The organism is Gemmatimonadales bacterium (assembly GCA_036279355.1).
Taxonomy (GTDB): domain Bacteria; phylum Gemmatimonadota; class Gemmatimonadetes; order Gemmatimonadales; family GWC2-71-9; genus DASQPE01.
On record DASUJH010000028.1, the window covers coordinates 115,344 to 221,282 of the forward strand.

Here is a 105,939-nt window from a genome sequence, read left to right on the forward strand (position 1 = left end):
AACGACAAGCCATGATCCGGCAATTGAAAGAACGGTGCCGCCTGGAGCTGCCAGGCATCTATTTCGCGTTCGGCACCGCAGCCATCGATCCGATTTCCGACCGCGCGCTGTCCGAGCTCGCCCGCATCCTCGCGCAACATCCCGAGTGGACGTTCACCGTCGAAGGCCACACCGACAGCGTGGGGACCGCCGCCGCCAACCAGGCGCTCTCCCGGCGGCGCGCCGAGGCGGTGCGCGCGCGCCTGGCCGAGCGGCACGGCGTGGACACGCATGCGTGGGGTGCGGTCGGCTACGGCGCCACCCGGCCGAAGGAGTCGAACGCCACGATCGAGGGCCGCGCGCGCAACCGCCGGGTTGAGCTGGTCCGTGGCTGCCATTGACGCCGGCACGAACGGGCCAGAGCGAACTCAATGCTCACCGGAGGCCGCTATGTGGAAGAAAGCAGCTCTGAGCTCCGCCCTAGCCGCGACCTGCGCGTTCACTCCGGGAGCGATGCTGTCCGCGCAGTCCGCCCGCGTGGATGCGTGTTCCGTCCTCACCCGGGAGGAGATCAAGACTCTTTCGGGGAACCGCGACCCGGGTGCGCCCTCGCCAGGCAGCTACAAGGCGGGCGATCCCGTCACGACGTGCTACTGGCAGCGGACCAGCCCGCACAGCTCCGTCGTCCTCTGGTCCAACGTCAGTCCGAAGGAGCCCAAGGGTGCCGCGCTCAAGCAGGTGATCGACCACGGGAAGACGGCCCGGGCAGTCGCCGGACTCGGTGACGATGCGTTCTTCGTAGAGAGTGCCAAGGAGGCACCGGGCGGCGAGCTCTTTGTGCGGGTCGGCCACTGGCGGCTCTCGATTTATCGAGAAGCGGCCTCGCCGCTCGCGAAGTCTGAGTCGGTGCTGGCGACGCTGACGGCGCTCGCCCAGGCCGCCGTCCCCAAGCTGCGCCGGGCGGGGTGACCATGCCGGTCCTCATCTCGCGCATCCTGCCGCTCGCTGCACTCGCGCTGCTGCCGGCGTGCGACCGCGGTGCGAGCCCGGCCTCGGTCGCGACTGCCGGCTCCGTCAGCTCTGCCGCGGCCACCGAGGACACGCGCGACCGCGACCGGGCTCCCGCCGCCTCGGCGTCACCCGTCCGCACCGCCGCGCGCCCCCCTGACGCCTGCGGCTGGATCTCCGCCGCCGAGGTCGCGAAGATCGTCGGCCAGCTGACCGGAGCTCCGTATACGACCGACGACGGCTGCGTCTATCCGCTGCCGCTCGACACGGCCATTGCGCACCGGAACGATCAGTTGGCCGAGGTGCGTCGTCAGCTCGCGGCCCGGCTCGGCGAGTCGCCCTTCCCGCCGCCTGAGCCGGACACCAGCGGCGTAATCGTAGACGTCGAGGTATACAACGATCCGGCGGCGGCGCGCGGAGCGGGCGCGGCGTTGGCGAAGATCGGACACGACATGTGCGACGACTCCGCCAGCAAGAACATGCCGTGGTGCAGGGAGGCCGAGCGCCGCGCGGCGTCGCCCGTGCCTCCGCCTCCCGGATGGGATAGGTCCAACGACCCGCCCTCACAATCGTTCTTTGGCCAGCTTGGACATATCACCGTCCGCGTGAGGGTGCACGGGGCCGAGGTGACGCGCGAGCAGAGCATCGTGATCGCCAACCACATCCGCGACGCCATTCCCGACCTCCCGTTCCCGGCGACGAAGCCCCCCGCCGCCGCCGGTCCCGATCCCTGCGTCCTGCTCAAGGTGGAGGAGGTCGAACCGGTGCTCGGCAAGCTGGTCGTGCCGCCGTATCGCTCCGATGAGGAAACGCCGCTGGCAATGACCCAAGGCAAGAGCTGCACGTACTTCACGGCCGGACACCACGCACTCGTCCTGACACCGACTTGGGAGTACGGCGGCATGGCCTTCGACGGGATGCGCGCGATCGGTGGACTGATCGAGCGGGTCGCACCGGTCCTGCACGACGGCGCGGCAGACACCCTCGATAGCGGGCCTTGGGAAGACGCCGCCGGTGATCCCGCGACCGGCCAGCTCTACTTCCTCAAGGGCGACCGCGCCCTCGAGCTGGGCTTTCTCGTCTCCTCGACCGACTTCGACGGCGCGGTGCGGCTCGCGCGCATCGCCGTCGGACGGCTGTGATCACCACCACCCGATCAAACGAGGTTCAGGAGGTAGCATATGCCTTCCGCATCCAGGTCGTTGAAACTCGTCCTGGTCACCGTGGTCCTCGGCGCCTGCGGGAACGGCGCATCGGGCCAGGCGACGTCCGCCGCAACCAAGCGGGGTGGCCCACAGTCCTACTGCCCCTCGTTCAAAGACGTGAGTACGGCGGCGGGATTTCCCGTCACCTTGCAGGTCGCGGGCGGGAGCCCGGACAGTTATCTCTGCGACTATGAGATGACCGGTCGCTACCGGGGTACCACTATCGAGCTGAGGAGCAATCCGGCCTCGTTGGCCGAGGATGTCTTCAGCAAGGTCAAGAAATCGGCGAAGGTCACGAACGGCGCCGATGCCGAACGGATCGACGTCGGCTCCGGGGGATGGGCGTACGGCGGCGGCGGGAGCGAGGCCGCCGCGGTCGGCGGCGGCCACGTCTTCCACGTCGCGCTCCAGAGCAGCCCCCTGTCCAGCATCGGGGACCAGAAGGATGCGCTGGTGCGCATCCTCAAGCTGGCGCTCCAGACGACGCCGGGAGTTCAACCCGGGTCGGGGCCGAACGTCTGCTCGCTAGCCACCAGCGCCGAATTCGACGAGGCGTACGAGGTTGACCCGCAGATGCGCGGCTTTGCCTCGGATCCAATGGCGACCGACATGTCGTGGGGCCCGCATTGCGACTACGACGGCGGGTCGATCGACCTGATTCAGACCAAGCCGCTGGATAAGGAGCTCGACCGGGTGCTCGAGTTGCTGAAGGCCGGTAAGCAACCACGGCTGCCGGTCGCGGGGCTTGGGCAGCGCGCGTTCTTTACGATCATTTCCCCGGACGACGAGAACAACCGCCGAGGCTTTCTCGCGGTCTATGCCGGCCCGCGGATCGTGGCGTTCAGCATGATGTCGCACGGCCACGAGGGGCTCGAAGCGACGCGGCCGCGGCTCGAGCGGTTTGCCAAGCTGGTGCTGCCGCGGGTCAAGTGACCCGTGACACCGATCGCACACTCAGCCAGGGGAACCGCGATGTCTTGTGTCATACGCCTCGGCGCACTGGTCGCGCTCGCATCGGTCAGCGCCGCTTTGCCCGCTGCGGCGCAAGGTGCCAAAGCGCGCTTCACGCTCACCGGCGGGCCGCAGGCGGGCAGCTACGAGATGACCGTCGGCCCCGTATGCGAGAGCTTCGAGGCCGGTTCGGAGGACCATGGGTTCGGCGCGGACTTCGTCGCCGACGCTCCCCCCGGATGGCACCGGCGCACGAGTCCGCCGTACCTCTCCCATATGTGGTTCAGCACACCGCGAATCCGGAGTCCCAGGCCCGACGAGTTCTGGCTCGCCGTCGTCTTCACCAAGGGGACTACGCCCGAGACGGAGATCAAGTACGAAGTGTTCACCATTCCGGCGGAGCGGGATCCGCACCCGGAGCATGCCAAGCAGATCACCGGGCATGGAGAAGCGAAGGTGCAGCGGAGCGCCGGCGGCTTCAGCGCGACGTTCCGCGGCGAGACCGCGGACGGCGTCCGGATCGAGGGGAGTCTGCAGTGCGAGTAGCGCGCTCGCGCCGTCGCGGGGAGGAGCAATGAAGAAGGTCGCCATCGGATGCGTCGTGCTGCTGGTCCTCCTCGGCGCGGGCGGGGTCGCGGGCTCCTACTTCGTCTATCACAAGGTGAGCTCGACGGTGAGCGGCTTCGCGGAGCTCCGTCGGATCCCCGAGCTTGAGCGGTCGGTCCGCAACCAGGCGACCTATGTGCCGCCGGCCTCCGGCGAGCCGAGCGAGGCGCAGTTGCAGCAGTTGCTCCAGGTGCAGGCGGCGGTCGCGCAGCGCCTCGGCGACGAGGGGCAGCGCCTCGAGCGCACCTACCACGAGTACCTGCGGGACGAGCACCGCGCGACCGCGGCCGACCTGCCCGCACTCGTCAGCGCGTATCGCGACCTCGCTGTGGGCTACGTGAGGGGCAAGCGCGCGCAGATCGACGCGCTCAACGACGTCGGCTTTTCGCTCAAGGAGTACCGCTGGGTGCGCGGCCAGGTTTACGCGGCGCTCGACATGCGGATCGTAGAGCTCGACCTGCCGCGGCTCTTCGCTGAGGCGGAAAAGGGCCGCGTCCCGCGCCTCGCCGAGGGGGGGACGATGCCGGCCGGCCGCGCTCCGGCGCCGTCGGCGGCAACGCGCAAGCTCGTCGCGCCATACCGGAAGCGGCTGGAGCAGGCAGCGCCGCTGGCGTTCGTCGGGCTGTGAGCGCCACGACCGCCTGCGCCGCGGGTCACCGATCGCGTGCGCTGACCCGCGTGGATCTCCTCATCGCCTTTCTGTCAGCGCCACATGACGGGAAATGCCCGCGTTCGGCGCGTTCCTCAGTACCGGGCACCCATACCGACCCGCCGAACCACAGGAGGAGCTTCCATGGACACCCCCATGTCAGCGGCCGCAGCGCCATCGCTCGTGACCAAGGACCGCATCGCCGCAATCGTCAGCTACGTCACCCTCATCGGATTCATCGTCGCGATTTTCATGCACCAGAAGCACAAGACGGACGTCGGCGCCTTCCACCTGCGCCAGATGCTGGGACTGCTGCTGACGTCCGCTGCGGCGTCGGTCTGCGCAATCGTGCCGATCCTTGGCTGGCTCGTCTGGCTTCTCGTGCTCCTGGGCCTCTTTCCCCTCTGGATCATCGGCCTTGTCGCCGCGGTCCGCGGCGCCGTACGGCCGGTGCCGATCCTCGGCGCGCATTACCAGCGGTGGTTCGCCGGCGCGTTCGGCTGAGCGCGGGCGCCGGCCGCGGCACTACCAGCGCGGCGAACCGCTCTAGCCGCGACGGGGTCAATCGAGCCATTCCTTAAGATGGGCATTCAGCGTCGCCCACGCGGCGGAGCGGGCCGAGGAGCGGGTCTGGATCGCGTGTGCAATCTTCCTCGCGCTCGGGGCGATCGTGGCGGCGATGCTCAATCGGTAGCGGCGGCGCACCGCGGCTAACGCGCCGCCAGCGGCTCCATCACCCGGAACGTCGCCTGCATCCCGGCGTCGTTGTGCGGCGCCACGTGGCAGTGGAAGAGCCAGACGCCCGGATTGTCCGGCACCATGTCCGCCACTTCCATCCCCATGGCGCCCAAATTCAGCACGTCCGTCCGCATGTGGTGCGACACCACCGTCTGGCCGTGCCAGTGCGGCGCGTGGATCTCGAAGTTGGTGGAGCTGAATACGTACCAGCGCACCCGCTCGCCCACCTGCATGGTGAGGCCCGGCGTGTGGCCGAACGAGTACCCGTTGATGCTCTCCTTGAGATTGCTGAGATAGAACGGGTCCGCGAAGGTGGCGCGGCGCGGGATCTTCGTCGTGTCCATCGCATACCGGCGCACGTTGTCGTCGAAGTACAGGCTCGTGTTCTCGTCCACCTCCGCGAACAGCGTCACGAACTCGCGATCCACGTCCTTCGGCGTGCCGTCCGGCCGCGCCGCCCCTCGCGCCGTCACGATGATCGGTCCGATCAGCCCCGCGTTGACGTCGCCCGTCTCGGCGGTGTGCGAATGGTACATCCAGAACACCGAGCTCCCTTCGCCCGGCGCCGGCCCCGCCCGCTCGGGCACCGGCCACACGTACACGTGCGTGGCCCCGGGCGGCACGCCGTCGTCGGCCTGATCGGCCCCCGACGTCCCGTCCGCGTACGGCGCCCCCTCCGAGTCCTTGAGGTAGAACACGCCGTGCGGATGCATGCTGAAGGGATGGTCCGCCTGGTTGCGGAAGACCACGCGGATGGTGTCGCCGACGCTGGCACGGAGGAGGGGCCCCAGCATCCCGAGGTGCTCCCAGGCCGGCGGCCGCGGCTTGAGCGTCGTGAACGTGCTGTCGGTGTACTCGCGGTAGACGGCCTTCTTGAACACGTGGCCCAGCCGGTCCGGCCGCCGCTCGGTGAACTCGAGCGCGAACCCCTCGAACGGCTTGCCCGTGATGCCGTTCACGCCGCCCGGCGTGTAGTCCCACGTGACCGTGTCGGCAGCGACGTAGTAGGTGTGGGTGCGTCCGGCCGGCGGCTGACCGAGATAGAGCCACGCCGCGCCGGCGAGGCCGGCGAAAGAGAACATGGCCACCGCACCGTTTGCTCTCGACGCCATAGGCCCTCCGGGGTGGAGGTACGCCGTTCAGTTCTTCGGGGAACAGCCTGCAAGCCCAAAATCGGTTCCGTCGCGGCCGATCCATCAGCGGTATCCAGCCATTTTCGACCGAGCGGTCAGGTGCACCTTCCGGCTGAGCCTTGCAAGCAGATTACCGTGTCGGCGGCGACGGTATCGATGATCGCGGTTCCGTCCGATCGCAGAAATCGATATCGAACCCGAATGCGTGTGCTATCAGCCTCTGGCCGTAGCGGTCCTACTCGTCCGTCCACCAGGTATCGTCCCATTGCGATCAAGCATACGAAGCCAGCCGGCGGCGGTCTCCGCGTTAGCTCGATCTCCACCGCATCGACTTGGGAGTCGACGACGTTCGCATTGATTTTTCCGCAGAGCTCCGGGGCGTACAGCGCCGCATGCAGTTCGAGGGTCGTTCGATCCGCTGCCGGCGCGAGCCAAGCATGAACCTCGCGAGTCTCGCCTTGCTCTGAGCGCACGTCCAGGCCAGTGACACGAGTGGGGAGAGATGCGCTGCGTGAGCGCGCGATTGGCGGCGCGCAGCTTGACACAGCCACAACCATTAGGATTGTAAGAAGCGTCGAACGCATCGAGAGACCGAACTTTGAGCCAATTCCATCATCAGTCGGTGAGCATGACATCAACATGGGTTCGTATTCGTGGAGACTTGGTTCTGGAAGCAGCCGCAACCCGTGCACCCTGGGGGTGGAGGCAGCGGAGTGGGCTCAGGAGGCGGAGGCGGCTTCACTTGAACCAGCAGTGGGACTTCATTCGCCGTATCGGCAAACGATGTCGCTGTTGCGCGCAGGTACATGTTATACGATGCATTTGCAGGAAAGGTCCTTGTGTACGTTGGGCCCGTTCCCACAAGTTGGTATGGTCCCCCATTCACTGACACCGACCACCGGTAGTTGGTCCAACTGCCATCGCCCCCGAAACGGTTGAGGGCCCAAATAGCCGAAGTAGATGTACTAGCATCAGTCGTTATCACGTTCGGCCCTTGGTAATCGACGTAGCGAAACAGAGAGTTCGCAAACCGGTTGGGTGATCCATTGAGAGAAGCTACCGCGAGGCTTGGAGTAGCGGCAAGATCAACGATGGCCTCCGCACGCCATGCGAATTGAGCCGCGGGTTCGGCACTCGCGATTTGTTGCATCATGCCCGCCACAATGCCCGTTACCAGCGGCGCCGCTGAAGAGGTGCCGCCGAATGTGAGCGCTGCACCTGGACCAGCACTGCTCGCGGCGCGCACTTGGATGCCTGGTGCAAATAGGTCGATGCACGTCCCGTAAGGTGAATCGTCGGTGCGGCTAAGATTTTGGTTGGCCCCGCCAACCACAATCACATGATATTCTGTGTTCGTCGGATCGCTACACGCGTCAGGCGTGGACAGAGAGCCGGCAGCCTTCACGACTGGTATGCGCGCCGCGAGTACGTTGGCAGTCGCCGTCTTGATCATGTAAGTGCCGCCAATGCTCATGTTGACGACGGCGGGCCGAATTGCATTTGCAGCAACCCAGTTGAGTGCGTTGACCACATCGGATTCAGCCGCTGTTGCCCCGCTTCGAATGACGCGGAGGGAATGAAGGGTCGCGTTCTTCGCAACGCCATACGTGCGGCCCCCCGCCAGGGACGCAACGGCAGTACCATGGTTTGAAAGGTCCTGGTACGGATCATCAGGGGCTGAGGGGCCTATGAATGTCTTGCCGGGCCCCAACCGACCGGTAAACTCCGTGTGATCTCCTCGAATGCCGGTGTCGATTATGTAGACGTGGACGCCAGTGCCTGGGTAGAAATAGTTGAAGCGAAAGTCCTGGCTGCCCACCCGCTGATCTAACAAGTCAAGGGCCCAGAGACTTCCATCGGTGGGGAGCAACTGCGTCGACAAGAGGGGGACGACATGGTCGGTATCAACGGCTGAAACGAGTGGGTTGGAGCGCAGTGCCGCAAGTAGTGCTGGCTTCGCGTTGATCACCACGAAGGACTTCGTCCCCATCACGTCCATATATTTTCTAACACCAATCACCGCGGCCAGCGAGTCGGATATGCGCGAAGCATTGGTCACGCCGCTCGCCAACGTGATTATCCACCTGTTTGCGATCGATTCCGGTGCAGCGCCTGCAGATACAAGTGCTGGGGTGGTGGGTTCGCTGTTCGACGGTGCGACGGTATCCGATCCGCATGCAAATATGCCGCTCACCAGAAGGATGAAGGGCCAGCCCACCGACCGAAGTCGCAGCATGGTTCACCTCCCCGAGTTCCGCTGCAATTGCTTCCCAGCATGCTCTGAAAGTCATCGCTCGCCCCCAGCAACCCCAAGCACGTGGGGAAATCGCCAAGGCGGTAGTCGACGATGATCGAACTCGTGCGCTCTTCAGGACCGACTAAACACCCACCACTTGCGTGAGCAACGACCAACGCCTGCCGCCACGATGATGTTGGCAGCTGGTCCTTGAGTTGTCAGTTCCGCGCTCGGTCGTAGGTGCGCCTCGTGGCCTCCTTTCTGAGCATGGCTTTGCCCGTATGGCGCAGTCCGGCCGTCGTCGGACGAGCTCTAACCCAATGCGCTCCGATAACGCCCGCTCGATCCGTGCGGGTGCATCAAATTGGTGCGGTCCCGATTAGCGACGCTCCCGCCGATGCGGGCTCCGAAGACGCGCATACACGGGAGTCGCGCGGCCGAGCGCTACAGCCACGCTCGTCGGCCACGCAATCCCGATGTGGTCGGCGAGCTCTCAACGCCATCGCGCCTCCAGGTGAGGCCGTGCGGCTGCTTTGTGCTTGGAATGGCTACGCTAATATAGGACTGACGCCGCTCGCCGCCTAGCACCGGTGGGACCGCGGCAGTGCCGGTGGGGGATGCTTCTACAGCAGCCGCACGATCCAGTCGCCCACCATGAATCCCACCGCCGCCACGCCGAGCCCCACGATGAACATGTCGAGCCCGCTGCGAAAGATGCCGCGCCCCGTGAAGAAGCTCCGCGCCGCCCCCACGCCGAAGTGCGAGAGCATCGCGATCACGAACGCGGTCCAGATCGCCCATCGGCCCGTGCCGGCCAGGAACGGCGCCACCGGGATGAACGCGCCGATCGCCGTGGCGACTCCGGTGATCCACGCTTCCCGAAATGGCGTGCTCGTCGCCTCGCCGATCTTGAGCTCCTCGCGTACCTGCTCCTCGAGCGCGCGCGCGGGGTCGGTCATCACCTGATCCGCCAGTGCGCGCGCGTCCGCTTCGGGAATGCCCTTCGCCTGGTAGATGAGGCTCAGCTCGTCGCGCTCGAGCTCCGGCATGAGGCGGATCTCCTCCCGCTCCATCGCGATCTCGTGCTCGAACACCTCGCGCTCGCTCTTGGCCGCGAGATAGCCCGACGATGCCATCGAGAGCGCATCCGCCGCCACGCCGGCGAGACCGGCCACCAGCACCGCATGGCCCGCCTCCGAGAGCCCCGCCTGTGCCCCGATCATCCCCGCCACGAGGCCGAAATTCGCCGTGAGCCCGTCGTTGAACCCGTACACCAGGTTGCGCAGGATGCCCCCCGCCCCCGTCCGGTGCCAGGGTTCTCCTTTGCTCCCGCTGATCGACGCCAGCTCTTCGGCGTGCTCCTTCGACTCCCGCGCCAGCGTGAGCGCCGTGGGGGCCGCCGCCCCGCTCGGCGCCTCCCGGTACATGTTGAGGTAGCCCTTCACCTCTCGCCCTTCCTCGGCCAGGAGGAGCGGCAACAGGAGCTGGCTCCCAAATCGGCGCGCCGCCCATGCCCGCACCCGCGCGCCACGCGAGGGCGGCGGCGTCGGCGCGTCGTGGCCGTGCTCCGTCAGGAGCCGCTGCCACATCGCCACGTGCCGGTCCTCAACTTCTGCTAGCTTACGATATATCGTCGCGCGGCCCTGGTCGCCCTCGAGCTGGGCCAGTTCCCGGTAGAGGTACGCGGCATCCGCCTCGTCCTCGAGGTGGTGCAGCCAGATGTGCGGGGCAGGAGTGGGTGTGGGAGCGGCCGTGGTCATGCGCGGATAATAGCCGGGCCCAAGGGTTTTGCGACTCTCGGCAGCGCCGGTGCATCCTTCGAAACGTCATGACGCGAGCGCTCGTGATGGACTCGTACCTGCTGGCCGACGCGAAGACGGTTCTGGCCGAAGCACGAGCCGGCAATCCCGCCGGCTTCGAGGCCCTCTATCGGGCATTCGAGGTGCCGGTCTACAACCTCTGTCGGCGGATATGCCGCACGTCGGAGGACGCCGAGGACGTCCTGCAGGAGACCTTCTTCGAGGTGTGCCGCAGCATCGGGCAGTATCGGGAAGAGGGGAGCCTCTGGGGCTGGATCCGGACCATCGCCGCGAGCAAGGCGCTCATGCGGCTCCGGCGGAACAAGTACCGCGAAACCGAAGAGCTGTACGAGGACGCGGCGCCCCACCGCCGCGAGGATACCCACCTCCGCATGGACCTCGAGGCTGCACTCGAGCGCCTTCCCGAAACCTCCCGCGCCGTCGTCTGGCTGCACGACGTCGAGGGCTACACCCATGAAGAAATCGCCGCCATGATGGGCCGGACGGCGAGCTTCTCCAAGTCGCAGCTTGCCCGGGCGCACGTGCGGTTGCGCCGCTGGCTCGGAGAGGAGGCCGTCGCATGAGCGAGCTCGGAACCCATCTCTCGATGGAGCAGCTCCTCGCCTTGCGCGAGGCCGGCGTGGAGCCCGGCGACCACGCCGCCCGCGCCCACCTCGAATCCTGTCCCGCGTGCGACGATGAGCTGGAGCGGCTTCACCAGCGGGCCGCGCGGCTCAAGGCGCTGCCAGCGCTTCGCCCCACCCGCGACCGTTGGCCGCTAGTGCGCGCCCGCCTGGAGCGGGAGCGGCGCGAGCGCCGGATGCGGCGGGCCGGCATCGGCGGGCTCGTTGGCCTCGCGGCAGCGGCCTCGATCGCCGTCGGCGTCACCCTCCGGCCGGACCTCACCACGCGTGCCGGCCTTGCGGCCTCCGCGGCGGGTGCCGCTGTCACTGAGCCTGAGCCGGCGCGCGGCGCCACTGCGGCGCTGTCTGAGGCCATGGCGCGTTCACGGGCGCTGGAGCAGGCCATCGGCAGCTTCGATCCCGACAGCCGCGTGCTCGATGGCCGGACGGCCCGTGTGGCCGAGGACCTCGAGGACCGGATCGCCGCGGTGGACCGCCAGCTCGAGGCGGCCGACCTCCTCGGCCAGGCTGCCGGCGGGCGCGCCCCCGAGCTTGATCGCCTGCGGCTCTGGCAGGAGCGGGTGGGACTGCTCGACGCGTTGGTGGACGTCCACCTGACCAACGCAAGTAACGTGGGGCTCTGACCCCGAGGAGACTCTATGCACCAGCGTTGGATGGCCGCCCTCGCCATTGGCGTGCTCGCACTCGTCCCGACCATTGGCCGAGCGCAGGCGCACCCGCCAGAGCCCGAAGACGGTCCACACCCGGTGCGCGACCAGATTTTCAATCTCGTCTTTACCCGCCACGCGCGGCTCGGCATCAAGGTCAACCTCCAGGCGCGCACCAGCGACTCGATCGGCGCATACGTCGATGCCGTCACCCCCAGCGGTCCGGCCGCCAAGGCCGGCCTCAAGTCGGGCGACATCATCACCAAGCTCGACGGCAAGTCGCTCCTCGAGAGTCCCGACGGGCCGGCCACTCACGACCAGTCGCTCCCCGGCGTGCGCCTCATCGAGATCGCGGCTCGCCTGCAGCCCGACGACACCGTGCCAGTCGAGTACCGCCGCGGCACCGACCGTCGCACCGCCGCGATCGTCACCGACGGCGACCGAAACATGGTCATGCGCGGCCTCGACGGGCGGCGCGGCTTCGCCTTCCGCATGGGTGACGGCCCTGACTTCATGGGCCCCGGTGTCGATGTCCGGGGAATGCACCCGCCGGGGTTCGCCATGTTCTTCGGCGGCGAGCTCGCCGACCTCGAGTTGGCTCCGATGAACGCCGGCCTCGGCCAGTACTTCGGAACGTCGGAGGGTGTCCTGGTGATCAGCGCGCCGAGCGACTCGGCGCTCGGACTCAAGGCGGGAGACGTCGTGTTTGCCGTGGACGGCCGCAAGCCGTCGGGTCCCTCGCATCTGCTCCGCATCCTCCGGAGCTATGACCGGGGCGAGAACTTCAAGCTCGACATCATGCGCAACCACAAGCGGCAGACGCTCACTTCGCATCTGGGAGAGGCCCGGGAGGACGCCGACCACTAACCAATGTGCGCCGGCTCACAGATGGCCGGGTCACGGCGCCGTATATCTCCGGTCCACCTCGGAGGACATCATGGGCTTTCTGTGGACCTTGATCATAGGCCTGGTCGTCGGTGCGATCGCCAAGCTCCTCATGCCCGGGCGCGATCCAGGCGGCATCATCATCACCATGCTCCTCGGCGTTGCCGGCGCGCTGCTGGCCGGTTTTCTCGGCCGTGCCTTCGGCTGGTACAACTCCCCGGGCGAAAGCCCCGGCATCATTGCATCGATCCTCGGGGCGATGCTGCTGCTCTTTCTTTATCGGCTCTTCATCGGCCGGCGCGACACCGTCGCGTGACCTCTCAGCTCACGGCCATCCTGGCCTGTGCCGCTCGCGCGGGATGCACCTGCCGCGCGAGCGCTGCGAACTGCTCGGGGTCGAGACTCTGATAGCCGTCGCTCAACGCCTTGGCGGGGTCGGGGTGGACCTCCACGATGAGGCCGCACGCGCCTGCCGCCAGGGCGCCGAGCCCGAGCGCCGGCACCAGCGAGCTCACGCCCGCGGCGTGGCTCGGGTCGACGATCACCGGCAGATGGGTGCGCTCGCGCACCAGCGCCACCGCGTTGAGGTCGAGCGTGTGCCGCGTGGCGCGCTCGAAGGTGCGGATGCCGCGCTCGCAGAGCACCACGTTCGGGTTGCCCTCCGCCAGTACGTACTCGGCCGCCATCAGCCACTCCTCCACGGTGGCGCCGGCACCGCGCTTGAGCAGGATCGGCCGCCCGCTCCGGCTCGCCGCGCGTAGCAACGAGAAGTTCTGCATGTTGCGCGCGCCGATCTGGAGCATGTCGGCAAAGTGCGCCACGACCGCCACCTCCTCCCAGCTCAGCACTTCCGTCACGACCGGCAGCCCGCTCTGCGCGCGTGCGTTCGCGAGGTAGCGCAGTCCCTTCACGCCGAGGCCCTGGAAGTCGTACGGCGAGGTGCGCGGTTTGTACGCGCCGCCGCGCAGCATGTCACCGCCTGCCTGCGCCACGACTGCCGCCGTCTCGAGGATCATCGCCTCCCCCTCCACCGAGCAGGGGCCGGCGATGAGCACCGGCTCCGCGCCACCGAATCTCACACCGCCGACCTCGACCACCGTTCCCTCCGGATTCCGCCGCCGGTCCACCAGCGGTACCTCCGGCCTCTTCAGGTGGTGCGCCGGCGTCGGCACCGGGGCCGAGAACCTGAGCGCCCCGTCGGGCGAGGCCTCGTAGCTGCCCAGGATGATGAGCTCCGCCGCCAACGCTTCGATCTCCTCCAGCGCCTCCGCCACCCGCGGGTCGCCGGCCGAGCCGGCGATGTCGACGTAGAACCGGTAGGTCCAGGGACGCGAACGCTCGGGCCGCGACTGCAGCGCCATGACGTTCACGCCCCGCGCGCCGAACGCCTGGAGGGTGAGCGCGAGCATGCCGGGCTTGTGGTCCACGCAGACGATGAGCGACGTCTTGGAGGGTCCGGCGCCGGGCTCGGCCGCGGCCGTCTCCTCCGCGCGGCCGAACACGAGAAACCGCGTCTGGTTGGTGGGGTCGTCCTCGATCCGCTCGGCCAGCGGCACGAGCCCGTGTGCGTCGGCCGCGTTGCGTCCGGCGATCGCGGCAAGCATCGGATTGCCCTCGCGCGCGACGATCTCTGCGCTGCCGGCCGTGTCCCAGGCACTCACCAGCTCGGCTTCGGGCAGGTGCTTGCCGAGCCAGATGCGGCACTGGCCGAGGGCGACGGGGTGCGAGAGGACGCGCTTGATCCCCGAAAGTGGTGCGCCCGGAAGTCCCATCAGCGTGTGGTGCACCGGGAGCAGGATCTCGTGCGTGAGCCGGAGCCGCCGATCGCCGAACGCCTCCTGCAAGAGGTCATACGTCGTGGTCACCGATCCCACGAGCGAGTTCTCGATGGGAAGGATGCCGGCGTCGGCCGTGCCGTCCCGCACCGCAGCCACGACGTCCTGCACCTCCCGGCACGGGACAGGAATCAGCGTGGGCCAGCGCCGGCGGGCGGCCGCTTCGCTGAATGAGCCGAGGGTGCCTTGAATCGCAACGCGCATACGGGGTCGCTCCCGATCTCTTACGTCCAGGGTGAAAAAGACGACGCCCCGCCAGAGAGTTCCGGCGGGGCGTCGTGGGGTCCGTTCTGGTTTGCGCTAACGCACGTTACCGGAACCGGACGGCCGTCGAGCCGCGCCGGGGTGGCTAAAGTAGAAGAACCAGAAATCGTGCGTGCGCATGATCGGGAGAGTGTACAGGCCGGCGGCCCGGCCGTCAAGTGATGCCTGCTTATCTTTCGGCCGATCCCCCGCTCGCCACCATTCCCGGAGTTGAGCTTGGTCGCGCTTTCCCTGGCCCGACTGCGCCGCCTCGCGTGCTGCCTGCTTCCGCTCCTGCCCGGCGTCCTCGCGGCGCAGGGTCTGCCGAGCTACATGCCGGTGAATCCGATGACCGCGTCGCGGAGCGGCGTCTATTTCCAGCCGTACATCGATCCCGATCCCGGTGGGACTCACGTGTCCCTGCTGCTCGACTACGGCAGCGCCATCGAGTACGACATTCCGGCGCCGCGGCCGAGCTATCTGCTCGATGCCGAGCTGCTGCGGGTGAGCGCCGTGGCGGTCCGCGATCTCGACGCCCGCAGCTTTCTGCTTGCGGACTTGAGCGTCGACGGTGCGTACGCCGGCTTTCTCGACGGCTTTCTGAACTGGTACCACCGCGTGTTCGGCTTCGAGCTGCCGGAGCGCGATGCCCGGCCGGAGAACCAGTTCGCCTACCGGTTGAGTCTCCCGAACGGCACCACGCTCGTGCGCAAGCCGTCCGATTTGTTTCTCGGCGATGTGAGGCTCGGCTATGGACGCCGCTGGAGCCCGGCAGTCCAGACCCTTTTTGCCGCCACACTCCCCACGAGCACGGGCCCCGATGGCTACGGCCGCGGTACGATCTCGGTGAGCGCGCTCAGCTCGGCCCGCGTGCGGCTCTCGCCGCGCCTTACCTCCGAGACCGGGCTCGGGCTCGGGGTGACGCCGCGGCATGGGGAGCTCGGGCCCTATCAGCGGAGCTGGTTCCTCGGCGCCTCGACCGGACTGAGATTCCGGTTCTGGGGGCGCCAGTCACTCTTCGCGAACCTGCTGTACCACTCGCCGTACTATCACGACACCACGCTGCCCGCGCTCGACGCGAGCGAGCTGAGCCTCGACTTCGGCTGGCTGCTCCGCACCAAATCCGGGCGCGAATGGAAGATCGGTCTCACGGAGGATCTCAAGCCGAAGGGACCGGCCATCGACGTGGTGTTCCGGCTGGGAATGCTGCGGTAGGCCTACCGGGTCGAAAAGAGAAACTGCTCCATATTGCGGAAGAGGAACTCCTTGGCCTCAGCGTCGCGGAGGTTGAGCCCGTAGTGGTTGATGAGCTGCTGCTGCATCTTGAGCCATTCGCCCCAGCACGCGCCGCAGATCTGCTCGTATGCGCGCTGGCCGAGCTCATTCTGGAATGGCTTGAACGCCATCTGGTCCTGGTCCCGGTGGCAGCGCGCGCAATGGATCGTCGCCATGTGACGAAAATACCATTGCGCGGTGACCTGTGACAGCGCACACGGACGCCGCGTCCCCGATCTTGTAGCCCTCAATGCAGCAGGTGCTGCGACGCCGACTCGGCGCGCCGAATGGCGCGCACGCCGCTTGCGGTGCCGAGCGCGGTGCCGATCCCGAAGAGCACGACGGCCGAGGCGCCGACCAAGGGCAGGAACGTGAGCGGCGACGCAACGAGCAGGGCCGCCATGCCGGCCGCGAGTGGGGCCCATGGCGAACGCACGGCATCCACGAAACGGAGTCGGTGGCGCACGAAGTTACGAGACCAGGAATAGCCGGCCAGGCCGGCAGTGAACGCAAGCAGGGTGGCGAGCGTAGGGTACATGTTGGCATCCGGGCTCAGAGTGTATGGGTGTTACATTACGCAACGTCGTCCCGAAAGATTCAGGAGCCTACCGCGGAGGTGGAGTATGCCAAAACATCCGACGGTGCAGGTGCCGAACATCGGTCCGATGGACCATGCCTGGGATCTGCTGGGCGAGTGGCAAGCGGAGCTGGAGTTGCCCGAAGGCGACGAGCCGGTGCACGGGAAGGTGACGTTTCGTTCCTGGGCCGACGCGGAGCTGCGGTTCGACCCGACCGAGGCGGCCATGGCTGGCATCCCGCCTACCGTGCCGCTCGAGCGGGCCAGCGACATTCACCTGACCGACGCCGGGGGGGGCGCCCTGCAGTGGGTGCTGCTCGCGCCGTCGTGCAATTGGTCGCTCCAGGCGACGCTCTGGCCCGGCGCGCTGCACCTTTTCGTGAACGACGCGGATGACGAGGAGGAGCAGCTTTACCGCGCGCGTGCCACCCGGAGTCCCGAGTATTACGCGCGGAAGTATCCGATCACCGAATCCTGACGGCACCCGCGCGAATCCGCCGTCCGCCGCAATCCGGCGGACGGCGGGCTGGCGTTTGCGCCCATACATGGGTTCCCATATTGTTCAGCCATGCAGACCCGTTCCCTCGAGCTTCCGCTCACCGCCCGCGGCGATCCCCCATCAACTGCCAACGTAGAAGTCGGTGTCCTCGAACGCGGTGAGCGGCTCCGGCGCGCCGGTGTCGCCCTCGGCGCCGGATTCGCGGCCGCGCTCATCGCCATTCCAATTCCGCTGGTCCACTTCTTCGTGGTGCCGGGTGCGCTGATCGTGGGTGTGACGCTTGCCGCGAAGCGCTTGAAGGAGGGAGAGACCTTTCAGGGCGCGCGCGGCCGCTGCCCCCATTGCAACGCCGAGCAGCGGTTTCCGCTCTTCGGGGGCTTCAGGCTTCCCAAGCGGCTCGACTGCCCGGGCTGCCACCACGACCTCTACCTGAACGAGCGCGCGAAGTAAGCGGGGCGCCGGCTCCATGCCCCCGCCGCTCGCGCGCTAGATGCCCGCAAACCAGGGATAACCCTGGTCTTCCCAGTACCCGCCCGGACGCTCCCGGGTGAACGTCATCCGGGTGAGATACTTGGTGAGCTTGTAGCCGAGCTTGACCGTGGCGTAGAGCCGGACCGGCGCGCCGTGGTCGGGCATGAGCGGCTGGTCGTTGAATGCGTAGGCCAGCATCGTCTGGGGATGCATGGCGCTCGCGAGATCCCAGCCGTTGAAGTAGTTGTTGTCAAACGACTCGAAGCGGAGATACCGCGCTTCCGGCAGCGGCTCGACCAGAGCTGCGATGGTCGTGACCGGCACCCCGCTCCAAGAGGCGATCGTGGTCCAGCCCTCCACACAGAAGTGCTTCACGGTGTAGCTCAAGGGCGGCAGCAGCTCGAGCATCGAACGGGTGAACCGCATCGGGTGCCGCACGAGCCCGCCCACTTCGAGCGCCCAGTTGGCCGGATCGCGCGGTACCGGCGTCCGGCGGCTGATGAAATACGACGGCATGTGGCCGGCGCGTGCCGACGTCGGATAGGTCGGCGCCAGGCGATCGGACGCGACGAGCAGCTTCTCGCCCACCCAGTCGTTGAGTCGGGAGATGGCGCGAAGCTTGGGGCGGATGAGGCCGCCGCCGTCCCACCCGCACGCGGCCACGAGCGCGGTGGGCCCGGCCAGGAGCCCGAGCCGGACGAAGTCGCGGCGATCGAGCCGATGTCGCGCGGTACGGTCAATCATGACTCGGAAATCTCCCGCGGTACCAGCCGGTGAGCATGCCGCGGAGCGAGGCCGGGTCCACCGTGAAGACCAGCACTACGTGTACGATGGTGAATACGATGAACGTCCACACGGCGAGGAAGTGCCAGTAGCGGGCCAGCTCGTAGCCGCCGAAGAGGCGCGTGAGCCACGCCAGCTCCACCGGTTTGTAGACCGCAAACCCGGTGAGCGCCGAAATCGCTCCGAGCAACACGATGAAGGTGTACGCGGCCTTCTGCAGCGCGTTGTGCTTGCCCTGTGGCGGGTGCTCCTTCCGGAGCCGCAAATAGTAGAGCTGCATCTGGATCGCCGCCTTGGTGTCGCGCGGCCGGAAGACGAGCGAGCGCCATTCGCCCGTGAGCACGAGAAAGGCGACGTACACGATGCCGGTGATGACGAACGGCCAGGCGAGCGCAAAGTGCCAGTTGATGCCCCCCGCCAGCCAGCCGCCGAGCCGCGACCATTCGGGAAAGCCCCGCTGGAGGTGACGTGCGTCGAACGGGTTGGGCACCGGATAGACGTTGCCCTTCATCCCGAAATGCTGGAAGGCCATGTAAATCTGGAGCCCGCTCGCGATCAGGCCGGCGAGCACCACGGCGTTGATCCAGTGGGCCGCCCGCACGAGAGCGCCATTGCGTTTGACTTGAAGCCGCATGCACCTCTCTGGTTCGGGCTGCCGAAGGTAACGCCGGGAGCTGGAGAACGGTTCTGCCGGGAGCCGCCGGGGCACGCCCGGGCAGGATCAACGAAGTGCAGCCAAAGCTTCTGCCGCGGCCCGATGACCGGTCGCGATGGCGCCGTGAACGGTGGCGTGCTCGCCGCCGGTGTGCGTCGCCTCTCCCGCAAAGAAGAGCGTGCCGGCCACCGGCCGTGCCAGCTCCGCCTGCGCCGGAAGCCCGCCGCTCGCAACATAGCTGTACGCGCCGCATGCGCACGGGTCGGCGGACCAATCGTGCGAGTACGCGCCGAGGAGCAGCGCATCGAGCCCGTCCCGCGGGCGCCCGAACGCGGCGGCGAGCGCGTCGAGCGCCGCCGCCGCGAGCCGCTGTACCGGGAGTCCGGCCAGCCGCTCCGCCGAGGGTCCGCCGGCCCAGCCGGTGAGCATCGGCGCGCGGAGCGGTGCCGGCGCCCACCAGATCGGCAGCGATGCGTCCGGAACGTGAATGAACGAAACCGGTCCGGGGCCGCCTTCGTGTGGCCGCGGGTCCTCCCACCAGATTTCGCGGAACCGGAGCACCACCCGTCGCGCAACGCCCATCTCGAGCTGAGCGAGCGCAAGTCGCTTGTCGTCGAGCTCGGGATCGAAGCTCGGGCACTCGGGGCCCCTCGCCTTGAGCACGCCGACGGGCAGTGTGACGACGGCGGCGCGAGCCTCGAGTCGCGCGGCCCCGCCGCCAGCCGTCGTTGCGATTACCTGCACCCGGCCCGGCGACCAGTGTATCGCGCGCACGTGCGTGTTGAGCCGCAGGTCGAGCCCGGCGCCCGCGTAAGTCCGGAGCGCGTCGGCGACCGCGTCGTACCCATCGAGAATTCGCCAGGCGCCGTTGTGGCTCCCGCCGGCCCCGCGCTCCGCCTTCGCGATCGACTTGGCGCTCACCCGGTCGAGCCGGGCGGCATGAAATCCTTCGAGATAACGGCCGAGGGCCGGCACGTTGGCGTCGCCGGGCGGAAACTCGGCGAGGAGTTGGGCGGCCGTGTGGTCGGCGGTTGCGCGCTCGGCGCGCTCAACCAGCGCCCGGAGCCCGGCCCAGAAGTCCGGCGGCCGCGTGAGGCTTCCGCCCTTGGCGCGGAGATCCGGCTCGCCGGCCTCGATCGTAGTAAGCCCCGCGGCGCGCACGACATCCCAGATGGCCGGCGACGTTCCGTGCACGAACTCGGCCCCCAGCTCGATCGGAAGCGGATAGCCGGCCGCCCGGAGCGTGAGCAGCCGGCCGCCGATCCGTGCGCGCGCCTCGAGCAATGACACGCGCGCCCCGGCCTCTGAGAGCCGAGCTGCCGCCGCGAGTCCTGCCGCGCCGGCCCCGATCACGATCAGGTCCGCGTCGCCCGCCATCCCCCAAGCTACTCATAGCGAAGCGCCACGATCGGGTCCAGGCTCGCCGCGCGGCGAGCCGGCCAGAGCCCGAAGAAGAGTCCCACTGCGGCGCTGAATCCGAAGGCGATCACGATGGCGCCCGGCGCGATCAGCGTGTTCCAATGCATCAGCCGCGACAGAACGACGGCGGCGGTGATGCCGAGCGCGCTGCCGATCACGCCGCCGCTCAAGCAGAGCACCAGCGCCTCCACCAGGAACTGGAGGAGGATGTTGAGGCGGGTGGCGCCGAGCGCTTTGCGCACGCCGATCTCGCGGGTGCGCTCGGTGACGGACACCAGCATGATGTTCATGATCCCGATGCCGCCGACCACGAGGCTCACCGCCGCGATGCTCGCGAGCAGATAGGTAAAGACCTGCGTCGCCTGCTGCTGGGTCTCAAGGATGTCCTGCGGATTGCGCACCGAAAAATCGTCGTCGGCGCCGGGGCGGATCTTGTGGGTTTTCCGGAGCACCCGCTCCATGTCGACCATCCCCTGCTCGATCGGCACGCCGGAGTCGACCTCGATGGCGATCGAGCGCAGCCGGTCGGTGCCGAACGCACGGTAGCGGGCGGTATTGATCGGGATGAAGATCTGCTCGTCGGGATTGGAGAAGGAACCCTGCGCCCCCTTGCTGCTCAGCACACCGATGATCTCGAAGGGAATGCCGCCGACGAAGAGCTGCTGTCCGATCACGGACCCCGGGTTCGCGTTCAGGTTGTCCGGCACCTCGGAGCCGACCACCGCGTAGCGCTGCCGCTCCTCGTCGTCGGCATCGGTGAAGCTCCGGCCGTAGGGCACCGTATAATTGCGGACGGTGACGAAGTTGGCCGTGGTGCCCACGATCGGCACGTTGAGGTTGAGCCCGCCGTAGCGGACCTGCAGCGCGCGCTGCATTTCGGGCACCACAGCCGAAAGGAGCATTCCATCGCGCTTGAGCGCGAGATAGTCGTCCATCGTGAGGCTCACCCGGTCCTGCGAGGCGACGCCGCGCTGGAAGGACTGGCCGGGTACCACCGTGAAGATGTTGGCGCCGAGCGCCGCAATGCGGTCCTCCACCGCCTTCTGCGCGCCCGCGCCAAGCGCCACCATCGTGATCACCGCGCCCACGCCGATGATGATGCCGAGCATCGTGAGCAGCGACCGCAGCTTGTTGGCCCGCACCGACTCGAAGGCCACCGCGACCGTTTCTCCGGCGAGGAGACCGGCCATGTTAGTGGCTCTGCCCCGGCGGGGTTGCCTGCGAGCGCGCCTGCGGTGACTGCGGCGGCCGCCCGGGTTGCTGCTGCATGCCCGGCACCGCGCCACCGCCGGTGACCCGGTTCACCCGATCCTTGAAGTCCTGCTGCGACCGCACCAGGCTTGCGCTCGGAAGGAGCAGCACCGAGTCACCCGGGCTGAGCCCCGACAATACCTGGCTGTAGTCGAGGTCGGTGAGCCCGGTGCGAATGGTGCGCGGCACCGGCGCCCCGCCGTGCTTCACGAAGACGATGTACTGGCCGCTATAGACGTAGCCCGCACCGCCTCGAGCCGAGTCGCCGCTCGCCACGCCTCCTGAGGCGCCTCGGGCGCGGGCACCCCGACCGCGTGCGCCGGGCGCTGTGGCTCCGCGGCCGGCCGCCCCGGTCGAATCACCTCGCGCCCCGCCCGCGGCGCCGGCGGCGGGCCGGCTGCTCGCGAGCTCCGCGTGCACCTGGTCCGGCGGAAGTCCGAGCACCTGCGCGGCCGAGGCTACGTCCTTCTGCGTGCGCAGCGCGGCGTTCGGCACCGCGAGCACGCTGTCTGCCCGCCCGACATGAATCCGCACGTCGCAGTTCATCCCGGGCAGCAGCTCGTTATTGATGTTCTGCACCCGGACCCGCACGGGAAACATCGTGACGTTCTGCGAGGTGGTGTCGTTGGGTTCGACCTTGAGCACCTCGCCCTCGAACGGCTGGTTGGGATACGCGTTCACCGTCACCGTGGCGCGCATGCCCGAGCGGATCTTGCCGATGTCGGTCTCATCCACCAGCGTCACCGCCTGGACGAGCCGGAGGTCGGCCATGCGCATGAGCACGGTGCCGCCGCCCACGTTGCTCGTGGCCGAGGCGATCTGCTGCCCGCGCTCGATGCTCTTTTCGATGATCGTGCCGGTGATGGGCGCACGGACGTCGGTGTCTTCCAGCAGGATCTTTGCGTTGTCCACCTCGATCTGGGCCTTGACCAGGTTGGCCTGCGCGTTGGCAAAGGCGAGCTGCGCCTGCTCGCTCTCCTGCACCGTGGCGGACTGCTCCTTGAGCAACTGATTGGTCCGGTCACGCTCGACCCGGGCGTTGTCGAGCTGGGCCTTGGCGACGTCGAGATCCGCCTTGGCCTGGTCGTAGCTGTTCCGCGGGAGCCGCGGGTCGATCTGCACGAGCGGCGCGCCGCGCTGGACCGTCTGTCCCGTTTCGGCCGAGAGCTTGATCACCTCGCCCGATGCGCGGGAGCGCACTTCCACGACGGTGTCGGGCTCGATCACCCCGGAGGCGAGCGCCGACACCACGATGTCCCGCCGTTCGACCGGAACGGCCTGATACACCGGAGCCGGCACAGCCTTGTGACACGCGAGTGCGGCCGGCACCGTGGCGAGGAGTGTAACGAGCAGTCTCGGGCGCATCAGCTTCTCCCCGGGGTGGCGAAGTCCCGCTCGACCCGGCCGTCCTTCAGGTGAATCTGGCGGCGGGCATAGTTGGCGATGTCGGCTTCGTGGGTCACGAGCACGATCGTCTGTCCGCCGCGATGCAGCTCCTCGAAGAGCGCGAGGATCTCGTAGCTGGTGCTGCTGTCGAGATTTCCGGTCGGCTCGTCGGCGAGCAGAATCGAGGGCTGATTCACCAGCGCGCGGGCGATGGCCACACGCTGGCGCTGGCCGCCCGACAGCTCGTTGGGCCGATGCTGCATCCGGTCGGCGAGCCCCACGCGCTCGAGGGCCGCGGTGGCCTGCTCGCGGCGTGCCCTCGCCCCGATGCCGGCGTAGACCAGCGGCAGCTCGACGTTGTGCAGCGCGGTGGCGCGCGGCAGCAGGTTGAAGGTCTGAAACACGAACCCGATCTCGCGGTTGCGGATGCGGGCGAGGGCGTCGTCGTCGAGCTCCGACACCCGGTGCCCGTTGAGCCAGTACTCGCCCGTGGTCGGCGTGTCGAGGCAGCCGATCACGTTCATCAGGGTCGATTTGCCCGAGCCGGAGGGGCCCATGATGGCGACGAACTCGTTGCGCCGGATCGTGAGGTCTGCCCCGCGGAGCGCGTGCACCACCTCGCTTCCCATGTCGTAGTCGCGCCGGAGGTTCCGGGTGACGATCACGGCGTCGGCGGGAACGTCGGCCGGCAGGCGCGCCATGCGCTCCGCGGTATTCTCGAGGGTCGCGGTCATAGGTGTCTCCCCAGGACGCCTTCGATCTGGGCCTTGGCACGGAGATAGTCGAACCGGGCGCTCACCACGTCCACCTCGGCCTGGGTGAGCGTTTCCTGCGCGGTGAGCACGTCCACGATCGTGGCGACGCCAGCCCGGTACCGGTCCTGCTGCACCCGGAGCGCTTCGGTGCCCGCGGCAACGCTCGTTTGGGCGATGTCGATCCGCTGGCGCGCGGCATCGAGCGCCGCCGCCTCGGCGATCACGACCGACTGCACGGCGCGGCGCGCGTCCTGGGCCTGCGCTTCCGCCAGGTCCACCTGGCTTTCCTGCTGCACGATCGTCTGCTCGCGCTCGAACCGGTTGAAGATCGGCCAGCTCAACTGAAGCGCAAGCTGGCGCTGGTTGATGAGGTCGTAGTCGCTCCGGCTCGATGCGTTGAAGTTGGCGCCGGCGCTGAGCGAGACCGTGGGCCAGTAATTGCCCTTGGCGCTCCGGAGCGCGGCCCGGCTGGCAGCAGCGAGCGCGGTGCTACTCTGCACCTGCGGCGCGGAATCGGCGGCAGCGCGCGCGAGCGCTCCGGCGTCGAGCGAATCCGCCATGCGATACAGGCTCGAGTCGTCCACCGCGGCCACCCGCCCGTCGGCGCCTACCTGTCGGGCCAGCGCCGCTTCGGCCGCGGCGAGCCCGCTCTGCGCGGTGAGCAGATCGGCGCGCGCGGTGCCAAGTGCCACCAGCGACTGCAGCGAATCGGCGCGGGTGGCGCTGCCCACGCGGAGCTTGGCGGCGCTCACCTTGAGTTGCTCCTCGGCCCGGCGGACGCTGGCCTCGCGCACCCGGACCAGTTGCCCGGCCGCGAGCGCGTCGAGGAACGCGCTCGTGGTGGTGAGGCGCTGCTGGTACCTCGCGTTCACGAGCCCGCTCTCCGCGGCCGCGGTCTCAGCTCGGGCCGCGGCGGAGTTGGCGCCACGCCGGAATCCGGTGAAGACATCCACGCTCGCGTTGAGTCCGAACGAAAGCGTCTGCGTCGTACTGCCACCCGGCAGGACAAGGCCAGTTGTGCGGTCGAGCACCGGCTGGCCCGAGTACAGCGTGGCACCGGAGCCGGAGGCGGTAACGCTCGGGAGGTACGCGCCGAACGCGGCCCGCCGCGCCGCGCCCGCATCCTCCAGTGCGCCCTGCGCCTGCACGACGGCCGGCTGGACTCGCTGCGCCCGGCGAAGGGCCTCATCCAGGGTGACCGACTGTGTCGCGGCGGGCGCGGCCGGCTGCTGGGCTGCGCCGATCGCGGGCTGGATCCAGAGGACGATGGCGAGCACCTGCGCCGTCTTGCGACGCCTCGCCGTCCTCACCGGTCCGCGCCGTTCGGCGGAGGCGGTCCGGGGCGCCGGTGTCCGCGATGTGAGGTGAGCTCGGCAAACTTCCGCTGCTGCGCGGTGTCGAGCTGCGCCGAAATCTCGCCATTCAGCGACCGCTCCAACTCGCGAAGCCGGGGCTGGAAATCACGCCAGAGCGAGTCCATCTCCGGCCGGTGGCGCTCGAGGATGAGCCGGACGCTGTCCCGCTGCGCGGCATTCAGATCGAGCCTCCGCGCGAGGCGGTCGGCCATGGCGGCGGGAGTGCGTGCACGGGCGCGCGCCATGACGTGGCGCCTGGCCAGGGCACGCCCCTCGAAGCCGACAAGCAGTCCGATGATGAATACCGCGACGAGCAGCGCCGCCGCACGCCAACGCGTGCCGTTCATGGTGCCTCCAGGAGTGAGTCGAGCACGATACCGGGTCCGCCCGGCTGCGCCGTGAGCAAGGTGGCGGGCGCGCCCACCGGCACGATTGCCTCGGCGACGTCGAGCTGCTCGATACCTTGCTCATCGGCGCGAGCTTCGAGCGCGAGCCCCGCGCCGATGAGCAGGGCGGCCGCGATGCCGGGACCGGCCCAGCGCGCGAGCGAGTCCCAGAGCGCCGCGGCGCGGCCGCCGGCGGCGCTCGCGAGCACCCGCGCGACGAACGCGTCGTGGCCGCCCGGATCGAGATGCTCGCGCAGCAGGTGCCCGAGCGCGGGGTCGGCGCCGGAGTGGAAGACTTCGTCGCCCGTCATGTGACCTCCTCGAGGAAGGGCGTCAACTGCCGGCGCAGCGCCCGCCGGGCATGAAAGACATCGGATCGCACCGTGCCTTCAGGTATGTCGAGCAGATCGGCGATCTCGGCGTGCGAATACCCCTCGGCGTCGAACAACGTGACCGCGATCCGCGAACGCTCGGGAAGCCGCTCGAGCGCCTCGGCCAGCGCGTCGCGCATGAGCGCGCGGGCGGCGTCGCGGTCGGGGCCGGGCCGGCGCTCGGCGTGCTCGGCGAGCGGCTCGGTGGCGCGCACCCGGCGCTTGCGGCGAAGGTCGCGCGCGGCGTTCATCACGATCTGCATCAGCCAGGCGCGGAACGGGCGGCGGGGGTCGTATCGCTCGACCATCTGCCATGCCCGGAGAAAAGCCTCCTGTACGGCGTCGTCCGCATCGGCGTCGTCGCGCAGCACCAGCCGGGCGAGCCGCCGGGCGGTGGGCGTGAACTCGGTCACCATGCGTGCGAACGCATCGGGATCGCCCGCGGCAAGGCGGGCGGAGAGTTCGGGATCGTGCACTCCGAAGGATACGCGCGAGGGGCGGCCGCCGTTGAAGCGCCGGGCGTCAGGTCGCCATGTCGGGGGTGGGTGGGTCTAGCGGTCCACCCTCCGCCGGAAGGCCTCCGCGGCGGCGGCGAGCGCAAACCAGACGCAGACGAGGCCGAATCCATAGGCCATAGGGCGGGGCAGCACGAGGAACAGCAGACCGAGGATGATGAGGACGATGCTGACCGGGACGTAGATCGAACGGCGAGCGGCGCTGATGAGGGTGCGCGCGGCGATGGCGGCCCGGCCCCGGAATTCGCGCCGGGCGCGGCGCTGCGAAAGCTCGAGAGCGGCCCCCGACGGGCGCCGGTGCAGCCCCGACGGCATCACGCGCTGCAGCGAGCGGGGCCCGCGAAGCAGGCGGCGTTCCACCTCGAAGCTCCGCGAGAGATCGCGCGCGAACTGGGCCTCCAGATCCCGCGCGAACCCCGGGTCGTCGATGAGCACGTCGATTTCGTAATTCCCCAGCAGGCTGGAGGCATTGAGGTTGCTCGTCCCGATCCGTGCCCAGCGCCCATCCGCCACCATCGTCTTGGCGTGCAGCATCGGGCCGGCCCACTCGAAGATCCGGATGCCGGCGCGGAGCAGGTTGCGGTAGCCGACCCGAGTAATATTGCGCACCAGCGGCAGATCGCTGGCGCCCGGCACGAGCAGCCGGATGTCGGCGCCGTCGCGCGCGGCTTCGACCAGCGCCTGAAAGAGCCGCGGTGGTGGGACCAGATAGGCGTCGGTGATCCAGAGCCGCGCGATGCTGCCGGCGGTGAGATACTCGAGCGTGCGATACGCGCGCTCGCGCCCCGGCTCGCCCACCACGACCCGTACCTCGGCGTCGCCGCAGGCGGGAGGGTCCGCGGCACCGGCTTCATCGGGTGGGAGCGGCGGGCCGGCAAGGCGCCAGGTGCCGGCGAACGCCGCGTCGAGCGCGGCCGCGGCGGGTCCCTCGATCTCGACGCCGGTGTCGCGCCAGGGCGGTACGCCGTGCGCCGGGTCGCCCGCCCACTCATCGCCGATGCATTGGCCGCCGATCACGCCGCGGCACCCATCCGCAATGACCACCTTGCGGTGGTTGCGGCTCAGGTTGGCGAAGATCCGGAGCGGATGAGGCGCATTGAAGCGGCGGACGTCGACGCCCGCCTCGCGCAGAAAGCGCCAGTAGCCGCGCCCGGTGCCGATGGAGCCCAGCCAGTCGTAGAGCACGCGCACCCGCACGCCATCGCGCGCGCGTGCGGCCAGCGCCTGCGCAAAGCGCCACCCGGTGCGGTCGTCGCGGATGATATAGTTTTCGAGGTGAACGGTGCTGCCGGCGCGCGCGATGAGGTCGAGCATCACCTCATACGTGCCGGGGCCATCGAGCAGGAGGCGCACGCGATTACCCGGGATCGGCCGTGCCGAGGCCGCGCGATTCACCGCCACCTCGATCGGACGCAGCGCGTCCGGCGCGGGCCCGGTCATGCCGCGCCTAGGCCGAGCCGTTCTTCGTGGGGGCGGAGGGCCGCGAGCACGAACGCGATGTGCTCGTCGAGCGGCACCCCGATCTCCTCGGCGCTGCGGCGAACGTCCTCGCGGTTCACGCCGCGCGCAAACGCCTTGTCCTTGAGTTTCTTGATCACGCTAGCCGGCGCGAGGTCCGCGAGGCTCCGCGACGGGCGCACGAGCGCGCAGGCCACGAGGAACCCGCACAGCTCATCCACGGCAAAGAGCGCCTGCGCCAGCGGGGTGTCGCGCGGCACGCCGGTGTAGTCCGCGTGGCCGAGAATGGCGCGGCACATCGGCTCGGGAAAGCCCTGGACGGCGAGCAGCCGCACGCCTTCGCTCGGGTGCTCCCGATCCGCCGCGTGCGCCTCGTTAGGGAAGCGCTCGTAGTCGAAGTCGTGCAGCAGGCCGACGAGCCCCCATGCGTCGGGATCTTCGCCGGCCCGCTCCGCCATGGCGCGCATGGCGAGCTCGACCGCGTACATGTGCCGGCGCAACGACTCGGAGGTGGTGTATTCGTGCACCAGCGCGAGCGCGCGCTCGCGCGCCCACGCGGAATCGGCGGTCATGACTGGTTCTCGATCCCGTCGGCATGGGCGGCGGTGAGGGCCACGCGGGTCGTAGCCTCGCCGTCGAGCACGATCTCGAAAGCGTACTGGCCGGGGGCCGGAAGGGGCACGTCGAACACGAGCACCGCCCCCGCCTCGACATCGACCACGCCCGCGGGGGGCTCGCCGAACTGTACGGTGCCTTCGCCGCCCAGCAGCTCGGTGCCCGCCGCGTCGAGGAGCCTGATCCGCATCGTATGCACGCCGATCTCGGTACGGCGCCCACGCACCCGGATCACCAGGTGGGTGCGCGGATGCATGGCCGGGAATGCGGTCACCCAGACGTGCTGAAAGATGCCGAGAACGGAGAGCTTGCCCTGCTGGTCGATCAGGGCGTAGTCGGCGAGAACCGCGAAATCGACGTGCAGCTCACCCTACCCGGATCGAGTTGATCGTGTCGTTCGGCTGGATCCGGTTCACCACGTCCATGCCCTTCGTCACCTGGCCAAAAACGGTGTGGACCCGGTCGAGATGCGCCTGCGGCGAATGGCAGATGAAGAACTGGCTGCCTCCGGTGTCCTTGCCCGCGTGCGCCATGGACAATGTGCCCGCGACGTGTTTGTGGGTGTTGAGGTGAGTCTCGCACTTGATCTTGTAGCCGGGGCCGCCGGTGCCGACGCGCGGGTTGCCGGGATCCCGGGAAAGCGGATCGCCGCCCTGGATCATGAAGTTCTGGATCACGCGATGGAAGCGGGTGCCGTCGTAGAACTCGCCGTTGGCGAGCTTCTCGAAGTTGGCCACGGTATTCGGGACCTCGTCATCGAACAGATCGGCGACGATGGTGCCCTTGCTGGTCTCGATCGTTGCGGTCTTGGACACGGGCTCCTCGGCGAATGAGGCGTCAGGAAGACTCCAATGTAGCGGCCGGCGCGCGGGCGCGCAGTTCGGCTTGCCAGGCCGCTTCGTCAACCGCCGGCGGGCTGCACGCGGTGCCGCGACACGCATAGGCCGCCGCCGCGGGGCCGCGGGCGAGCATTCCGGCGAGCGCGGGCGGGAGCGTCGATCGCCCCACGTCGTCCGGCGTGAGGCGCCGCACCACGCGCCTCGGTGCGTACGCGGCGAGCGCCGTGCGGTACATCCGGGCGGCGAGGGGGTCGCGAGCGGCGCCGGTCACGACGAATTCATTTGGCGCGCCGAGGTAGCGGTCGAGGGCGAGCAGATAGGTGGCGCCGTGCAGCCCCAACTCCGCGGCGCGGCCGGCAAACGCGCGGAGCACCTCACCTGCCCGTTCGCGCCAGCGCGCGTCGCCGGTGAGCTCGTGCAGCCGTACCGAGACGGCGGCGGCCACGCCATTGGCTGATGGGGTCGGCGTGTCCTCGACCGGTTTGATGGCGGCCGGGAGCAGTCCCTCGCCCACTTCGGGTGCGCGCGCCCGATCGAAAAAGCCGCCGCCCTTCGGGTCGCGGTAGTCGCGCCAGACCCGGTCCATGAGCCGCTCGGCCCACTCGAGCCACGCGAGGTCTCCGGTGGCTTCGTACGCGTCGAGCGCCGCGGCGGCCGCTTGCACCTGGTCGTCCAGCAACCCCCCGAGTCCACCCGGCGTGTGCGCCACCGCGTCCGGCTCGGGCGCCTCGCGGCGAATCCGCTCCAGCGTCGCGATGGCGTGGGCATGCGCCCATTCCTCATCGAGTACGGCGCCCGCGCGGAGCATCGCGGAGGCCATCATCGCGTTCCAATTGGTGTAGCGCGTGCGATCGACGAAAGGCGCGGTGCGCAGCGCCCGCGCCGCTCTGAGCTTTGCGTCGGCGGAGGCGAGGAGCTGAGCCGCGGCATCGGGGGCGACGCCCAAGCGCACCGCGACCGCGGAGAGCGTTGCCGGCACATGAAGCACGTTCTTCGCCGGGTCGTGGTGCATCTCGCCGGCGGTGCCGATGTCATAGTAGGCGGCGGCCATCTCAAATTCGGCGGGCGCCAGCACCGCGGCCGCCTCGTCGCGGGTCCAGGTGAAGTAGTCGCCGTCATCGTCGAGGCCCACGTCCGCGTCCTGACTCGCGGCGTAGCCGCCGTCGGGGTCTGCCATTACCTCGCGCACCCAATGCACGATGCCGCGGGCCACGTCAGCGTACGCCTCCACGCCGAGTGCGGCACAGGCATCGGAGTACGCGATGAGCAGCTCCGAGTTGTCATACGACATCTTCTCGAAATGGGGCACGATCCACTCGGCATCCACGCTGTAGCGATGGAAGCCGCCGCCCAGATGATCGCGGATGCCGCCGGCCGCCATCCCGTCAAGCGTGCCGACTACCGCCTCGCGGAGGCGGCGGGCCGCGGGGCCGCCGTCCGCTGCATCCCACCAGCGCCCGAGGAGGAACTCGATCGCACGCGGATGCGGAAACTTGGGCTGGGTCCCGAATCCGCCGTGCGCAGCGTCGTACGCGCCGAGCATGAGATCGGCGGCTCCCTCGAGCAGCCGCGGCGACAGCTCGCCGGCAAGCCCGTCGTCGAGGTGACGGCCGAGCACGTCGCCGACGGCACGCGCCTGGGATTCGACCTGGCCGCGGCGCGCGCGCCATGCCTCGAGCACGCTCGCGAGCACGGTGCGGAAGCCGGGCCGCCCGTAGGCATCCTCAGGCGGGAAGTACGTGCCGCCGTAGAACACCTGGCCATCCGGCGTGAGGAAGGCGGTGAGCGGCCAGCCGCCCTGGTGGGTGAGCATCTGCACCGCGCGCTGGTAGCGGGCATCCACGTCGGGGCGCTCGTCGCGATCCACCTTCACGCAGACGAAGTTTTCATTGAGGATTTGGGCGGTGGCGGAGTTCTCGTACGACTCGCCATCCATGACGTGGCACCAGTGGCACCAGACGGCGCCGATGTCGAGCAGGATGGGACGCTCGGCCGCCCGCGCCGCGGCAAAGGCCTCGGGGCCCCACGCGTACCAGTGGATCGGCTGGTGGGCAGCGGAGCGGAGGTAGGCGGAGCGCTCGTCGGCGAGGCGGTTGGCGGCCATGCCCGGAAATATGCACGATCGAGCGGTCGGCGCGGGCTCAGGCCGGACGAAGCGCCGCCGTTCACGCGCGCCGCTTGACCGGCGGCGCGCTATACCGTACCGTACAGCCACATCGCCCGGCGATGGAGTTCGCCCGGAACCGCCGTCCCCGACGGCTGATGACTCCTGAACGGCCTGGATCGGCCGCCGGGAGATTTTTTTGTGCCGCCCTCCCTCCGCTGGTCCGCAGCATGGAGGGAGTCACCCGTGCACTCCAACGTCTGGCTGGTTGCCACCGTCTGGATGGCGCTCGCGCTTCTCGCGAGCCTGATCTCGATCCGGGTCGGCGTCTCGGTGGCGCTCGTCGAGATCCTGCTGGGCGTCGTTGCGGGCAATTTCCTCGACGTACACACGACCCCGTGGATCGATTTCCTCGCCACATTCGGATCCGGCTTGCTCACCTTTCTGGCCGGTGCCGAGATCGATCCCGATTCGCTCCGGCGCCATCTCAAGCCGGCACTGGTGATCGGGGCGGTCGGGTTCACCGCTCCATTCCTCGCCGCCGGTGCCTTCGCGTACTGGGTGGCGCACTGGGAGCGGCACGCCGCCTACATCGCCGGCATCGCGCTCTCGACCACATCGGTTGCGGTGGTGTATGCGGTGATGGTGGAGACCGGTCTCAACCGCACGGAGATCGGCAAGCTGATCCTCGCCGCCTGCTTCGTGAACGATTTCGGCACCGTGCTCGCCCTTGGCATCGTCTTCGCGAACTTCAACGGCTGGCTGGCGCTCTTCGTCGCCGTGACCGCGACCGTGCTCTGGTATCTGCCGAGGCTCACGCGCTACGTGATCCGCAGCGTAGGCCAACGGGTGAGCGAACCCGAGGTCAAGTTCGTCTTCCTGATCCTGTTCGGGCTTGGCGGATTGGCGCAGGTGGCCAGGAGCGAAGCGGTGCTGCCGGCGTATCTGGTCGGGCTGGTGATCGCCGGCGTGTTCGTGCGCGACCGCGCGCTCATGGATCGCATGCGGGCCATCGCGTTCAGCCTGCTCACGCCGTTCTACTTTCTCAAGGCCGGGCTGTACGTGTCGCTCCCCTCGGTCGCGGCCGGCGCGCTGCTCATCGCGGCGCTCCTCCTCACCAAGATGGGTTCCAAGGTGGTGGGCATCTGGCCGCTCACGCGCGCGTTCGCGTTCGAGCGCCGCGAAGGTGTGTACACGACGCTGCTCATGTCGACCGGACTCACCTTCGGGACGATCTCCGCCCTGTTCGGGCTCACCAATCACATCATCACCCAGGCGCAGTACACGGTGCTCGTTACCGTGGTGATCGGCAGCGCCATCGTCCCGACGCTCATCGCGCAACGCTGGTTCGCACCGGCGGCCGCCGGGCCGCCGGCGGTGGCGCCGCCGGCACCGGTTCCGCAGCCCGCATCGGCGATCTGAGACCAGTACGGGCCGGGAGGCCAGCTTGCTTCGAACGAATCTCCTGGTGCGATGACCGCGCGCGCGCCGCTCGATGCGCTTGCCGCGATCGGCGATGAAGCGGGGGTGCCCGGCACCGCGGCGGAAGCGCGCGAGTTGGCCGGACGTCTGGGGGCGGGCCGATTCTACGTGGCCTGCGTCGGAGAGTTCAAGCGCGGCAAATCCACGCTCATCAACTCCCTCACCGGCACCTCCGTCCTCCCAACCGGCATAGTGCCGGTCACCGCGGTGCCCACCATCCTGCGCCACGGGGACCTCGGTGCGCGCGTTCGGCTGCAGGATGGCTGGCATGCGGTGGACCCGGGAACGCTCGCCGAGTACGTCTCGGAGGCGTGCAACCCCGGGAATCGCCGTCATGTGCTCGCAGTCGAGGTCTTCGTCCCGAGCCCGCTGCTCGCACGCGGGCTCTGCCTCGTGGACACGCCTGGGCTGGGCTCGGCGGTCCAAGCCAACACCCGCGCCACGCGCGAATTTCTCCCGCACATCGACGCCGTCATCGCAGTCCTCGGCGCCGATCCACCGATCTCGGGCGAGGAGCTGAGTTTCATTGCGGAAGCGGCGGCGGGGGTCGAGATGCTGCTCGTCGTGCTCAACAAGGCCGACCGCATTCCGGCGGCGGACCGCGCGGAGGCTGCTGCGTTTACAGCGCGCCTGCTCTGCGAACGGCTCGGCCGCGCGCCGTCGCGGATCTTTGAGGTGAGTGCCCTCGCCGGCCAGCGTGATGGCGTGACGCATGGCGAATGGCTCGAGCTCTTGGCGGCGCTCGAGCAACTGCACGGCCGGGCGGCGGAGGCCGTTCTGGCCACCGCCGAGCGACGCGGGCTCGCCCGGCTGGCCGCCCGACTTACGTGGGCACTCGACGAGCGGCGCCGGGCGCTGGTGGATCCGCTCGAAACAACCGAGGCCCGCGCGCGCGCCCTCGAGGCGCTCGGTGCGGAGACGGACCGCGCGTTGAGTGATCTCGCCCCGCTGCTCGCTGCCGAACTACAACGCCTGACGCGGCAGCTTGCACGCGAGCGGGAGCGCTTTATCAGCGACGTGACTCCGCGCGGCCGGATGCTGCTGGCGGAGCGCACGAGGGCGTCCGGCGCCGCGTTCACCCGACTCGACGCGCTCGCGGCGGCCGAAGCCGTCGCGCGAGCCGTCCTCGAGCCCTGGCTCGAAGTGATGGAGCATGAGGCGTCGGGCCAGTACACCGTCGCCACGCTTCGGTTCCGCGAGCTGGCGAACCAGCTGATGGCGCGATTGCTCGGGTCGGTGCCGGGCAGGAACGGCACCTTCTCACTGCCCGAGACGGCCACCGATGGGTTCGCAACGCCGCGCCGATTCTACTTCACCGCGCTCATGCAGTACCACTACCGCGCGGCACCCGGCCGGCAGCTTGCGGAGCGGCTCATGCCGGCGGCGGTGCGCCGCCGCCGCGCCACCGCCGCCGCCAACTCCTATCTCAATCACCTGCTCGAGGTCAATGCCTCGCGCGTCGAGGGCGATCTCGCCGAGCGGATCGCGGAGAGTCGCCGGTGCCTGGAACGCGCCACGCGCGCCGAAATGCGGGAGGTGCGTCGCGCGAGCCTCGATGCGCTCGCGCGTGCACGGGCCACGCAGGAAGCCGGGGAGCGGGCCGTGGCGCACGAGCTCGGGCAAATCGAGCGCTGGCTGGAGGAAATCCGGGCGCTCATGGACTCGGGCAATCAGGCGCCGTGGCCGGCGGGATCGGGCCACGCAGCCGCCGGCTCACTCGGGTGAACGCAGGCGCGCCGCGATCGCCTCGAGGCGGCTGACCATTTCGGCAAGTGCGGGGTCAATCTCGCGCGCCACGCCCGGATCGACCTCGCCGTAGCCGGCCAGGCCGCGGGATCCGGCGTCTTCCAGATCGACGATCGCACGGCTCACGAGGGCCGCCACCCGCCGCTGCCGCGATTGGACGCGGGGCTCCAGGCCGAGCCGGTCCGCCAGCTCGCCGATGCGCTCACGGAGATCGAGCACGCGGTCGCGGACGGCGGTGCCGAATTGGGGGTTCAGGTCGCGCACGTCCTCGAGCAGCCGCGCCGGGCGAGCCGGCAGGTCGGCAAGGCGCTCGATCTCGCCGAGGGCTTCCTCCAGTTGCTCGAGGAAGACGGCGAGGTGTCGCCGCTGCGACTCGTTGAGCCGGACCGTATTCGCCGGGCGGCGCGATCGGCTCACGCTACGCCGCGCACCGACACCTTACGCGTCCGTGGCCGGCGGCGGCTCGGGCCGCCAGTGCCCTGTGCGCTCGATGTTCCAGGTGTCTCCGCGCTCCTCGGCCGGCATGCCGGGCCGATACATGATGACCCGGGCTCGCTCGAGCGTGATGAGCCCGCCGCCGATCATCTCGTCGAGCTCGGGCAGGATGGCTTCGATTCGCTCCTCCGTGTCCACGCACTCGACCACGATCGGAAGATCGAGCGAGAGCAGCTCGAGCCTGTCGGTATGCAGCTTGGAGCTGGCGCCGAACCCCATGATCGCGCGGAACACGGTGGCGCCGGCGTAATGCCGCTCGCGCAGCAGCTCGACGATGGCCTGGTACAGCGGCCGCCCGTGCCACTTGTCCCGCTCGCCGATGTGGATCCGCATCAGCGTCCGCTCGCCCTTGAATCCGTGCATGGTGACCCTCTCCTAGAGCCCCCGCCGCGCGTTCAGAATTTCGCGCGCGAGGCCGAAGCCCGCGAAAACGCCCGCGAGCGACACCGCCACGCTCAGCACGATGTACAGCGCGGCGCGGCTCGCTTCGCCGTCCTCGAGCAGCGCCGCGGTTTCATAACTGAAGGTGGAGAACGTCGTGTAGCCGCCGCAGAAGCCGGTGGTGAGAAGCGCGCGCACCTCGGGCGAGATGGCCGGCGTCTCCAGCGCGTAGCGCAGCAGGAAGCCGAGCAGGAACGAGCCGGTGATGTTGACGATGAGGGTTCCGACCGGAAATGCCACACCCGACCGCTGCTGCAGGAACGCGCCGAGAAGGAATCTGCTGGCGCTGCCGAGCGCGCCGCCGAGCGCCACGTACCAGATCATCCCGGCTCGCGAGCTTGGGGGGAACGAGCGCTCGGCCGGTGCGTGGCGCGAATTGCCAGGCGGCTACTTCTTGTGACTGATGGAGTAGACGTAGGCAGCCACCATGTTCACCTGGTCGTCCGTGATGGTGGAGCCGCCTCGCGGCGGCATCGGAATGCCGCTCTTCGACTCTTCCTTGGTGACGCCCTTCTTGATGTATGCGACGATTGCCGGATAGCTGCCGTCGCTGTGGAGCCACGTGTGATCCACCAACTTGGTGTTCGGCCCGAGCAGGCCCTCGCCGCTCTGGCCGTGGCAGGCGTAGCAGTTGCCGTCGCCCGTGAAGATCGCCTTGCCCTTGTCCACCATCGCCTGCGTGACCCCGGCGGGCAGACCCTGGGCGCTCGCCGGCACGGCGGCGACGAGTCCAGCGGCGACGAGCAGGCCAAGACGAGTGCGCATGTCCATCGTATGTGCTCCTGTTGCGTTGGGCTCGCGGCCGCCGGTTTTGCCCGGTGCGGGATCAAGGGGCCGAATTTTTGGCTGAATACGAGTTTGAGAATACGCCGGCAGCAGGCCGGGTCAAGGGCGGGAGCAACTCCCGGGCCGACCAGCCTCACTGATTGATCGGACCCGCAAGTTGCTGGGGACGTGGGACTTGGGGCACAGCCACGCGGGCCACCGCCCGCTCCGCTGTCATCCGCCGATGTCGGAGCGGGGCTCAGTTCCTGGCGCCCGCGATGGGCGCGGCGGCGGGGCCGGCCGCGCTCAGCGCCTGCTCGCGCCCATGGAAGATCCCGGGATCGTACGCGCTCCGCGGGTTCCAGAGCACCCACGACTCGATGCCGACGTCCCGGGCGGCGCGGATCTGGGCCCGCACTTCCGCCGGCGTATAGCGCGGCGGCCCCAGCGTGAAGGCCTGGAGGTAGGGACGGATCTCGGCGGCGCGTGCGAGCGGCGTCGTGCGCCGGAGGCCGTCCTCGAGCGCGCGGTGCACGATCTCGTACGGCTTGCTGTTCGGCCGGCTGATGTCGTACATCCCGCGATAGTAGTGGCTCGGGTATACCATCGGCAGCACCACGTCGGCGGTGGAGACGAGATCCTCCCAGTGCTGGCCGATTCCCATGTCGCCCTGCGCCGTGGTCGTGAGGCCGAAGACGTCGATCGTGAACCGTACGCCGAGCGGACGGGTGCGCTGGCCCAGGATCCGGAGGCCGTGCACCACGCCGTCGCGGAGCGTTTCGCCCGAGTCGCGGGAGGCGAACACGGCGGTGGCCATTCGCTGCTTCGGCTCGTCCGGAAAGCGCACGTAGTCATACTGCACTTCCGCAAAGCCTTTGCGCACCGCCTCCGCCGCGAGCTGCGACGCATACACCCATACCGAGTCGTTGAAGGCATCCACCCACGAGAAGCCGAGCCGGTCGTGCCAGAGCCCGCCGCCGGTGCTCTGGATGGCCCAGGCGGCCTTGTGCGAGGCGAGGAGCGGATCCTTCGCGACGACGATGCGGGCGATCGGATAGATCCCGTGCTCCGCCAGCATTCGGAGCCGGGCCTCGACATCCCTCGTGCGAGGCTTGTCGTCGGCGCCGATGGCGACGGCGGTGGGCACGGCGGAGCGGTAGGTGAGATAGCCCGTGTCGTCCTTCACGTCGATGACGAAGGCGTTGATCTCGGTCGAATCGGCGAGCGCCACCAATTGTGCCAGCCGCCCGCCGCCGAACGCCCAGGCATTGACGTAGATCGCGCGGAGCGGACGGGGCGGGTCGACCAGCGGAGGCGCCGGCCAGTGCAGCGTGTCGGCTGCGGCGCCGGGCAGCGAGTGAGCCGGTGCGAGCGGCGTGCTTCCGAGCTCGTCACCCCAATGCGACGCGGTGCGCGCAGGGGGCTCGGCCGGGGGCGAGTGAGGCGAGGCGTTCTGGGCGGCGGCGATTGACATCGGTGCACACAGCGCGACGATGCCGCAGAACACGATGCGCAGCATTCGACACCCCAGGTCGAGGTCCAGGCCGACCAAGGGCGCCAACCCGCAATGTCTCGAAGAGTTGGCGCCCTGCCGTCGCCTGCGTGTAACCGGGAATGTCGATCAGGAGCGCAAATCAGGGGCCGGCGGAAAGTGGCGTGATTTCGATGCGGCGATTGAGCGCACGACCCACGGCCGAGGTATCGGATGTCACCGGCGCGGTGGCGCCGTAGAACTTCGACACAAGGCGCTGGGCGCGAACGCCCTTGCCGATGAAATAGGAGCGCACTGCCTCGACCCGGAGGTTGGCGAGGCGGCGGCTGTCGACGTCCGAGCGGGTGTTCGCGGTGTAGGCGCCGATCTCCACGCGGAGCGCCGGATCGGCATCGAGCATCGCCGCCGCGGAGTCGAGCGCCGGCTGCGCGGTGGTTCTGAGGCGCGCGCTGCCGAGGGCGAACGCATCGCCATGCAGGACGACCGGATGCGCCTGGACGGGTCGGGGCGCCGCCGGCGGCGGGGCCGCGGCCGCTGGCGGCGCGGCCGAGGCCGTGGGCGGGCGCGCCGGCGCCTCTCGCGCCGCTCCCTCCGATGGCGACGCTTCGCCCTTGGCACAGCCCGTGGCGTTCACCGATTCGCCCGACGGAGTGCTGGGGCACTGGTCGATACCGTCGAGCACTCCGTCGCCATCCGAGTCGCTCGGGCAGCCGAGGGCATCCACCGTGGCGCCCTTTGGCGTGTCGGGGCAGCGGTCGAGGCCATCCGCCACCCCGTCCTTGTCGCTGTCCACGGGACAGCCGCTCGCGTCCACGACCGCGTGGGCCGGCGTGTTGGGGCACTTGTCGACGCCGTCCACCACGCCGTCATGATCGCTGTCGAGCGGACATCCGGTGGCATTGACCCTGACCCCGGCCGGCGTGTCGGGGCACCGGTCCACTCCATCGGCGACGCCGTCCTTGTCGGTATCGATGGGGCAGCCGGTCGGATCGACCTGGATGCCGGCCGGCGTCGCGGGGCAACGGTCATCGGTGTCGAGGACACCGTCGCCGTCGGAATCAACCAGGGCCTTGCTGCCGAGCATCAGGCTCGCGCCCAGGTTCACGCCAAAGTTGGTGAGCTTGCGATCGCCGCTGCTGTTCCGGTTGAGCACCCCTTCGCCCCGGACGAGCACGGTCGGGACGATCGCGACGCGGAAGCCGAGGCCGCCGAGGAGCGACGTCGCGGTACCGCAGGGCCCCGCGCCCGGAATGGCCACGTCCGGGCAGTTGCCGCCGTATGTGGTGCCGCCGACCCCGAACTTGAGATAGGCCGAGTTGTTGATGCCGATCGGCACGTTGTAGAGCAACGCCCCGTTGAAGGTCTTCACCGTGACGCGCTGTGAGCCGCTCTCGGTTTTCGGTTTGGCGAACGCCCCCTCCGCCTCGACTTCGAACCGGGCGGGTAGCCAGATCCCGATTCGGCCGAGGGCACCGAAGCCGGTCTTGAGATCGGTGGCGTTGTCGAACGTCATGAGGTCGCCCGCGGCGCCGACCTCGACGATATACTTGCGCGGGGCCTGCTGGCTGAGAGCCCCGGGAGCGAACGTCGCGAGCAAAAGAAGCGGCGCCAGGGCCGTGCACGTCGCACGGCCCCGGCGCCGGCCCGGGGTCCTGCCCCTGAGGTACGTCATCGTACGCGAATAGATATGCCGTCCCTAGGCGGCTGACAAGCGCGGCGGCGGGGTTGGCATCCCCCAGGGGCGCCGCTACGATTCTGTCCCAAGCACCGCCCAGAGCAAGGAGCGCCGACCGATGCAGGTCGTCATCGAATATTGCGTCGTCTGAAACTATCAATCGCGAGCCGCCGGTCTGGCGGCTGAAATCGAGCGGGAGTTTCCCGACAGCGAGATCCGGATGGTGCCCTCGTCCGGCGGCCGGTTCGAGATCGCCCTCGACGGGCATTCGGTGTTCTCGAAGAAGGCCGCCGGCCGCCACGCGGCACCGGGCGAGGTCGTGGGGCTGATCCGCAAGCACAAATCGGCTTAACGGGACGGGATCAGGCGGGGATGCGGATCGCCATCTCGACCGGCGGCGGCGACGCGCCGGGGCTCAATGCAGTCATTCGTGCCGTCGCGCTCTCGGCCCACCGTCGCGGCTGGCACTGCTACGGGATCCTCCGCGGCTACGACGGACTCCTCGCCTTCGACGGCGTGGTCCCGCTCGGCCCCGAGCAGGTCCGTGGCATCACCCACCTGGGCGGCACCATTCTCGGCACCAGCAATCGAGGCAATCCCTTTCACTTCACAGTCCGGGACTCCGAGGGCCGCGAGACCGAGGTCGACCGGTCGGACGACCTCGTGGCCGCGTTCCAGGCGAGCGGCTTCGACGCGCTGGTCTCGATCGGGGGCGACGGCAGCCTCGCCATCGCGTACGAGCTCTGGAAGAAAGGCGTGCCGGTGGTCTGCGTGCCCAAGACCATCGACAACGACGTGAGCGGCACCCAGCGCACCTTCGGCTACGACACCGCGGTGAGCACCGCCACCGAGGCCATCGATCGGCTGCACTCGACCGCGGAGAGCCACGAGCGGGTGATGGTGGTGGAAGTAATGGGCCGCTACGCCGGCTGGATCGCGCTCACGAGCGGCCTCTCGGGGAGCGCGGACGTGATCCTCCTGCCCGAGATTCCGTTCGATATCGAAAAGGTCTGCGCCAAGATCCGGAGCCGTGAGGCCGCCGGCCGCCGATTCAGCATCGTGGTGGTGGCCGAAGGCGCGCGGCCGGCGGGCGGCGAGATCGTGATGGTCGAGCGGCGCGGGCCCGGCACCGTGGATCGGCTGGGTGGGATCGCGGGACAGGTGGCGCGCGCCATCCATGAGCGCACCCGCAAGGAGGTTCGCACGCTGGTGCTCGGCCACTTGCAGCGCGGTGGCTCGCCCACGACCTACGACCGCCTGCTCGCGCTCCGATTCGGGTGCGCCGCCGTGCGCACCATCGCCGACCGCTGCTTCGGCGTCATGGTCGGCACGAGCGGAACCACGATCAGCCGGGTGCCGCTCGCCGACGTCGTGGGCCGGCCGAAGAATGTGCCGCTCGATTCCGATATCGTGGCTACCGCGCGCGATCTCGGCATCAGCCTCGGCGACTGAGCGTGCCGATGCCCACCGCCCGCGGCGCCGGCCGGCCGCTCGTGTATCCGCCCACCCGCCGCGACGACGTCGTCGACGTGCTCCACGGCGAGCGGATCGCAGATCCCTACCGCTGGCTCGAGAACGGCGACAGCGCCGAAACCCGGGCGTGGACCGCCGCGCAGAATGCGCTGACCGAAGCCTACCTTGCCGGTGTGCCCGCGCGTGCGCGGATCCGCGCCCGACTCGAGACGCTGCTCACGATCGGCGTTCTCGGCGCGCCGACGCCGGCGCGCGGGCGGTATTTCCATCAGAGCCGCGAAGGGTGGCAGAACCAGGCCATCCTCTGGGTGCGCGAAGGCGTCGGGGGCGCCGACCGCGTGCTGGTGGACCCCAACGCGCTCGACCCCGGTGGTACGACCGCGCTCGACTGGTATTTCCCGAGCGAGGACGGCCGGCTGCTCGCGTACGGGCTCTCGGAGAACGGAAGCGAAGCGAGCGTGCTGCACGTGCTCGACGTGTCGACCGGCGCGCCGCTTTCCGACCGCATCCCGCACGCCCGCGCGGCCGAGGTAGCGTGGCTGCCCGACGGGAGCGCGTTCTACTACACGCGCCTTCCCGAGCCGGGCTCGGTTGCCGAAGGCGAGGAGCACTACCATCGCGCGGTGTACCTGCACCGGCTGGGAGACGATCCCTCGCGCGACGCGCTCGTCTTCCAGCCTGCGGCCAAGGAGTTCTGGCCCGGCGTGCGGCTCTCACCCGACGGGCGTTGGCTGCTCATCTCGGTCGCGCGCACCTTCGACCAGACCGACCTCTACCTGCAGGATCTCCGCGCGGGCAGGGCACCCCTCGCGGTGGCCGAGGGACTTGCAGCGCTTTTCGATGCCGAGGTGGTCGAGGGCCGGCTGTACATTCGGACCAATCTCCACGCGCCCACCTACGGTCTTTACATCCTGGACGCCGGGCACCCGGCGCTGGCCTCCGCGGGTGAGCTCGTTGCGCCACGGCCCGACGCGGTGCTCGACGGCGCCGTCGTGGTCGGTCGCAGGCTGGCGCTCAGCTACCTGGAGCGCGCCACTTCCCGGCTCGAGCTCGCCGCGCTGGACGGGGCCGGGCGCCGCGAGGTGTCGCTGCCGGGCGTGGGCAGCGTGTTCGGCCTGGGGGCCGAGTGGGACGGCGACGAGCTGTTCTACGGCTACACCTCGTTCACCGTGCCGCCAAGCGTCTACCGCATCGACCTGCGCACCGGCGAGGAGACGCTCTGGCGCCGAGTCGAGGCCGACGTACGGCCCGAGCGCTTCGAGGTGCGCCAGGTGTCCTATCCCTCGCGTGACGGCACGCCGATCAGCATGTTTCTGGTATACCCGCGCGGTCTCGTGCGCGACGGCAATACGCCCACCTACCTGAGCGGCTACGGCGGTTTCAACATCAGCATGACGCCGGCGTTCTCGCGTTCGCTCCTGCTCTGGCTCGAGCGCGGGAATCTCGTGGCGATCCCGAATCTGCGCGGTGGCGGTGAGTACGGCGAAGCGTGGCACCAGGCCGGCATGCTGGCGAACAAGCAGAACACCTTCGACGACTTCATCGCCGCGGCCGAATGGCTCTTCGCCGAGCAATACACCCGGCCCGAGCGGCTCGCGGCGGAGGGCGGGTCGAACGGGGGCCTTCTCATGGGCGCCGTGCTCACCCAACGTCCCGAGCTCTTCCGCGCGATCGTGATCCGGGTGCCGCTGCTCGACATGCTGCGCTACCATCGCTTCCTGATCGCGCGGCTCTGGCTGCCGGAATACGGCTCGCCAGACATCCCGGTGGAGTTCGGCTGGCTCCGCGCCTACTCACCGTACCATCACGTGCATCCGGGCACGCCATACCCCGCCGTCCTGCTCGCCACCGCGGAGAGTGACACCCGGGTGGACCCGATGCACGCGCGGAAGATGACGGCCGCCTTGCAGGCCGCCAGCAGCTCGTCGCATCCGATCCTGCTCCGGCTAGAGGCGAGGGCTGGCCACGGCGCCGGCAAGCCGCTGTCCAAGGTGCTGGACGAGCAGACAGACGTGTGGAGTTTTGTGTTTCAGGAGCTGGGCGTCGAGTATTAGGGGAGCGTTCGCGCCGGGCAGCCGTCTCTCAGCGGGGGTCTTACACCGATGAACCAGCGTTCCGTGTCAATGCTTCATCCGGCCGAGTGGCTCGCCGTGCTACGCATCGTAGTCGGGCTTTACTTCGTGAAGTCGCTCGTGACGAAGATGTCGATCGTGCTCGCGGGCGGCGTGGTGCCGGTGCCGGCGGTGTCGGATCGATGGCTCACCGTCATGCCCAAGATCGTGGCCAAGCAGGCGGCCGGCAATCCGATCCTGCCGTACAAGCACTTCCTCGAGCAGACGGTGATTCCGAACAGCCCCGTATTCGCGCGACTCACCGCGTGGGGCGAAACGATCGCGGGCCTGGGCCTCACGCTCGGCCTCTTTACGCCGCTCGCGGCACTCGTCGGCATCGTGCTCGTGATCAACTACGGGCTCGCAACCCAGTGGATGTCGGCGGGGCAGCAGGGATTCCACATCGTGCTGTTCGCGCTCATGATCGCTTTCATCTTTGCGCGAGCGGGGCGGCGCTGGGGGCTCGACGAAGTGCTCCTCGCGCGGCGGGAGCGGCGCCTCAATAATTGATCTCGGTTTCCTTGCCCCCGATGAGCCGGGTGGCCACGCCTTCGATCTCGCAGTGGGCGTTGTGAGGAGAGTAGAGCAGACAGAAGATGCCGTCCGCCTTCCAGTGGTCCTGCCAGAGCTGCATCACGCCGCGATCGGCGCCCGAGAACACCGGATAGGGTCGTGTATCAGGGCGGTGTGCAATGTGGGTGTGCACGGTCCCGAACCATTCCGGCGGTCCACAAGCCTCGATCGATTCCCCCGCCGAAATGTTGAGCGAATCGGCATGCGCGCCGTCGAGCAGCATGATGTGCGTGATGCGGGTGACGCTGTCGATCCGCTCGCCGGCCAGGCACGCGACGCGCTCCGCCTTGGCGGCGACACTCGCGTCCCAGAGATGGCGGAACGCCGCATCGGCGCTCGGCGTGAGCTCAAACACGAATGATGCCGCCGGGCGCGGCGTGGTTCGCCCGGGCGCGACCGGCAGGGACGGCTCGGCGGCGGCGGCGAGGGCAAAGGCGCCGGCTGCCGTCAGGATTGCGCGGAGCATCTGCGTCAGGACGCCGGGGGTCCGCCCGGCGCGGGTGCGATCGCCACGCCCCAGGGCGACTGGCCTACCGGGATGCGCTCGGTAACCTTGAGCGATTCCGTATTGACCACGCTCACGTCGTTCGACGGGCCGTTGGCCGTGTAGAGCTCGGAGCCGTCCGGTGTGAGCGCAATGCCCCACGGCCGCTTGCCCACGGCCACCTTGCCCAGGACCTTGCGGGTATTTGCGTCGAGCACCACCACGTCACCGCCGCGGCCGGTCGAGACATAGACTTTCTTCCCGTCGTGGCTCACCACGACTCCCATCGGCTTGGCGCCGGCCGCGAACTTCACCGTATCGATCGATTGCCGCTTGGCGACGTCGATGACCCACACCGTGCCGTCGACTTCGCACGTCACGAACGCGAGCTTGCCGTCCGGCGTGAACGCGATGCCGCGGGGCCGCTTGCCGACCTCGATCGCGCCGAGCACCTTGCCGGTCGAGGCGTCGAGGATAGTCACGTTGTGCGCCGTCTCGCCGGTCACCCAGACGACCTTGCCGTCGGGCCGCACGCGGACTCCCTCCGGCTCCTTTCCGACCGGCACCGTCGAGAGCACCTTGCCGCTCGAAATGTCGACGATAGACGCGGTGCCAGCATCCTCGTTGGAGACGAAGAGACGGGACCCGTCCTCTGAGACGTCGAAATTCTCTGGGTCCGAGCCGGCCGGAAGAATGCGCGTGACCTTGCGTGCCGCCGCGTCGACCACCGCCACGCCGTCCTTGCTCTTGTCCGCCTTGAGCTTCTCGCACTCGGCATCAGGCATCGTCGGCGGGCAACGGGGTGAGCCGCTGAGCGCGACGTAGATCGTGCGCCCGTCGTCGCTGGCTTTCACGCCGCGCGGGCGGGTGCCCACCGGAATCGTCGCCATAACCCTTGCCGTCCCCACGTCGATGACCGAGAGCGCCTCGGAGCCCTCGTTCGTCACGTACGCCACGGGGCCGGTCGTGACGAGTGGGGTCGTGTCGGCCGGGGTAGCCGCCGGGTCGCCGGCGGCCGCGCCCGAGGGTGGGGCATTGGAATTCTGCGCCAGATTGCGCGCGCTGTCGCCTGGCGCCGAACAGGCGGCGGCGAGGAAGAGCATCGCCAGCAAGCTATTTCGCATCGAAGATCGCCTTGTCACGGTTGCGGGCCTCATCAAGGCCCTTGATCTCAGCCAGACCGGTGGCGTTCCGGAAGATCGCGCCGTTGATGTCCGCCTTCGCGAAGTTCGCGCCGGCGAGATTGGCTCGCGTGAAGTCGGTCTGGATGAGATCGCTGTTACGGAGATCGGCGCCCACGAGCCGGGCGCCGGTGAGATCGGCGTATGAGAGATCGGCCTTGAAGAGATTGGCGCCCGACAGATCGGCGCTGCTCAGGTCCGCGCCGACGAACGTGGCCCGCATGACGCCCATCGATTGATTACCCGGATCGGCGCCGATGTTCGCATTGCGCAGATTCGCGCCGGCGAGATTCGCGTCCTTGAGATAGCCGATGATCCGCGCCTTCGACAGATTTGCTCCCCGGAAGTCGGCCTTCTCCACGATGGTGGCAAAGAGGCTCGCGCCCTCGAGGTTGGCGTCCCGGAAGTTGGCGCGGCGGAGCGTCGAGCCGTCGAGATTGGCGCCCTGGAGGTCGGCCCGCGTCAAGACGGCGCCGGTGAGATCGCACCCGAAGAGATTCGCCTTGACCAGTTTGGCGCGCACGAGTCGGGCGCCCGAGAGATTTGCTCTGTGAAAATCCAGCCCGCTCAGGTCGAGCGCGGTGAGGTCGGTGCCGGCCAGGTTGGCCGGCGCGCTCTCCGTCGCCGCGGCCAGCTTCGCCTTGACCTCTGGAACGGTGAGCGGCTTCGCCGGCTGCCGATCCGATGCACCCGCCGCGGGCGCGTCCTGGGCCGCTCCCGTCCGGGCCGCGCTCGCGAGGAGGATCGCGCTCAGAGCCCATGCGGTGAGCTGAACGGAGCGGGAGAGCGATGCCACGGGCGCCTCACGTCGAGGAAAAAAGAGCGACGGGACCACCAGCGCTGGTGGCCCCGTCTCTCAAGTTACCCATGTCTTTCGACGTTGGCTACGATCGTACCGACTACTGCTTGACCGCCGGTGACTTGAGCGCGAACACGGTCAGCACGCCGCCCTGGTTGGAGAACTGACCGGCATCGCCGAACGCGCCCAGCGCGCCCAGGCCCGCCGTCGGGTCCTCGGCCCCAATGCCGGCCGCCACACCGATGCCCGCCCAGCCGCCGATGCCCGAAAGCACCGCGACGTACTGCTGGCCATCGGGACCCTGGTACGTCATCGGGTTGCCGATGATGCCGGACGGCGTCTTGTACTCCCAGAGGAGCTTGCCGCTCTTCTGATCGACCGCCTTGAGCCAGCCGTCCATGGTGCCGTAGAAGGCGAGACCGCCGGCGGTGGTCAGCACGCCACCGTACGCCGCCAGGTTTTCCTTGTCTTCCCAGACCACCTTGCCTTGCATCGGATCCCACGCGATGAACCGACCGCGGTTACCGCCCGGGCCCGGGTACATCCGCACGATCGCGCCGACGTACGGCTGGCCGGCCGAGTACTTCACCTCGACGCCTTCATAATCCATGCAGATGTTGTTCGTCGGGACGTAGAAGTACCCCGTCAGCGGGGAGTAGGACGACGGCTGCTGGTCCTTGAAGCCGATCGCCGCGGGGCAGATGCCCTCGGTGTTGTGCTTCGAGGTCGTGCCGTACTTCGGGTCCTTGTGCGGAATGCCGGTCGAAAGGTCCACACCGGTTGCCCAGTTCACCGGGCCGTAGGGCTTGGCCACGATCAGCTTGCCGTTGGTGCGATCGATCGTGTAACCGAATCCGTTCCGGTCGAAGTGCGCGAGCAGCTTCTTCCCGTTCCGGTCGAACAGTACGTTCTCGTTGACGCCGTCATAGTCCCACTCGTCGTGCGGCGTCATCTGGTAGGCCCATTCCACCGTTCCGTCATCGGGGTGGCGCGCGAAGATGGTCATCGACCATTTGTTGTCGCCCGGCCGCTGATCGGGATTCCAGGTGCCCGGGTTGCCGGTGCTGATGTACACCAGGTCGAGCTGGGGGTCGTAGGAGTACCAGCCCCACGTGGTGCCGCCGCCGCGCTTCCACTCATCGCTGCCGTTCCAGGTGCTCACACCCAGGTCCTTGCCCTTGTGCGAGGCATAGTTCGCGTTGCCGACGCCATTCTGAATACCGACCTCGGCATCGGGGCCGGTGCTGTACATGGTCCAGAGATGCTTGCCGCTGTTGGCGTCGAACGCCGAGACGCGGCCGCGGACGCCGAACTCACCGCCCGAGATGCCGGCGATCACGATTTCCTTGCCCGACTTGGTCTTGATGTAAATCGGGGCATTGGTCATCGTGGCGCCCTCCTTGTACCCCGTGGCTTCCGGCCCCGAGGGCGACGAAGCCGGGTGCTTCACCTTCCACAGCTCCTTGCCGGTCTTGGCGTCGAGCGCCAGGAGCTCACCCTCGAGCAGCTCGATGTAAAGCTTGCCGCTCGGGTTGTACGCCAGACCGCGGTTCACCAGGTCGCAGCAGGCGATTGGAATCGCGTCGGGCGACTGGTTGGGCACGTACTTCCAGATCTGCGGCGCGCCGGGCTTCGACAGGTCGAGCGCGTACACGATGTTGGGGAAGCTCGTCTGCACGTACATCACGTTCCCGACGACGAGCGGGTTGCCCTCGTGACCGCGGAGCGTGCCGGTCGAGAACGACCAGACGGGCCGAAGCTGGGCGATGTTTGACGTGGTGATCTGATTGAGGGGGCTGAAGCGGGTAAGGGCGTAGTCGCGCCCGGTCATCCACCACTCCCCCTTGGGAGCGTTCATTGTCCAGGCCCCGCCCGACCAGGACCCCTGCGGGACGTTCTGCGCGGCCACCGGGCTCGTTCCGAATGCCAGGAGGCACGCCATCAACCCGCCGACCGGCAGATAAGCCATCGATCGTTTCATTGCTGTTGACCTCACATGTGACGGTATCGTGGACGGTATGCGGCTGCCAAACCGGCTGATTGCGGGCTGGCGGCCGGAAGGGTGCATCCCGTCGATAGGCGGTCCGCCTGGCGGGGTGCAAATACGTGGGGCGGGCGGGCTGCGGGGCAGCAAAGAGTGCCGGAGGGGGTGGGGGGTACACCCCATCCAGCCAACTATATGGGCACGCGCAAACATAGGCCTGCGTCGCTTTCTGACCTGAACTATGGGCCCTAATGTCCGACGCGCCGCACCACGGGACCGTGATCTGCATCACATCGCTCGGTCAATCGCGCGCTACCGACCCCCGAACGCGACGAGGGGCCGCTCCAAGAGCGGCCCCTCGTTCGGTTCATCGCAAGCCGGCGGAGTTCCGGCACCGGCAGCGACAGGCGCCCCGGCGAAGCGCGTCAGGCGCCTGACTTCACGGCCGGCCTTCCGATGTGGATCTTGCCGTCCGCGCGACCCTTGAGATACGCGTAGATGTTGTTGATCTTCTCCGGCTCGAGTCCGAGCGCGCACCAGGAGGGCATCCCCTTGGCTGGCCGGCCGGCACACACGGTGGCTACGAAGATGGCCTTGGTGGGGATCGGCCCGTCGTCCTTGAGCGAATTCACCAGCGCCGGCGCGAACGAGCTGCCCACACCGTATTCCCCATGGCAGCGCGCGCAATTGAGCTCGAACTGCTTCCAGCCCTGATACGCCTCCACCGAAATCGTATCGAGCGGCTGGGGATGGTACTTGTCGTGTACTTCCTGGGCATGCGCCGCCCGGGCGCCGCCGACCACAAAGAGGACGGCGACGGCCATGGCGCCCAGCAATCGGGCGAGCGGCGAGGTCCGGGGAGTGCTCATCTCACGGTCAGTCCTTTCAGAGGAAAAGAGCCAGGGTTATGGGCTCGACCACCCATGCGTCAGAACGCGCCGGCGTGTCCCGACTTGCCCGGGGCGGCCGTCGTATCGCCGATCGCGCCGGTTCGGGTGGTGGTAGAATCCGCCGGGATCGGAAGCATCGGCACCTTGTACTGTTGCAGGATGGCTTCGATCTCGGGGCGGTCGTGGTCTATGAGCGTCTGCACGCTGTCGCGAAACTCGCGATCCTTGCGGCGCGTGGCCATGGTGATACTGAAGGCGAACGGGATCCCGGTGGTGCTGTCGTCCGGGATTGGGTGAAGGACCAGTGGCACCGGCGCCTTGGCCGCGAAGTAGCCGGCGACGGGTCCCCAGACGATCGCGAGGTCGATCTTCTTGTCAGCCACGGCGTTGATGATGTCTTCCGGCCGGTGGATCTCACTAAAAAAGGTGGGGAACCCGACGAGGCCGACCACGCCGTGCGACTTGAGCGCAGCGGCAGGGGGGGCGGCATCGCCATCGCTCCCAATCATGTTTACGCCGATCCTCAGCCGCTTGAGCGCCGGATCGTCGAGCGAGGTGATGTTGAGACCGCTGTCCTTTCGGTACACGAAGAAGTAGGTCGAGCGGAAGTATGGCTTGGTCGTGGCCGCGATGTCGAGCCCGGCAGGTGCGGTCACAATCAGGTCGCAGTAGCCCCCATTAAGGCCGCGCCCGAAGTAGCCAAAGCGAACGGGCCACCACACGTACTCAAGGCGCGAATTCCACTTCTCCGCGATGTATTCGGCGATCTTGTTCTCGAAGCCCTCGCCCTTCTGGTTGGACTCCGGCATGTTATCGGGATCGGCACACACGCGAAGGACGCCCGGTGTCAGCGGTCCGGGGCGGAGGTCGGTCTCCTCCTGGGCGCCGGCAGTGCCGGCGCCTACGATCAATGCGGCCGCCGCGACGCCGCCCAGGGCCCCGATCCGACGCAGCATCGGTGACATTCTGTATCCCATCCGTCCACCCAATCTGTGGGGTCGGCCTGCCTTAGTTCGGTCCGGCGCGCCAGACCCCGTGGTGCGCGAACGGCGCCGGAGCGGTCAGCACTCCGGCGCCGTCGCGTGTGTTTCCAATCTAGCCCCGTCGGGAGGCCGGTGGGGATGCCACCGGCCGGCCGAGGGTCCTGCGGGTTAGAGCGAGAATACCGTAAGCACGCCGCCCTGGTTGGTGAACTGACCGGCGTCGCCGAACGCGCCCAGCGCGCCCAGGCCCGCCGTCGGGTCCTCGGCCCCAATGCCGGCCGCCACACCGATGCCCGCCCAGCCGCCGATGCCCGAAAGCACGGCCACGTACTGCTTCTTGTCTGGGCCAAGATAGGTCATCGGGTTGCCGATGATGCCGGACGGCGTCTTGAACTGCCACAGCAGCTTGCCGGTCTTCTGGTCGACCGCCTTGAGCCAGCCTTCCATGGTGCCGTAGAAGGCGAGACCGCCGGCGGTGGTCAGCACGCCGCCGTACGCGGCCAGGTTCTCCTTGTCTTCCCAGACCACCTTGCCCGCCATCGGATCCCACGCAATGAACCGGCCGCGATTGCCACCCGGGCCGGGGAACATGCGCACGATCGCGCCGACGTACGGCTGGCCGGCCGAGTACTTCACCTCGACGCCTTCATAGTCCATGCAGATGTTGTTCGCCGGGACGTAGAAGTAGCCGGTGAGCGGCGAGTACGCGGAGGGCTGCTGGTCCTTGAAGCCGATCGCCGCGGGGCAGATGCCCTCGGTGTTGTGCTTCGAGGTCGTGCCGTACTTCGGGTCCTTCTTCGGGATGCCGGTGGAGAGATCCACGCCCGTGGTCCAGTTGACCGGACCGAAGGGCTTGGCCACGATCAGCTTGCCGTTGGTGCGATCGATCGTGTAGCCGATGCCGTTACGATCGAAGTGCGCCAGGAGCTTCTGACCGCCGTGCTCGAAGAGCACGTTCTCGTTGACGCCGTCATAGTCCCACTCATCGTGCGGCGTCATCTGGTAGGCCCAGACGACCTTGCCCGTCTCCGGCTTGCGCGCGAAGATGGTCATCGACCACTTGTTGTCGCCCGGCCGCTGATCGGGATTCCAGGTGCCCGGGTTGCCGGTGCTGACATACAGGTTGTCGAGCTCGGGGTCGTAGGAGTACCAGCCCCACGTGGTGCCGCCGCCGTGCTTCCACTCGTCGCCCTGCCAAGTCGAGACGCCGAGGTCCTTGCCTTTGTGCGAGGCGTAGTTCGCATTGGCGACGCCGTTCTCGATGCCGACTTCGTCGTCCGGACCCGTGCTGTACATGGTCCAGAGATGTTTGCCGCTGTTGGCGTCGAACGCCGAGACGCGGCCGCGGACGCCGAACTCACCGCCCGAGATGCCGGTGATCACGATGTCCTTGATCACGATCGGGGCGACCGTCATGGTGGCGCCCTGCTTGTAGCCGGTCGCCTCGGGACCCGCGTTCGAGTGATCGGGGTGCTTCACCTTCCACAGCTCCTTGCCGGTCTTGGCGTCGAGCGCCAGGAGCTCACCCTCGAGCAGGTTGATGTAGAGCTTGCCGCTCGGATGGTAGGCCAGACCGCGGTTCACCAGGTCGCAGCAGGCGATTGGGATCGCGTCGGGCGACTGGTTGGGCACGTACTTCCAGATCTGCGGCGCGCCGGGCTTCGACAGATCGAGCGCGTACACGATGTTGGGGAAGCTCGTGTGCACGTACATCACGTTCCCGACGACGAGCGGGTTGCCCTCGTGACCGCGCAACGTGCCGGTCGACATGGTCCACGCCGCCTTCAGGTCCTTCACGTTCGCCGTCGTGATCTGCTTGAGCGGGCTGTACCGCTGCAAGCTGTAATCACGCCCGGTGATCTGCCAGTCGCCCTCGGGCGCGTTGCGGGTCCACTCCCCGCCGCGTGCCTGGGCGTTGGCGACGGCCGCGAACGCGAGGCTCGCAGCGACGCCGGACAACACCTGCCGGGTAATGCGGTTCATAACTGACCTCAGGATGAAGGGTGATTCTCCTGCTGTACAGCACCTACGTGGTGTTGCGTTGCCCTGCGTGGTGGTGCGCTGTGGGTGGTGCACTGCGTGAAGCGTGCTGCGTGAAGCGTGCTGCGGTGGAGCGCTCTGCCGCCTCGACTCGGTGCGGCGCGGGTACCCCGGAAACCCGCGCCCACCTGCCGGGGCCCTTACGACCGAGCAGCCGGAGTTCTCCGCTCGATCACCGGCCCCGCCGCGCGGCCTCGGGGGCCGGGCCACAAACTCGGGTACGCGGGCATGGAACCGGTTGGATGCATGCCTCGCTGGAGGCATGACATTGATGTACGCCTAAAAGGGCCGTTGCGCCAGACCGGCCGCACGGGAAACCCGCGATCACACCTTTGGTCAAACCGCCGCCCACGTCTGACGATGAGGGGAAAGACGACCTCGGGTACTCCGGCTTCTACATGTTTATGCGGACTTGGGGCTCCACTATATCGCCCGGTTCCCGAACTGTCAATCAGCCAACGGCTTCGATCCGGCCGGCCAGGCTCGGGCCCCGTGGTTCTGAAAGGTGCCGCTCACGACAAGACCTCCCGCGCCCACCTGGCTGCGGGCGCCGGCGGCCAGCGAGTCCGCGCGCGCCGCGCCATCCGTCAGTGCATAAACAGTTGGACCCCAGGAGCTTTGCCCCACGCCGGCGGCCCCGCCGTCGGCCAGATATCGGACCAAGCGCGCGGTCTGCCCGGGCGCAAAGACCCCACCCTGCGCCGGCGCGAACCAGCCGCCCGTGATCCGCTGAATGATGGAGAGCGACTCGCCGAATGCCGTCAGATCCGCCTCGGCGACCGCCGGCAGCAGCCGCATGAGAACTTCATGCGCGACGCGCTCCACCTCCGATGCCGGCGGCGCGGGGAGACCCCGGAACGCGTTGGCCTCCGCCGCTCCGCTCAGACCGGACGCCGCATCCGGCACCGCCACCACATAGTGCCACGACGCGGGCATTGGGTGCCGAGCCAAAAGCGGCGCCACCTCGTTCGAGCCGGCCCGCCGGCCCCCTTCGAGAATGAAGCCCCCGGCCTCGAACGCCCACGTGCCGATCGCCGAGCGGCGCCCGCGCTCGACCGCCCGCGCAAGGTCGGGGGCCGACGTGGGCAGGCCATACAACTCGGCCAACCCGCGCGCCACGGCGAGGGCGAGTTGGGTTCCCGAGCCGAGCCCGGCATGCGCGGGGATAGCGCGGTGCACGCGAATGCGGGCACCGCCCCGGACGCCAGTGCGCGCGAGATAGCGGCGGGCGAACTCCGCCGCGCGTCCGCCGTCCGGACCTTCGGCCTCGATCGCGTCGGCGGTCTCGGCTTGGAGCAGGAGCGACGGGGTCGGGATCGCGGCGCCGATCCCGCCGAACCAGCGCCCCAGGTCGCCCCGCAGGTCGAGCACGCCAAAGTGCAGACGGGCGGGCGCCTCCACGAAGACGCGTCCGCCCGTTGCAGGCCGGCCGCTCACCCGGCCGACCCGGCGAGTGCGCGTTCCACGTACGCGCGAAGCAGCACCCACGCCTCCCGCTCGCGCGGCCCGGCGGTCTTCTCGACCAGCACCTCGAGCCGCGCATAGTCGCCGCGGATCTGCGCCGCCGGCAACAGATGCACTCGGGTCGCGAGGATCGCTCCCTCGAGCACGGCATGGCGCGCGCGATTGAAGCCGATGAAGTCCCGCCGGACCCCGCGGTGCACCACCCGCGCTTCGATCCGCGAGCGCGGCGGCGTGTCGTCGAGCGCGGCGACCTCGAGCTCCCGCCAGGAGCAGGCCGCGGCGAGCACCACGCCGCGCACCCGCGCCGCCGGTTCGGCGGCAAACCGGGGGCTCCCGATGGCGCTCTGCGCAAAGAGCAGCACGTCGTCGGTGGTGTTCACCACCGCCGCACCCGTCGCGCGCAGGTTGCGGAACGTCGTCGTCTCGAGAAACGGCTTCAGCACGATCACGTCCTCGCCCCACTCGACACCCATCGGCGCGAAATTGACCGTGCCGGCCGGGTCCATCGAGGTGACGATGCTCTCGATGATGAGCGTCATTCGCCAGGCGTCCGGGGCGGGGGCGCCGCGTACCAGGGCGCTTCGTGCGCCCGCGGCGCGCTCCGCCGATCGAGTCCCTCGCGCGAGGGCTGGTAGCCCAGGCCCGAGAGGCCGAGGCCGCCGTCGGCCGTTGGGGGCAGCGCGTCGGGCGAGGCGTGGCCGTGAAGGAATCGGGCCAGCATCGGATACCCATACTCGGTGAGCACCGACTCGGGATGGAACTGCACGCCGGTCACGGGATGCTCCGCGTGCTGGACCGCCATGATCTCGCCGTCCTCCGCGCGCGCCGTCACGCGGAGTGAAGCCGGCAACGATCCGGGGGCGATGACGAGCGAGTGGTAACGGGTGGCGGTGAGCGGACTCGGCAGGCCGGCAAAGATGCCGGTGCCGTCGTGGTGGACGCGCGACGTCTTCCCGTGCTGCGGACGCCCGGCCCGCACGATCTCGGCGCCGTAGGCGGCGCCGATGCACTGGTGGCCCAGGCAGACGCCGAGGATGGGCGTCGTGGGGCCGAAGCGGCGCACGAGCTCAGTCGAGATTCCCGCCTCGGCCGGCGAGCAGGGCCCCGGCGAGATGATGACATGCGACGGCGCGAGCCTCTTGATTTCGTCGAGGCTCAGCGCGTCGTGGCGGCGCACTACCGGCTCGGCACCCAGCTCCCGCACGTAACGGGCGAGGTTGAAGACGAACGAGTCGTAGTTGTCGATGAGGAGGATCATCGCTCCGCCAACGCCCGGATGATGCCGCACGCCTTGTCCAGCGTCTCGCGGTACTCGGACTCCGGGTCCGAGTCGGCCACGATGCCGCCGCCGGCCTGAAAATACATCCGGCCCCCGGCCGCCACGGCGGTGCGGATGGCGATACTCGTGTCCATGGTGCCGGAGACGCTCAGGTATCCGAGCGAGCCGCAATAGATCTTGCGCGTCGAGGGCTCGAGCTCCGCGATGATCTCCATAGCGCGCACCTTGGGCGCGCCGGTGATCGACCCTCCGGGAAAGGTGGCGCGCAGGAGATCCACAGCGTCGGTGCCGGGCTCGAGCTCGCCCACGACGGTCGACACGAGATGGTGCACCGTCGGGTGTTGCTCCAGCGCGAACAGCTCCGGCACCCGCACCGTGCCGGGGAGGCAGACGCGTGACAGATCGTTTCGCAGCAGGTCCACGATCATCACGTTCTCGGCCCGGTCCTTGTCGCTCTCTTCGAGCACGAGGCCAAGCAGCGCGTCGTGCATCGGCCCGAGTCCGCGCGGGCGGGTGCCCTTGATGGGGCGAGTCTCGACCCGCCGGCCTTGGAGCCGGAGAAACCGCTCGGGTGAGACGCTCAAGACCTGGGCGCCGCCGATGTCGAAGTACGCGCCGAAGGCCGCCGGATTGGTCCGGCGTAGGCGCCGGTAGAACGCGAACGGTGCTTCGTCGAGCGGCGCCGTGAAGCGCTGGGAGAGATTGGCCTGGAAGATGTCGCCGGCGAGGATGTACTCCCGCACCCGTGCCACCGCGGTGAGATAGCCCCGATGGGTGAACGTCGACCGGAGTCCGACCTGTTCCGCGTGCTCGACTCCGACCACCGGATACGATGGCGCCCCCGGGCCGGCGAGCGACTGCGGCCGGGCGGGGGCCGGACGGCGCCCACTGTGCGTCGTCGCAGTGGGGCTACTCTCCTCGAGCCTCGCACGGACCATCGCGAGCCGCTCGGCGCCACGCCGCGCGCGTTCCCCGCCCGATTCCGGCAGGCCGGTCGAGATGATCCACGCCGCATCCTGCTCGTGGTCCCAGGCGAGCACCCAGTCGTAGAGGCCGAGCACGACGTCCGGTATGGCGAGGTCATCGAAGCGCGGGGTGGGGAGCCGCTCGAGCACGCGGCCATAGTCGTAACCGATGTATCCGGCGGCGCCGCCCTGAAACGGGGGTACCCCTGGCATCGGTTCGGACGCGAAGGGCGCGAGCATCGCGTGCACGGCGGCAAGCGGCTCATCGGCGACCGCGGTCCACGCTCCAGCCGTGGCGTCGAATCGCTCACTCCGGGCGCCGCGCCCGCGAATGACGGCGGCCGGATCCGCCGACAGGAACGAGTAGCGCCCGAGCCGCGCGTGCTCCGCCGTGCTGTCGAGGAGGATTGGCCAGGGGAGGTCGAGAAACCGCTCCGCCGCATCGGCGGGGTCGGGCGTCCCCTCGAGGCGGACCGCGAGCGGGAGCGCCGCGCCGCTCATTCCGCGTCAGCCGCGGCCGAGCGGCGGCGATGCGACCGCTGGGTGAGCTTCACGTGCTCGGAGCGCCGGTCGTCGGGCGGTGTCAAATACCCCCACGAGAGCGCGCCTTCCTGGCGATACGTCTTCCCCAGCGTGATCGCGAGCCGCGCCTTCATGAGCTCGCGGCCCAGATAGAATGCGTGCGTCGCTTCGTCCACGCCGAGCTGCGTGAAGATCTCCTGGATGTCGGTGCCGCGCACGAACAGCTCGTCGTTGAACACGGTGATCGTGTCGCGGTCGGTGAAGATCCGGAAATTCGGGTCGGTCACGGCCGCCTGCAGCTCGCGCAGCTCGGCCTCCGTGTAGGCCAGGACGGCCGGGTCCTTCACGGTGACGAGCCGGTCGTCCACGCCCTTCGGGATCCGCTGCTCGGCGATGGCATAGTGCATGAGCCGCCGGGCGATGTCCACCTCGCGCACGGCGCCGTGCGCCCACGGAATCACTTCGGTCGTGAGCACCGCGCGCGCGCCCACCTCCTGGGCGATCGCCATGAGGATGGCGTTCACCCCGGTGGTATCGGCCGCGGTGAGCTCGGTGATGTTGCCGATGCCCATCATCTGCCCGCGCCCCGGATAGCGCCGGTGCACCTCGGCGTAGCGCTCGAGCGAAGCGAGAAAGCCGAACCCGATCGGCTCGATGACCGGATCGATGAGGCAGGGAACGCCCCAGGCGTCGAGCCGCTCGATGTTGCGGTCCAGCGTGTCGAGTCCGGCACCGAAGTCAGGAATTACCACGACGCGGGCGCCGTGCTCCGCCGCCTCGCGCGCCACATCGAGGTTCGAGCCGTTCACGCTGAGCACGAGCTCGGCGCCGTGGCGGACAGCACTACGAATCTCCTCGGGGTCGAACGAATCGATGCTTACGCGGAGCCCGGACGCGCGGAGCTCCCGCACCACGTCACCGAGCGAGGGGAAGGCGACACCGGGCGTGCAGCCCACGTCGATGATGTCGGCGCCGCTCGCCGCGAAGTAGGCGGCGGCGTGCCGGATCTCCTCGCGCGAGAGCTTGGGTGCGTTGTTGATCTCGGCGAGGATCTCGATGTCGTAGGCGCCGTACTCGGCGGCCAGGCCCGCCTGGCCGAAGTGGCGCGGCAGCTCGCGCAGATCCTTGGGCCCCTTCTCCACCCGCACGCCGACCCGCTCCTCCAGCACCGCCGTGTCACCCTCGACGAGACCGGGCAGGAGGACGAGGTCGGTATTCGGTGGGACCTCGAGAAAGCGCGCGATCCACGGCGTCGTCATGAGCGCCGCGACCGTGATCTTCATGACCGCCACGTCGGCCGCGAAGGGGAACTGCGCCGCGGCGAGCGTGCGGCGCAGGGCGGCCTCGGCGAGCTTGCCGGTGACGAACAGGACGCGGCGGGGCGCGTCCGCGCCGAGCGGTGCCACGCCGGCCGCGCCGCCAGCGGAGTCGCCTATCGTGGCTCCCCCGGCCTCACCCACTTATTCGGCGTGCCCTCGAGCGCGCCGCCGGTCGGCCGCCAGAGCACCACGTCCTCGATCTTGCGGGCCAGCTCGAAATCCTTGTCGGTAATCCCGCCCGCCGCGTGGTTCTGCAGCTTCACGATCAACCGTCCCCACGTGACGCTGAGATCGGGGTGGTGGTACGCGGCCTCGGCCAGGTAGCCGACGGCGTTCACCAGCATCAGCGTGGTAGGCCAGCCGTCGGTCTTGTACACCCGGCGGATCCAGCCGTCCTCGTAGTACCAGCCCGGCAGCGCCTGCAGGCGCTCCGCGATTTCGGATTCATTGTAGGTGCGCTCTTTCGTCGTCGGCATGGCAGTCTCCTTGGTGCAGTCACGGCGCCGTCACATCACGACGCCACCGTTGATCATGATCGTCTGGCCGGTGAGGAACGCGGCCTCGTCGGAGGCGAGATAGACCGCGGCGCCGGCCACGTCGGCCGGCGTGCCCCAGCGCGCGAGCGGTGTGACGCCCACCACGTGGCCGCGCCAGCGTTCGTCGGCCACCTCACCGAACGCCGTCTCGATGAAGCCCGGCGCCAGGACATTGACGCGGATATGCGGCGCCACGTCCCGCGCGAGCGACTTGCTGAAGGCGAGCACGCCGCCCTTGGCGACGGCGTAGAGGCCCGGGTTCTCGCCCGCCATGCCGAAGGATACGTGGTCCCACGACATGTTGAGGATGACACCGCCGTCACCCTGCGAGCGCATCAGGTCCACCGCGGCCCACGAGGCGAGCACGGTGCCGCGGAGATCGACGCGGAGCACCTCGTCGAGCTTGTCGACTCGGGCGCGGCGCCCGGCTGCGCCGGTCAGGATGTCGGCGCCGGCGTTGTTGATCCAGACGTCGATCCGGCCGAAGGTCCGGCGAATGGCATCGGGCAGCGCGGCGATGCTCTTCTCGTCCTCGAGCGCGAGCGGCAACAACTCGGCACGACGCCCGAGGGCCCGGATCTGATCGGCCGCGGCATCCCCTCCGGCGCGGTTTGATCGATACGTGACTGCGACGTCGGCACCGGCGCGGGCACAAGCCACGGCGATCGCCTGCCCGATGCCGCTCGATGCGCCGGTCACGAGCACCGCCTTGCCCGCGAGCTGCCCGGCCACCGCCCCCCCTTCGCCAACCCTCGCCATTGCCGCACCTCCCCGACCGCTCGTCACCTTGGCTTCTAAGGGCCAACATACCATTGTGTTAGCATCTCACAAGGGAGCGCAGCGCATGCAACTCCTCGTGAGCGTCCGGTCGGCTGAGGAGGCGACGGCGGCGCTCGCCGGCGGCGCGGACGTGATCGATGCGAAAGATCCGGCGCAAGGCGCGCTCGGCGCGGTGAGCCGGGCCGCGCTTCGCGCCATCGACCGGGTGGTGCCCGCGGACGTTCCGCTGAGCGTCGCATTGGGCGAAGCTGCGAGTGCACGGGAGGCGGAGGCTCGCGTCGCGGCGCTCACGCTTCGCGCCAGACCGGCGCCGCTCTACGTGAAGCTCGCGTGCGCGGGGTGTGCGGACGGGGATCAGCGATATCTCACGCACATCCTCGCGGCCGCCGTCCGCGTCGCGCGCGAGCTTCCCGCATCACCGCGCCTCATTGCCGCAGCCTACGTGGACGCGAGCGATGGGAGTCGCGCGACGGATGCGCTGGTCGACGCGGCCGCGGCGGCCGGCACCGCGGGCGTGCTGCTCGACACCGCGCGCAAGGATGGGCGGAGCCTCCTCGATTGGCGCAACCTGCGTGAGCTCCGGCGCTGGGTGGCGCGGGCGCACGCTGCGGGCCTCCTCGCCGCGCTTGCCGGCAGCCTGCGCGCCGAGCATGTCCCCGTTCTCGCCGCGGTCCACGCGGACGTGTTCGGCGTGCGCGGCGCCGCGTGCGACGGCGGCCGCAGGGGGACGCTCTCCGGGCCCCGGGTGCGCGCCCTCAGGTCGCTGCTCGATGCGGTCGAGCCACCGCCCGGGCCGAGAGCCCATATCGGATAGCCCACCACCGCACGCGCTGCAAAGTCCCACACCGGCCCGCTCCCACCGCACCGACTCGGCAGGGTAAGTGGATTCCAGCCTGAGGTTTACGGCGGGCGCCCCGGGGGGCATGTCCCTTGCCTTCGGCGGGTCGTTCCTTCCTTGAATACCCTTTGACGCGGGCGGTCCCTCCCAGCATGGTGCTCCGATCGGGTCCACTCCGCAGCCGCTTCGGCCGGCGCCTTCTGGCGCTATTCGTCGGCTGCGCGCTCGTGCCGATCGGGATCCTCGCTGCGCTCTCCTTCCGGCACATGACGCGGCAGCTCGAGGCCCAGAGCGAGCGCCGGCTGCTGGAGAGCGACGAGGCGCTCGCGCGCGCGATTTTCGAGCGCCTGCTGTTGCTCGAGTCGACGCTCCGCAACGTGCCGCCGCGTGCCGTGGCCGAGCTGGTGGATCCGCCCAGGACCCCCAGAGCGCCGCGGTACGAGCCCGCGCGCCGGCCGGTCCACATCGCGGGCAACCGCACGCAAGGCGCGCGCGCCGACGGGCGAATCGCGCTCGGTGGAATCGCGATGCGGCGAGCGGAGGCTGCGCCTCGCCGCGTGAAGCCCGCACCTCCCGCGCAGGATCCCGAGACGGCGCATCTGCTCGCCGCCGGCATCGATCTGCTTGCGCGCCGCCGCTTCACGGCACTCGAGTGGTGGGGGCCCAAGGGCCGCCACACTGCGATCTTCGGCCGGTTGACGGCGATCCCGGCGCTCGACGACGCCGACAGCGCCGACGTGCTCGCCGGCGGCACACTCCTGCGCACCGGACGGGGCGAGCACGGGGCGCACGTCTACATGCTGCGCGCGCTCGACCGCGCCGGCGGTCCGCCCGGTTTCTTCGTGGGCGAAATCAGCCCGGAATACCTCTGGGGAACCCACGAGGAGAGCATGCCGTCGCCCGGCACCGCGATGGCGGTGGTGAACGACGCGGGCACGGTACTCACCGGATTCGCACCGAGGCCGACCAGCACCGCGTCGCGCGACGGCATCGTGGTCGACACCCTGACCCGCGGCGCGTTCGCATCGACCATCGGTGGGCGGCCGTATCTGTCGGTGCACTGGCCCATCGTGCTCCAGAAGACCTTTGCCGCGCAGAACTGGACCCTCGTGCTGAGCGAGTCGCAGGCCGCGGTGATGGAGCCGATGACGGACTTCCAGCCGACGTTTCTCCTCATCGTCGCCTTCTGTACGCTCGCGGTGCTGCTGCTCAGCGTAAGCCAGATCCGCCGCAGCCTGGTGCCGCTCGAGCGGCTGCAGGAGGGGACCCGTCGGATCGCGCTCAGGGACTTCGAGAGCCGCGTGGAAGTGTCGAGCCGTGACGAGTTCGCCGAGCTGGCCGACTCGTTCAACGGCATGGCGATGCGCTTGGGCCGGCAGTTCCAGGCGCTGGCGACGGCGGCCGAGATCGACCGGACCGTGCTCGCCGCGACGGACAGCACGGCCGTCGTCGACGCCCTGCTCGCGCGCATTGGCGACGTCTATCCTTGCCGCGCGGCCAGTGTCACGCTGATCTCGCCGGACCGCGCAGAGCCGCCGGTGAGCAGGGTCCAAGTGTGCGGCAGCGATGCGCGACAATATCCGGTGCCGGTGGCACTCGGCGGAGCCGAGTTGCGCCAGCTCGCGACGGGGCCCGAAATCCTCGAGCTGAATGCGGGGGAGGACCGGCCGGCGCTGCTTGCGCCCATTGCCGACGCGGGCGCTGAATCGTTCGTGATTCTTCCGCTCCGCTACCAGCGCCAGCTCGCCGGCGTACTCGCGCTCGGCGGGGCGCCGGGGCTCGAGTGCACCCCCGACGATCTGCTACAGGCGCGCCGGCTGGCCGATCAGGTGGCCGTGGCGCTCGCCAATGCGGGGATGATCGAGCAGGTACGCACGCTGGCCTACTTCGACTGTCTCACCGGGCTGCTCAACCGCTCGTCGTACACCGCGCGGGTGGATGCCGCCATCGCCGACGCGAAGCGCACCCGGCGGCAGCTGGCCGTCTACTTCGTCGACCTCGACGGCTTCGGCCGCATCAACGATACGCTGGGGCATGAGGCGGGGGATGAGTTGCTGCGCCAGGTCGCGGCCCGGCTGCGCGCGTCCAGGGCCGACGAAGAAACGGCGGCGGTGCTGTCGGCGGGCGCACCGAGCATCGACGTGGCCCGGCTCGGCGGCGACGAATTCGCCGTCGTGCTCGCCGGGCTCGACGAGGCCGACCAAGCGATAGCCTTCGCCCGCCGCACGCTTGCCGCTCTGGCCCCGCCGTTCCGCCTCGGGGCGCACGAGATTTTCATGACTGCGAGCGTCGGCGTTGCGTTTCACCCGGGCGATGGCGAGGACGCCGCGATGCTCCTCGCGCACGCCGACACGGCGATGTACCAGGCCAAGGGCCAGGGCGGCAACGGCTATCAGCTCTACGCCCGGTCGATGAACGCCGCCGCGTTGCACCGGCTCACGCTGGAGGGCGATCTCCGCCGTGCGCTCGAGGGCGACGAGCTGGAGCTGCACTACCAGCCGATCGTGGACGCCACCTCGGGCGGACTGGCCGGCGCGGAAGCCCTCGTGCGGTGGCGCCACCCGTCGCTCGGGCTGCTGCTTCCCGGCGAGTTCGTGCCGCTCGCCGAGGAGACCGGCCTGATCTGCCCGCTCGGTGAGTGGGTGCTGCGCGCCGCGTGCGCGCAGCACCGGGCCTGGCAGCAGGCGGGGCTTCCCCCGATCCGGGTCGTAGTGAACCTCGCGAGCCGCCAGCTCCGGCAGGGCACGCTCGTGGCCACGGTCCGGGAGGTGCTCGCGGAAACCGGTATCGCCTCGCGCCATCTGGGCCTCGAGCTCACCGAGAGTGCGCTGATGGATCGCGAGCACGAGACCCTTTCTGCGCTGCACGCGCTCCGGGCGATGGGCGTACAGCTCTCGATCGACGACTTCGGCACCGGATACTCCTCGCTCAGCTACCTCAAGCATTTCCCGGTGGACGCGCTCAAGATCGATCGCGCGTTCGTGCGCGATCTCGTCACCCGCCCGAAGGACGCCGCGATCACGGCGGCGATCATCGCGATGGCGCACGCGCTCGAGCTCAAGGTCGTGGCCGAGGGCGTCGAGACCGATGCGCATCTCGCCTTCCTGCGCCGCCTCGGGTGCGACGAGATCCAGGGTCACCTGGTGGGCCGCGCCATGCCGGCGGACAAGCTCGCTGAACGGCTCGCGAGCGGGCCGGTGGTGGGCCGGTCGGCCCGGCGGGCGCGGAAGGTGGGCACGCTCGGTCGCTGACGCTGTAAAATGCTGCCTCATAGCTACTTAGCATGGCTCTGCCCGCTTCCTCCTGCCCTCAAGTCCGGTTAAATTTCCGTCGTTCCGAAGCGTTGGACCGGTCACCTGGAGCAGGGCAATGATGGACGTAGCCATCGACTTCGCCGCAGCGGGCGGAGTCGATTTCAATCGGTTGGAGCGGGGTCTGGAGCTGCACCTCGAGCGGGTTGGCGTGGGACAGTACCGCGTGAGCGGCGGGGCCCAGGAGCATTGGGTGGATCTCGTGAGCGCGGTGCACCCGCGCTGCGACTGCGGTGATCACCTCTGGCGCGACCGAGTGTGCAAGCACATCCTCGCGGCGTTGCTGCGCGAAGGCGACGAGCGCGTGCTCGCGGCGGTCGGTGCGCTGGTGGTGCAGCTCCGCACGGCGGCCCGGGCGGCGTGAGGCCGGCGGCGCGCTAGCGCGCCAGCACCTCTTCCAGTCTGTCCAGCTCCGCCGGCCCGAGTACCACTGCGCGCACTCCCGCCGGCAGCACCTCACTGAACCCGCGATCCACCAGGTCCGCCGTGCCGCCCGGAATCGGCTTGAGCAGCACCAGGAGGTCGGCGTCGAGCGCGCCGGAAACGAAGGCCGCGATGCTGTCGCCGGTCACGTCCCAGGAGTGCGGCAGCACGTCGGCGGCGCGCATCCAGCGGAACGGCGCGAGCACCGGCACCTTGCCCGCGGCAAGCGCCTCCCGAATCCCTTCGCGCTCCCACGCGATGCAGCCGCCGTCGAGCCGATCCGCGATCACGCAGGCGTATTGATCCATCGCGAGAATCGCCATCCAGTGCGCGGTGGATGGCGAGAGGCCGAGCGCGGCATCGAGCGTCCGCACAGCGTCGGCAAACGGTCCGCCGCCCGGCACGACGATGAGCGGGCGCCGGCGCGCCGCTGACGCGATCGCGCGGGCCGCCAGGTCGAGGGCGCCCGGAATGCGCATCAGCCCGCCACCCAACTTGATCACCGTGAGCGGAAGCTCGCGCAGGTTGGCCATCGTGCCGCCCGTCACGCGGCGACCGTTCGCGAGCGGGCGAGGAGCAAGGCCACGGCGGCGGCGGGCGCCGCGCGTGCGGCGTCCATGCCGAGCCGCGCGCCAAGCGATTCCACCTCGAGCCCGGAGCGCCGCGCCGCTTCGGCGGCGATGAACTCACCCAAGCCGGCCGTCACGGCGAGGCGCAGCTCGGGCACGCGCGCCCGCACCTCACCGATCGCGTCCTGGAGCATTCCCACCTGGGCCTCGGCCACCGCGGCCGCGAGCGCGTCGATGTCGCTGTCGCACACCATATCGCGGTCGGCGCAGATCACCCGCGCGAGGCGCTCGCGGACGAATTCGCGCGTGGCCGGGCGGCCATCGGGCGCCGGCACGGTGTAGTCCTCGGGCGCGAGCCGGCCGAGCCAGAGGTGGACATCGCCGGCGAGGGCGAATCTTTCGGCAGAGACCCTCGCTAGCCCGCTGCGGAAAGGCACCCGCGACACGATCGCTTCGACCGGCGTGCGGAGCGCGCCGGTATAGACGAGCTCGCCGGATGCGAGTCGCGCGGGATCGGTTCGGCCCGTGGCGGAGACGGCTCCGCCGACGACCGGGATGACGTCCGTCGTGGTGGTGCCGGTATCGATGAAAATGCAGTCGGCAATTTCGGTAGCGATGAATGCCGCGCCTGCCACCCAGTTGGAGGCGGCCACGGCGAGCGGACAGTCGCGCGCATCCGCCGGCTGGCGAAACTGCCCGTCGGTACCGTAGACGTGAATCCGCTCCGCTGTCGCTACGGCATCGAGCGCCGTGAGCACGAACCGGACGCCCTCGCGCTTGGTCCGGAAATGCTGCGACAACTCGGCCGTCATGGTCACCGCGTGGTGGGTGCCGGGCCCCGCGCCCAGCCGCGCCGACACCTCGACCAGAAGGGGCGCGAGGCCGGCGGGGTCGCGCTGGATCTCGAACGGCGCCACCAGCGATCGGAGCGGTGTGTCCCGCGCGACACATGCCGCCTTGGTGTTGACGCCGCCGATGTCCCACCCGATGATCCGATCCATCACGCCTTCCGAGGCCCGTACATGGAAATCATACCGGTGCTCGACCTGGCGCATGGTGTCGCGATGCATGCGCGGGGCGGCGTCCGCTCGGCGTACCAGCCGGTGCGGTCGGCGCTACTCGACACGGCCCGCGATGCGCCGGGCGATGCGCGCGCGCTGGCGCGGGCGTACTGGCGCTCGCTTGGCACGGCGGCGTGCTATGCCGCCGATCTCGACGCCATTCAAGGGAAACCGATCCAGCGCTCGTTGCTCCACGACCTGGCCGCCGATCTGGCCGTGGACGGCGCGGGCGGCGAGCTGCTGGTGGATGCCGGTGTGAGCACCGCGGCGGGTGCGCGCCAGGTGCTCGCATGCGGTGTGACGGCTGTCGTGGTGGGTCTCGAAACCCTCCGCTCGTTCGCGGAGCTCGCCGCCATCGTCCAGGCCGTCGGCACATCACGCGTTGTCCTGAGTCTGGACCTCCGGGACGGCGCGCCGATTCTCCATCCGGCACTGCGCCGGGACGCTGCCGACTCCAAGCCGCCCGTCGAGCTCGCGGGCCACGCGGTCGAGCTCGGCGTCGGCACGGTGCTCATTCTCGATCTCGCGCGAGTGGGCGCGGGGTGCGGCGTCGATCTCGCGCTGCTCGACCAGGTGCGCCGGCGTTGTCCGCGCACGCGGCTCCTGGCCGGCGGCGGCGTGCGCACGCGAAATGATCTGGAGCGGATGGCCGGCGCCGGGTGCGATGGTGCGCTCGTGGCCAGCGCGCTGCACACCGGCCGGATCGGCGCAGCCGACGTGGCGGCGCTCCGCGGCCGGCGTGCGGCGGTTCAGTCGGCGGCGAGCACCTCGCGGTAGGTGGCGCCCTGCCCGAAGTTTTCCTCCACCTCGAGCTCGAGCAGCGTGAGGTGCCGGTGCCCCGCCTGATGGAGCTGGTCGCGCACGGCCGTGCCCAGATACTGGGCGAGCATTTCTGCCGTGGTGTTCGCGATCGGAAGCAGCGCGCAGTCGCCGCGCGGAAAGACGTAGGTCGGCTCCCCGAAGTAGTCGACCCTGAGCCGGTTGCCCTCTTCGTGGAACGCGAGCTTCGCGTTCCGGGTGGGGAGCAGTACCTTATGGTCGATTTCGTCCACCAGCGTGCGGACCATCTTCTTGAGCACGCTGAAGTCGAGCACGAAGAGGCACTCGTTGTCGATTGTGCCCTCGACCGCGATGCCCACTCGGTAGTTGTGCCCGTGGAGCGACTCGCACTGGTGGCCGCGAAAGGTGATGAAGTGGGCGGAGGCGAAGACGAGATAGTCCTTGTTCACCTCGACGCGAAAGCTGCTTTGCACGGGGACACTCTCCGAATCAGTGCCAGCCTTGCTCCAAGATAACAACGCCTAGGGCGGCCGCGGTGAGATCGGCCGAGGTGCCGGGATTGCGACTATTGCCCGGGTCGCGTAGCTCGGCGTCGAACCGGGCGAGCGCTGCCCGGCCGGCATCGGTGCGGACGCCGCCGGCCGCCCGCGCGGCGCTGGCCATTCCGGACACGCGCTCCGCCTCGCCCCGACCCAGCTTCCGGGCAATGTGGCTGTCCGGGACGGCCGCGAGAATGCCAAGGTAGGCCTCGACCGCGGCATCCGTCCAAGTGAGGCCGTCGCGGCGCGCCGCGCGCACGGCCGGCGCGCCGAGCTCGAAGGTGATGGCGAAGTCGGTGACGTACTCGCGCGCGATGGAATCGCGATCGGCGGCGAGGGCCATCGCCTCGCGCAGCGTGACGGACGGCGGCTGGGCCACGTCCTGTGCAGCCGCGGTGCCGAGCCCCGCGGGGCGAGCGAGCCGGATGGCGTGGTACACGTCCGCCGCGTCGTGCACGGTGGTAGCCCCGAGCGCGGCTGCAACCTCGGACCGGAGCCCGCGACCGGGCTCCCGCGTGGCGAGCGCGGCCCGGCAGAGCGGCGCCAGCAGCAGGACGATGCCGAGGTTCGTATTGCGATCGGTGGTGCAGCGGGTGGCCTCGACCGCGCGGCGCACCGTCGTGCCCAGGGGTTCGTCGCCTGCGGCCGCCATCGCCGGCCCGATCGCGACAGCGCTCGCCAGAAAGTCCTCGTAGCTCGTGTCGTGGAACGGGCGTCCCGGCGACACGTTGCCGGGCTTGGCCGCGCTCGCCTCGACGAGGCACGCGAGCACGGCGGCGGCCCGCACCTTCTCCGGCGTCACCCGCGCACGCTCGCCCCAAGCAGGTGGTGCACCAGGGCACCCGCCACGTCCACGCCGGTCGCCGTCTGGAGACCGCGCCAGCCGGGGATGCCGTTCACCTCGAGCACGTACACGGTGCCGTCTTCCGCCGGGAGCAGGTCAACGCCCGCGTACTCCGCGCCGACCACCCGGGCCGCCCGCACTGCGAGCTCGGCCCAGGCGGGCGGCAGCTCGATCGGCCGCGCCCGCGCGCCGCGCGACACGTTGGTGCGCCAGCCGTCCGCGGCGCGCTCGATCGCGGCGAGGACCCGATCTCCTATCACGAACGCGCGCACGTCGCGCCCCGTGTGAGGCACGGTGCGCTGGAGATAGAACACACCGCGAATCTGTTCGACGGCCCGGAAGACGCGCCACGCGGTCTCCTCATCACTCACCCGCACCATCCCCAGGCCCATCGAGCCGAAGAGCGGTTTCACGATCGCGTCGCCCAGCGCGCGAAAGCATGCGATCGCTTCGTCGGGATCCTCGCAGACAAACGTCTCCGGCGTCGGCAGCCCGGCCCTCTCGAGGAGCGACGTCGTGTAGAACTTGTCGACCGTGCGCTCGATGGCGCCGGGCGAATTGAGTACGCGCACACCGCGGTCCTCCAGCCGGTGGAGCGCGTCCACCCGGAAAATGATCTGCTCCAGCGACCCCGCCGGAACGATGCGCGCGAGCACCGCGGGCGCGGCATCCAGCTCGACCGCGCCCGCCTCACTGCCACCCGCTCGGAGCCCGGACAGACTCCCGGCGCGCGCCACCATACTCTCGTAGCAAACCACGACCCCCTCGTGCCCCTCATCCGCCAGGGCGCGGCGCAGCTCATCGGTGTGCCAGCCCTGGCGGGAGGCCAGAATCGGGATGCGCGGCACCCGGCCTACTGCTGCTCCCCGATCAGGCCGACGAGGCCGCCGGTGGCGAAGTTCTTGAGATCGCCGCCCACCTGCTTGAACCCGTCGGTGGCCATCCCCTTCTTGAGCGCGTCCATCGAGGGGAAGCACAGCTCGGCCTGGCGGTATTCGGCCGGCGCGCTGCCGTCGAGGTTGCCGGTGAACTTGGTGAGGTCCGCGCGATTGAAGCCGATGTCGCCCTGGACGCGGCTCACCAGCGGCAGATGGTTGGCGGAGTAGTAGCTCTCGAACGCCGAGCTGTCCTTCGGGATGTGATACACGACGGCTACGAGCGCGGGGCACGCGGCGTCGCTCCTGTCGCCCGTCTCGACGGCCACGAGGCCCTCGAGCCCGCCCGTCGCGAAGTTCTTGAGATCCGCTCCCACCTTCTTGAATCCCTCGGTGGCCATGCCCTTCTGGAGCGCGTCCATCGACGGGAAATACAGCTCGGCCTGGCGGTAGAACGTCGGGTGCTTGCCATCGAGCGTCGAGGTGAATTTGGTGAGCTCCGCTCTCGTGAAGCCGATTTCGCTCTGGAGGCTGCTCACGAGCGGCAGGTGCTTCTCGGCGTAGTATTTCTCGAACGCGGCCGGGCTCTTGGGCTGGCGATACAGTACGGCGACGATCGCCTGCGGACCGGCCGCGGCGGGCGCCGCTTCGGGCGCCGCGGCCGGCTGCTCGGCGGGCGCCGCGGTGGTATCCGCGGGCGTAGCGGACTTGTCGGCCGGCTTGGCGCACGCGGCAGCAAGCAACAGGGACGGCAAGAGGAGCGGGAACAGGGGGCGCATCGACGATCTCCGGGCGTGAAGGGTGCACTCCGTCAAGCGTGACATCAGCCGCACGACGCGGCCAGCACTTCGGGGTTGAGCCGTCCCGCATGAAACGTCCGCCCGCTCTCCGTGCTGGTGAGCCAGACCTCGGCCGGGCTGAAGAGCAGCGGATCGATTTTGTAGAAGTCGCCCTCGTATCGCTGGAAGATGTCGTAGAACGGCACGCCGTAGTCGTGCGAAGCCGAAGCCGGAACCTTGGGCACGAGCTCGGCCAGCTCGTCGTCGCCCGCGTGGACGGTGTAGCGCGCCTGGCCGCCATAAAGAATGCAGTCGTTGGTCCGGCCGATGGCCCGGAGATCGTTCTTCGCCACCGGTGCGATCGGCGCGGTGCCGATGCCGCTCACGATCTTTCTCACGTCGAAGCCGAGCGTTTCCATCTTGTGGAGCCCGGTCTCCAGAATGCGGGCCGAAATCTGCACGCCGCCCGCAAGGCTCGCCGTCGGCGCGATGACGAAGGTGAGCTCGGGCGGCTGCATGCGCGCCTTGCCGGCCACCCAGTTTGCTACTTCGTCGGTCGGCAGCGTGCGGCCCTCGAGCACGAGCACACCGCGCTCCGCCGTCTCGGCGTAGCCCAGCTTTGCGAACAGCTCCTTCTCGACGCGTGCCTGCGCTCTGAGCGGCCCCGAGCCCATGGCGAAGTACTTTCCCACCGAGATGGCCCACCCCGCGTACTGCGACGCCATGCACGACACCGCGGGATGGTCGGTCCAGACCGTAACGCCCGCCCACGTCTCGCCGCCGATCTGGAGCGGACTGTAGGTGACGCTGCCGAGCCCGCCCATGCAGATCTCGGAGAGCGCAAGGCCGGCATCGAGGCCGCCCTCGGTCTCGACGCCCGCGTCGATGACACGGGCGCCGCTCGCAAGCGCGTGCACCCGCACCCGGAGCAGCCCCGCGTGGTCCTCCATCCCATCGGCAATTTCCGCAGCGAGCGCGTTGAGGTTCGGCGTCAGCGGTTCGGTGTCCATGCCAGAATCTCTCCAGCGCCCAGCTCGGCGAGGTCGCCGCTGTAGCGTCGATAGAGGCCAGAGGAATGCTCGCGCGGCGGTGCCATCCGGTGCCGCTCGGCGAGATGCTTGAGGAGGAATGCCACGTACTCGGGACGATAGGTGCAGGCGTACGCGTACGTGGCCGGGGGTGTGATGTTGCCGAGTGCGACGATGCTGCCGCGCCTGGACCACCGCCCGGGATTCGGACCCACTGCGCCGAACACGACCACGGTGCCCGCGATGACGGCGCGCCCGGCACTCTCACCGACGTCGCCCGCAACCGCGACCAGGCCGCGGCGCATGGCCGCGCCGGCCTCCGGGCCGGCCGAGCCGCGCACGATGACGACGCCGCCGGTCATGCCGCGCTTGGCACCTAGGGGCGCGCCGCCCGCGCGCGGCCCGACGTTTCCGCGCACGTCGAGCACGCCCCCGGCCAACTCCAGTCCGGCGCCCCAGCCGGCGTCGCCGTGCACCTCGATCCGGCCGCTCCGCATCCGCGCGCCGGTCGCGCGCCCCGCCGCGCCTTCGATCACGACCTCGGCGCCATCGAGGCCGGTGCCGAGTCCTTCGATCTGGGTGAGGTCGCCGGCAAAGCGGATGCGGTGCGAACGTCCGCCGCGGACCTCGAAAAACTCACCCAGCGGAACGAGCCCGACCGCGGCGACGCGTACGCCCTGGCGCGCGATCGCGCTTTCGTCGAGCTCGGCCCAGAGGTCGAGCGCCAGCGCGGACGCGTCCACTCGGCGGTCGAGCGCGCGCTTGAGCGTGAGGACGACTTCGTCGCTCATGATGCCGGCGCGGACGGCGAAGATGCAGCCGGCGACTCCGCCGCAGGCGCCTCGCCGCCCATGATCGCGCGCAGATGGAAGTGGTATGGACCGAGCTTGCCGCCGTAGTTGCCCGCGCTGATCGCGACCACGCCCTCGCGGCAGGCCGCGTCGATGCCGGCGCGCATCGCCCGGCTGATCGCCGGCGCGTCGAGGCCGTTGATGACGATTTCAAGGACCGAATTGACGCCCTCGGGCAGCGCCGTTTGCGTGACGGCGCGGAGCGTAGGGCAATACGCGTCGTTGGTCGAGGCGATCATCGTCTTCGAGCGGCGCGCGCCGACCTTGCTGCCGCTCCGTACGACGCCCCCGGGGAAGGGAAGGATCACGCCCGGCATGCCGTGCATCGCGTCGACCGCGGCCTCGGCGGCCGCGAGCGCGGCGCCGTCCGAGCGAGCGAGCATGAGGAAGTTGCCGCCGCCTACGGCCTTCTGCATCCCGAACTTTTCCTGCACCAGGAACTCGCCTTCCATCACGGGAATGCGCCAGAAGCGCTCGCCGCCGATCACCTTGCTCATCTGGAATCCGTCGCCGAAGTATCTGAGCGACGAACCGACGCCGATTCGGTCGGGTGCATCGGGCAGGCCGTCGTAGCAGGCGGTCGTGGGACAGGTGAGCACCGTCTGGCCGATGCGCTCGATCAGCCGCTTGGGCAGGTCGTCCTTGCCCATCGTCATCATGAGCACGCTTACGCCGGGCCGGCCATCCGGCGTATCGCTTGAGCCGAGCTCGCGCTCGATGGCCGCTTCGACCTTGCAGCCGATGACCGACGTGGCGAAGCCGGTGAGTTTGAGCGCCGCCGCGCTCACCCAGCGCGCGCTCGCGCCGGTGATGATGATCCGCGCCGCGCGCACGGTGAACGCCTCGGCGAAGGTGTCCTCGATCAACACGCCGCGGACATTCACTGGCGGGTCTCCACGGGGGCGCCGGGCACGTCGCGCACCGGGTAGTTGTCGAACGAGACCGTGGAGTACGCATCGAAGTGGCGCCGGATGTCGCGCAGCACCGCCGAGTCGTAAGCCGGACGGACGAAAAGCCGCCGGCCCTCGGGCGCGCGGCGGAGCTGGCCCTCCTCCACCACCACGCGGCCTGCCTTCACGACGTAGCGCGGGGTCGAGAACATGCGCGCGATGTCGGGCTCGCGTTGGTAGACGGTGGCGTCTCCGTCCGCGCCGACGCCCAGGTGTCCCTTGCTCGCGAGCCCGAGCAGGCGGGCCGGCCCGGCGCGGGTCACGATGGCGATCTCGTTCAGCGTGTACTCGCGCGCCAGCCCATCGGCCAGCGCGCTCCCGGCCAGCAGCTTCTGGTTCACCCGCGCGAGCTGCTCGTCGCGGGCCGAGCGGTCCATGAGAAGTTGAATGAGGCGGGGATATGAGAGAAATGAACCGCCATTGGGGTGATCGGTCGAAAGCACCACGCGCCACGGGTCCCGCGAGAGCAGGAAGAGCTCGAGCCCGATGGCCCACTGCAACGCGGAGACGGCGGCCTTCTCCTTGTAGGAGTAGGGGACGATGCCGCAGCCCGTCTCCAGCTCGACATCGATGTTGACCCACTTCCGCCCGCTGCTTGCGTGGAGCAGGTACTCGACCGGGCTGTCGGCGGTGAGTGTGGTGGCGGCGCCGAACATCGCCTGGCCCACGTCGGTGCTCACCTCGGGGTGGTCGTTCACATACTCGACGACGCGGGACGCCGCCGAACCCCACGGCCCCTTGCCGAATTCGCCGCCGTAGCAATGGAACTGGAGGTGAGTGAAGTGCGCCCGCCGCCCGGCCAACGCCTCCATGGTGGCGAGCGTGGTGGCGCTGTTGCCGGGCTGGCCCAGGTTGTTGCAGTGGATGTGCACCGGGTGCGGAAGCCCGAGCACATTCGCCGCATCCACCAACGTCTCGAGGATGGCGCGCGGCGTCACCCGGCTGGTGCCGAGCGCCTGGTCCAGGTCCGTGAGATTGCGCTGGCCCGACTTCCACGCCTCGATGCCGCCCGGGTTCACGACCTTGATCGCGTAGGCGCCGACCGCGCCGAGCAGCCAGGCGGCGTAGTCGCGCGCGCGGTCGCGCTCGCCGGCATCGATCTGGCGCAGCAGGTATTCGTCGTTACCCATGAGCGCGTAGAGGCCCGCGTCCACGATCGGCGTGTCGTCGAGCTCGTGGTGGCTGTGGCGCGCCGTGAGCGGAGCCACCGCCGCGTCGAACGCCGTGGTGTAGCCGAGCCCGGCGTACCGGTAGGCGGTGGTGAAGGTGGTCGGCAGCGTGCCGCCGGTGCCCGAGCGGGCCGGACCATCCCCGGGCGCGATCGGCGGCGCTGGCGCCGGTTCGGCCGCGTGCTCCTCGGGCAGGAGCCGCCTCGCGTGGTTGCACGCCGAGCTGGCAAAGTGCGCGTGGATGTCGACGCCGCCCGGCATCACGACCATGCCGCGCGCGTCGATCGAGGGCGCGTCGGCGGGAAGACTCGCCACGACGCGGCCGTTCTCGACGCAGACGTCGCGGACCTCGCCGTCCACGCCGTTGGTCGGATCGTGCACGGCGCCACCCCGGATGCGAAGGCGCTCGGGCGGGGTCATCGTGCGCCTGCGGGGGCCCCGCGATTCGCGGCGCTTGCCGCGACGGCCGCCGCAATCTCGTCGAGCACCGTCCCAGCGGACACGGGCCCCGGAAGCACCGCCGCCAGCGGCAGGGGGACGTCGTCCATGCGGTAGCCGGTGCCGCCTTCGTGGATCCCGGCGACGCCGGTGTCGATCGCCACTTCGGCGGCGAACGGCGCCTCGCTCGCCCGCGGGCCGACGACGGCCGTCGGCACCCTTGCGAGCATGCGTGCCACGGCGTCCGGCAGGAGACCCGCCGCGCCGACCACAAGTGCGGCCGCAATGGCCCCGGCCAGCGTGCTCGCGGGTTCGTCGGCGCGATAGCGCGGGTAGCCGGCGTCGAAATCCACGGCGAACGGATATCCCGTCTGCCAGATGAGCGTGGCATCGGCGCCCGACCGATTACCCCCCGCCCTGAGGCTGCTGAGGGTGCAGCGGGTCGGCCCGTTCAGCGCCTGCGCCAGGCCGATAAGTCCCTCGGCCCGCTCCGGCGAATGTCCCGCGGCCTGCGGCTCTGCGTCGTGCACGATGGCGACGTAACGCATAGCGGCCAGGCGGCGGACCAGTTCCGCCGCCGCGGCGAGCCCGGCATCGAGGCCGCCGAGCGCGCGCCCGAGCAGGGCGGCGCGCATGACACCGAGCGCGGCGATCTCCTTGTCCGGCGCGAGCGTGAGGCGCGCCTCGGCGTCCGCCGGGCCGCGCGCGCTGCCCACATCTGCCGCGATCACGAGGCGTCCCGCGCGCCCGCCCGGCACCTGCGTGCCAACCGGGTCGAGTGCGTAGCGCGACAGATAGCGCGGATAGCGTTCCGCCGGATCGACGGCCCAGAACAGCAGGCAGTCGGCGCGGTTCCGGATCTCGCCCAGCGTCGACGTCGCGCGCCCACGGCACTGCCCGGCGAGTATGCCCGCCGCCGCGGTGTCGCTGGTGACACTGTCGAGCCGCCCGCCCACGCGATCGGCCAGTGCGATGGCCCGGCGCTGCGCGGCGGTCGAGATGTCCGGCGCGAGATAGACGAGCACCGGACGGTCCGCGTGCAACAGCTCGGCGATGCGCGACACGGCGTCAGGGCGCGAAGCGGCGGCGCCGCGCAGGAGCACGCGACCGGGCACCCGCCCATCACCGAACCAGCGGAGGCCGAGCGGGCAGGCGTTCCGCGCTTCAACGATGTGCTCGCTCCCATCGGCGGCGACCGAGACGTCGATGTCGTCGCAGGCGCAGCCGCATCCGAGGCAGGTGGCATGCGCCACTTCGCGCACAGGCGCCGTCATGCGACGCTCCGCCGCATGCGCCCGCCGCGCCGCGTGTCGCCGCCTGCACGCATCTGGGCGGCGCGCACCGCAGCGGCCCGGCGCACGAGTCGGCCGCGACACGACTCCGCATCGGCGCCCTGCGCGAACACGGTACAGATCGGCTCGCCGGCGCCGATACGCTCGCCGGGATGCGGCACGTCGCGCACCGAGCCGTCGCGCAGCCACCGCCGCATGGGTCGGGCGACCATCCCCTCCTCCGCGAACACGACTGCCTTGCCGAACGTGTGCGCGAGCGGACGCAGGTAGGGATTCGTCGCGGGCAGCGTTCCCGCGCATGCCGCCGCGTGCAGCGCGAAGAGCGAGACGCCATGCGCCCGCTCCACCAGCTCCATCGACGCGGCGTAGCGCGGGTTCACCTCGACCGGCCAGGGAATACCGCCGCGCGCCACGAAATCGATCCCGTTCAATCCCACCACGCCAAACTCCTCGGCCACCGCCTGCGCGAGTGCCAGCGCGGCCCGCGCCAGCCGATCCTGTTCGTCGAACAGCGGCACCGGGCCGCCCGCGAGCAGACTACCGCAATAACGAAATCCAGCCACGCCGAACGCGCGATCCCCGATGAGCTGGATCGAGAGGCCGAGCGGCACCGCGCGCCGCCCGTCGGCGACGAACGAGATGGAGCCGGGCTGGCCGTCGATCCAGGCCTGCAGGTACGCGGCGCGCGTGAGCGGCATTCCCGGCGCCCACGTCGTGATCCCGTGGCCACCGCCGGAGCGGCGCGGTTTCCGGAGCCACATCAAGGACCCGGTTGTCGTGCGCACCGCCCCGGCGCGGACGGCCGAGGCGCGCACCGCCGGCACCTCGAAACCGCGGGCCCGGAGCGCGCGCGCGACGAGCAACGGATCGCGGACCCGCGCCAGCACGGCGGGCCCGTTTCCGAGCAGCGTGCGGCCGGCGGCGAGGCGCTCGAGGGCGGCAGGGTGATTCTCGATGTTCGACACGTACGCCGCCGCAGCTGCATCGAGCCGTTCGGCGGCCTCGGCTGCCGCGTCGGCGCTGTAGCGGAGCCCAAGATCACGGCGGAGTGCCACGGCGTGGGCGCACGTCGCGAGATCGACGTCGCCGTACGCGTCCACCGCCGCCACTCTGAGCCCCGCCATAGCAGCCGACTCCGCCAGCGCGCGCGCCGACACGCCCGCAATCACCACGTCAAAGGCCTGTGCGCCACTCACGGCGCCGGCCGCATCGCCCAGCGCCCGCCTCATGCGCTGCCTGCGAGCCCGAGCCTCGAGCGGGCCTGCTCGGGCGAGATGACGAAGAGATGGTCGAGCACCGTGCCGTGAGCCTCCCGAATACCGAGCCGCTCCATCAATCGTGCGTGGCTCCCGCCGCCCAGCCCGTCGGCGAGGATTGCCGCGCCCTGCGCGCCCTGCTTGGCCCGCGCGGCGAAGCCCGCGAGCCGCCGCACCGGAAGGCGTGCCACGAGGCGATCGGCGAGTGCCGCACGAAGGGCCGGGTCCTCCGCCACGCGCCCGGAGAGCAGCACCTCGCGCGCCTCGGGCGCGGAGACGTTGAGCCGCGCGACGGCCTTTGCCGCGCCTTCGAGCAGCGCCTCAACTGCCGTGTCTCGCAGCAGCGGGTTTGCCTCAATCATGGTGCGCACTCCACCGCGGAAGAGCATCGCCTTGCTCACCTCTCCCGCCAGAAAGGCGACCTCACCGTCGAGCGCGCCGGCTGCCTGCCAGCCCAGCGGCCCGCTTGTGCCCCCGATGCCGTCCACGATTTGCCCGCGCTCCACTGCGACTGCGGCCGTGAACGCGCCGCCCAGCTCGAGCAGAATGAACGATGCCGCGTCCGGCGCCGCGAGTTCGCGCTGCATCTGATCGGCGATCCCGAGCGCCGCCGCGCAGACCTTGTCCGCCGTGCCCAGATCCACCCGATTGAGCTTCCGGTGCGCCGGCACGGTGTCGAGGTGCACGACCCCCGGCAGAAAGACAAGCGGCAGGCGGAGCTCGGTGAGCCGCCGCACCAGCCGCCGCAGCCCGCCGATGCCGCCCGCCTCACCCGGCGGCGCGAGGAACGCGAGGCGCCACTCCGCGTCGCTCGCGTCGGCGGCCCGGACGAGCGGGAGACCGTATCCCGAGGGGCCGGCGATGAGATCGGGTTCGCCGGCGGTGCGCAGGTATGCGGCGAACGCATCCGGGTCTGCCAGCGCCTCGGCCGTGGGCCACGCACGGTCGAGCGTGAGCCGGCCATCGTCGAGGCCGCACACGTCGATTGAAACCGTGCCGGGGTCGATGCCGATGACCCGCGGCATCGGCGCTCAGTCCTCGTTCCGGGCCACCAGCTCGCGCGCCACCTTGAAAATCGCCTCGGCGTCGAGCACGAGATCGTTTCGCTCGAACAGCTTGACGATGCACGCCTTGTGGAGCTTGGTCTTGAAGTTGCCTATGCCGAAAGCGCCGAACACCTTCACCCCGTCGCGCTCGACGCCGGCATCTTCGAGCTCGACGCCCTCGATGCCGAGCGGCGGCACGGCGTTGAGGTCCACGGCGATCGTGAGGCCTTTCCGGTTGGCCCACGCCGCCCTCGGAACCATGAGCACCCCGGCCGGCCCCGAGTTGAGCAGGATGTCCGCGTCCTCGAGCACCTCGGCCGCGTGCGAGGCGTCGGACATGCCGACGATGTCGACGTGGACTTGAAATCGCTCCTGGATGGAGCGGCGCGCCTTCTCGCCCTGCTCGGGCCTGCGCGAGGTGATCGTGACGTCGGCGCCGTCCTTGGCAAGGAGGCCCGCCGCGCGCTGCCCCACGGGGCCGGTGCCGGCCAGGATGACGACGCGCTTGCCGCGCACATCGCCCACCGCCTGCTCGATGCGCACCACCGCCGCCACCGCGGTGGTGTTCGAGCCGTTGGAGTCGAGCATGACGGAGACCCGGTACGACTCGAACATCGCGTCGAGCGCCATCGCGAGCAGTTGTTCGCCCGCCGCCATGTTGCTGCCGCCGATCCAGATGGCCGTGTTCTTGAGGTCCCGCGGACCGCGCGTGAAGATGCAGCCGTGCACCAGGTCACGCACGTCGGTGTCGGTGACGCCGCCGTAGCTCAAGATCACGTCGGCTGCGGCGTCGTAGGCCACCACCTGATCGAACACGCTCGGCAACCGGGAGCTGTCGAGCTGCAGCAAGAGCTTGCGCATCGCGGGCGATCACTCCTCTCGGGTCGACGGGACACGCGCGGCGCACCCGGCGGCGGTGGCGTCGTAAGCAACGAGGGGCGCCCGCGGCGGGCCGCCCCTCGTCGAATCTCGAACCTGCGTAGCGGCGGACGATCAGCCCTCGGCGCCGCTCGCGAACGGATGCCGCGCGCTCTTGTACTTGGAGAGCACCTCGTCCACCGACGGCTTGCCGGCGAGCGCGCGCTGGATCGACTCCTTCACCGCCTGATAGTTGTAGTCGTAGATCTTCTTGTCGTCGTCGGCCTGCCAGTGGATGAACACGCCGACCAGGATGCAGTAGTCGTTGGCCTTGTCCTTCGGAATGACGCCCGAATCGACGCTGTCCATCACCGCCCGGGCGACCGCGGCCTGCGCCGGCCCGAACATCTGCACCGCCTGCTTGGCGCCCTTGATGGTGACCTTGTTGAAGAGCACCGTGTCGGGCTTGCAGGGGAGGTTCGGGGTCACCACGGCGAGCAGGGTGGTGAAGCCATCGGTGTTGCGCGAGAGGGCCTGGGTGAAGGCGGCGCCCAGGGGCCCCGACTTCGACCCGATCATCAGGTCGATGTGGGCGACTTCATTGCCCCCGCCGACGAGGGACTCGCCAATGAAGAAATCCGCGGCCATGGGTGCCTCCATTTTCGGTTCGGTAAACATGGACAGAATTTTACGGAGCATGATCGAATCCGCGCGCTGGAGTTCGGGTGCAGGAGCAGCGCGGCGGCCGGACGGGGCCACGCAGTCCCGCCAAGGCGGGTAGCTCGGGCGTTGATTGATCCACGCGACGAAAGCGGCCCTAGTATGGGACTGGCTTGGAAGCCTGTCAAGTTTGCCGTCAGCACGTGACCGAGGCTGCGTACATGAAACTGGATTGTTCAATACGCGGTGCTCCAAGGCCCGTACAAACGCCGAAGTGGCAATCTCGCGGGGAATCTACCGGACTCCCGTGCCTCCATTCTCACGAGAGGGACCACCATGACCGACGAGCTTCGACCCTTGGACCGGCAAACCTTTTGCGCTCAGCATCTTATGACCACCACGCCTCCGATTTGGCACGATCGAAACAAGTTGGAGGTCTTCGCAATCGCCTGCCCACCAGGGAGCGTTCATGGCGGTCAGCTCGAGTACACACGTTGGCCCGATGTTGCGCTCCCGGCACAGGGAGCATGGGTGGGTATCAAGGACACCGTTGAACATCGAGAAGGCGTTTACGATTACGTGCCACTGGCCGAAGGCAGAAACGCGTGCGAATGGCACGTCAACTTCGCCGACCCAAACCTGTTCGTGGCCTATGGCTCCCCCCTTTTGGCACAAGACGAGCTTCAGGTGTTGGAGCACCCGGCACTCGGCGCGCTGAAAGAGGCGCTCGGCGCGGCGCGGACCCCGATGCTCACGACGGAACGGGGGCGGCCGACGCCGATTTTGGTGCTCGGTGCAGAACGCCGATGCAAGGTCGCCACGGATCGGAGCGTCGACGAGGGCCGGCCCGATGGTCTATACGGTCAGGCATTCGCGCGGGCCACACTGGAGACCGTCCGCCGCGCGACGCGCCGCGTCGAGCCGCCGACAGTTACCAATCTCATCGCAATGACGGCTCCGAGCGGAGGGTATGGCCGATACAGCGCATCCGAAGTCGAAAATATCTTGGCCACCGCGTGGTCGGCATTTCGAGCGGCCTGCGTAGAGACGGCCCGACACGCGGGCACTGACTGCTCAGTTATCGTGCACACCGGCTTCTGGGGATGCGGTGCTTTCGGTGGCAATCGGGAGTTAATGGCGATGGTTCAGGTGATCGCTGCTCGGATGGCGGGCGTGCGACAGCTCGTGTTTCATACCTTCGATCGCGGAGGCACGGCCGCGTTCAGCAAAGCTCTGTGCAATATCGAGCAGGAGTTCCCGACTGCCGAAGCGCTGCCCACCCGACGGCTCATTGAAGGCATAGCGGGGCTGGGCCTCGTCTGGGGGGAGAGCGACGGAAACTGACCTTCGCTCGGGCGGCCTGCCGTCAAAGTCCTGACAGATTCGCCTCGGTCGCGCCGTCGGACAGCCGCGGGAAGTGTCCCGTCCGAACAGCGGACGCTGGGCTTGGTACTACGGTGCACAGATCGATCCGGTCGATTTCGCCTTTTGCCACCTCCAGGAGAACGAGAGCGACCGGTTCGTTGGTCCGACCCTGGTGCAACAACACGCATGGACGGCCCGGCCACGCCGACACCAGACGAATGCGCGCCCCCCGCTGGTCGCCGCACAGTCCAAGCTCCGCACGCACGGCGGCCTCAGGGGTCGCTCGGATGGTCGCCATCTTGCCGCGCAGGTATTCGGCGATTGCCTCGCGGCCCCGCAATGGCATCATAACGTTCTGTGATTCGTAGACCGCCTGCGCGCTGAGATGCGATATCACACGGTCCGCATCAAGCTCGTTCCACGCAAGTGCGTACTCACGGATCAATTGCTCTTCGGTCGGCACAGTTCGCCCTCGTGGCACAGGTATGGCCAACGTGGAACGCATCGCGCGCACGCGTATTTGGATTCAGCGGAGCCCGAACGGCACCACGTTTCGAACTGCATGTCACAGAACTGCGGCTGCTCGGGCCGCTTCGCGTAGCGCGGGCCAACGAAAACGACCGCGGCACTCAACGCCGAGTTCCTGGGAGGCGGCTCGGACATAATAGCGGTAAGTCGCGCGTAGCAGCTCATCCCGATTTGGGGCGCTGTCAGCGACATCGCGCAGCCCCTTCTCCCAAGTTTCGTCCTCCCGCTGGAAAACATCGTACAAAGCCTGCTATCATCCGGGGGCAACTCGACGTCCTTCAACTCATCTAGCACGCGTGCCCAACTCCAACAGAGCGAGCCGCTCGCCGGGCGATGTCGCGAAGACGCGGGCCGCACGTGTTTCGCGGACCGCGAACGCGAGAAAGACGGCCGCGCTATCAGGGCTGCAAAGTTCGGGTACAGTGACGTGTGGTTCCGGGGGAGGCCCGTTGGCCTGCGCTCGCACTGGGGTCGAGATGAGCAGGAGCGCAGCTGCGCAAGTCATGACGTGCTGAAGGCGAATGCGCCATTGCATTGGGCTTACCCTCTCATTTCAGGTGTTCACCTTTCCCGCGTGCGCACTTTCCCTGCCCTCAAGTGCTCGATGAATCCCTTCGATGCGCTCGTTCAACGCGACAGGAAGCCTTTCCCAGCGAGGCGAGCTCGAGCGGGCGTTTGCGGCGGAAGCGGAACTGTCGGTTATATAAGCGGACCACAAATTGTGCGCGAGGATCCGTAAGGTCCTATCTCCGCGATAACTCTACAGCGCAATGAAATGCTCCGATCCTCGCGACAAGTGCCGCGCCTCGATGCCTGCAGCCATGATTTGACGAAGCGCGTCGCCGCACCCCCGCGCTCGCGCTACTCGTCAGCGAGGTCGTAGCCGCATTGAACAACTGCGTAGCTCGTGAACATCGCGGCCATCCAGTCGGGCAAGTGTGGAACGCGCAGTCCCACCGCTTCCTACCTCCAGGCTAAGTCGATTTGACCGTCGTTTAGCTTCGGTGTATATTCGGTTTTCGATATACCCACAGCTCAGGACCAGTCCGATGACCGCACGGAAGCTCCAGCCGAGGGAGCGCTGGCTCCGTTATCTCAACCGGCTGAGCGCCGGTGGACGGAGCAACATGTACGGAGCCGTTCCCTATCTCGCCGCGGCATTTGGCCTCGACCGGCAAACGGCCTTTCAACTCGTCTGCGAGTGGGTGGACGCCCACCAGCCGGCGGCGGATTCGACGCCCACGCCTCCGAAGTCGCGCGGCGTCGACGCTCCGGCCACCGCAACGGTCGCGGCCAGCCGGCCTGCCAGGAAGGCTGGCGTCAAGCGCAAACGCCCGCGCGTCCGGCGCGCCGCCTGACCTCCCGGCCCGAAGCCGCCGCTTAACCGGAGCCGCCTCCCGGCGTCCCTCTCCGCGGATGGCCCCTCGGGTCGTCCGACTCTCACATCGAGGCCGTTATGAAGACCAGCATCCTGGTGGGTGGTATCGCGCTCGCCCTGACGCTCGCGGCCCAACCGGCTCGGGCGCAGATCGTCGAGGCGGGCGTCGTCATCCGCAGCGGGCCGGTCGCCGGACACGTCATCTACGGGCCGCCGGTGCGCCGAGTCGTGGTGGAGCGCTACGCGCCGCGGGTGATCGTGGTGGAGCGCGTGCACGTGCCGCACGGTCGGGCGAACGGCTGGTGGCGCAAGCACGGCTACCGCGCCACGACGGTTTACTACTACGGCGACGACGGCCGCTACTACGATCGTGGCTTCGACGGCCGCACGCGCGTTCGCGCCGTTGTGGTGTACGAGCGCGGTGGCCGCTACTACCGGCCGGACGACGACAACTGGCGCGACCGCCGACCCTACCGCGGCCACGACCGGGACGACTGATCCGACTCGCGCCTTCCGTCGCTCGATCTCTCCGATCCGGCTCGCCGTCCTTACCGAACGCCCCCGCATCCGCGGGGGCGTTCGCGTGTCCCTATCTTCCCCGCATGGAGACGCGGCGCAATCACCAGCTTCCGCCCGACCTCGAGGCGTATCTCCGGGCGCCTCACCCGAACGGTCGCGTCATCGTGATTGCCCCGACGCGCGCCGCCTGCGAGACGATCGAGCTGGCACTCGGCCTTCATCTCGATACCCTGCTCGAACGCGAGCACGGCGACGAGCTGCGCGCGTGGGCCGCTGCGGGCAAGCCGTTCGGCATCGTCGCTGGCACCGGCGTCGGCAAGACGCTCGGCATCCGTCCGATCGCCGAGGCGATTCTGCGCGAGCCGCTCAAGGTGGGTGTGGTGAACCGCGAGCGCGAGGCCACACCCGACACGCCCGGCTGGAACGTGGTGATCGTCACCACGGGCATCGCGCGGCGCTGGTTCGAAGACGGCCTCATCACCGGGCGCGATACGCTCGTGGTGGACGAAATCCATCAGACTTCCGCCGAGCTCGAGCTCTGCCTGGCGCTCGGCAAGCGCGCGGGCTGCCGGTTCATCTGGCTCAGCGCGACGGTGGACCCCGCCTTCTACGCGCATTATCTCGACAGCGCGGAGGTGCTGGTCACCGAGGCCTTCGATCCGGCGCGCAAGGCGCGCGTGAAGGTGCTGCCGCAGAAGCCTGGGGAATTTCTCGACGAGCGCTTCATCCGCCACGTGATGAAGGAGCGCCGCGGCGTCGCCGTGTTCGTGCCGACGCGCGCCGAGGTGGAGCAACTCGCCGAGTCGCTCGGGGAGCAGTGGCGCCGGCTCACGACCGCGTTCTATCACGGCGGCGAGCCGATTCGCGTGATCCGCCCCTTTCTCGAGGGCGAGGTCGAGCATCCTTGGCTGCTCGCAATGACCGCCGCGGGCCAGTCGGCGCTCAACCTGCGCGGGCTCGACACCGTGGTGATCTACGACGCGCGCTACGGTAACGTGGTGGACCGCGGCCGCAACGTGCTGCACCGGATGTATCTCGGCGCCAATGAAATCCTGCAGATGGCCGGGCGGGTGCACGGGCGCGTTTCCGGCGGCGAAGTGTTTATCCTCAGCGACCGGCCACTCGTCTTCGAGGAGCTGCGCCCCGGCCCGCCCGAGTTCCAGCTCGCCGGCGATGCCGAGCGTGTCGCCATCACCTGCGCCGCTCTCGGCGTCGACGCGCGCGATCTGGATCTTCCGGTGCCACTCGACCGCATCGCCTACCGGCGCGCCGTCGAAACCCTCACCCGGCGCGGCCTGGTGGAGCAAGGCAGGCTCACCGCATACGGTCGCGCCGTCGAGGCGCAGCCGGTGGAGCGCCCGTGGGGCGAGTTGCTGGTGCACGCCGACGCCGAGCTGGTGCCAGTGGTCGCCGTCTGTTCCAGCATCGACTCGCTCCACCGCATGACCCGCGAGGAGCGCGACCTGCACGGCGTCGTGGTGAACGGCAGCGACCATCTCACCGCCTACAATCTCTACGCCGAGGCGGTGGAGGAGCACGGCTACCTGGGCGAAGTGTACGGCCTGCCGCGTCATCTCTTCGACGAGGGACTCGAGGAATGGGCCGAGCGCCGCGGCGTGCTGGTCAAGGCTGTGGAGGACGCGGCCCTCGGCACGGCGTCGGTCTATCGCTCGCTCGAGTTGCCGCTGCCGGCCCGGCTGCCGCGCGCCTCCCGCGAGGTGCGGCGCCGCTGGGGTGATCTGATCGCCCGCATCATGCCGTTCGATCTCGTGATCGACGAGCAGACCGCGGACGGGCAGCCCGCCCGGGTATCGAAGACGTCGGTGGCGGGAAGCTGGGGCGCGGTGGCGGGCTCCCTTCGCTACTTCGCCGACCGCTTCGGCGTGCCGCGTGCCGCGATCGAGGGCACGACGCTGCCGTACGATCTCGTCCGCGAGCACGCTACGTGGGGAGCACCGGCCGTGGAGGTTACCGCATCCCGGCGGCAGCCGGGGCTCCTCGTACGCCGGGCGCGGCACTACTTCGGGTTCGACCTGGAGACCGAAGCGGAGCCGATCGACGGCGAGATTCCCGAGGCCCTCCGCGAGGCGGCGCGGGATGCACTCACCGATGCCCTCATCGCGGGTGACACGATCCACCCCGATCAGGGTCGCCTCCGGCGCGCGCTGGCCGAGCTGGACGACCTCTGGCGCCGCTCGGGCGGGACGATCCGGACGGCGCGCGCCGATTACGTGCGCGGCCTCCTGCGGCGCCAGCTCCACGGCATCATCAGTTGGGATTCGTTTCTCCGCACGCGGCTCGCGCTCGACCCGGCGGCGCTGGTGGACGCCGCGCTCCGCACCCGGCTGGCCGAGCTGCCGGCGAGTGTGCGGCTCAAGGGCGACGCCGTCCCGCTCGAGTACGATATCGAGAGCGGCGAGCCGGTCGTTCGGGTCCGGCTGCGCGAGGGCCAGGCGCGGCGGCTCGAGCCCCGCGACCTCCCCGCGCTCGACCGGCCCATCCACTTCGAGGTAGTGCGCGGGCGGCATCCGCCGCTTCGCGCGAACACGCTCGCCGCGCTCAAGGAGGAGTTGCGGCGCCTGCCCAAGCGCGAGCTGCGCGAGCGGAGGCAGGAGCGCTATGGAGCGCGCCGCCCGCGCGGCCGCGCGCGCGACTAGCGGGCGGGGTTCGTTCTGGTCCACCTCGCACTTGTCGTCGTCCAGCTCCTGTTCGCGAGCCTCGCGATCGCGGGGCGGTACGTGCTGCGCGAGCTGCCGCCCGGCGCGCTCGTGCTCTTCCGGGTGGCCGGCGCCGCGACGGTGTTGACGCTCGTGAACGGGCTGCGCGGCGGCCCCTGGGTGCGTGACCGGCGCGACCTTCGCCGCCTCGTCGTGCTGGGCCTGCTCGGCATCGCGGCAAACCAGACACTCTTCCTCTTCGGCCTCCGCCACACCACGGCCATCAACGCGACCATCCTGGTCAGCTCGACGCCGGTGTTCACCGTGCTCGGCTCGGTGCTCCTCGGGCGCGAGCCCCCGTCGGCGCTCAAGCTTGCGGGGATCGCCCTCGCGGCGGCGGGCACGGTGTATCTGATCGGGCCGGAGCGAATCTCGCTCGCGCCGAGTGAGGCGCTGGGCAATCTGCTCATCGTGCTCGCGATGATGTGTTACTCGGCGTATTTCATCTTCGCGAAAGACGTGGTGAGCCGCTACGACTCGCTCACGATGAGCGCGTACGTGATGGTGGGCGGTCTGGCGGGCGTGTTGCCGGTGGGCCTGATGGGGCTCAGCGCGCTGCATCCTGCGTCGGTGCATCCGGCGACCTGGGCGTGGGCCGCGTACATCGTCGCGTTCCCGACGATCGTGACCTATCTCCTCAACATCTGGGCGCTCGGGCGGGCCTCGTCGAACGTGGTGGCGGTCTACATTTACCTGCAGCCCATCTTCGCCGCGGCGATCGCGCCCCTCGTACTCACGGGCGAGAGCCTGACGGCGCGAGCGGTGGGTGCCGGCCTCGCGATCTTTGCCGGGCTCGCGCTCGTGCTCTGGGCGGAAAGCCGCCAGCGGCGCGAGGTGGCGATAGAGCCGGTGGGAGAGTGATGCGGCGCGGCGCTGGTCGCCGCCGCGGCGAAAGTTACAGCAGATGCTCGAGCTGTCGCCCGACGGCGACCAGCCGGTCGGCATTGCGCCGGAGCTCCGTCGCCGTCGCCATCTGCTGCTGGACGGCGGCCGCGGCGTCCTCCGCGCGCGTGAGCTGCCCGTGGGCCACCTCGGTGCTCCGATGCACCGCGGCCTCGATCGTCGCGGTCGCCGACTGCAGGACATCAGCTCGCTCCTTGAGCGCCGTGGCGGCCTCGCCGAGCGTCTCGAGTCGCTGGTGCGCCGTCGCGAACAGCGTGCGCCCGGCGCGCCCGCGTGTTGCCGCCGCTTCCATGTCGTCGAGCACGCGGGCGAGCGCCACGACCGCGCGCTCGATCTCCTCCCGGATGCCGGCGACGAGCCGCCCGATGTCGCGCGCGGACGTTCCGCTGTCCTCCGCCAGCTTGCGCACCTCCTCGGCCAGCACGGCAAACCCCTGACCCTCGGCGCCGGCGCGGGCGGCCTCGATGGCCGCGTTGAGCGCGAGCAGGTTGGTCTGAAACGCGAGCCCGCTGATGGCGCTGCTGATCTGTTCGATCTGATCGCCGCGGGCCACCAGCGCGTCGACTTCGCCCCGCACCACGCCGAGCGCCTGCATCGCGCGCTCGACCTCACGCGCCAACTCCTCGGAGCTCCGCACGAGCGCCTCGCCGTGATCGGCCACGGCCTGTCCCACCTCCTGGCTGCGGCCGGCTTCCGCGCGCACCTCTGCGGCCACCGCCGCCGTGTCGAGCGCGGCACCGCGCACTTCGGCCAGGTCGCTCACCTGCTGCCGTGCCCCACCGGCCGTGTCAAGCGCGCCGGCATTCGAGACCTGTGCCGTGCTCTCGAGCTGCGCGCCCGCCGCGGCGAACGAGCTCGCGAGCTGGGCGAGCTCGGATGCTGTCGCGCGGAGCTCGCGATCGGCGAGCTTGGCGCGGAGCACCGCCGCAAGCGGGCCGGCGAGCCGGCGGACCGAGCTCAGCTCTCGCGCGCCGAACCCGCCGGCGAGCCGGCCGGCAAGGCGCAGTTCTCCCACGAGCCCGTGCTCGTCCGCGAGCGGAAACGTGAGCCCGGATGCCGCGGCGTCGAAGCGGACGTCGTCCGCGAGCGGCGCGGCGGCCCAGTCGCCGCCCGGCTCACCTGCGGACGCGAGGAGACGCGGTTCGCTGCCGCCGTTTCCTCCCGGGGCGGTGGAGGCGACGCGAAGCATCGCGCCGTGCACGTCGAACGTGACGCAGAGGTGCTTGAGCAGATCGGCCGAGGCCGTGGCGAGGTCGCGCGCGAGCAACACGCGAATCTGGAGCTCGCGCGACACCGCTTCGAGCCGCCGGTCGTGGAAGATCCGGTTGCGGAGAAGGGCCACGCCGAAGCCGAGCGCCAGGAGCGCGGGGAGCGCCATGGCGACGGGGAAGCCCGGGCTCAGCGAATGCCGCAGCGCGGGCACGTACGATTCCAGCCAGGCTGGGCCCATGCCGAGGACGATCGCGGCCACAGCGATATCGACGCTCTGCCGTCGGCCTGCGGCCATGGGAAGCTTCCGCCGCGCCCACACGAGCACGCCGACGCTCACGAGAAACGCGGCGAGGTTGAGCCCCTGCCCCCGCGCGACGCCGTCCACGACCTCGAAGACTTCCGCGCCGCCGCCCAGCACTGCTCCCAGCGCGACCAGAAAGAGCACGCCGTGGAGCAGGTACCAGCCCGCCACGGGCCCACGCCAGCGCCGCTCGCGGTGCGGCCAGCCGAGCGCGAGGGCGAAGTGCACGAGGCTTGGCGCGTGCATCCAGGAGCCCACGCCATACGCCACGAAGAGCCCCGCCGATGGGAGGCCCGTACGCGGCAGCAGCGAGACGAGCGCGAAGTAGGTGGTCCAGCCGGCGAGCTGCACGAGGAACGGCAGGCTCGCCGGGGAGCGCGGCGCCTGCCGGAACGCGACCACACCGACGCCCCAGCAGAACGCCCCCTCGAGCGCGAGCCAGAGGAGCGTGTGCCCCTCCGGTCCGGAGCGCACGCGGCCGGCGGTGAGCGCAAGGCCGCCGAACAACACCGCGAGGCTCGCCACGGCAATGGCGAGACCCAGGGGCACGTGTGCGCCCCGATCGGCGGCGCGCGTCCTGCTAAGCGTCGAGGTTGTCACGGGATGGCTGTAATGGTAGCGAGTCGGCGCGTCGGTCGAAACTGGGGGGCGCCGTGGAGTTGTCCGGCGCCGCCAAACGTCACGGATTGAAACTTTGGACCCCAATGAGCGTATCTTCAGGCACCATGGAAGCGACCTCATTCGACCGGCTCCCCTCGGTCTTTTCGCCGCTCGCCAAGTCGGTGCTCGATGGGTTCAGCGAGGGCGTCGTCGTGTTCGACCGCGACGGCCGTGTGCTATACCTGAATCAGCCGGCCCGGGACGCGCTCGCGAGCGTTGACGTGAGCGAAACGGCGAGCGACCTGCAGGTCCGCCTGGCGGCGCTTGGCGGCCGACTCCGACCGCTTCGGATCGGTGCCCTCGAGCTGGGCGAGGCGATGTTCGTTCCGGGCATCGAAGGGCCGACTACGTTGGCCGAACGCGAGAAGCAGGCTATCGTCAAGACGCTGGACGCGCATGGGTGGAAGCTGGCCGAGACGGCGCGACACCTCGGTATCAGCCGCACCACGCTGTGGCGCCGCCTCAAGGCGTATGGACTGCACCGCGACGGCCGGAGCAAATGGTCGCAACCTTCGTAGCGCTCACACTCGCCGCCTTCGCTCCGCTCGTTCAAGACACCACTTCCACCTTTACCGACTCGACCGCTCTCCCTCTCTCCACATCAATCGGCGATACGCTTGCGGACGAGCTGACCGAACCGCGCGGCTCCGGCATCGCTTACGAGCGGCTCTTCGACGCGTTCCGGTTCGACCGGGTCCAGGGCGTCTCGTTCGGATTGGGTTATCGCCTGGAGCTGCCCGGCCTCGCGTACACCACGCTGCATGGGACTGCGCGCTACGGCATCTCCGACGAGCGGCTCACCGGCCGGCTCTCGGTGATTCGCGATGCGCCGGGCGGCCGGCTACGCGTGAGCGGCTATCGCGACATTCGCGACGTGGACCCGTTGGCACCCGGACCGAATCTGCGCAACACCTTCAACGCGACCTTCACGGCGCACGACAACGGCGACTACGCGCTCGCCACGGGTGGCGAGGTGAGCTACCGGACATTGCTGGGCGAGACGGGGCTCGAGCTCGAGGTGAGCGCGCGGGCCGAGCGCGAAGAGTCGGTGCGGCGCCGGGCATCATCGGCGGTGAACGACTGGCTCGGCGGTGACGGCGAGTTCTCGGACAACCCTCCGATTGATGAAGGCACGTTCGGCGGTCTCACGGCAAGGCTGGCGGGCGGAGACCGGATACAGTGGTGGATCGCGGCGGACGGACTCGCCGGCGCCGGGACCGCCACCGGCAGACTGTATGGAGAGATACGACGCGATTTCGGCGAGGCGGATGGCGTGACACTCCGCGCTCAGGGCGGCATCGCGACTGTGCCCACGCTTGCGCAGATGGCGTTTCGCGCCGGCGGGCTCGCTACGGTGCGCGGTTTCGACTATGGCACCCAACGCGGCCAGGCGTTCTGGTCGGCGCAGCTCGACGTGGCGCCGATTCCCGCCCGCATCCGTCCCGTGGCGTTCATCGACGCCGGGCGCTCGGCGGCCGCGCGCGATCTCTTCTCCGGCCGAGTGCTGGTGGGCGCGGGTATCGGGCTCTCGCTCTTGCGCGGCGCGCTTCGCTTCGACCTGAGCCGCCGCCTCTCGCCGGACGTGGCGACCCTTCGGTTCGACATCGTGGTAGGCGGCGTGCGATGAGCCGGGCGGTGCGAATCGGCCGGGGCCGGTCCCGGGCATGGTGCACGCAGGCGGCGCTCGCGCAGGCGGCGCTCGTGGGGGCGATGGTCGCGGCGGCCGGCGCCGTAGTCGCGTGCGGCGCACGGGGCCGCGGCGGACCGGGTGGCACCGTCCGGCTCAACTGGCACGCGGCCGGGAGCGACTCCGCGAGCGACTCCGCGAGCGGCGCGATGCTGGTGCCGGGCATGGCCACGTGGTGCGAGGGAACGCGCATCGCCGTCGTCACCGCCGCGCAAGGTGACACGGGGCTTGGCATCGTGCTTCACCCGCGCGACAGCCTCGCGGCTGGCACCTACACCATTTCGACTCCGGAACCGCCGTCGCGTACCGATGCGGCCGGGGCTGCGCTTGCGTTCCGCCTCACGACCGCCGCGACCGTCAACGGGTATCGAAGCACCGCGGGCCGGCTCACGCTTACCCGCGTGCGCGCGGGTCGGGTGTGGGGAACGTTTACGGCCCAGGCGCGGCAGCAGGCGGGCACGGGCACGCTCACGCTCGCCGGCGAGCTGACCGGCGTGCCAATGCGGACCGGCGGCCCCGCGTGCGCGTCGTAGGCGCGTGCGCGGGGCCGCCAGCGGTATAATTCCCGGCATGGAATCCACCTACTTCCGCAAGGGCTTCGGGCTCAAGGACGCGATCCAGGGACGGCTCGCAAGCGACTACCACAGCGGCGTCGTCGACCTGCTGCGCGCGAGCGACTACCGGCTCGCCGTCGGGCCGCTCACCTTCCGCCTCGCCCGCGAGTTCGGGTTCTGCTACGGCGTGGACCGGGCGGTGGACTACGCCTACGAGTCGCGCGCCAAGTTTCCCGACCGCCGGCTCTACCTCGTGGGTGAGATCATCCACAACCCGCACGTGAACGAGAAGCTCCGCCAGATGGGGATCCGGGTGCTTCGCCACGGCGCCGACGCCGCATTCGACTTTGCCGAGCTCACACCGGCCGACGTCGTCATCCTGCCGGCGTTCGGCGTGACCATCGGGGATTTCGAGCGGCTGCGCGCCGTGGGCTGCGTAATGGTGGACACGACCTGCGGCTCGGTGCTCAACGTATGGAAGCGGGTGGAGAGCTACGCGCGCGACGGGTTTACGGCCATCATCCACGGCAAGTACTACCACGAGGAGACCAAGGCCACGGCGAGCCAGGTAACCAAGTACCCGGGCGGCCGTCACCTGGTCGTACTCAACATGGCCGAGGCGCGGACGGTGTGCGATTTCATCGAAGGGCGGGGTGAGGCCGCGGCGCTCGCGGAGCGATTCGGCGGGCGCGCCTCGCCGGGGTTCGATTTCGATCGCGATCTCGTCAAAGTGGGGCTCGCGAACCAGACCACGATGCTCTCGGGTGAGTCGCTCGCGATCGCCGACGAGTTTCGCCAGAGCATGATCCGCCGCTACGGCGACTCCGCACTGCCTCAGCACTTCCGCACCTTCGACACGATCTGCTCGGCCACCCAGGAGCGGCAGGACGCGATCCATCAGTTGGTGGAGGAGCCGCTCGACGTGATGGTGATCGTGGGCGGCTACAACTCGAGCAACACCTGCCACCTGGCGGCCCTGGTGCACTCGAAGGGCATCCGCACCTACCACATCGAGGACGCGGACGGGATCGATGCGGCGAGCCGGTCGATCCGCCACCAGCCGGTCGGCAGCAAGCAGGAGCGGGTCGATCGCGACTGGCTCGGCGGCGCCGCGGTCGTCGGTGTGAGCGCGGGCGCGTCGACGCCCAACAACAAAGTGGGCGAGACGCTCGCGCGGATTGCGGAGACGGCGGGCGCGGGCGAGCGGCTGCGCGAAGTGATCGCCGCAGCGGGCGCGCAGTAGCCGCCGCCGCGCCATGCCGCTCATCGATCTGTCACATCCCATCGAAAACGGAATGGTCACCTACCCCGGTCTCCCGGGGCCGCTCATCTGTGACTACATGAGCCGCATCGAGTCACGCGCGCGGTACGCGCCCGGCGTAGAGTTCCAGATCGGGCGGATCGAGATGGTGGCGAACACCGGCACCTATCTCGACTCGCCGTTTCACCGCTACGCCAGCGGCAAGGATCTGGCCGCGCTGCCGCTCAAATGGCTGGCGGGGCTCGACGGCATCGTGGTGCGGATCGCGCCGGATGCGGGGCGCGCGATCGGGCCCGACGCCTTCGAGCTGGACGTAACCGGCAAAGCGGTGCTGGTGCATACCGGGTGGGACCGCCACTGGCGCACCCCGCGCTATCTCTCCGATCATCCCTTTCTCACCGCGGCCGCGGCCGAGCTGCTGCGGGCGGGCGGCGCTCGGCTCGTGGGCATCGATTCGCTCAACATCGATGACGTCGATGACTTCGCCCGCCCGGTGCACTCGACGCTGCTCGGCGCCGAGATCCCGATCCTCGAGCATATGACCAACCTCGGCGCGCTTCCCGCCGCCGGCTTTCGCTTCTACGCGGTGCCGCCCAAGATCGTGGGCTTCGGCAGCTTTCCGGTGCGCGCCTTCGCGGCAGTCTGACTCATCCGGTCACGATCCCGAGCCGGCCTCGGCCACGGTTTCGAGGGCCAGCTCGATGATGGTGCGCGGCGCGCTGCCCTCCAGCCGGTTGTTCACCAGGACATAGGCGGGAATGCGGGTGCGGAGCGCCGCGGTGATGACGCCGAGGAGGTCGGTCCGGACTTCGGGGTCAGGCTCGCGGATGCGGTCGTACGGCGCGAAGGCGTCCACCGCTTCGTCGTAGGTGCGGCCGGGCCGGAGCAGCGCGCGCGCCACGATGAAGGAGCCCGTGAGCACGCCGGGCAGGTCGAGCTGCGTGCCGATCGACGGCATGCGGGTCCACGAGTTGAGCACGTGGGCCACGCCGTGCTCGCGCAGCACCGCGAAGTAGGCGGGGGTGAGAAAATCCTCGTTGCGGATTTCGACCGCGTAGCGGCCTTCACGCGGCAGCTCGCTGAAGAAGGCGTCGAGCAGATCGGCAAAACGCTGGGGCGTGATGCCGCTGGAGCGGAAGATCTGCTGAAATTCGAAGACGAACGCCCCGACGTGGTCGGCGAAGTACGTGCAAGTGGGCTCGTACACGGCCTCGAGGAAGACTTCCGGATTGAGGAAGTCGGGGTTCTTCTGTCCCGCTTTGGTCTTGCTCTGCGCCTTGGTCCAACTGAACGCGGTGAGCTGGTGCCACACCTTGCTCACGCACGGGAAGCCGGGCGGCAGGCGCTCGGCATAGCTCCGGAGCATTGCCTCGGTGGGCGGGGCGTAGAACGTCGAGTCGATGCCGACCGTGCGGAAGAGCGGGAATTTCGCGTACTCGTCGAGCATGGCGGCGGCCATGCCCTTGCCCGCGTAGTCGCGGTGATAGACGAGCCCGCGCCAGCCGGGATACGTCCACGACGACGTCCCGAAGTGGATGAGCGGCGGCACCGCCGCGCCGAGCCGGGCGAGATCTCCCGACCCGGGCGGCGGTGGTGCGTTGTCAAAGCCCTGCGCGTCGTCCGACATGGTCACCGCATCGGATCACGCCGGTGTCGCCACCGGGGCGCGGAGCGGCGGCAGTTCGGCCTCGATCGCCGCGCGATCCGCTTCGAGCCAGGGCGGCAGCACGAGCTTCTCGCCGAGTGCTTCGGGCGGCTCGTCGGCCGCGAAGCCGGGGCCGTCGGTGGCGATCTCCTGCAGGGCGCCGCCCGGCTCGGTGAAATAGACCGAGCGGAACCAGAAGCGGTCGATCACCATTGTCGGCCGGCGCCCCGCCTCCTCGACCCGCGCGCGCACGGCGAGCTCTGTCTCCTGGTCCGGCACCCGCCAGGCTACGTGGTGAATGCCGCCGGTGCCCCAGGCGCCGCGCGCCATGAGCGGCAGCTCGCGAATCTCCACCGCCTGCCCCGACCCGCCGTCGCGCACGCCGAACCGGTGCCACTCGCCATCCTGGCCGAGCGGGCGGAAGCCGAGCGCCGAGGTGAAAAACTCGGCGGTGCGCGTCAGGTCGCGCTGCCACAGGCGCACGCCGTGGAGGCCGCGGATCTGGTGCGGCTCGGGCACGGGACTCCGATCCCATGCGGTGAATTCGCGCAGGTCATCGGAGGCCACGAGCGCCAGCGGCAGTCCGTGCGGATCGGTGAGCGGGAGCGCCTGGTTCCCGAAGCGCACCTCCGGCGCGCCCATGGCCGCGCCATAGCGCGTGAGCCGGTCGGACCAGTAGCCCAGGCTGTCGGCCGGAACGGCGAGGGCCACCTCCTGCGAGAGGCCGGTGCCGGGCCGGGCCGGCGCCATGCCGGGCCAGGGAAAGAACGTGAGATCGCTGCCCGGGTGTCCCTCGGCGTCGGCGTAGAAGAGGTGATAGGTGTCGGGCGCGTCCTGATTGACCGAGCGCTTGACGAGCCGCATGCCGAGGATGCCGGCGTAGAAGTCGAGATTTTCCTGGGCATCGCCCGCGATTGCGGTGACGTGGTGGATGCCGGTGAGCTGGCTCATGTGAACCCTCCGAAGCGTTGCCGCGATACGTATGAAACTATTCGTGGTTCCCTGCGGCTGCTGCGGAGCGCTACCCCCCGGCGGCGGGAGACGGTTACTTGCAGCGCGGTGGCGGCGGTCGGGTCGGCGGCTGGATGACGTGAGGTTTCCCGGGTACGGAAATGTGTCTTGTCCTGATCGCGTTTGAATCGCATCCGCGCTTTTCGATCATCCTCGCGGCCAACCGCGATGAGTTCTACGACCGGCCCACGGCAGCAGCCGCGTTCTGGCCGGAGGCGCCGGCGGTGCTGGCCGGCCGCGACCTGCGCGCGAGCGGCACCTGGCTCGGTATCGATCGCGCCGGCCGCTTTGCCGCGGTGACCAATTACCGTCAAGGCGAGCGGGAGCCGGCGGCCCCGCGGTCTCGCGGACGCCTGGTGAGCGACTTTCTCACGAGCGGCATGGACGCGCGGATGTATCTGAAGCAGGTCGCGCGCGAGGCCGAGCAGTACAACGGCTTCAATCTTCTCGTCGGCGACACGGGGCAGCTCTGGTACTTCTCGAACCGCGAGGGCCGAATCCGCGGCCTGTCGCCCCGGGTCTACGGGCTCAGCAACCACCTGCTCGATTCGCCGTGGCCCAAGGTCACCGCCGGGAAGCACGCGCTCGGCGCCTTGCTGCTCGAGGCCGCGCCCGAGCTCGGCAGCGGGCTGTTGCGGCTGCTCTCGGATCGGCATCAATCTGCCGACCACCTGCTCCCGACCACCGGGGTGGGCCTCGCGTGGGAGCGGCTCCTGTCGTCCGCGTTCATCTCGTCCCCGGACTACGGCACCCGCTCGTCGACCGCCGTGCTCGTCGCCCACGATGGCCGGGTCAGCTTCATCGAGCAGAGCTTCGGCCCGGGCGGCACGCCTGCCGGACAGGCCCACTACGAGTTCGCGCTCGGCGGCTCCCAATCGACGGCGTTCACTTGACACGGTCCGGACGGGCGCGAATCATAGCGAGACATCCGGACCGACCATTTCTCGGCGAGGCCACGTCATGACACCTCGACTCCATCGGCTCGCGGTCCTCGCGCTCGCCGCGGCCATGCTGCCGTTCGGCGCCATCTCTGCGCATGCGCAGTTCGGCAAGCGGCTCGGCGACGCCGTCAGGCAGAACGCGGAGAATCACGCCATCAACACCGTCGTCGAGCACGAGAACCGCGCCATCGACGCGGCGCTCTCGACCAAGCTCTCTTCCGCGGACGAGAGCGCGGGCGACGCGCTGTACACCTCACTCAAGTCCGACGGCCGGGTCACGCTGCAGAACGTGCAGTTCACCTCGGGAACGGCGACGCTCACCGACGAGTCGGCGCCCACGCTCAAGGCACTGGGCTCGATGCTCAAGGCGCACGGCGATGTGCGGCTCCGGCTCGAGGCATACGCCGAGAGCAGGGATGTCAGCGTTGCGCGGGCGCAGGCGATCCAGGAAGCGCTGGTGAAGGCGTATGGAGTGGATGCCGGCCGCGTGCAGCCCGAGGGGTACAAGGGGAAGAGCGGAGAGGAACGGGTGGAGGCGGTGCAGCTCTAGCGCGCGGCGGGCGCGCGGGGCCGTTGGGCCCGGCTCAGTGAAAATCCCGGCTCACGTACGCCAGCGAGTTCCCACTGAGCTCGCGGAAGCGCCGGCCCACCACGTTCATCACCGGCCCGTCCCGCTCGAAGCGGCCCTGCACCAGCACGAAAAGCGCAAATTTCACTACCTCGCGATTTTCCTCCACCAGCCGGCTCGGCACCACGACGTTGATGAAGCCGTGCTCGTCCTCGAGCAGGAGAAAGATCGTGCCGCCCGCCGTCTGGGGTGCCTGGCGGACGGTGACGAGACCGCCCACGATGATCTCCTCGCCACCCTTCAAGCCGAGCAGGTCGCGGCTGTCGAGCGCGCCGCCTCGTTTCAACCGCGCGCGCACGTGCTCCATCGGGTGCCCCTCGAGGCTCATCCCCACCGCGAAGTAGTCGAGATAGATCAGCTCGTCGCGCTCGAGCGGGCGCGGCGCGTGCGGCGCCGGCGTGACAGGTGCCAGCGGCAGCCGGTCTCCCACGACGTGGAACGCGGCCCAGGCCGCCCGCCGCCGGTCGGATTCCCACGCGGCGAACGCCCCCGCGCGCGCAAGGCTCAGCGCTTCGGCCCGGGTGAGCGCGGTGCGCCGCACCACGTCGGCGATCGAATCGAACGGCGCCGCGCCGTGCGCCGCGCGGAGCCGCTCGAGCGTCCGCTCGCCCATGCCGCGCACGTGTCGCCAGCCGATGCGGAGCGCGGGGCGCGCGGGATCGGCCGACTCTTCCACGGTGCACTCCCAGTCTCCGTCCTTGAGACACGGCGGCCGGACCTCGACGCCCTGGCGCCGCGCGTCGTGCATCAGCGTCGCAGGCGAGTAGAAACCCATCGGCCACGAGTTGAGCAGGGCGAGGTAGAACGCGGCGGGATGATGCTGCTTGAGCCACGCCGTGGCGTACGCGATCAAGGCGAAGCTCCACGCGTGCGACTCGGGAAAGCCGTAGCTCCCGAAGGCCTCCAGATCGCGGCAGATGGGCTCGGCTACCGGGGCGGCGATGCCGCGCGCCGCCATCCGCTCGCGGAGCCGCGCGAGCTCCTCCATGAGCCGGGCGCGCTTCCGGTTGTGTCCCATCGCGCGGCGGAGGGCGTCGGCTTCGGCGGCCGAGTAGCGGCCCAGGCTCATCGCGATCGCCATCGCCTGCTCCTGGAAGATCGGCAGCCCCTGGGTGCGCGCGAGGATCGGCTCGAGCAGCGGGTGCCGGTACTCCACCGGCTCGAGCCCGCGGCGGCGCTGGGTGTAGGGGCGGACGAACCGCGCCTCGATGGGGCCGGGGCGGATGAGCGCCACCTGCACCACGATGTCGTAGAGCCGCTCGGGCCTGGTTTTGAGCAACGAGGCGATCTGCGCCCGGCTCTCGATCTGGAACATGCCCACCGTCTCGCCGCGGGCGATGAGGTCGTAGGTCGCCGCGTCGTCGGGCGGGAGCGTGTACATCTCGGGGCGCGCGCCGGTGCGCCGCTCGATCACGTCGAACGCGCGCCGCACGAGCGAGAGCCCGCCGAGTCCGAGAAAATCGAACTTGGGGACGCCGAGCGCGTCGAGGTCGTCCTTGTCGAACTGGAGGATGGTGCGGCCCATCGCGGTGTGCTCGATCGGGAGCCACTCGCCGAGCGGCGCCGACGAGAGAACGAAGCCGCCGACGTGGGTGGAGCGGAGGCGCGGCAGTCCCTCGCACCCGGCCATGAGTGCGAGGAGCGTGCGGCCGCGCGCATCGCTCAGGTCGAGCCCGAACTGCGGCGCCAGCACGCGGCGCACGTGCTCGGCGCCTTCGGCCGGCTCGGCGTAATGGAGGCGCTTGGAGAGCTTGACGGCGAGCTCCGCCGGATAGCCCAGCGCGCGCATGGCGTCGAGCAGCGCGTTGGGCGCGCGGTAGTGCTGCACCGTGCAGGCGATGGCCGCGCACGAGCGATTCCATCGCCCGTAGGCGTAGTCGAGCAGCTCCTCGCGCCGGTCGTGCTCGATATCGAGATCGATGTCGGGCGCCTCGGTCTGGCCGTCGGCCCGCGCCTCGGAGAGAAAGCGCTCGAAGAGAAGACCGTGACGTACGGGATCGACCGCCGTGATGCCGAGGCAGTAGGCGACGGCGGAGTTGGCGGCGCTGCCGCGGCCCTGGCAGAGGATGCCGAGCTCGCGCGCCTTGCGTACGACGTCCCACATCACGAGAAAGAAGCCGGCGAAGCCGAGCCGGGTGATGACGCCGAGCTCGTGCTCGAGCTGGCGGCGCTGGCTGGTGTCGGGCTCGCCCCACCGCTCGCACGCGCCGGCGTCGACGCAGGCGCGGAGAAAGGAGTCGTCGGTGTGCCCGTCGGGGACGTCGAACGTCGGGAGCGGCGGGCGCATCCAGCCGAGGTCGAAATCACACTCGGCGGCGATGCGGCCGGCTTCGGCCAATCCCTCGGGACGCGCGGCCCAGCGGCGCGCCATCTCCTCGGGTGAGAGGAGGCGCCAGTGGCCGTTCGGGAGGAGCACGCCCGCGCGCTCGGCCTCGTCGAGGGTGAGATCGGCACGGAGCGCGGTGAGCATGTCGTGCACCAGGCGGCCCCGCGCGTCGAGGTAGCGCGGGTCCTGGGCGATGATCCAGGGCACGCCCGCGCGCCCGGCGAGGTCGATGAGCGCGTCGGCGAGCTCAATTTCGTCACCACCGACATCGTGCCGCTGCACCTCGACCGCAAGCCGTCCGCCGAACGCCTCGCGCCAGCTCGCGAGCGTGCGCTCCGCCTCGGCACGCCGGCCGGCGCGGAGCAGCACGGCGACGCGGCTCGACGCCGGGCCGGTGAGGAGGTGCAGGCCCTCGGCGCGTTCGGCAAGATCGGCCCAGGCGACGCTCGCGCGGCCGCGCGTGGTGTGCGGGTGCTCGCGCTTCCAGGTGGTGAGCTCGCCCACGCGGGCGCGGGTGACGAGCGCCGCGAGGTTGCGGTAGCCGCGCTCGTTCCGGGCGAGGAGCGCCAGCGGGTGGCCGTCGACCACGAGCTCGGCGCCCACCACGAGCTTGACGCCCCGCTGCCGCGCCTCGATCGTCGCGCGCACGACGCCGCCGAGGTCGGCCGCGTCGGTGAGCCCGAGCGCGCCATAGCCCAGCTCGGCGGCGCGGCGGACCAGGGCCTCGGGCGTAACGGCGCCGTCGCCGAAGGAGAAGGCGGTATGGCAGCGGAGCTCGGCGGGGGGCACTACCGCCAGCTCCCGTGCAGCTCCCACGCACCGCGCCGCGCGTCGCGGCCGAGCTGCACCAGCTCGCCGTCGGCGCGCACGCAGCAGTAGAGCTCGTAGGCGTAGGCCTCGGTCCAACGGCCGCCCGACACGCAATCGGGCCCCGAGGCGGCGAGGAGGTCGTGCCACCCCTCGGCGTCGCGATAGCGCTGCGGGACCGCGAAGCCGCGGCGGTCGGCTGTCTCGACCTCGACCGGCTCGGGCTCGGCGAGGAGGTGGAGGGCGAGCGCGGGCTCGGTGTCGCCGGGGCCGAGCTGCGGGCGGGCCCAGACGAGCGCGGCCTCCTGCTCGAGCCAGCGGGTGCGGCGCCGGAGCAGGGGGTGCCGGGTGCTCTCGGGGAGGAGGAGCACACCGTCACGCTCGAGCACGCGGGCGAGCGCCGCTTCGGCTTCGCGCGCGGTGGCGAAGCCGCGGTCGAGGAGGTCGCCCTGCACGCTGGTGGCGGCATCTACCGCGTCCACCCGGACGGCGATGCCGGTGGCGCCGTCGGGCAGGCGGAGCCGCTCGAGCTCGTGGCGCACCAGCCGGACCCACGCCGTCGCGTCGGCGCTCGGACGCGAAGGGCGGAAGGTGTGCTCGACCGGCTGACCCCGCACGAGCGCGAACGAGACGGTGAAGGCGCGCGCCCCCTGCCCGAGCTGGCGCAGCGCGGTGCAGACGCTGCCGACGAGGCGGTTCACCACGAAGAGCAATCGCTCGGCATCGTGCAGCGTGTAGTCGGTCCACTCGAGCGAGGCGTGCGGCAGCGGGCGCGGCGCCGCGCCGAAGAGAAGGCGCCGATCGTCGGCGCGGGCGAGCCGCCAGAGAGCAACGCCGCCCGCGCCGAAGCGGACCTCGACCGACGCCTGGTCGAGCGCCGCGAGATCGCCGCAGCGCTCGAGGCCGGTGCCATCGAGCAGCGCCAGGAGGTCGGGCTCGGGGCCGAGCACGGCGAGCGGCTGTGGGGCGAGGAAGGCGCGGTCTTCGTCCGGCGGCACCTCGATGACGGCGGAGTCAGGCGGTGGTGCGGGATGGCGCGCCGCGATCTCCGCCGCCACGGGCGTCGACGCGATGCCCGCCCGCGGCGCGGCCACGCCGCCGGCACGCAGAAGTCCGAGCAGCGCCTCGGCGAGCGAACGGGCCTCAAGCCCGCGGGCATCGGCCCACACGAGGGCCGGCCTCTGCCCGCGATCGGTACCGGCTTCCATCCGCACGCGGGGGGCCCGCTCGAGCAGGAGGGTCCCGAGCTCGGCGACGCGCTCGGTGACGCGCTCGGCGCGGTCCGGGGCGCCGGCCTCAGCGCCGCTCGCCGCGCCGGTCGGGATGCCGAGGTTCGTGAGACAGACGACGGTCATCGTGCCATACCGGAAGCACCAGCTCGGCCGCGGCGAGCCATCCCGAGCCGCGCGCCGTCACCCGCACGCGAACCGATCGGACGGCTCCGGGTTCGCCGAGACGATCCTGCCATCCGCAGGCCTGCGGGAGCGCGCGGCTCTCGAGACGGAGGCTCGCCACCGGGCTCCGGCGGGCGACGAGCACGAGCGCGGCGCCGCCCTCGTGGGCCGCGCGCGAGAGGCGCACCGCGGCCGCCGGATCGGGCTCGGCGCCGTCCACCACGACGAACGCGAAACCGCCGGAGCGCGCCAACGTCTCGGCGGCACGAAAGCCGGCGAGCGGGCCCGGGGAAGAGAGCAGGAGCGGTCCGGCATGCCAGCCGGCGCCTGCCGGGGCAAGCCGCCCGCCGGTGGTGATCCAGGCGGTGCGCTCGCCGTCCGCCGTGGCGTGGAGTGCCGCGCTTCGGAGGAGCGCCACGGTGCCCGTGCCCGGCTCCCATGCCGCCAGCCGCCCGCGCTGAAAGCCGCCGTTCGGGAGAATCCGGTCGAGTGCGGCGAGCCCGGTGGCCACGATGCCCCGGCTCCAATACGGCGCCGCCAGCGCGTCGGGAAAGCGCTGGGTGACGAGAGCTCGGAGGGCGGCGGCATGGGCAGGGGGCATGGACGGGAAAGGTTGAGTACCCGAATAAAACCCGAAATACTATATACGCCCCCTCACGCGTGCGGGCAAGGAAAGGGGTGTGCGTGCGGGTATTCGGCACTGGTTTACTGCGGCGGGACCGTACGTTCCGACCATCCGGTTCAGGGGAGGGCGAGGGCGATGAAATCTTAAACGCGCGCTCCCGCGGCGCGCCTCCGCGACGTGTCCTGCGTCACCTCGGATTGCCTCCGGACGGTGCACCGTCGTTTTCACACGCGCGGATCCGACGGCAGACCCGATCAGGAGGCAGGAGCAACGATGGCAACGAAGAAGACGCACGCAACCGACGCGGCCAGTGGACGCACCCGGCGCTACGCGGGCGCAGGCCGGCGGACGGCCCAGGCCGAGCGGCACCTGCAGCAGGAAGCGGAGCAGCGGCGGGCGGGGCAGCGCGAGGGCGGCGCAAAGTCGAAGCAGCAGCAGTCCAAGGCCGTGGAGCCGCCCGGCCGCCAGTATCCCACGCCGCCAATGCCCAAGCAGCACCAGCAGAAGCCCGGTCTCGAGTCGAAGCTCGAGCCGCGGCCGAGGTACGAGGCGGAGGAGTACCGCGGCTCCGGGAAGCTCCGCGATCGGGTGGCGCTCATCACCGGCGGCGATTCCGGAATCGGCCGGGCCGTGGCGGTGCTCTTCGCGCGCGAAGGGGCGGACGTGGCCATCGTCTACCTGAGCGAGGATGACGATGCCGAGGAGACGCGGCGCGCCGTCGAGGCGGAGGGCCGCCGCGCGATCCTGATCCCGGGCGACGTGAGCGATCCGGATTTCTGCCAGGATGCGGTCGCGCAGACGGTCGAGGAGTTCGGCAAGCTCGACATCCTGGTGAACAACGCGGCATTCCAGGAGCACGTCGACACGCTCGAGGCGCTGTCCGAGGAGCAGTGGGACCGCACCTTCCGGACGAACATCTACGGCTACTTCCACATGGCCAAGGCGGCGCTGCCGCACCTCCATGACGGCTCCGCCATCGTGAACACCGGCTCCGAGACCGGCATCGAAGGCAGCAAGCACCTGCTCGACTACTCGGCCACGAAGGGCGCGATCCACGCGTTCACCAAGTCACTCGCGCAGAACGTGCTGGCGCGCGGCATCCGGGTGAACGCGGTGGCGCCGGGCCCCGTGTGGACGCCGCTCAACCCGGCCGACGCATCGGCCGAGGAAATCACCAAGTTCGGCGCGAGCGTGCCGATGAAACGGCCGGCGCAACCCGAGGAGATCGCGCCGGCGTATGTCTTTTTCGCGAGCTCGGTGGACTCGAGCTACATCACGGGTGAGGTGCTGCCGATCATGGGCGGCAAGACGGTGGGCTCGGGTTGAGCGGGCAACGGGTCATGGCGCGGCGACGATGCGCGACACCGTGCCCGCGCCGCTCACGACGTACACCTCGCCGCTCGCGTCCTCGCCGAAGCTCGTGAGCCCCGGCGTGGCGAGCGCGTCCCACTGCAAGGGCTCGGTGACCTGGCCGCCGGCATAGCGGAAACTCCGAATCCAGCCGGCGCAGAGGTCGCCGTAAAAGTAGGTGCCGGCCAGATCGGGCATCGCGGCGCCCCGGTAGGCGTAGCCGCCGATCACCGCACAGGCGCCGTCCGCATGACCGTAGTCGAGCACCGGGAGGGTGAGCCCGGCGCGATTGCAGTTGTCGCTCGCGTAGCAGTGGGTCCCCTCCATCACGTTCCAGCCGAAGTTGAGTCCGCGGCCGCCACCCGCGGCCCTGGTGGCGACGTCCACCTCCTCGAACTCATTCTGTCCCACGTCTCCGATGTACAGGTCGCCGGTGGCGCGGTCGAAGCTGAAGCGGAACGGGTTCCGGAGACCATAGCTCCAGATCTCGCCGCGCGTGCCGGGCGCGGCCGCGCTCGCGAAGGGATTGTCGGGTGGAATGGCGTAGGGCGTGCCGGCGTCGAGATCGATGCGCACGAGCTTGCCGAGCAGCGTGGTGAGGCTTTGGCCGTTGCCGTGCGGATCGCCGCCGCTGCCGCCGTCGCCGATGGCGACGTACAGCTCGCCGTCGGGGCCGAACGTGACCATGCCTCCGTTGTGGTTGGCGAATTCGCTGTGCGGCGCGGTGAAGAGTGTGGTTTCACTTGTGGCGTCCGCCACGTCGGGGTCGGCCGAGACATGGAACGAGGCGACGTGCACGTCGCCATTGGGCGCGGTGTAGTGCACCACGAATCGGCCGTTGGCTGCGTAGTCCGGGTCGAAGGCGAGGCCCAGGAGGCCGCGCTCGCCGCCGGCGGAAATTTTCGCGCTGACGTCCAGAAACGGCTTGGCGAGGAGCGCGCCGTTCTGGACGATGCGGATCGTTCCGCCCTGCTCGACGATGAAAAGCCGCGGATCCGAGGGCGGCGAGGTGACGAAGAGGGGCGCGGCGAGCCCGCTCGCCACGGTCTGCAGGCGAAGCGAGGTGGCCGAGGGCGGCGGGCTTTCGGGCGGGTTGCCTGCGGTGGCGTCGCTCCCGCAGGCGGCGGCCGCAATCGCCATCACGGGAAGCTGCGGGCGCCAACGAATCGTGAACTTCATCGAGACGTCGCCGCGGACATCGGCGCCTCCGGTGTGGCCAACGATTGGATGGTAAACGGCCGGTCGTGCAAAGGTGAACGTTCGGCGTTCGCCGAGTGGCCGAGCCCGGCCGCGCAGCAGTTCGTGGCCATGTTATGCTGCGGGGCATCTCGCTCCCGAGGACTCCAATGCGCGCAGTCGTGTTCACCGGCGCCGGCGGCACCGAGGTCATCCGCATCGCCCAGGTCCCGGCGCCGGCCGTGGGGGCGGGGCAGATCCGGGTGCGGGTCCGGGCCGCGGGGCTCAATCGCGCCGACATCCTTCAACGACGCGGCAGCTATCCCGCGCCGCACGGCTGGCCGGCGGACATTCCGGGGCTCGAGTATGCGGGCGAGGTGGAGGCGCTCCGAGAGGCGACCCGCTGGCGCGTGGGAGACCGCGTCATGGGCCTCGTGGGCGGAGGCGCGCAGGCCGAGCTCGTGGTCGTTGACGAGGACGAGGCGCTGCCGATTCCGCCGGGCCTCTCGTTCGAGGAGGCGGCCGGCATTCCGGAGGCGTTTCTCACGGCCTTCGACGCGCTCACGACTCGGGGCCGCGTCGCACCAGGCGACCGGGTGCTGATCCATGCGGTGGGGAGCGGCGTCGGCACCGCGGCCGCGCAGATCGCGAAGCATCTCGGCGCTACGGTGATCGGCACCTCACGCAGCGCGGACAAGCTGGCGCGGGCGGCGGTGTACGGGCTCGACGCCGGCATCGACACGAGCCGCACGCCGTTTCGTGAGGGCGTGGGCGCGCCGGTGGATGTGATCCTCGACGTGCTCGGCGGCGAGGCTTTCGCCGACAACTTGGCGGTGCTGGCAACGCGCGGCCGGCTCGTGATGCTCGGCTTTCTCACGGGCACGCGGGCCGACGCGGACCTCGGCCCGATTCTTCGAAAACGGCTCGAGGTGATCGGCACCGTGATGCGCGCCCGGAGCCACGAAGAGCGGGTGCCGCTCGTGCGGGAGTTCGCGCGTGGCATGCTGCCGCTCTTCGATCAGCGGGTGGAGCACGCGGCGCCGCTCCGGCCGGTGATCGAGCGGGTGTTTCCGATGGACCGTATCGCCGAGGCGCACGAAGCGCTCGAGCGGAACGAGACGTTTGGGAAGGTGGTGGTTGTCTGGTAGGCAGGCGCCGCGCTACGCGGCCGTGCCGTCGATCTGGCGCCGGCGGCGCATGCCTTCGGAAAGCGGGAATCCATGCCGCCGCTGCAAGACTTGCAGCCGCGTCATCACGGCATCGTGATACTTCCAGCCGGCCGATGCGCGGCGCGCGTAGTGCCGCTCGTATCGCTCGGCCAATTCGGGAAATTCACGCGCGAGAAACGGCAGGAAGCGGCGCCGCGCCGCGGGGTTGAGGCGGAGCGCCGCCCCGACCACGTAGCGGGCACCGGCTTCCTTGGCCGCAAGCAGGAGTGCGCTCAATTGGGCCGTGCCGTCGGTGAGGCACGGGAGAATGGGTGCGACGAGCAGCCCGGCGTGAATGCCGGCGTCGGTGAGCCGGCGGAGCGCGCGCAGGCGCGCGCGGGGCACCGGTGAGCGGGATTCGATCCGGCGCAGGAGTTTGGCATCGAGCGACGTGAGCGAGACGTTGACGCTCACGTCGTTCTGAGCGGCGAGCCGGGTGAGCAGGTCGAGATCGCGGGTGACGAGCGGTGACTTGGTGATGATGCCGACCGAGAGTCCGCGATGCGGAAGGAGCCGCTCCAGCAGCGCGCGCGTGATCCGGAAGCGCCGCTCGGCCGGTTGATACGGGTCGGTGGCCGTGCCGATCACGATTGATTTGCCGCCCAAGCGTTGAGGGTTCAGCGTGCGGGCGAGCACTGCTGCAGCATCGGCCTTGACCAGGATGCGTCGCTCGAAGTCGAGCCAGGCGGGCACCCCGCTCGGCACGCGATGGGCGCGCTCGACTGCGTAGCGATGGGTGTCTCGGGCGTAGCAGTAGGCGCAGCCGAACTCGCAGCCGACGTAGGGATTGAGCGACCAGAAGTTCATGCCGGTGGCGGCCGGCGGGTTGAGCACCGAGCGCACCGGAAGGGCGAGGAATTCGGTGTTCCGGAGCGGCGGCGCGAGCGGGGTCCAGGGCGCAACATCGGGCGACTCCTCGCCCGCGAGGAGTGAGAGCTGCGCCGCCGTCACTCGCAGCGGCCCCAGCCGCAGCCGATGCAGCTCGTGCACCCGGACGCATGGGCGATGGGCGCGCCGCACTCGGGGCAGGTGCGCGCGGGCGGGCGGCTTGTGCGCTGGGCTTGCGGTACAGCAGGCATGAGGCGGCTCCGGTTTCGGCGTTTGTTCGGTAGCCGCCTCATATATGGTGGGCCGCCGCCGCCGCGTCAAGCGGGCGAGCGGCCGCATCGCGCGGGCGCGAGGGCTACGCCTCACACGTGTTGCAATTCAATCCGATCGATGTAACACCAGCCCCAATCCTCGCCGGGCTCGAAGCTGCGCATGACGGGGTGGCGGGTCTCGTGAAAGTGTTTCGTCGCGTGGCGGTTGGGGGACGAGTCGCAGCAGCCCACATGGCCGCAAGTGAGGCAGAGCCGGAGATGGACCCAGCCGCTGCCTGTCTTGAGACACTCCTCGCAGCCGTCGGGCGTGCGGGGGGAAACGTCG

General features: G+C 69.6%; 104 protein-coding genes and 1 riboswitch (1 of these 105 cut by a window edge). Of the genes, 38 read left to right on the forward strand and 66 right to left on the reverse strand.

Translation table 11 applies throughout. The features are described 5' to 3' along the window. From VFW66_08020 to VFW66_08050, 7 genes are all read left to right on the forward strand, one after another. On the forward strand, positions 1-380 hold the 3' end of the coding sequence (locus tag VFW66_08020; GenBank protein HEX5386627.1) for an OmpA family protein. It extends 793 nt beyond the left edge of the window; only the last 380 of its 1,173 coding nucleotides appear in the window; its start codon lies off the left edge, out of view; the stop codon is at positions 378-380. A 136-nt stretch (positions 381-516) separates the two neighbouring features. Continuing rightward, positions 517-948 carry a hypothetical protein gene (locus VFW66_08025; protein HEX5386628.1) on the forward strand — a complete coding sequence of 144 codons (432 nt, stop codon included), beginning with the start codon at positions 517-519 and terminating at the stop codon, positions 946-948. A gap of 2 nt (positions 949-950) precedes the next feature. Further along, on the forward strand, positions 951-2,129 hold the full coding sequence (locus tag VFW66_08030) for a hypothetical protein (protein ID HEX5386629.1): 1,179 nt from the start codon (positions 951-953) through the stop codon (positions 2,127-2,129). A 39-nt stretch (positions 2,130-2,168) separates the two neighbouring features. Next, positions 2,169-3,125, forward strand: coding sequence for a hypothetical protein (locus VFW66_08035; protein HEX5386630.1), 957 nt, complete (start codon positions 2,169-2,171; stop codon positions 3,123-3,125). A 39-nt stretch (positions 3,126-3,164) separates the two neighbouring features. Continuing rightward, the gene (locus VFW66_08040; protein ID HEX5386631.1) at positions 3,165-3,689 is read left to right on the forward strand and encodes a hypothetical protein; all 525 of its coding nucleotides are present in this window, start codon (positions 3,165-3,167) and stop codon (positions 3,687-3,689) included. 28 nt (positions 3,690-3,717) lie between these two features. Next, positions 3,718-4,377, forward strand: coding sequence for a hypothetical protein (locus tag VFW66_08045; protein ID HEX5386632.1), 660 nt, complete (start codon positions 3,718-3,720; stop codon positions 4,375-4,377). A gap of 165 nt (positions 4,378-4,542) precedes the next feature. Further along, positions 4,543-4,902, forward strand: coding sequence for a hypothetical protein (locus tag VFW66_08050; protein HEX5386633.1), 360 nt, complete (start codon positions 4,543-4,545; stop codon positions 4,900-4,902). Positions 4,903-5,108: 206 nt separating this feature from the next. Here VFW66_08050 and VFW66_08055 read toward each other — a convergent pair whose 3' ends face one another. The 3 genes from VFW66_08055 to VFW66_08065 form a co-directional block, all read right to left on the reverse strand. Continuing rightward, positions 5,109-6,248: a multicopper oxidase domain-containing protein gene (locus tag VFW66_08055; protein HEX5386634.1), complete on the reverse strand. Its 1,140-nt coding sequence runs from the start codon at positions 6,246-6,248 to the stop codon at positions 5,109-5,111. Positions 6,249-6,903: 655 nt separating this feature from the next. Next, entirely contained in the window at positions 6,904-8,505 is a 1,602-nt protein-coding gene (locus VFW66_08060) for a S8 family serine peptidase (protein ID HEX5386635.1), read from the reverse strand. Positions 8,506-9,128: 623 nt separating this feature from the next. Next, positions 9,129-10,265, reverse strand: a complete 1,137-nt coding sequence (locus VFW66_08065) for a VIT1/CCC1 transporter family protein (protein HEX5386636.1) — start codon at positions 10,263-10,265, stop codon at positions 9,129-9,131. Between the two features lie 68 nt (positions 10,266-10,333). Here VFW66_08065 and VFW66_08070 point away from each other — a divergent pair, with 68 nt between their 5' ends. The 4 genes from VFW66_08070 to VFW66_08085 all read left to right on the forward strand — a co-directional run bounded on the left by VFW66_08070 (position 10,334) and on the right by VFW66_08085 (position 12,796). Then, positions 10,334-10,888, forward strand: coding sequence for a sigma-70 family RNA polymerase sigma factor (locus tag VFW66_08070; protein HEX5386637.1), 555 nt, complete (start codon positions 10,334-10,336; stop codon positions 10,886-10,888). Beyond that, the gene (locus VFW66_08075; GenBank protein HEX5386638.1) at positions 10,885-11,571 is read left to right on the forward strand and encodes a hypothetical protein; all 687 of its coding nucleotides are present in this window, start codon (positions 10,885-10,887) and stop codon (positions 11,569-11,571) included. The genes VFW66_08070 and VFW66_08075 overlap by 4 nt, the downstream gene beginning before the upstream one ends. Before the next feature lie 15 nt (positions 11,572-11,586). Continuing rightward, positions 11,587-12,462: a PDZ domain-containing protein gene (locus VFW66_08080; GenBank protein HEX5386639.1), complete on the forward strand. Its 876-nt coding sequence runs from the start codon at positions 11,587-11,589 to the stop codon at positions 12,460-12,462. 70 nt (positions 12,463-12,532) lie between these two features. Beyond that, positions 12,533-12,796, forward strand: coding sequence for a GlsB/YeaQ/YmgE family stress response membrane protein (locus VFW66_08085; protein ID HEX5386640.1), 264 nt, complete (start codon positions 12,533-12,535; stop codon positions 12,794-12,796). Between the two features lie 4 nt (positions 12,797-12,800). Here the strand turns inward: VFW66_08085 and aroF are convergent, their stop codons facing one another. Further along, the gene (gene aroF, locus VFW66_08090) at positions 12,801-14,519 is read right to left on the reverse strand and encodes a 3-deoxy-7-phosphoheptulonate synthase (GenBank protein ID HEX5386641.1); all 1,719 of its coding nucleotides are present in this window, start codon (positions 14,517-14,519) and stop codon (positions 12,801-12,803) included. Positions 14,520-14,795: 276 nt separating this feature from the next. Here aroF and VFW66_08095 point away from each other — a divergent pair, with 276 nt between their 5' ends. Beyond that, complete coding sequence (locus VFW66_08095) at positions 14,796-15,773, forward strand: DUF3187 family protein (GenBank protein HEX5386642.1); 978 nt, start codon at positions 14,796-14,798, stop codon at positions 15,771-15,773. 2 nt (positions 15,774-15,775) lie between these two features. Here the strand turns inward: VFW66_08095 and VFW66_08100 are convergent, their stop codons facing one another. Together VFW66_08100 and VFW66_08105 are read right to left on the reverse strand one after the other, a co-directional pair. Beyond that, positions 15,776-16,009: an oxidative damage protection protein gene (locus tag VFW66_08100; protein ID HEX5386643.1), complete on the reverse strand. Its 234-nt coding sequence runs from the start codon at positions 16,007-16,009 to the stop codon at positions 15,776-15,778. Positions 16,010-16,080: 71 nt separating this feature from the next. Beyond that, entirely contained in the window at positions 16,081-16,371 is a 291-nt protein-coding gene (locus VFW66_08105) for a hypothetical protein (protein HEX5386644.1), read from the reverse strand. 85 nt (positions 16,372-16,456) lie between these two features. On the opposite strand from VFW66_08105, the gene VFW66_08110 reads away from it, so the two are divergent. Next, positions 16,457-16,888, forward strand: coding sequence for a hypothetical protein (locus tag VFW66_08110; protein ID HEX5386645.1), 432 nt, complete (start codon positions 16,457-16,459; stop codon positions 16,886-16,888). Positions 16,889-16,978: 90 nt separating this feature from the next. Continuing rightward, entirely contained in the window at positions 16,979-17,359 is a 381-nt protein-coding gene (locus VFW66_08115) for a hypothetical protein (GenBank protein HEX5386646.1), read from the forward strand. A 36-nt stretch (positions 17,360-17,395) separates the two neighbouring features. On the opposite strand, the gene VFW66_08120 is transcribed toward VFW66_08115, so the two are convergent. The 15 genes from VFW66_08120 to VFW66_08190 all read right to left on the reverse strand — a co-directional run bounded on the left by VFW66_08120 (position 17,396) and on the right by VFW66_08190 (position 31,272). Further along, on the reverse strand, positions 17,396-18,124 hold the full coding sequence (locus VFW66_08120) for a molybdopterin-dependent oxidoreductase (GenBank protein ID HEX5386647.1): 729 nt from the start codon (positions 18,122-18,124) through the stop codon (positions 17,396-17,398). Then, entirely contained in the window at positions 18,117-18,797 is a 681-nt protein-coding gene (locus VFW66_08125) for a cytochrome b/b6 domain-containing protein (protein ID HEX5386648.1), read from the reverse strand. Before VFW66_08125 ends, VFW66_08120 begins: the two co-directional genes overlap by 8 nt. An 87-nt stretch (positions 18,798-18,884) precedes the next feature. Then, complete coding sequence (locus tag VFW66_08130; GenBank protein HEX5386649.1) at positions 18,885-20,195, reverse strand: NAD(P)/FAD-dependent oxidoreductase; 1,311 nt, start codon at positions 20,193-20,195, stop codon at positions 18,885-18,887. An 8-nt stretch (positions 20,196-20,203) separates the two neighbouring features. Then, positions 20,204-21,427 (reverse strand): ABC transporter permease, encoded by a 1,224-nt coding sequence (locus VFW66_08135; GenBank protein HEX5386650.1) that lies wholly within the window; start codon positions 21,425-21,427, stop codon positions 20,204-20,206. Between the two features lies 1 nt (position 21,428). Next, on the reverse strand, positions 21,429-22,853 hold the full coding sequence (locus tag VFW66_08140; GenBank protein HEX5386651.1) for an efflux RND transporter periplasmic adaptor subunit: 1,425 nt from the start codon (positions 22,851-22,853) through the stop codon (positions 21,429-21,431). Further along, positions 22,853-23,608 carry an ABC transporter ATP-binding protein gene (locus VFW66_08145; GenBank protein HEX5386652.1) on the reverse strand — a complete coding sequence of 252 codons (756 nt, stop codon included), beginning with the start codon at positions 23,606-23,608 and terminating at the stop codon, positions 22,853-22,855. Before VFW66_08145 ends, VFW66_08140 begins: the two co-directional genes overlap by 1 nt. Next, on the reverse strand, positions 23,605-24,939 hold the full coding sequence (locus VFW66_08150; protein ID HEX5386653.1) for a TolC family protein: 1,335 nt from the start codon (positions 24,937-24,939) through the stop codon (positions 23,605-23,607). The genes VFW66_08145 and VFW66_08150 overlap by 4 nt, the downstream gene beginning before the upstream one ends. Continuing rightward, positions 24,936-25,331 (reverse strand): periplasmic heavy metal sensor, encoded by a 396-nt coding sequence (locus tag VFW66_08155; protein ID HEX5386654.1) that lies wholly within the window; start codon positions 25,329-25,331, stop codon positions 24,936-24,938. Before VFW66_08155 ends, VFW66_08150 begins: the two co-directional genes overlap by 4 nt. Continuing rightward, the gene (locus VFW66_08160; protein ID HEX5386655.1) at positions 25,328-25,681 is read right to left on the reverse strand and encodes a hypothetical protein; all 354 of its coding nucleotides are present in this window, start codon (positions 25,679-25,681) and stop codon (positions 25,328-25,330) included. The genes VFW66_08155 and VFW66_08160 overlap by 4 nt, the downstream gene beginning before the upstream one ends. Then, positions 25,678-26,217: a sigma-70 family RNA polymerase sigma factor gene (locus VFW66_08165; GenBank protein ID HEX5386656.1), complete on the reverse strand. Its 540-nt coding sequence runs from the start codon at positions 26,215-26,217 to the stop codon at positions 25,678-25,680. Before VFW66_08165 ends, VFW66_08160 begins: the two co-directional genes overlap by 4 nt. A 75-nt stretch (positions 26,218-26,292) precedes the next feature. After that, the gene (locus VFW66_08170; GenBank protein HEX5386657.1) at positions 26,293-27,696 is read right to left on the reverse strand and encodes a phospholipase D-like domain-containing protein; all 1,404 of its coding nucleotides are present in this window, start codon (positions 27,694-27,696) and stop codon (positions 26,293-26,295) included. Then, positions 27,693-28,286, reverse strand: a complete 594-nt coding sequence (locus tag VFW66_08175; protein HEX5386658.1) for an HD domain-containing protein — start codon at positions 28,284-28,286, stop codon at positions 27,693-27,695. Before VFW66_08175 ends, VFW66_08170 begins: the two co-directional genes overlap by 4 nt. Then, entirely contained in the window at positions 28,283-28,603 is a 321-nt protein-coding gene (locus VFW66_08180) for a hypothetical protein (protein HEX5386659.1), read from the reverse strand. Before VFW66_08180 ends, VFW66_08175 begins: the two co-directional genes overlap by 4 nt. 91 nt (positions 28,604-28,694) lie before the next feature. Further along, entirely contained in the window at positions 28,695-29,144 is a 450-nt protein-coding gene (locus tag VFW66_08185) for a peptidylprolyl isomerase (protein HEX5386660.1), read from the reverse strand. 22 nt (positions 29,145-29,166) lie between these two features. After that, entirely contained in the window at positions 29,167-31,272 is a 2,106-nt protein-coding gene (locus tag VFW66_08190; protein HEX5386661.1) for a thioredoxin domain-containing protein, read from the reverse strand. Positions 31,273-31,381: 109 nt separating this feature from the next. Continuing rightward, positions 31,382-31,447, forward strand: a riboswitch (Fluoride riboswitch). 71 nt (positions 31,448-31,518) lie between these two features. Between VFW66_08190 and VFW66_08195 the strand changes: the two genes are divergently transcribed. Both VFW66_08195 and VFW66_08200 read left to right on the forward strand, forming a co-directional pair. Continuing rightward, positions 31,519-32,694: a cation:proton antiporter gene (locus tag VFW66_08195; GenBank protein HEX5386662.1), complete on the forward strand. Its 1,176-nt coding sequence runs from the start codon at positions 31,519-31,521 to the stop codon at positions 32,692-32,694. A gap of 51 nt (positions 32,695-32,745) precedes the next feature. After that, positions 32,746-34,479: a dynamin family protein gene (locus tag VFW66_08200; GenBank protein HEX5386663.1), complete on the forward strand. Its 1,734-nt coding sequence runs from the start codon at positions 32,746-32,748 to the stop codon at positions 34,477-34,479. On the opposite strand, the gene VFW66_08205 is transcribed toward VFW66_08200, so the two are convergent. The 6 genes from VFW66_08205 to VFW66_08230 all read right to left on the reverse strand — a co-directional run bounded on the left by VFW66_08205 (position 34,468) and on the right by VFW66_08230 (position 39,365). Beyond that, positions 34,468-34,917 carry a hypothetical protein gene (locus tag VFW66_08205; GenBank protein ID HEX5386664.1) on the reverse strand — a complete coding sequence of 150 codons (450 nt, stop codon included), beginning with the start codon at positions 34,915-34,917 and terminating at the stop codon, positions 34,468-34,470. The genes VFW66_08200 and VFW66_08205 overlap by 12 nt on opposite strands. 21 nt (positions 34,918-34,938) lie before the next feature. Then, a complete protein-coding gene (locus VFW66_08210; protein ID HEX5386665.1) occupies positions 34,939-35,358 on the reverse strand; it encodes a DUF190 domain-containing protein in 420 nt (139 codons plus the stop codon). Between the two features lie 12 nt (positions 35,359-35,370). Next, a complete protein-coding gene (gene crcB / locus VFW66_08215; GenBank protein HEX5386666.1) occupies positions 35,371-35,760 on the reverse strand; it encodes a fluoride efflux transporter CrcB in 390 nt (129 codons plus the stop codon). Positions 35,761-35,823: 63 nt separating this feature from the next. Then, on the reverse strand, positions 35,824-36,207 hold the full coding sequence (locus VFW66_08220; GenBank protein ID HEX5386667.1) for a cytochrome c: 384 nt from the start codon (positions 36,205-36,207) through the stop codon (positions 35,824-35,826). 253 nt (positions 36,208-36,460) lie between these two features. Next, positions 36,461-37,720 (reverse strand): putative glycoside hydrolase, encoded by a 1,260-nt coding sequence (locus VFW66_08225; protein HEX5386668.1) that lies wholly within the window; start codon positions 37,718-37,720, stop codon positions 36,461-36,463. A 115-nt stretch (positions 37,721-37,835) separates the two neighbouring features. Then, positions 37,836-39,365: an OmpA family protein gene (locus tag VFW66_08230; GenBank protein ID HEX5386669.1), complete on the reverse strand. Its 1,530-nt coding sequence runs from the start codon at positions 39,363-39,365 to the stop codon at positions 37,836-37,838. A 121-nt stretch (positions 39,366-39,486) separates the two neighbouring features. On the opposite strand from VFW66_08230, the gene VFW66_08235 reads away from it, so the two are divergent. Genes VFW66_08235 through VFW66_08250 form a run of 4 tightly spaced genes read left to right on the forward strand, consistent with a single transcriptional unit; the run spans position 39,487 to position 43,462 of the window. Continuing rightward, on the forward strand, positions 39,487-39,720 hold the full coding sequence (locus VFW66_08235; protein ID HEX5386670.1) for a SelT/SelW/SelH family (seleno)protein: 234 nt from the start codon (positions 39,487-39,489) through the stop codon (positions 39,718-39,720). Between the two features lie 20 nt (positions 39,721-39,740). Further along, positions 39,741-40,820 carry an ATP-dependent 6-phosphofructokinase gene (locus VFW66_08240; GenBank protein ID HEX5386671.1) on the forward strand — a complete coding sequence of 360 codons (1,080 nt, stop codon included), beginning with the start codon at positions 39,741-39,743 and terminating at the stop codon, positions 40,818-40,820. Positions 40,821-40,828: 8 nt separating this feature from the next. After that, positions 40,829-42,895, forward strand: a complete 2,067-nt coding sequence (locus VFW66_08245) for a prolyl oligopeptidase family serine peptidase (protein ID HEX5386672.1) — start codon at positions 40,829-40,831, stop codon at positions 42,893-42,895. A 48-nt stretch (positions 42,896-42,943) separates the two neighbouring features. Beyond that, positions 42,944-43,462, forward strand: a complete 519-nt coding sequence (locus tag VFW66_08250) for a DoxX family protein (protein HEX5386673.1) — start codon at positions 42,944-42,946, stop codon at positions 43,460-43,462. Here VFW66_08250 and VFW66_08255 read toward each other — a convergent pair. The 14 genes from VFW66_08255 to VFW66_08320 all read right to left on the reverse strand — a co-directional run bounded on the left by VFW66_08255 (position 43,452) and on the right by VFW66_08320 (position 58,730). Beyond that, a complete protein-coding gene (locus VFW66_08255; GenBank protein HEX5386674.1) occupies positions 43,452-43,991 on the reverse strand; it encodes a hypothetical protein in 540 nt (179 codons plus the stop codon). The two genes, VFW66_08250 and VFW66_08255, sit on opposite strands and share 11 nt — an antisense overlap. 5 nt (positions 43,992-43,996) lie before the next feature. Then, complete coding sequence (locus tag VFW66_08260; GenBank protein HEX5386675.1) at positions 43,997-45,133, reverse strand: beta-propeller fold lactonase family protein; 1,137 nt, start codon at positions 45,131-45,133, stop codon at positions 43,997-43,999. Next, positions 45,123-45,986 (reverse strand): pentapeptide repeat-containing protein, encoded by an 864-nt coding sequence (locus VFW66_08265; GenBank protein HEX5386676.1) that lies wholly within the window; start codon positions 45,984-45,986, stop codon positions 45,123-45,125. The genes VFW66_08260 and VFW66_08265 overlap by 11 nt, the downstream gene beginning before the upstream one ends. Before the next feature lie 103 nt (positions 45,987-46,089). Then, positions 46,090-47,970 carry a PQQ-dependent dehydrogenase, methanol/ethanol family gene (locus VFW66_08270; GenBank protein HEX5386677.1) on the reverse strand — a complete coding sequence of 627 codons (1,881 nt, stop codon included), beginning with the start codon at positions 47,968-47,970 and terminating at the stop codon, positions 46,090-46,092. A gap of 428 nt (positions 47,971-48,398) precedes the next feature. Beyond that, on the reverse strand, positions 48,399-48,842 hold the full coding sequence (locus VFW66_08275; GenBank protein HEX5386678.1) for a c-type cytochrome: 444 nt from the start codon (positions 48,840-48,842) through the stop codon (positions 48,399-48,401). Between the two features lie 59 nt (positions 48,843-48,901). After that, a complete protein-coding gene (locus VFW66_08280; GenBank protein HEX5386679.1) occupies positions 48,902-49,819 on the reverse strand; it encodes a quinoprotein dehydrogenase-associated putative ABC transporter substrate-binding protein in 918 nt (305 codons plus the stop codon). Positions 49,820-50,014: 195 nt separating this feature from the next. After that, positions 50,015-51,829, reverse strand: a complete 1,815-nt coding sequence (locus tag VFW66_08285; GenBank protein HEX5386680.1) for a methanol/ethanol family PQQ-dependent dehydrogenase — start codon at positions 51,827-51,829, stop codon at positions 50,015-50,017. 504 nt (positions 51,830-52,333) lie between these two features. Beyond that, a complete protein-coding gene (locus VFW66_08290; protein HEX5386681.1) occupies positions 52,334-53,323 on the reverse strand; it encodes a beta-ribofuranosylaminobenzene 5'-phosphate synthase family protein in 990 nt (329 codons plus the stop codon). Then, a complete protein-coding gene (locus VFW66_08295) occupies positions 53,320-53,889 on the reverse strand; it encodes a DUF447 domain-containing protein (protein HEX5386682.1) in 570 nt (189 codons plus the stop codon). Before VFW66_08295 ends, VFW66_08290 begins: the two co-directional genes overlap by 4 nt. Next, a complete protein-coding gene (locus tag VFW66_08300; GenBank protein ID HEX5386683.1) occupies positions 53,886-54,608 on the reverse strand; it encodes an aminodeoxychorismate/anthranilate synthase component II in 723 nt (240 codons plus the stop codon). Before VFW66_08300 ends, VFW66_08295 begins: the two co-directional genes overlap by 4 nt. Next, complete coding sequence (gene pabB / locus VFW66_08305; GenBank protein ID HEX5386684.1) at positions 54,605-56,095, reverse strand: aminodeoxychorismate synthase component I; 1,491 nt, start codon at positions 56,093-56,095, stop codon at positions 54,605-54,607. Before pabB ends, VFW66_08300 begins: the two co-directional genes overlap by 4 nt. Continuing rightward, complete coding sequence (locus VFW66_08310; GenBank protein ID HEX5386685.1) at positions 56,092-57,522, reverse strand: DUF6513 domain-containing protein; 1,431 nt, start codon at positions 57,520-57,522, stop codon at positions 56,092-56,094. Before VFW66_08310 ends, pabB begins: the two co-directional genes overlap by 4 nt. 26 nt (positions 57,523-57,548) lie before the next feature. Further along, entirely contained in the window at positions 57,549-57,911 is a 363-nt protein-coding gene (locus tag VFW66_08315; protein ID HEX5386686.1) for a 4a-hydroxytetrahydrobiopterin dehydratase, read from the reverse strand. Positions 57,912-57,941: 30 nt separating this feature from the next. Next, the gene (locus tag VFW66_08320; protein ID HEX5386687.1) at positions 57,942-58,730 is read right to left on the reverse strand and encodes an SDR family oxidoreductase; all 789 of its coding nucleotides are present in this window, start codon (positions 58,728-58,730) and stop codon (positions 57,942-57,944) included. Positions 58,731-58,815: 85 nt separating this feature from the next. On the opposite strand from VFW66_08320, the gene VFW66_08325 reads away from it, so the two are divergent. The 3 genes from VFW66_08325 (at position 58,816) to VFW66_08335 (ending at position 63,264) form a co-directional block, all read left to right on the forward strand. After that, complete coding sequence (locus VFW66_08325) at positions 58,816-59,565, forward strand: (5-formylfuran-3-yl)methyl phosphate synthase (protein ID HEX5386688.1); 750 nt, start codon at positions 58,816-58,818, stop codon at positions 59,563-59,565. A gap of 176 nt (positions 59,566-59,741) precedes the next feature. After that, entirely contained in the window at positions 59,742-62,840 is a 3,099-nt protein-coding gene (locus VFW66_08330; GenBank protein HEX5386689.1) for an EAL domain-containing protein, read from the forward strand. Between the two features lie 118 nt (positions 62,841-62,958). Beyond that, on the forward strand, positions 62,959-63,264 hold the full coding sequence (locus VFW66_08335; GenBank protein ID HEX5386690.1) for an SWIM zinc finger family protein: 306 nt from the start codon (positions 62,959-62,961) through the stop codon (positions 63,262-63,264). Positions 63,265-63,277: 13 nt separating this feature from the next. Here VFW66_08335 and VFW66_08340 read toward each other — a convergent pair whose 3' ends face one another. Both VFW66_08340 and VFW66_08345 read right to left on the reverse strand, forming a co-directional pair. Then, positions 63,278-63,871: a hypothetical protein gene (locus VFW66_08340; GenBank protein HEX5386691.1), complete on the reverse strand. Its 594-nt coding sequence runs from the start codon at positions 63,869-63,871 to the stop codon at positions 63,278-63,280. Beyond that, positions 63,868-64,893 (reverse strand): hydantoinase/oxoprolinase family protein, encoded by a 1,026-nt coding sequence (locus VFW66_08345; protein HEX5386692.1) that lies wholly within the window; start codon positions 64,891-64,893, stop codon positions 63,868-63,870. Before VFW66_08345 ends, VFW66_08340 begins: the two co-directional genes overlap by 4 nt. Positions 64,894-64,914: 21 nt before the next feature. Between VFW66_08345 and VFW66_08350 the strand changes: the two genes are divergently transcribed. Beyond that, the gene (locus tag VFW66_08350; GenBank protein HEX5386693.1) at positions 64,915-65,730 is read left to right on the forward strand and encodes a HisA/HisF-related TIM barrel protein; all 816 of its coding nucleotides are present in this window, start codon (positions 64,915-64,917) and stop codon (positions 65,728-65,730) included. On the opposite strand, the gene VFW66_08355 is transcribed toward VFW66_08350, so the two are convergent. The 13 genes from VFW66_08355 to fae form a co-directional block, all read right to left on the reverse strand. Beyond that, positions 65,703-66,206 (reverse strand): 6-carboxytetrahydropterin synthase, encoded by a 504-nt coding sequence (locus VFW66_08355; protein ID HEX5386694.1) that lies wholly within the window; start codon positions 66,204-66,206, stop codon positions 65,703-65,705. The genes VFW66_08350 and VFW66_08355 overlap by 28 nt on opposite strands. A 16-nt stretch (positions 66,207-66,222) precedes the next feature. Further along, positions 66,223-67,074 carry a triphosphoribosyl-dephospho-CoA synthase gene (locus tag VFW66_08360; GenBank protein HEX5386695.1) on the reverse strand — a complete coding sequence of 284 codons (852 nt, stop codon included), beginning with the start codon at positions 67,072-67,074 and terminating at the stop codon, positions 66,223-66,225. Further along, positions 67,071-67,964 carry a RimK family alpha-L-glutamate ligase gene (locus tag VFW66_08365; protein ID HEX5386696.1) on the reverse strand — a complete coding sequence of 298 codons (894 nt, stop codon included), beginning with the start codon at positions 67,962-67,964 and terminating at the stop codon, positions 67,071-67,073. The genes VFW66_08360 and VFW66_08365 overlap by 4 nt, the downstream gene beginning before the upstream one ends. Positions 67,965-67,969: 5 nt before the next feature. Further along, positions 67,970-68,770, reverse strand: a complete 801-nt coding sequence (locus VFW66_08370) for an EthD family reductase (GenBank protein HEX5386697.1) — start codon at positions 68,768-68,770, stop codon at positions 67,970-67,972. Positions 68,771-68,814: 44 nt separating this feature from the next. Continuing rightward, positions 68,815-69,780 (reverse strand): methenyltetrahydromethanopterin cyclohydrolase, encoded by a 966-nt coding sequence (gene mch / locus VFW66_08375; protein HEX5386698.1) that lies wholly within the window; start codon positions 69,778-69,780, stop codon positions 68,815-68,817. Further along, a complete protein-coding gene (locus VFW66_08380) occupies positions 69,762-70,589 on the reverse strand; it encodes a formylmethanofuran dehydrogenase subunit C (protein ID HEX5386699.1) in 828 nt (275 codons plus the stop codon). The genes mch and VFW66_08380 overlap by 19 nt, the downstream gene beginning before the upstream one ends. Then, positions 70,586-71,533 (reverse strand): formylmethanofuran--tetrahydromethanopterin N-formyltransferase, encoded by a 948-nt coding sequence (gene fhcD / locus VFW66_08385; protein ID HEX5386700.1) that lies wholly within the window; start codon positions 71,531-71,533, stop codon positions 70,586-70,588. The genes VFW66_08380 and fhcD overlap by 4 nt, the downstream gene beginning before the upstream one ends. Then, complete coding sequence (locus tag VFW66_08390) at positions 71,530-73,188, reverse strand: formylmethanofuran dehydrogenase subunit A (GenBank protein HEX5386701.1); 1,659 nt, start codon at positions 73,186-73,188, stop codon at positions 71,530-71,532. The genes fhcD and VFW66_08390 overlap by 4 nt, the downstream gene beginning before the upstream one ends. After that, positions 73,185-74,480, reverse strand: coding sequence for a hypothetical protein (locus tag VFW66_08395; protein HEX5386702.1), 1,296 nt, complete (start codon positions 74,478-74,480; stop codon positions 73,185-73,187). The genes VFW66_08390 and VFW66_08395 overlap by 4 nt, the downstream gene beginning before the upstream one ends. Beyond that, positions 74,477-75,727: an ATP-grasp domain-containing protein gene (locus tag VFW66_08400; GenBank protein HEX5386703.1), complete on the reverse strand. Its 1,251-nt coding sequence runs from the start codon at positions 75,725-75,727 to the stop codon at positions 74,477-74,479. The genes VFW66_08395 and VFW66_08400 overlap by 4 nt, the downstream gene beginning before the upstream one ends. Then, positions 75,724-76,779, reverse strand: a complete 1,056-nt coding sequence (locus VFW66_08405; GenBank protein ID HEX5386704.1) for a DUF1464 family protein — start codon at positions 76,777-76,779, stop codon at positions 75,724-75,726. Before VFW66_08405 ends, VFW66_08400 begins: the two co-directional genes overlap by 4 nt. Positions 76,780-76,785: 6 nt before the next feature. Next, positions 76,786-77,661 carry an NADP-dependent methylenetetrahydromethanopterin/methylenetetrahydrofolate dehydrogenase gene (locus tag VFW66_08410; GenBank protein HEX5386705.1) on the reverse strand — a complete coding sequence of 292 codons (876 nt, stop codon included), beginning with the start codon at positions 77,659-77,661 and terminating at the stop codon, positions 76,786-76,788. 132 nt (positions 77,662-77,793) lie between these two features. Next, positions 77,794-78,306 carry a formaldehyde-activating enzyme gene (gene fae, locus VFW66_08415; GenBank protein HEX5386706.1) on the reverse strand — a complete coding sequence of 171 codons (513 nt, stop codon included), beginning with the start codon at positions 78,304-78,306 and terminating at the stop codon, positions 77,794-77,796. A gap of 348 nt (positions 78,307-78,654) precedes the next feature. Here fae and VFW66_08420 point away from each other — a divergent pair, with 348 nt between their 5' ends. Beyond that, positions 78,655-79,662, forward strand: a complete 1,008-nt coding sequence (locus tag VFW66_08420) for a hypothetical protein (GenBank protein HEX5386707.1) — start codon at positions 78,655-78,657, stop codon at positions 79,660-79,662. 22 nt (positions 79,663-79,684) lie between these two features. Here VFW66_08420 and VFW66_08425 read toward each other — a convergent pair whose 3' ends face one another. Continuing rightward, the gene (locus VFW66_08425; GenBank protein HEX5386708.1) at positions 79,685-80,146 is read right to left on the reverse strand and encodes a nuclear transport factor 2 family protein; all 462 of its coding nucleotides are present in this window, start codon (positions 80,144-80,146) and stop codon (positions 79,685-79,687) included. 1,114 nt (positions 80,147-81,260) lie between these two features. Here VFW66_08425 and VFW66_08430 point away from each other — a divergent pair. From VFW66_08430 to VFW66_08445, 4 genes are all read left to right on the forward strand, one after another. Further along, positions 81,261-81,569: a hypothetical protein gene (locus tag VFW66_08430; protein ID HEX5386709.1), complete on the forward strand. Its 309-nt coding sequence runs from the start codon at positions 81,261-81,263 to the stop codon at positions 81,567-81,569. Between the two features lie 98 nt (positions 81,570-81,667). Continuing rightward, complete coding sequence (locus VFW66_08435; GenBank protein HEX5386710.1) at positions 81,668-82,087, forward strand: hypothetical protein; 420 nt, start codon at positions 81,668-81,670, stop codon at positions 82,085-82,087. A 104-nt stretch (positions 82,088-82,191) separates the two neighbouring features. Then, positions 82,192-84,765 (forward strand): helicase-related protein, encoded by a 2,574-nt coding sequence (locus VFW66_08440; protein ID HEX5386711.1) that lies wholly within the window; start codon positions 82,192-82,194, stop codon positions 84,763-84,765. A 15-nt stretch (positions 84,766-84,780) separates the two neighbouring features. Beyond that, on the forward strand, positions 84,781-85,686 hold the full coding sequence (locus VFW66_08445; GenBank protein HEX5386712.1) for a DMT family transporter: 906 nt from the start codon (positions 84,781-84,783) through the stop codon (positions 85,684-85,686). 34 nt (positions 85,687-85,720) lie between these two features. On the opposite strand, the gene VFW66_08450 is transcribed toward VFW66_08445, so the two are convergent. Further along, entirely contained in the window at positions 85,721-87,790 is a 2,070-nt protein-coding gene (locus tag VFW66_08450; GenBank protein HEX5386713.1) for a methyl-accepting chemotaxis protein, read from the reverse strand. Between the two features lie 176 nt (positions 87,791-87,966). Here VFW66_08450 and VFW66_08455 point away from each other — a divergent pair, with 176 nt between their 5' ends. The 5 genes from VFW66_08455 to VFW66_08475 are packed head-to-tail and all read left to right on the forward strand — an operon-like array spanning position 87,967 to position 92,049. After that, positions 87,967-88,419: a helix-turn-helix domain-containing protein gene (locus VFW66_08455; protein HEX5386714.1), complete on the forward strand. Its 453-nt coding sequence runs from the start codon at positions 87,967-87,969 to the stop codon at positions 88,417-88,419. After that, entirely contained in the window at positions 88,401-89,528 is a 1,128-nt protein-coding gene (locus VFW66_08460; protein HEX5386715.1) for a hypothetical protein, read from the forward strand. Before VFW66_08455 ends, VFW66_08460 begins: the two co-directional genes overlap by 19 nt. Beyond that, positions 89,525-90,121 (forward strand): hypothetical protein, encoded by a 597-nt coding sequence (locus VFW66_08465; protein HEX5386716.1) that lies wholly within the window; start codon positions 89,525-89,527, stop codon positions 90,119-90,121. Before VFW66_08460 ends, VFW66_08465 begins: the two co-directional genes overlap by 4 nt. A gap of 37 nt (positions 90,122-90,158) precedes the next feature. After that, the gene (locus tag VFW66_08470; GenBank protein HEX5386717.1) at positions 90,159-91,385 is read left to right on the forward strand and encodes a 4-hydroxy-3-methylbut-2-enyl diphosphate reductase; all 1,227 of its coding nucleotides are present in this window, start codon (positions 90,159-90,161) and stop codon (positions 91,383-91,385) included. Between the two features lie 13 nt (positions 91,386-91,398). Next, positions 91,399-92,049: a cyclase family protein gene (locus tag VFW66_08475; protein ID HEX5386718.1), complete on the forward strand. Its 651-nt coding sequence runs from the start codon at positions 91,399-91,401 to the stop codon at positions 92,047-92,049. Between the two features lie 9 nt (positions 92,050-92,058). Here the strand turns inward: VFW66_08475 and VFW66_08480 are convergent, their stop codons facing one another. Next, entirely contained in the window at positions 92,059-93,030 is a 972-nt protein-coding gene (locus tag VFW66_08480; protein HEX5386719.1) for a DUF72 domain-containing protein, read from the reverse strand. Between the two features lie 15 nt (positions 93,031-93,045). Continuing rightward, positions 93,046-93,999, reverse strand: a complete 954-nt coding sequence (locus tag VFW66_08485) for a ring-cleaving dioxygenase (protein ID HEX5386720.1) — start codon at positions 93,997-93,999, stop codon at positions 93,046-93,048. A gap of 161 nt (positions 94,000-94,160) precedes the next feature. Here VFW66_08485 and VFW66_08490 point away from each other — a divergent pair, with 161 nt between their 5' ends. Both VFW66_08490 and VFW66_08495 read left to right on the forward strand, forming a co-directional pair. After that, positions 94,161-94,952: an NRDE family protein gene (locus VFW66_08490; protein ID HEX5386721.1), complete on the forward strand. Its 792-nt coding sequence runs from the start codon at positions 94,161-94,163 to the stop codon at positions 94,950-94,952. Positions 94,953-95,019: 67 nt separating this feature from the next. Next, complete coding sequence (locus VFW66_08495) at positions 95,020-95,550, forward strand: hypothetical protein (protein HEX5386722.1); 531 nt, start codon at positions 95,020-95,022, stop codon at positions 95,548-95,550. Positions 95,551-95,584: 34 nt separating this feature from the next. On the opposite strand, the gene VFW66_08500 is transcribed toward VFW66_08495, so the two are convergent. From VFW66_08500 to VFW66_08510, 3 genes are read right to left on the reverse strand one after another with little or no spacing between them, the layout of a single operon-like run. Next, positions 95,585-98,743 (reverse strand): error-prone DNA polymerase, encoded by a 3,159-nt coding sequence (locus VFW66_08500; protein HEX5386723.1) that lies wholly within the window; start codon positions 98,741-98,743, stop codon positions 95,585-95,587. After that, positions 98,743-100,116 carry a hypothetical protein gene (locus VFW66_08505; GenBank protein ID HEX5386724.1) on the reverse strand — a complete coding sequence of 458 codons (1,374 nt, stop codon included), beginning with the start codon at positions 100,114-100,116 and terminating at the stop codon, positions 98,743-98,745. Before VFW66_08505 ends, VFW66_08500 begins: the two co-directional genes overlap by 1 nt. Then, positions 100,058-100,756, reverse strand: coding sequence for a hypothetical protein (locus tag VFW66_08510; GenBank protein HEX5386725.1), 699 nt, complete (start codon positions 100,754-100,756; stop codon positions 100,058-100,060). Before VFW66_08510 ends, VFW66_08505 begins: the two co-directional genes overlap by 59 nt. Positions 100,757-101,053: 297 nt before the next feature. Between VFW66_08510 and VFW66_08515 the strand changes: the two genes are divergently transcribed. Next, positions 101,054-102,106, forward strand: coding sequence for an SDR family oxidoreductase (locus VFW66_08515; GenBank protein ID HEX5386726.1), 1,053 nt, complete (start codon positions 101,054-101,056; stop codon positions 102,104-102,106). A 12-nt stretch (positions 102,107-102,118) separates the two neighbouring features. Here the strand turns inward: VFW66_08515 and VFW66_08520 are convergent, their stop codons facing one another. Continuing rightward, positions 102,119-103,309 carry a PQQ-dependent sugar dehydrogenase gene (locus VFW66_08520; GenBank protein HEX5386727.1) on the reverse strand — a complete coding sequence of 397 codons (1,191 nt, stop codon included), beginning with the start codon at positions 103,307-103,309 and terminating at the stop codon, positions 102,119-102,121. A 167-nt stretch (positions 103,310-103,476) separates the two neighbouring features. On the opposite strand from VFW66_08520, the gene VFW66_08525 reads away from it, so the two are divergent. Beyond that, positions 103,477-104,454, forward strand: coding sequence for an NAD(P)H-quinone oxidoreductase (locus tag VFW66_08525; GenBank protein ID HEX5386728.1), 978 nt, complete (start codon positions 103,477-103,479; stop codon positions 104,452-104,454). A 12-nt stretch (positions 104,455-104,466) separates the two neighbouring features. Here the strand turns inward: VFW66_08525 and VFW66_08530 are convergent, their stop codons facing one another. Together VFW66_08530 and VFW66_08535 are read right to left on the reverse strand one after the other, a co-directional pair. Then, positions 104,467-105,504: a radical SAM protein gene (locus VFW66_08530; GenBank protein HEX5386729.1), complete on the reverse strand. Its 1,038-nt coding sequence runs from the start codon at positions 105,502-105,504 to the stop codon at positions 104,467-104,469. Positions 105,505-105,704: 200 nt separating this feature from the next. Further along, positions 105,705-105,939, reverse strand: a 235-nt coding sequence (locus tag VFW66_08535) for a UBP-type zinc finger domain-containing protein (GenBank protein HEX5386730.1), incomplete at its 5' end; no start/stop codon positions are given.

Excerpts from the sequence above, each read along its gene's own strand:
- VFW66_08030 (HEX5386629.1), top strand. The coding sequence starts at position 951 with ATGCCGGTCCTCATCTCGCGCATCCTGCCGCTCGCTGCACTCGCGCTG.
- VFW66_08035 (HEX5386630.1), top strand. The coding sequence starts at position 2,169 with ATGCCTTCCGCATCCAGGTCGTTGAAACTCGTCCTGGTCACCGTGGTC.
- VFW66_08040 (HEX5386631.1), top strand. The coding sequence starts at position 3,165 with ATGTCTTGTGTCATACGCCTCGGCGCACTGGTCGCGCTCGCATCGGTC.
- VFW66_08045 (HEX5386632.1), top strand. The coding sequence starts at position 3,718 with ATGAAGAAGGTCGCCATCGGATGCGTCGTGCTGCTGGTCCTCCTCGGC.
- VFW66_08050 (HEX5386633.1), top strand. The coding sequence starts at position 4,543 with ATGGACACCCCCATGTCAGCGGCCGCAGCGCCATCGCTCGTGACCAAG.
- VFW66_08055 (HEX5386634.1), bottom strand. The coding sequence starts at position 6,248 with ATGGCGTCGAGAGCAAACGGTGCGGTGGCCATGTTCTCTTTCGCCGGC.
- VFW66_08060 (HEX5386635.1), bottom strand. The coding sequence starts at position 8,505 with ATGCTGCGACTTCGGTCGGTGGGCTGGCCCTTCATCCTTCTGGTGAGC.
- VFW66_08065 (HEX5386636.1), bottom strand. The coding sequence starts at position 10,265 with ATGACCACGGCCGCTCCCACACCCACTCCTGCCCCGCACATCTGGCTG.
- VFW66_08070 (HEX5386637.1), top strand. The coding sequence starts at position 10,334 with ATGACGCGAGCGCTCGTGATGGACTCGTACCTGCTGGCCGACGCGAAG.
- VFW66_08075 (HEX5386638.1), top strand. The coding sequence starts at position 10,885 with ATGAGCGAGCTCGGAACCCATCTCTCGATGGAGCAGCTCCTCGCCTTG.
- VFW66_08080 (HEX5386639.1), top strand. The coding sequence starts at position 11,587 with ATGCACCAGCGTTGGATGGCCGCCCTCGCCATTGGCGTGCTCGCACTC.
- VFW66_08085 (HEX5386640.1), top strand. The coding sequence starts at position 12,533 with ATGGGCTTTCTGTGGACCTTGATCATAGGCCTGGTCGTCGGTGCGATC.
- aroF (HEX5386641.1), bottom strand. The coding sequence starts at position 14,519 with ATGCGCGTTGCGATTCAAGGCACCCTCGGCTCATTCAGCGAAGCGGCC.
- VFW66_08100 (HEX5386643.1), bottom strand. The coding sequence starts at position 16,009 with ATGGCGACGATCCATTGCGCGCGCTGCCACCGGGACCAGGACCAGATG.
- VFW66_08105 (HEX5386644.1), bottom strand. The coding sequence starts at position 16,371 with ATGTACCCTACGCTCGCCACCCTGCTTGCGTTCACTGCCGGCCTGGCC.
- VFW66_08110 (HEX5386645.1), top strand. The coding sequence starts at position 16,457 with ATGCCAAAACATCCGACGGTGCAGGTGCCGAACATCGGTCCGATGGAC.
- VFW66_08115 (HEX5386646.1), top strand. The coding sequence starts at position 16,979 with ATGCAGACCCGTTCCCTCGAGCTTCCGCTCACCGCCCGCGGCGATCCC.
- VFW66_08120 (HEX5386647.1), bottom strand. The coding sequence starts at position 18,124 with ATGATTGACCGTACCGCGCGACATCGGCTCGATCGCCGCGACTTCGTC.
- VFW66_08125 (HEX5386648.1), bottom strand. The coding sequence starts at position 18,797 with ATGCGGCTTCAAGTCAAACGCAATGGCGCTCTCGTGCGGGCGGCCCAC.
- VFW66_08130 (HEX5386649.1), bottom strand. The coding sequence starts at position 20,195 with ATGGCGGGCGACGCGGACCTGATCGTGATCGGGGCCGGCGCGGCAGGA.
- VFW66_08135 (HEX5386650.1), bottom strand. The coding sequence starts at position 21,427 with ATGGCCGGTCTCCTCGCCGGAGAAACGGTCGCGGTGGCCTTCGAGTCG.
- VFW66_08140 (HEX5386651.1), bottom strand. The coding sequence starts at position 22,853 with ATGCGCCCGAGACTGCTCGTTACACTCCTCGCCACGGTGCCGGCCGCA.
- VFW66_08145 (HEX5386652.1), bottom strand. The coding sequence starts at position 23,608 with ATGACCGCGACCCTCGAGAATACCGCGGAGCGCATGGCGCGCCTGCCG.
- VFW66_08155 (HEX5386654.1), bottom strand. The coding sequence starts at position 25,331 with ATGAACGGCACGCGTTGGCGTGCGGCGGCGCTGCTCGTCGCGGTATTC.
- VFW66_08160 (HEX5386655.1), bottom strand. The coding sequence starts at position 25,681 with ATGACGGGCGACGAAGTCTTCCACTCCGGCGCCGACCCCGCGCTCGGG.
- VFW66_08170 (HEX5386657.1), bottom strand. The coding sequence starts at position 27,696 with ATGACCGGGCCCGCGCCGGACGCGCTGCGTCCGATCGAGGTGGCGGTG.
- VFW66_08175 (HEX5386658.1), bottom strand. The coding sequence starts at position 28,286 with ATGACCGCCGATTCCGCGTGGGCGCGCGAGCGCGCGCTCGCGCTGGTG.
- VFW66_08190 (HEX5386661.1), bottom strand. The coding sequence starts at position 31,272 with ATGGCCGCCAACCGCCTCGCCGACGAGCGCTCCGCCTACCTCCGCTCC.
- VFW66_08200 (HEX5386663.1), top strand. The coding sequence starts at position 32,746 with ATGACCGCGCGCGCGCCGCTCGATGCGCTTGCCGCGATCGGCGATGAA.
- VFW66_08210 (HEX5386665.1), bottom strand. The coding sequence starts at position 35,358 with ATGCACGGATTCAAGGGCGAGCGGACGCTGATGCGGATCCACATCGGC.
- crcB (HEX5386666.1), bottom strand. The coding sequence starts at position 35,760 with ATGATCTGGTACGTGGCGCTCGGCGGCGCGCTCGGCAGCGCCAGCAGA.
- VFW66_08220 (HEX5386667.1), bottom strand. The coding sequence starts at position 36,207 with ATGGACATGCGCACTCGTCTTGGCCTGCTCGTCGCCGCTGGACTCGTC.
- VFW66_08225 (HEX5386668.1), bottom strand. The coding sequence starts at position 37,720 with ATGCTGCGCATCGTGTTCTGCGGCATCGTCGCGCTGTGTGCACCGATG.
- VFW66_08230 (HEX5386669.1), bottom strand. The coding sequence starts at position 39,365 with ATGACGTACCTCAGGGGCAGGACCCCGGGCCGGCGCCGGGGCCGTGCG.
- VFW66_08240 (HEX5386671.1), top strand. The coding sequence starts at position 39,741 with ATGCGGATCGCCATCTCGACCGGCGGCGGCGACGCGCCGGGGCTCAAT.
- VFW66_08245 (HEX5386672.1), top strand. The coding sequence starts at position 40,829 with ATGCCCACCGCCCGCGGCGCCGGCCGGCCGCTCGTGTATCCGCCCACC.
- VFW66_08250 (HEX5386673.1), top strand. The coding sequence starts at position 42,944 with ATGAACCAGCGTTCCGTGTCAATGCTTCATCCGGCCGAGTGGCTCGCC.
- VFW66_08255 (HEX5386674.1), bottom strand. The coding sequence starts at position 43,991 with ATGCTCCGCGCAATCCTGACGGCAGCCGGCGCCTTTGCCCTCGCCGCC.
- VFW66_08260 (HEX5386675.1), bottom strand. The coding sequence starts at position 45,133 with ATGCGAAATAGCTTGCTGGCGATGCTCTTCCTCGCCGCCGCCTGTTCG.
- VFW66_08270 (HEX5386677.1), bottom strand. The coding sequence starts at position 47,970 with ATGAAACGATCGATGGCTTATCTGCCGGTCGGCGGGTTGATGGCGTGC.
- VFW66_08275 (HEX5386678.1), bottom strand. The coding sequence starts at position 48,842 with ATGAGCACTCCCCGGACCTCGCCGCTCGCCCGATTGCTGGGCGCCATG.
- VFW66_08280 (HEX5386679.1), bottom strand. The coding sequence starts at position 49,819 with ATGCTGCGTCGGATCGGGGCCCTGGGCGGCGTCGCGGCGGCCGCATTG.
- VFW66_08285 (HEX5386680.1), bottom strand. The coding sequence starts at position 51,829 with ATGAACCGCATTACCCGGCAGGTGTTGTCCGGCGTCGCTGCGAGCCTC.
- VFW66_08295 (HEX5386682.1), bottom strand. The coding sequence starts at position 53,889 with ATGACGCTCATCATCGAGAGCATCGTCACCTCGATGGACCCGGCCGGC.
- VFW66_08300 (HEX5386683.1), bottom strand. The coding sequence starts at position 54,608 with ATGATCCTCCTCATCGACAACTACGACTCGTTCGTCTTCAACCTCGCC.
- pabB (HEX5386684.1), bottom strand. The coding sequence starts at position 56,095 with ATGAGCGGCGCGGCGCTCCCGCTCGCGGTCCGCCTCGAGGGGACGCCC.
- VFW66_08315 (HEX5386686.1), bottom strand. The coding sequence starts at position 57,911 with ATGCCGACGACGAAAGAGCGCACCTACAATGAATCCGAAATCGCGGAG.
- VFW66_08320 (HEX5386687.1), bottom strand. The coding sequence starts at position 58,730 with ATGGCGAGGGTTGGCGAAGGGGGGGCGGTGGCCGGGCAGCTCGCGGGC.
- VFW66_08325 (HEX5386688.1), top strand. The coding sequence starts at position 58,816 with ATGCAACTCCTCGTGAGCGTCCGGTCGGCTGAGGAGGCGACGGCGGCG.
- VFW66_08330 (HEX5386689.1), top strand. The coding sequence starts at position 59,742 with ATGGTGCTCCGATCGGGTCCACTCCGCAGCCGCTTCGGCCGGCGCCTT.
- VFW66_08335 (HEX5386690.1), top strand. The coding sequence starts at position 62,959 with ATGATGGACGTAGCCATCGACTTCGCCGCAGCGGGCGGAGTCGATTTC.
- VFW66_08345 (HEX5386692.1), bottom strand. The coding sequence starts at position 64,893 with ATGGATCGGATCATCGGGTGGGACATCGGCGGCGTCAACACCAAGGCG.
- VFW66_08350 (HEX5386693.1), top strand. The coding sequence starts at position 64,915 with ATGGAAATCATACCGGTGCTCGACCTGGCGCATGGTGTCGCGATGCAT.
- VFW66_08370 (HEX5386697.1), bottom strand. The coding sequence starts at position 68,770 with ATGCGCCCCCTGTTCCCGCTCCTCTTGCCGTCCCTGTTGCTTGCTGCC.
- mch (HEX5386698.1), bottom strand. The coding sequence starts at position 69,780 with ATGGACACCGAACCGCTGACGCCGAACCTCAACGCGCTCGCTGCGGAA.
- VFW66_08380 (HEX5386699.1), bottom strand. The coding sequence starts at position 70,589 with ATGAGCGACGAAGTCGTCCTCACGCTCAAGCGCGCGCTCGACCGCCGA.
- VFW66_08390 (HEX5386701.1), bottom strand. The coding sequence starts at position 73,188 with ATGACCCCGCCCGAGCGCCTTCGCATCCGGGGTGGCGCCGTGCACGAT.
- VFW66_08395 (HEX5386702.1), bottom strand. The coding sequence starts at position 74,480 with ATGACGGCGCCTGTGCGCGAAGTGGCGCATGCCACCTGCCTCGGATGC.
- VFW66_08400 (HEX5386703.1), bottom strand. The coding sequence starts at position 75,727 with ATGAGGCGGGCGCTGGGCGATGCGGCCGGCGCCGTGAGTGGCGCACAG.
- VFW66_08405 (HEX5386704.1), bottom strand. The coding sequence starts at position 76,779 with ATGCCGCGGGTCATCGGCATCGACCCCGGCACGGTTTCAATCGACGTG.
- VFW66_08410 (HEX5386705.1), bottom strand. The coding sequence starts at position 77,661 with ATGCGCAAGCTCTTGCTGCAGCTCGACAGCTCCCGGTTGCCGAGCGTG.
- fae (HEX5386706.1), bottom strand. The coding sequence starts at position 78,306 with ATGGCCGCGGATTTCTTCATTGGCGAGTCCCTCGTCGGCGGGGGCAAT.
- VFW66_08420 (HEX5386707.1), top strand. The coding sequence starts at position 78,655 with ATGACCGACGAGCTTCGACCCTTGGACCGGCAAACCTTTTGCGCTCAG.
- VFW66_08430 (HEX5386709.1), top strand. The coding sequence starts at position 81,261 with ATGACCGCACGGAAGCTCCAGCCGAGGGAGCGCTGGCTCCGTTATCTC.
- VFW66_08435 (HEX5386710.1), top strand. The coding sequence starts at position 81,668 with ATGAAGACCAGCATCCTGGTGGGTGGTATCGCGCTCGCCCTGACGCTC.
- VFW66_08440 (HEX5386711.1), top strand. The coding sequence starts at position 82,192 with ATGGAGACGCGGCGCAATCACCAGCTTCCGCCCGACCTCGAGGCGTAT.
- VFW66_08455 (HEX5386714.1), top strand. The coding sequence starts at position 87,967 with ATGGAAGCGACCTCATTCGACCGGCTCCCCTCGGTCTTTTCGCCGCTC.
- VFW66_08460 (HEX5386715.1), top strand. The coding sequence starts at position 88,401 with ATGGTCGCAACCTTCGTAGCGCTCACACTCGCCGCCTTCGCTCCGCTC.
- VFW66_08465 (HEX5386716.1), top strand. The coding sequence starts at position 89,525 with ATGAGCCGGGCGGTGCGAATCGGCCGGGGCCGGTCCCGGGCATGGTGC.
- VFW66_08470 (HEX5386717.1), top strand. The coding sequence starts at position 90,159 with ATGGAATCCACCTACTTCCGCAAGGGCTTCGGGCTCAAGGACGCGATC.
- VFW66_08475 (HEX5386718.1), top strand. The coding sequence starts at position 91,399 with ATGCCGCTCATCGATCTGTCACATCCCATCGAAAACGGAATGGTCACC.
- VFW66_08480 (HEX5386719.1), bottom strand. The coding sequence starts at position 93,030 with ATGTCGGACGACGCGCAGGGCTTTGACAACGCACCACCGCCGCCCGGG.
- VFW66_08485 (HEX5386720.1), bottom strand. The coding sequence starts at position 93,999 with ATGAGCCAGCTCACCGGCATCCACCACGTCACCGCAATCGCGGGCGAT.
- VFW66_08490 (HEX5386721.1), top strand. The coding sequence starts at position 94,161 with ATGTGTCTTGTCCTGATCGCGTTTGAATCGCATCCGCGCTTTTCGATC.
- VFW66_08495 (HEX5386722.1), top strand. The coding sequence starts at position 95,020 with ATGACACCTCGACTCCATCGGCTCGCGGTCCTCGCGCTCGCCGCGGCC.
- VFW66_08505 (HEX5386724.1), bottom strand. The coding sequence starts at position 100,116 with ATGACCGTCGTCTGTCTCACGAACCTCGGCATCCCGACCGGCGCGGCG.
- VFW66_08510 (HEX5386725.1), bottom strand. The coding sequence starts at position 100,756 with ATGCCCCCTGCCCATGCCGCCGCCCTCCGAGCTCTCGTCACCCAGCGC.
- VFW66_08515 (HEX5386726.1), top strand. The coding sequence starts at position 101,054 with ATGGCAACGAAGAAGACGCACGCAACCGACGCGGCCAGTGGACGCACC.
- VFW66_08520 (HEX5386727.1), bottom strand. The coding sequence starts at position 103,309 with ATGAAGTTCACGATTCGTTGGCGCCCGCAGCTTCCCGTGATGGCGATT.
- VFW66_08525 (HEX5386728.1), top strand. The coding sequence starts at position 103,477 with ATGCGCGCAGTCGTGTTCACCGGCGCCGGCGGCACCGAGGTCATCCGC.